Origin of the sequence: Streptomyces liliiviolaceus (assembly GCF_018070025.1) — a bacterium.
GTDB lineage: Bacteria > Actinomycetota > Actinomycetes > Streptomycetales > Streptomycetaceae > Streptomyces > Streptomyces liliiviolaceus.
Window position 1 is genome coordinate 5,205,935 of the sequence record NZ_JAGPYQ010000001.1, and the last position, 115,343, is coordinate 5,321,277.

65 protein-coding genes and 1 pseudogene (1 of these 66 cut by a window edge) are annotated in these 115,343 nt (G+C 72.3%); 32 read left to right on the top strand and 34 right to left on the bottom strand.

The features are described 5' to 3' along the window. The first annotated feature begins 36 nt into the window (after positions 1-36). Positions 37-2,355, top strand: coding sequence for an FdhF/YdeP family oxidoreductase (locus J8N05_RS22840; protein ID WP_210885407.1), 2,319 nt, complete (start codon positions 37-39; stop codon positions 2,353-2,355). Here the strand turns inward: J8N05_RS22840 and J8N05_RS22845 are convergent. From J8N05_RS22845 to J8N05_RS22875, 7 genes are all read right to left on the bottom strand, one after another. Continuing rightward, positions 2,344-2,868, bottom strand: coding sequence for a GNAT family N-acetyltransferase (locus J8N05_RS22845; protein WP_210885409.1), 525 nt, complete (start codon positions 2,866-2,868; stop codon positions 2,344-2,346). The two genes, J8N05_RS22840 and J8N05_RS22845, sit on opposite strands and share 12 nt — an antisense overlap. Before the next feature lie 80 nt (positions 2,869-2,948). Further along, on the bottom strand, positions 2,949-3,161 hold the full coding sequence (locus tag J8N05_RS22850; protein WP_210885411.1) for an MbtH family protein: 213 nt from the start codon (positions 3,159-3,161) through the stop codon (positions 2,949-2,951). 76 nt (positions 3,162-3,237) lie between these two features. Next, on the bottom strand, positions 3,238-23,772 hold the full coding sequence (locus tag J8N05_RS22855; RefSeq protein ID WP_210885413.1) for a non-ribosomal peptide synthase/polyketide synthase: 20,535 nt from the start codon (positions 23,770-23,772) through the stop codon (positions 3,238-3,240). A gap of 13 nt (positions 23,773-23,785) precedes the next feature. Next, positions 23,786-42,757 (bottom strand): non-ribosomal peptide synthetase, encoded by an 18,972-nt coding sequence (locus J8N05_RS22860; protein ID WP_210885416.1) that lies wholly within the window; start codon positions 42,755-42,757, stop codon positions 23,786-23,788. 130 nt (positions 42,758-42,887) lie between these two features. Continuing rightward, a complete protein-coding gene (locus J8N05_RS22865; protein ID WP_210885418.1) occupies positions 42,888-44,234 on the bottom strand; it encodes a serine hydrolase domain-containing protein in 1,347 nt (448 codons plus the stop codon). 103 nt (positions 44,235-44,337) lie between these two features. Continuing rightward, the gene (locus J8N05_RS22870) at positions 44,338-45,462 is read right to left on the bottom strand and encodes a cytochrome P450 (protein WP_247706411.1); all 1,125 of its coding nucleotides are present in this window, start codon (positions 45,460-45,462) and stop codon (positions 44,338-44,340) included. 1,046 nt (positions 45,463-46,508) lie between these two features. Next, positions 46,509-47,573: an aldo/keto reductase gene (locus J8N05_RS22875; protein ID WP_210885422.1), complete on the bottom strand. Its 1,065-nt coding sequence runs from the start codon at positions 47,571-47,573 to the stop codon at positions 46,509-46,511. Between the two features lie 206 nt (positions 47,574-47,779). On the opposite strand from J8N05_RS22875, the gene J8N05_RS22880 reads away from it, so the two are divergent. Together J8N05_RS22880 and J8N05_RS22885 are read left to right on the top strand one after the other, a co-directional pair. Continuing rightward, entirely contained in the window at positions 47,780-48,184 is a 405-nt protein-coding gene (locus J8N05_RS22880) for a TIR domain-containing protein (RefSeq protein ID WP_210885425.1), read from the top strand. 173 nt (positions 48,185-48,357) lie between these two features. Then, positions 48,358-48,867: a beta-class carbonic anhydrase gene (locus J8N05_RS22885; RefSeq protein ID WP_210885426.1), complete on the top strand. Its 510-nt coding sequence runs from the start codon at positions 48,358-48,360 to the stop codon at positions 48,865-48,867. A gap of 26 nt (positions 48,868-48,893) precedes the next feature. Here J8N05_RS22885 and J8N05_RS22890 read toward each other — a convergent pair whose 3' ends face one another. Then, positions 48,894-51,374, bottom strand: coding sequence for an NACHT domain-containing protein (locus J8N05_RS22890; RefSeq protein WP_210885427.1), 2,481 nt, complete (start codon positions 51,372-51,374; stop codon positions 48,894-48,896). Between the two features lie 107 nt (positions 51,375-51,481). Here J8N05_RS22890 and J8N05_RS22895 point away from each other — a divergent pair, with 107 nt between their 5' ends. Beyond that, on the top strand, positions 51,482-52,228 hold the full coding sequence (locus J8N05_RS22895) for a VOC family protein (RefSeq protein ID WP_210885428.1): 747 nt from the start codon (positions 51,482-51,484) through the stop codon (positions 52,226-52,228). A gap of 4 nt (positions 52,229-52,232) precedes the next feature. On the opposite strand, the gene J8N05_RS22900 is transcribed toward J8N05_RS22895, so the two are convergent. Next, entirely contained in the window at positions 52,233-52,841 is a 609-nt protein-coding gene (locus J8N05_RS22900; RefSeq protein ID WP_210885430.1) for a TetR/AcrR family transcriptional regulator, read from the bottom strand. 112 nt (positions 52,842-52,953) lie between these two features. Here J8N05_RS22900 and J8N05_RS22905 point away from each other — a divergent pair, with 112 nt between their 5' ends. After that, the gene (locus tag J8N05_RS22905; RefSeq protein WP_210885431.1) at positions 52,954-53,511 is read left to right on the top strand and encodes a TetR/AcrR family transcriptional regulator; all 558 of its coding nucleotides are present in this window, start codon (positions 52,954-52,956) and stop codon (positions 53,509-53,511) included. 15 nt (positions 53,512-53,526) lie between these two features. Here the strand turns inward: J8N05_RS22905 and J8N05_RS22910 are convergent, their stop codons facing one another. Then, entirely contained in the window at positions 53,527-53,997 is a 471-nt protein-coding gene (locus J8N05_RS22910) for an MSMEG_6728 family protein (RefSeq protein WP_210885432.1), read from the bottom strand. Between the two features lie 288 nt (positions 53,998-54,285). Here J8N05_RS22910 and J8N05_RS22915 point away from each other — a divergent pair, with 288 nt between their 5' ends. Further along, on the top strand, positions 54,286-55,560 hold the full coding sequence (locus J8N05_RS22915) for an NAD(P)/FAD-dependent oxidoreductase (RefSeq protein WP_210885433.1): 1,275 nt from the start codon (positions 54,286-54,288) through the stop codon (positions 55,558-55,560). 43 nt (positions 55,561-55,603) lie between these two features. Here J8N05_RS22915 and J8N05_RS22920 read toward each other — a convergent pair whose 3' ends face one another. Both J8N05_RS22920 and J8N05_RS22925 read right to left on the bottom strand, forming a co-directional pair. Next, positions 55,604-57,631: an ATP-binding protein gene (locus J8N05_RS22920; RefSeq protein ID WP_247706412.1), complete on the bottom strand. Its 2,028-nt coding sequence runs from the start codon at positions 57,629-57,631 to the stop codon at positions 55,604-55,606. Between the two features lie 222 nt (positions 57,632-57,853). Beyond that, complete coding sequence (locus J8N05_RS22925) at positions 57,854-58,762, bottom strand: oxygenase MpaB family protein (RefSeq protein ID WP_210885434.1); 909 nt, start codon at positions 58,760-58,762, stop codon at positions 57,854-57,856. A 278-nt stretch (positions 58,763-59,040) separates the two neighbouring features. Here J8N05_RS22925 and J8N05_RS22930 point away from each other — a divergent pair, with 278 nt between their 5' ends. Continuing rightward, the gene (locus tag J8N05_RS22930) at positions 59,041-60,231 is read left to right on the top strand and encodes a P1 family peptidase (protein ID WP_210885437.1); all 1,191 of its coding nucleotides are present in this window, start codon (positions 59,041-59,043) and stop codon (positions 60,229-60,231) included. Here J8N05_RS22930 and J8N05_RS22935 read toward each other — a convergent pair. The 3 genes and pseudogenes from J8N05_RS22935 to J8N05_RS22945 form a co-directional block, all read right to left on the bottom strand. Next, entirely contained in the window at positions 60,153-62,126 is a 1,974-nt protein-coding gene (locus J8N05_RS22935; protein ID WP_210885438.1) for an FHA domain-containing protein, read from the bottom strand. The genes J8N05_RS22930 and J8N05_RS22935 overlap by 79 nt on opposite strands. Positions 62,127-62,297: 171 nt before the next feature. Continuing rightward, positions 62,298-64,286, bottom strand: coding sequence for a serine/threonine-protein kinase (locus J8N05_RS22940; RefSeq protein ID WP_210885439.1), 1,989 nt, complete (start codon positions 64,284-64,286; stop codon positions 62,298-62,300). A gap of 385 nt (positions 64,287-64,671) precedes the next feature. Next, positions 64,672-65,489 (bottom strand): annotated as a pseudogene (locus J8N05_RS22945) (IS5 family transposase). Positions 65,490-65,682: 193 nt separating this feature from the next. On the opposite strand from J8N05_RS22945, the gene J8N05_RS22950 reads away from it, so the two are divergent. Next, complete coding sequence (locus J8N05_RS22950; RefSeq protein WP_210885440.1) at positions 65,683-66,909, top strand: MFS transporter; 1,227 nt, start codon at positions 65,683-65,685, stop codon at positions 66,907-66,909. A gap of 81 nt (positions 66,910-66,990) precedes the next feature. Further along, positions 66,991-67,668, top strand: coding sequence for a 2-phosphosulfolactate phosphatase (locus tag J8N05_RS22955; RefSeq protein WP_210885441.1), 678 nt, complete (start codon positions 66,991-66,993; stop codon positions 67,666-67,668). Here the strand turns inward: J8N05_RS22955 and pdxR are convergent. Next, positions 67,637-69,088, bottom strand: a complete 1,452-nt coding sequence (gene pdxR / locus J8N05_RS22960; protein ID WP_210885442.1) for a MocR-like pyridoxine biosynthesis transcription factor PdxR — start codon at positions 69,086-69,088, stop codon at positions 67,637-67,639. The two genes, J8N05_RS22955 and pdxR, sit on opposite strands and share 32 nt — an antisense overlap. A gap of 46 nt (positions 69,089-69,134) precedes the next feature. Between pdxR and J8N05_RS22965 the strand changes: the two genes are divergently transcribed. Next, positions 69,135-70,076, top strand: a complete 942-nt coding sequence (locus J8N05_RS22965) for an aldo/keto reductase (RefSeq protein WP_210885443.1) — start codon at positions 69,135-69,137, stop codon at positions 70,074-70,076. 100 nt (positions 70,077-70,176) lie between these two features. Beyond that, complete coding sequence (locus J8N05_RS22970) at positions 70,177-71,151, top strand: aldo/keto reductase (protein ID WP_210885444.1); 975 nt, start codon at positions 70,177-70,179, stop codon at positions 71,149-71,151. A gap of 96 nt (positions 71,152-71,247) precedes the next feature. On the opposite strand, the gene J8N05_RS22975 is transcribed toward J8N05_RS22970, so the two are convergent. Both J8N05_RS22975 and J8N05_RS22980 read right to left on the bottom strand, forming a co-directional pair. Further along, entirely contained in the window at positions 71,248-71,451 is a 204-nt protein-coding gene (locus tag J8N05_RS22975) for a cold-shock protein (protein ID WP_107014587.1), read from the bottom strand. A 208-nt stretch (positions 71,452-71,659) separates the two neighbouring features. After that, entirely contained in the window at positions 71,660-72,655 is a 996-nt protein-coding gene (locus tag J8N05_RS22980) for an aldo/keto reductase (protein WP_210890315.1), read from the bottom strand. A gap of 180 nt (positions 72,656-72,835) precedes the next feature. On the opposite strand from J8N05_RS22980, the gene J8N05_RS22985 reads away from it, so the two are divergent. The 9 genes from J8N05_RS22985 to J8N05_RS47975 all read left to right on the top strand — a co-directional run bounded on the left by J8N05_RS22985 (position 72,836) and on the right by J8N05_RS47975 (position 79,596). After that, on the top strand, positions 72,836-73,696 hold the full coding sequence (locus J8N05_RS22985; protein WP_210885445.1) for a helix-turn-helix transcriptional regulator: 861 nt from the start codon (positions 72,836-72,838) through the stop codon (positions 73,694-73,696). 84 nt (positions 73,697-73,780) lie between these two features. Continuing rightward, the gene (locus J8N05_RS22990; protein WP_407699925.1) at positions 73,781-74,122 is read left to right on the top strand and encodes a PadR family transcriptional regulator; all 342 of its coding nucleotides are present in this window, start codon (positions 73,781-73,783) and stop codon (positions 74,120-74,122) included. Beyond that, a complete protein-coding gene (locus J8N05_RS22995) occupies positions 74,119-75,021 on the top strand; it encodes a hypothetical protein (RefSeq protein ID WP_210885446.1) in 903 nt (300 codons plus the stop codon). Before J8N05_RS22990 ends, J8N05_RS22995 begins: the two co-directional genes overlap by 4 nt. Positions 75,022-75,148: 127 nt before the next feature. Beyond that, positions 75,149-76,000 (top strand): DUF4184 family protein, encoded by an 852-nt coding sequence (locus J8N05_RS23000; protein WP_210885447.1) that lies wholly within the window; start codon positions 75,149-75,151, stop codon positions 75,998-76,000. A gap of 108 nt (positions 76,001-76,108) precedes the next feature. Continuing rightward, positions 76,109-76,603 (top strand): lamin tail domain-containing protein, encoded by a 495-nt coding sequence (locus J8N05_RS23005; RefSeq protein WP_210885448.1) that lies wholly within the window; start codon positions 76,109-76,111, stop codon positions 76,601-76,603. 125 nt (positions 76,604-76,728) lie between these two features. Further along, positions 76,729-77,691, top strand: a complete 963-nt coding sequence (locus J8N05_RS23010; RefSeq protein WP_247706413.1) for a bile acid:sodium symporter family protein — start codon at positions 76,729-76,731, stop codon at positions 77,689-77,691. A gap of 71 nt (positions 77,692-77,762) precedes the next feature. Then, entirely contained in the window at positions 77,763-78,542 is a 780-nt protein-coding gene (locus J8N05_RS23015) for a DUF1963 domain-containing protein (protein WP_247706414.1), read from the top strand. A 122-nt stretch (positions 78,543-78,664) separates the two neighbouring features. Further along, entirely contained in the window at positions 78,665-78,973 is a 309-nt protein-coding gene (locus J8N05_RS23020) for a hypothetical protein (protein ID WP_210885451.1), read from the top strand. A gap of 494 nt (positions 78,974-79,467) precedes the next feature. After that, a complete protein-coding gene (locus J8N05_RS47975; RefSeq protein WP_282108165.1) occupies positions 79,468-79,596 on the top strand; it encodes an LPFR motif small protein in 129 nt (42 codons plus the stop codon). Positions 79,597-79,711: 115 nt separating this feature from the next. Here J8N05_RS47975 and J8N05_RS23025 read toward each other — a convergent pair whose 3' ends face one another. Continuing rightward, complete coding sequence (locus J8N05_RS23025) at positions 79,712-80,932, bottom strand: sensor histidine kinase (protein ID WP_210885453.1); 1,221 nt, start codon at positions 80,930-80,932, stop codon at positions 79,712-79,714. Positions 80,933-81,062: 130 nt separating this feature from the next. Here J8N05_RS23025 and J8N05_RS23030 point away from each other — a divergent pair, with 130 nt between their 5' ends. Next, a complete protein-coding gene (locus tag J8N05_RS23030) occupies positions 81,063-82,085 on the top strand; it encodes a CPBP family intramembrane glutamic endopeptidase (protein WP_247706415.1) in 1,023 nt (340 codons plus the stop codon). A 248-nt stretch (positions 82,086-82,333) separates the two neighbouring features. On the opposite strand, the gene J8N05_RS23035 is transcribed toward J8N05_RS23030, so the two are convergent. Beyond that, positions 82,334-82,609, bottom strand: a complete 276-nt coding sequence (locus tag J8N05_RS23035) for a hypothetical protein (RefSeq protein ID WP_210885455.1) — start codon at positions 82,607-82,609, stop codon at positions 82,334-82,336. A gap of 78 nt (positions 82,610-82,687) precedes the next feature. Further along, positions 82,688-83,296 (bottom strand): TetR/AcrR family transcriptional regulator, encoded by a 609-nt coding sequence (locus J8N05_RS23040; protein WP_210890319.1) that lies wholly within the window; start codon positions 83,294-83,296, stop codon positions 82,688-82,690. A gap of 279 nt (positions 83,297-83,575) precedes the next feature. Between J8N05_RS23040 and J8N05_RS23045 the strand changes: the two genes are divergently transcribed. From J8N05_RS23045 to J8N05_RS23065, 5 genes are all read left to right on the top strand, one after another. Next, entirely contained in the window at positions 83,576-83,968 is a 393-nt protein-coding gene (locus J8N05_RS23045) for an ester cyclase (RefSeq protein WP_210885456.1), read from the top strand. Between the two features lie 94 nt (positions 83,969-84,062). Beyond that, entirely contained in the window at positions 84,063-84,749 is a 687-nt protein-coding gene (locus J8N05_RS23050; RefSeq protein WP_210885459.1) for an SDR family NAD(P)-dependent oxidoreductase, read from the top strand. 168 nt (positions 84,750-84,917) lie between these two features. Continuing rightward, complete coding sequence (locus J8N05_RS23055) at positions 84,918-85,088, top strand: hydrophobic protein (protein ID WP_210885461.1); 171 nt, start codon at positions 84,918-84,920, stop codon at positions 85,086-85,088. Between the two features lie 237 nt (positions 85,089-85,325). Further along, positions 85,326-85,775, top strand: a complete 450-nt coding sequence (locus tag J8N05_RS23060; protein ID WP_210885462.1) for a spore-associated protein — start codon at positions 85,326-85,328, stop codon at positions 85,773-85,775. 257 nt (positions 85,776-86,032) lie between these two features. After that, a complete protein-coding gene (locus J8N05_RS23065; RefSeq protein ID WP_210885463.1) occupies positions 86,033-86,830 on the top strand; it encodes a bestrophin-like domain in 798 nt (265 codons plus the stop codon). 30 nt (positions 86,831-86,860) lie between these two features. On the opposite strand, the gene J8N05_RS23070 is transcribed toward J8N05_RS23065, so the two are convergent. Further along, on the bottom strand, positions 86,861-87,031 hold the full coding sequence (locus J8N05_RS23070; RefSeq protein WP_210885464.1) for a hypothetical protein: 171 nt from the start codon (positions 87,029-87,031) through the stop codon (positions 86,861-86,863). A gap of 41 nt (positions 87,032-87,072) precedes the next feature. Further along, positions 87,073-87,429 carry a PRC-barrel domain-containing protein gene (locus J8N05_RS23075; RefSeq protein ID WP_210890320.1) on the bottom strand — a complete coding sequence of 119 codons (357 nt, stop codon included), beginning with the start codon at positions 87,427-87,429 and terminating at the stop codon, positions 87,073-87,075. Between the two features lie 230 nt (positions 87,430-87,659). Between J8N05_RS23075 and J8N05_RS23080 the strand changes: the two genes are divergently transcribed. From J8N05_RS23080 to J8N05_RS23105, 6 genes are all read left to right on the top strand, one after another. Next, entirely contained in the window at positions 87,660-88,184 is a 525-nt protein-coding gene (locus J8N05_RS23080) for an NUDIX domain-containing protein (protein ID WP_247706416.1), read from the top strand. A gap of 231 nt (positions 88,185-88,415) precedes the next feature. Then, the gene (locus J8N05_RS23085) at positions 88,416-89,387 is read left to right on the top strand and encodes a pectate lyase family protein (RefSeq protein ID WP_210885465.1); all 972 of its coding nucleotides are present in this window, start codon (positions 88,416-88,418) and stop codon (positions 89,385-89,387) included. Positions 89,388-89,555: 168 nt separating this feature from the next. Beyond that, a complete protein-coding gene (locus J8N05_RS23090) occupies positions 89,556-93,128 on the top strand; it encodes a substrate-binding domain-containing protein (RefSeq protein ID WP_210885466.1) in 3,573 nt (1,190 codons plus the stop codon). A 732-nt stretch (positions 93,129-93,860) separates the two neighbouring features. Then, positions 93,861-94,295 (top strand): hypothetical protein, encoded by a 435-nt coding sequence (locus tag J8N05_RS23095; protein WP_210885467.1) that lies wholly within the window; start codon positions 93,861-93,863, stop codon positions 94,293-94,295. Further along, a complete protein-coding gene (locus tag J8N05_RS23100; RefSeq protein ID WP_210885468.1) occupies positions 94,295-103,717 on the top strand; it encodes a non-ribosomal peptide synthetase in 9,423 nt (3,140 codons plus the stop codon). Before J8N05_RS23095 ends, J8N05_RS23100 begins: the two co-directional genes overlap by 1 nt. 88 nt (positions 103,718-103,805) lie before the next feature. Beyond that, complete coding sequence (locus tag J8N05_RS23105) at positions 103,806-104,684, top strand: TauD/TfdA dioxygenase family protein (RefSeq protein WP_210885470.1); 879 nt, start codon at positions 103,806-103,808, stop codon at positions 104,682-104,684. Positions 104,685-104,809: 125 nt separating this feature from the next. Here J8N05_RS23105 and J8N05_RS23110 read toward each other — a convergent pair whose 3' ends face one another. The 11 genes from J8N05_RS23110 to J8N05_RS23160 form a co-directional block, all read right to left on the bottom strand. Further along, positions 104,810-106,402 carry a discoidin domain-containing protein gene (locus tag J8N05_RS23110; RefSeq protein WP_210885471.1) on the bottom strand — a complete coding sequence of 531 codons (1,593 nt, stop codon included), beginning with the start codon at positions 106,400-106,402 and terminating at the stop codon, positions 104,810-104,812. Between the two features lie 160 nt (positions 106,403-106,562). After that, positions 106,563-108,074, bottom strand: a complete 1,512-nt coding sequence (locus tag J8N05_RS23115; RefSeq protein WP_210885472.1) for a gamma-glutamyltransferase — start codon at positions 108,072-108,074, stop codon at positions 106,563-106,565. A gap of 2 nt (positions 108,075-108,076) precedes the next feature. Then, entirely contained in the window at positions 108,077-108,709 is a 633-nt protein-coding gene (locus tag J8N05_RS23120) for a cyclase family protein (RefSeq protein ID WP_247706417.1), read from the bottom strand. After that, positions 108,706-109,590, bottom strand: coding sequence for a creatininase family protein (locus tag J8N05_RS23125; RefSeq protein WP_210885473.1), 885 nt, complete (start codon positions 109,588-109,590; stop codon positions 108,706-108,708). The genes J8N05_RS23120 and J8N05_RS23125 overlap by 4 nt, the downstream gene beginning before the upstream one ends. A 74-nt stretch (positions 109,591-109,664) precedes the next feature. Continuing rightward, positions 109,665-110,144, bottom strand: a complete 480-nt coding sequence (locus J8N05_RS23130; RefSeq protein ID WP_247706418.1) for a cytidine/deoxycytidylate deaminase family protein — start codon at positions 110,142-110,144, stop codon at positions 109,665-109,667. Continuing rightward, a complete protein-coding gene (locus tag J8N05_RS23135; protein WP_210885474.1) occupies positions 110,141-110,905 on the bottom strand; it encodes an amidohydrolase family protein in 765 nt (254 codons plus the stop codon). Before J8N05_RS23135 ends, J8N05_RS23130 begins: the two co-directional genes overlap by 4 nt. A 6-nt stretch (positions 110,906-110,911) precedes the next feature. Beyond that, positions 110,912-111,997, bottom strand: coding sequence for an ABC transporter ATP-binding protein (locus J8N05_RS23140; protein WP_210885475.1), 1,086 nt, complete (start codon positions 111,995-111,997; stop codon positions 110,912-110,914). Next, positions 111,994-113,178, bottom strand: a complete 1,185-nt coding sequence (locus J8N05_RS23145) for an ABC transporter ATP-binding protein (protein ID WP_210885476.1) — start codon at positions 113,176-113,178, stop codon at positions 111,994-111,996. The genes J8N05_RS23140 and J8N05_RS23145 overlap by 4 nt, the downstream gene beginning before the upstream one ends. Before the next feature lie 26 nt (positions 113,179-113,204). Continuing rightward, positions 113,205-113,894, bottom strand: coding sequence for an alpha/beta hydrolase (locus J8N05_RS23150; protein WP_210885479.1), 690 nt, complete (start codon positions 113,892-113,894; stop codon positions 113,205-113,207). A 5-nt stretch (positions 113,895-113,899) separates the two neighbouring features. Continuing rightward, positions 113,900-114,985 (bottom strand): ABC transporter permease, encoded by a 1,086-nt coding sequence (locus J8N05_RS23155; protein WP_247706419.1) that lies wholly within the window; start codon positions 114,983-114,985, stop codon positions 113,900-113,902. Further along, positions 114,982-115,343, bottom strand: the end of a protein-coding gene (locus J8N05_RS23160; RefSeq protein ID WP_247706420.1) for an ABC transporter permease. It continues 568 nt past the right edge of the window; the window shows 362 of its 930 coding nt (coding positions 569-930); its start codon lies off the right edge, out of view — the gene reads right to left on this strand; its stop codon occupies positions 114,982-114,984. Before J8N05_RS23160 ends, J8N05_RS23155 begins: the two co-directional genes overlap by 4 nt.

A 115,343-nucleotide genomic window follows, 5' to 3' on the forward strand; every position in this document is an offset into this window, starting at 1 on the left:
CGGGAGCGACAACAGCGTGACTGAAAGGCGATACCGATGAAGAAGGCCCCCGGCGAGGAGTCGAACGAGGCTCTGACCGTGACCCCGCCGAAGAAGTGGGCGGCGGGCGTACCCGCGGTGGCGCACGCGTTGGAGTACTCCCTGGAGGAGACCTCCGTACGGCGCACCGGGGAGACGCTGCTGACCATGAACCAGGTGGGCGGTATCGACTGTCCCGGCTGCGCGTGGGCTGACCCCTCACCCGGCAACCGGCATCGCAACGAGTACTGCGAGAACGGCGCCAAGCACATCAACGACGAGGCGACGTCACGGCGCATCGGCGCCGACTTCTTCCGCGAGCACACGGTCTCCGAATTGGGCCGGCGCTCCGACACATGGCTGAACCAGCAGGGCCGGCTCACGGAGCCGATGGTGAAGCGGCCGGGGTCCGACTCGTACGAGCCGATCAGCTGGCACGACGCCTTCGACCTGCTCGCCTCCGAGCTGACGTCGCTCGACTCCCCCGACGAGGCGGTGTTCTACACCTCCGGCCGGGCCAGCAACGAGGCCGCGTTCGTGCTGCAGTTGTTCGCCAGGGCGCTGGGCACCAACAATCTGCCCGACTGCAGCAACATGTGCCACGAGTCCAGCGGCTTCGCGCTGCACGAGACGCTGGGTACGGGCAAGGGGACGGTCAGCCTCGACGACCTGCACCACGCCGACCTGATCTTCGTGGTGGGGCAGAACCCCGGGACCAATCATCCGCGCCAACTGTCCGCGCTGGAAGAGGCCAAGCGCAACGGCGCCCGCATCGTCGCGGTCAACCCCCTGCCCGAAGCTGGGCTGTTGCGGTTCAAGAACCCGCAGAAGCCCAGCGGGGTCATCGGCAAGGGCACCCAGATCGCCGACCGCTTCCTCCACATCCGCAACGGCGGCGACCTGGCCCTGTTCCAGGGAATCAACCGGCTGCTGCTGGAGGCCGAGGACGCCCGACCGGGCGAGGTCCTCGCCCGCGACTTCATCGAGAGCGACACCAAGGGCTTCGAGGAGTTCGCCGAGCACGCCCGTACCGTCGGGTGGAACGACATCCTCGCCGCGACCGGTCTGGGCCGCGAGGAGATCGAGCAGGTACGGGACGAGGTGCTGGCAAGCCGGCGCGTCATCGTCTGCTGGGCGATGGGCATCACCCAGCACAAGCACGCCGTCCCCACCATCAGGGAGATCGTGAACTTCCTGCTGCTGCGCGGGAACGTGGGCCGGGCCGGCACCGGCGCCTGTCCGGTACGCGGGCACAGCAACGTGCAGGGCGACCGCACGATGGGCATCTGGGAGCAGATGCCGGACGATTTCCTCGACTCGCTCCAGGAGGAGTTCGGCTTCGACCCGCCGCGCGCCCACGGGCTGGACTCCGTGAACTCGATCCGGGCGATGCGCGAGGGCCGTATCAAGTTCTTCCTCGCCCTGGCCGGCAATTTCGTCCGGGCCGCACCGGACAGCGAGGTCACCGAAGAGGCCATGCGCACCTGCCGTCTGACGGCCCACATCTCCACCAAACTCAACCGGTCCCACACCGTGTGCGGCGAGACCGCGCTCATCCTGCCGCCCCTCGGCCGCACGGAGGTGGACATCCAGGCCGACGGGGAGCAGTTCGTCACCGTCGAGAACTCGATGAGCGAGGTGCACACCTCTCAGGGGCGGCTGCAACCGGCCTCGCCCCTGCTGCTGAGCGAGATCTCCATTCTGTGCCGGCTCGCCCGCCGCACCCTCGACGGCCGGGCCGCCGACATCCCGTGGGAGCGGTTCGAGGCCGACTACGGCGCGATCCGCGACCACATCTCGCGCATCGTCCCAGGACTGCACGACTTCAACCGTCGTGTGACACGGCCCGGCGGCATCCAACTGCCCAACGCGGTCAACGAGGGCGTCTACCACAACGACGTCGGCAAGGCACTGTTCACCGCCAACGACTTCGCGATGCTCCAGGCCCCCGAGGGGCACCTGCTGCTGCAGACCCTGCGCTCCCACGACCAGTGGAACACCGTCCCGTACACGCCCAACGACCGCTACCGGGGCATTCACGGAAGCCGTCGGGTGGTACTCGTCAACCCGGAGGACGTGACCGCACTGGGCCTCTCCGCGGGACAGCACGTCGACCTGGTCAGCGTGTGGGGCGACGACCCCGATCGACGTGCCGGGGACTTCCGCGTGGTCCCCTACCCCACCACCCGGGGCTGCGCCGCCGCCTACTACCCCGAGACGAACGTCCTGGTGCCGCTGGACAGCGTGTCCGACAAGAGCAACCAGCCGACGTCGAAGGCGATCGTCGTCCGTCTGGAGCCCGTCGCGTCGCCGACGGCGACCGCGTCAGCGAGGTGAACGTGAGGCGTCGGGTACGGAGATGACGACCATCCGGTTCACCGTGCCGTCCTCGCCGACCACATCGCGTACGTGCCGGAAGCCCAGGCGCCGGCACAGGGCGAGACTCGCGGTGTTCCCGGCGCCCACCATGCCGTAGGCCTCCGTCAGCCCGAGGTTGTCGGCGGCGTGGCGGAGCAGGCCGTGCACGGCTTCGGTGCCGATACCCTGCCCCCAGTAGTCGGGGGCGAGGGCGACGATGAGTTCATGACCGTCGACGTTGCCGGTCCTCTTCACCTCCGCGTGCCCGATGTACGTCCCCTGCCACCACACCCCCCACACGTCGAAGCGCCGCGTGGGATAGACGTCGGTGAGGATGGCACGGAACGCCGCGCGCAGGTCGGCCTCGGACACCATGTCCTGGCCCATCCAGTGGCACACCACCTCGTTGCGCAGCAGGGCGACGAAGTGGGTCTCGTCCTCTGGGCGGTAGGGCGTGAACTCCAGCCGTTCGGTCTTCAGGACGGGTGTCATCGATGGACTCCTGGGTGGGGTGAGGCCGGAGGGACGGGGGCGGGGTTCTCCGTCCCCGTCCCTCCGCGGCCACGGACGGGTCAGACCTCCGTGTCCTCCATGTTCTCCATCCGCTCACGCAGGCTGCGCGGACGCATGTCGGTCCACACCTCGTCGACGTACGCGGAGCACTCCTCCTCGGTGCCCTCCTTCCCGACGGGCTGCCAGCCAGCGGGCACCTCGATGTCGACCGGCCAGAGGGAGTACTGGTCCTCGTCGTTGCGCAGCACCTGGTAGCGGGTGTTCTCGTCCATGTCGTTCTCTCCTGTCGTGGGTGGAGTCGGTCGTGGGTGGAGTCGGCGGGTCAGCGGGTCAGGGTTGGGGTTGGGGTCACAGGCTCTCCCTCGCGTGCCGGGCGATGTGGCTCAGTGCCTCGGCGAAGTCGCCGGCGACGCGGCGCACGGTCTGCGGGTCGTACGTCCCGCAGTGGTGCTGCCAGGTGAAGGCGAAGCGTCCGTCCCGCACGGCGCCGACCACCTCCAGCGGATGCGATCCACTGTCCCGGGGGTCGTGGTCCTGGCCGAAGGAGCCGTGCTCGGTCCGTACGAGGCCGCCGTCCGGGGCCGCGGGGCGGGCGTCCCACTGGCCGAGGTAGTTGAAGACGACCTGCCCGTGTGCGGCCGCGCCGAGCCGTTCGCGTACCTCCGGGGGCCCGAAGGTACGCAGGGCGCCGAAGCCCAGTCCGTTGCCGGGCACGGAACGCAGTTGGCGGCGTACCGACTTCACGAGGGAACGCCAGTTCCGGGCGGGCCCGGGGCGGTCCGGTTCGGAGACCTGGAGGACGACCGGGTGGATGGTCGTGAACCAGCCGACCGTGCGGGAGAGATCGACGTCGTCGAGCAGGTCCTCGCGACCGTGCCCTTCGAGGTCGAGGCGGACGCGTTCGCTTCCGGTCCAGCGGGCCAGCGCGAGGGCCAGCGCGGCCAGCAGGACGTCGTTGACGCGGGTGCGGTAGGCGGCCGGTGCGGCGCGCAGCAGGGACTCCGTGTCCTCCTCCCCCAGTTCGACGGTGAACGAGCCGGCCTCCTGGGCGGCCGGGGCGCCGGACGATGCCGCGTCCGAGAACTGTCCGACGGTCACGGCGTCCTCCCAGTAGGCCAGTTCATGGTCCAGGCCGCCGTCGGCGACGTGTCCGGCGAGTCGGTGGGCCCAGTCGCGGAACGAGGTGGTGCGCTCCCCCAGACGGACGGGCTCACCGCGTACGGCCTGCCGGTAGGCGGCTTCCAGGTCGTCGGCGAGAATGCGCCAGGACACGGCGTCCACGACGAGGTGGTGGGCGACCAAGAGGAGGAAGACCGCCCCTTGTGTTCCGCCCGCCGACACGTCGTCCGCAGGCCTGTCCCCCGGCCCGTCCGCGTACGCGTCCGCGGCGGTGAAGCCGGTGAACAGGGCTGCCCGCAGCAGCGGGCCCCGGCTCAGGTCGAAGCCGGTGTGCAGAGCGTCGGCGGCCTTCTTCATGGCCGTGTCCGCCTCTTCCGCCGGCAGGCCCGACAGGTCGTACCGGACGAGGAGTTCGTCGCTCTCTACCGACTCTCCCGGCCCTCCCGGCGGCGGATTGAACTGGTGCCAGCCGTCGGCGTCCTCGGTGAAGCGCATGCGCAGCGCGTCGTGGTGCTCCATCAGCGCGTCCAGGGCGACACCGAGGGCGGTGGGGTCGGGCGCGGGGTCGAGTTCCAGCAGCGCCGACTGGTTGAAGTGGGTGTGATCGGCGCGTGGTGTGCTCAGGAACCACTCCTGGATCGGGGTGAGCGGCACCGCGCCGGTCACCGGACCCTCGCCGGTGTGCTGGGGGACCGTGCCGACGACGGTGGCCAGTTCGGCGACGGTCTGATGGGTGAACAGATCCCGGGTGGCCAGATGCAGGCCCTCGCGCCGCAGCCGGGAGACCACCTGCATGCTCAGGATCGAGTCGCCGCCGAGGACGAAGAAGTTGTCGTCCACGCCGATGTCCGCCACGCCGAGGACGTCGGTCCAGACGTGCGCGATACGGCGTTCGGTGTCGTTACGGGGCGCGGTGCGCGGGCCGGCCGCGACAGCGGTGTGCGCGGGATCGGGTGCGGGCAGGGCCCGTCGGTCCGTCTTGCCGTTGGGAGTCAGCGGCAGCCGCTCCAGCGGCACGAACACGGACGGCACCAAGTGCGGAGGCAGCAGCGCTGCGAGGCCGTCGCGCAGCGCGACGACCGGCAGGCCGACGCCATCGCCATTGCCGTTGCCGTTGCCGTTGCCGTTGCCACCGTCGTCGGCTGCGGCGGCGGGGACGACGTACGCCACCAACCGCCCGTGCCCATTCGCCGATTGACCGTCCCGGCCGTCCGAGCCGTCGGTGCCGTCGGTGCCGTCGGTGCGGACCACGACCACCGCGTCGCGCACGTACGGACTGCGGCGAAGCGCGCTCTCCGTCTCCCCCGGCTCGATTCGGAAGCCGCGCAGCTTGATCTGGTCGTCCGCGCGGCCGACGAAGCGCAGTTCACCGTCGGCGCCCCGGCGCACCAGGTCGCCGGTGCGGTACATGCGCTCCCCCGCCGCGCCGAACGGGTCGGCCACGAACCGCCGGGCGGTCAGGCCCGGCCGGTGGAGGTAGCCGCGGGCCAGTCCCGGCCCCGCCACGTACAGTTCCCCGGTCACGCAGGGCGGGACGGGCCGCAGGGCGGCGTCGAGGACGTACACGCGGGTGGTGCCGGCCGGGCGGCCGATCGGCGGGGCGCCGGCCGCCGGGCTCAGCGGGCCGGTCCAGGTGGCGACGACGGTGGCCTCGGTGGGCCCGTAGGAGTTGATCATCCGGCGGCCGGGCGCCCATCGCTCCACGAGGTCGGCGGGGCAGGCCTCGGCGCCGACGATCAGGGTGCGCAGGTGCGGCAGATGCCCTGCGGTCTCCGGGGCCACGGTGGCGAGCGCGGCCGGCGGGACGAGGGTGTGGCTGATGCGGCGCTCGGCGAGCACCTCGGCCAGCCGTTCGCCGATCAGTGGCCCTTCCTCCCCTGTGACGAGGGTGGCGCCGCTGAGGAGGGAGACGCACAGTTCGAGGACGGAGGCGTCGAAGCTGGGTGAGGCGAACTGGAGCACCCGGTCGCCGGGGCCCGCCGCGTACCGTTCGGCGGCGGCCGCGGCGAAGCCCGCCAGGCCCCGGTGCGTCACCGTGACGCCCTTCGGGGTGCCGGTGGAGCCGGAGGTGTAGATGACGTACGCGGGATGGTCGGGGGTGAGGGCGGTGACACGGACCGCGTCGGCGGGAGCCGTGTCCGGGCCGCCCGCCCCCCACATGTCCGCGATCTCCGCCAGCGCGGCCCGATCGTCGAGGACCACCCGGGCGCCCGCGTCGCGGACCATGAACTCCCGCCGCTGTGCGGGGTAGTTCGGGTCGACGGGCAGGAATGCGGCGCCCGCCTTGGCGACGGCGAGCTGTGCCACCACCGTCTCGGCGGTGCGGGGCAGGGCGAGGGCCACGACGTCCTCGGGGCCGACCCCGCGGGCGATCAGCCGGTGGGCGAGCCGGTCGGCGGCGCGGTCGAGTTCGGCGTACGACAGCCGCCGTCCGGTGTCCTCCAGCGCCACGGCGTCGGGGGTGGCGGCCACCTGCCGCGCGAACAGGTCCGGCAGTGTCGCCACCGGTACCGGCCGGGCCGTACCGCGCCCCTGCTCCAGCAGGGCCTTCAGCTCGTCGTCGGAGGCGAGCGGCAGGGCGCCGAGCGAGCGGTGCGGGTCGTCCGCCACGGCGGTCAGCAGCGTGGCGAGCTGACCGGCGAGGTGCTCGGCCGTGGCCGCGTCGAACAGGTCGGTGTTGTAGGTGAGCAGGCCGTCCAGCCCGCCGGAGTCCGCCTCGGCGAACTCCAGGGTGAGATCGAACGCGGCGTGCTGGAGCTCCGTCTCGACGGCGGACACCTCAAGGTCCGGTACGTCGAGGCCGGCGGCCGGGGTGTTCTGCAGGACGACCATCACCTGGAACAGCGGGGTGCGGCTGGTGTCGCGTACCGGACGCACCTCGTCGACCACCTGCTCGAAGGGCACCTCCTGGTGGGCGAAGGCGTCCAGCACGGTCCGCCGGACGTCGTCGAGGAACTCGGCGAAGGGACGTTCGGCGTCGACCCGCGAGCGCAGCACGAGGGTGTTGACGAAGAAGCCGATCAGGTGCTGGATCTCGGCCTGGTCCCGGCCCGAGGTGACGGTGCCGACGGTGACGTCCTGGCTGCCGCACAGCCGGGCCAGGAAGGTCTGGGCGGCGGCGACCAGCGTGGTGAAGAGGGTCGTTCCGCGGTCCCGGCCCACCTGTCCGAGACGGCGTGCGACGCCGGGCGGCAGGGACAGCCGGGCACTCGCGCCGGACCGGGTGCGCATCGGCGGGCGGGGCCGGTCGACAGGAAGGTCCAGCGGCTCGATGTCCGCCAACTGTTCTTTCCAGTAGTCCAGTTGTTCCTCGCTTCCGCTCGTGGTGCGCTGCCAGCTGGCGTAGTCGGCGTACTGCACGGGCAGTGGCGGCAACGGCTCGGTGGCCGCGTCAAGTTCGGCCCGGTAGAGGTGGGCGAGATCGCCGGTGAGGACGGCCGTCGACCAGCCGTCGGTGACGATGTGGTGCAGCGTGAGCGTCAGCACGTGCTCGTCGTCGGCCAGCCGGATCAGGCCGGTGCGCAGCAGCGGTCCCTCGCGCAGGTCGAAGGGCAGGGCGCGGTCGGCCGCGAGCCGCTTCTCCAGCCGGGCCGTGCGCTCCCCCTCCGGCAGCTCGGACAGATCGTGGAGCGGCAGCGGTACCTCCTGCGGCGGCTGCACGATCTGTACGCCCCTGCCGTCCACCGTGTCGAAGGTGGTACGCAGCGACTCGTGCCGTGTCACCAGCTTCCGCAGGGCCGCCGCGAGAGCGCGGATGTCGAGCCGGCCGCGCAGGCGCAGCGCCAGTGCGGTGACGTACTCGGTGCCGCCGGGTGCGAACTCCTCCAGGAACCAGAGGCGTTGCTGCGCGTACGACATCGGTGCCGTCGCGTCCCGGGCCACCGGCGCGATGACGGGGCCCTTCTCGTCCGCGGTCCGGTCCCCGGTGAGCAGTTCGGCGAGCGCGGCGGGCGTCGGTTGGGTGAACACGGCCCGCGGCGAGAGGGTGGTGCCGAACTCCTCGGCCAGACGGGAGGCCAGGCGGATGCTGAGGATGGAGTCGCCGCCCAGCGCGAAGAAGTCGTCCTCCACGCCCGGCGGCAGGCCGCCCAGCACATCGGCGAAGACGTCGGCGGTCCGGCGTTCGGCCTCCGTGCGCGGTGCGGTCCGCGTGCCCCGTCCCGGGCCGGTGTCCCCTTCCGGAGCCGGGAGGGCGGCGTGGTCCACCTTGCCGTTGCCGCTCAGCGGGAGGGCCGTCAGCGCGACGAACGCGGAGGGCACCAGGTAGTCGGGCAGCGTGCGGCGGGCGTACGCGCTCAGCTCGTCCGGGTCGTGTCCGGCCGGGCCGACGACATAGGCGACCAGGCGGCGGGCGCCGGGGCGGTCCTCGCGGGCCACCACCGCCACGTCCGCGACGTCGGGGTGGGACGTCAGCGCGGCGGCCACCTCGCCGGGCTCCACCCGGAACCCGCGGATCTTGACCTGTTCGTCGGCGCGGCCCAGGAACTCGACCGTGCCGTCCGGGCGGCGCCGGGCCAGGTCCCCGGTGCGGTACATCCGCGCGCCGGGCGGTCCGAGGGGGTCGGCGGGGAAGCGGCGTGCGCTCTCGCCCGGGCGGCCGAGGTAGCCGCGTGCCACGCCCTCGCCGGCGATGTACAGCTCACCCGCGCAGCCCGGCGGGACGGGGCGCATCCGCGTGTCCAGGACGTGGACCCGTTTGTCGTCGAGCGGCCTGCCGACGGGGACGGTGTCGGGTACGGCCGCCGCGTCGTCGAGGGCGTGGGAGGTGGCGAAGGTGGTGGTCTCGGTCGGTCCGTAGCCGTCCACCACGGTCAGCCCGGGGCAGGCGGCCAGCACGCGCCGTACGGCCGCCGCGGGGACCACGTCGCCGCCGGTCCACACCTGGCGCAGCCCGGCGAAGGAGCCGGGCGCGTCCTGCGCCAGCAGCCGGAAGAGACCGGCGGTCAGCCATATGGACGTCAGACCGGGGTCGCTGGAACGCCCGGCGGTCTCAGCGCGCCCGCCGTCACCGACGGGTCCGACCGGTCCGTCGGCCGCGGCGCGCGCACCCGTACCGATCAGCCGTCGCAGCAGCGCCGCGTCCACCGTCTGTCCGGGGGCCACGACCACGCAGCCGCCGGTCAGCAGGGGTGCCCACACCTCGAAGGTGGCGGCGTCGAACGCGACCGGGGAGTGCAGCAGCACGCGGGCGCACACGCCGTCGGCGAAACGGCTGTCCGTGGCCAGTGACGCCACGTCGCGGTGGCGTACCGCCACGGCCTTGGGCAGACCGGTGGACCCGGAGGTGAACATGACGTAGGCGAGCCGGTCGGGATGTGCCGGCACCGCGGCGGGGCCCGTCAGGGGTGCGTGGCGGGCCGCGGCGACGTCCTCGGCGGTGAGCCGGGCCTGGACGTTCGCCTGCGCGAGCATGGTCCGGCGCCGCTCCTCGGGGGCGCGGCCGTCGACGGGCACGTAGGCGCCGCCCGCCTTGAGGACCGCGAGCTGGGCGACGACGAGTTCGGCGCCGCGGTCCATGAGCAGGGCCACCCCGTCCTCGGGGGCGAGGCCGTCGGCGAGCAGCCGGGAGGCCACCAGGTCGGACCAGTCGGCGAGGTCGCGGTAGGTCAGCCGCCGGTCGACGTCTTCCAGGGCGGGCGCGTCCGGAGTGCGGCGGGCCTGCTCGGCGAACAGGTCCACCGGGCTGCGCGGCTCCACCCGGCGGGCGGTGGTGTTCCATTCGTCCAGCAGGCGCCGGTCCTCGGCGGTGAGCGGGTCGATTGCGCCGACCCCGCCGTCGATGCCGTCGATGCCGTCGGCGAACCGGGTGAGCAGCGTGGCCAGGCGAGCCGTCGCCTGTTCCACCGTCACGCGGTCGAAGAAGGCGGGATCGTACGCCAGGTCGAAGCCGAGCCGGTCGCTCAGATGCGCGCGCAGGCAGAGCGGGAAGGTCGTCGCGTCGTCGGCGCGCACCTCGGCCACGCCCACACCCGTGCGGGTGGCGGCGGACTCGTCGACCGGGTAGTTCTCGAACACCACCATGCTGTCGAACAGGGCCTGGCCGGAGGGGACTTCGGTCAGTGCCTGGATACGGGCGAGGGAGAGGAAGTCGAAGCGCCGGTCCTCGCTCTGCGCCTCCTGAAGGCCCCGCAGCCAGTCCAGGACGCCGTCGCCCCGGACCCGTACCCGGGTGGGTACGGTGTTGATGAACATGCCGATCATCGTGTCGACGCCGGGCAGTTCGGCGGGCCGGCCGGAGACGGTCGTACCGAACACGACGTCGTCGCGCCCGCTGTAGCGGGCCAGCAGCAGCGCCCACGCGGCCTGCACGACGGTGTTGACGGTCAGTCCGGCGCGCGCGGCCGTCTCGCGCAGCCGCCGTGACACGTCCTCGGCCAGCTCGTGGTGGACGGACTCGCCGGACCGCGCCCGGTGCGCCTCGGCGGGGGTGCGGTCGTACGGCAGCGGGGTGCGCTCGGTGACACCGGTGAGGGTGTCGGCCCAGTGGCGTTCGGCCGCGCCCTCGTCCTGTTCCCGCAGCCAGCGCACGAAGTCCGCGAACGGCCGCCGTACGGGCGGTGCGCCGTCCCGGCCGCCGGTGAGCGCGGCGTACCGCTCGCACACCTCGGTGAGCAGCTGCCCGGTGCTCCAGCCGTCGAGGATCAGGTGGTGGGAGGACCACAACAGCAGGACCTCGTCGCCCGGCAGCGCGGCCAGGGTGATCCGGGTGAGCGGCGCGGCCGTCAGGTCCATGCCCGCCGCGCGGTCCTCGGCGAGCAGCCGCTCCGTCGCGGCGGCGCGCTCCTCGCGGGTCAGGGCCCGCCAGTCCAGGTGGGTGACGGGCAGGTCCACCCGGTGGTGGACGACCTGGACGGGGTGCGGCAGGCCCTGCCAGTGCACGTCGGTGCGCAGGACCGAGGTGCGGTCGACGACCTGCTGCCAGGCCGCCGCGAACGCCCTCGGATCGCCGACTCCCGTCAGCCGTACGGCCGTACGGTCGAAGTAGGCCCCGGCGGTGTCGACCAGTTGGTGGAAGAGCATGCCTGACTGCAGGGGTGTCAGCGGCAGGACGTCGGCCACGTGCCGTCCGTCGCCCACCAGCCGGTCGAGCTGCTGCTGGGAGAGATCGGCGAGGGGGAAGTCGGAGGGGGTACGGCCGCCCGCGTCCGGCTCCGCGCAGTGGGCCACGATGGCACGGAGCGCCGCGCACATCTGCTCGGCCAGGTGCCGCACGGTGGACTCGTCGTAGACGGCCGCCGGGTAGGTCCAGCCGAGTTCGAGCCGTCCCTCCTGGACGACGCCCGTGATGTCCAGCAGGTAGGGGCGGGTCTCGTCGGGGTCGGTGTCGCGGCCGGCCGACGGGAGCGCCGCCGCCCGGTACAAACCGTCCTCGATGCCGCTGCCCGCGTCCCAGCGCCCGTGGTAGTTAAAGCCGACCCGCGGATGGGGGGCGTCGGCGAGCGGGCTGTCCGGCAGGAGGTGGCGCAGGGCGCCGTGACTGAGACCGTGCAGCGGCACCGCGCGCAATTGCTCCTTGACCGAGCGCAGGGTGGTGCGCCAGTCGGCATCGGGCTCGACGGTCAGGGCGAGGGGGAACTCGGCGGTGAACCAGCCGACGGTCCGGGACAGGTCGACATCGTCGAACAGGTCCTCCCGGCCATGCCCCTCCACCCCGACGAGGACCGTGTCACGCCCGCACCAGCGGGACAGCGTGCGACCGAGCGCACTGAGCAGTACGTCGTTGACCTGGGTGCGATAGACCTCGGGCACCCGGCGCAGCAGCGCCTCGGTCTCCTCGGCCGCGAGCGTCACTGTGACGGTGGCGGCGGTGCCATGGGTGTTGGGGCCCGGTCGCCCGGCGGGCAGGTCGGCGGGGACGGCGACGGTACGGGTCCAGTGCGCCAGGTCGGCGTCCAGGCCACCGAAGCGCGTGTGCTCTTCCAATCGCTGGGCCCAGCGGCCGTACGAGGTGCCTGCCGGGGCGAGTTCGAGCGGACGCCCGGCCTCGGCGGCGCTGTGAGCGGCCTCCAGGTCACCGAGCAGGATGCGCCAGGAGACGCCGTCGACGGCCAAGTGGTGGACGGTGAAGAGCAGTTGAGCGGGTCGCTCCGGGCCCCGGTCGAAGAGCAGGACGCGTACGACCCGGCCCTCGGTGGGTTCGAGCGTCCTCTGTGCGGCGTCCGCCGCGCGCTGCACCTGTGCCTCCAGTTCCGGGGCGTCCAGGTGGGATGTGTCGTAGCGGGTGAACACGGTGTGCGGTGCTTGGGGCTGCACCTGCTGGCGCCAGCCGTCCTCGGTGTGCCGGAAGCGGGTCCGCAGGGCCGGATGACGGCTCACGAGGGCGTCGACCGCCTGCTCCAGCGCGGACAGGTCGGTGCCGACGGCCAGTTCCAGGCGCTGGGTCATGGTGAACCGCAGCGGGTCACCGGGCCGCCGGTGGTCGAGGTACCAGTGCTGGATCGGTGTCAGCGGGGCCTCGGTGGGTGAGGTGCCGTCCGTACCGGGCGGGGTGTCGTCCGTGCCGGACGTCGGTCGGGGCGTCGACTCGGCGACGCACAGGGCGAGTTCGGCGACGGTCTGGTGGCGGAAGACGTCCTTGGTGGTCAGGGACAGGCCCGTCCGGCGGGCGCGGGAGACGATCTGGATGCTGAGGATGGAGTCGCCGCCGAGCGCGAAGAAGTTGTCCCGCGCGCCGACCCGCTCCACGCCGAGCACCTCGGCCCAGATGGCGGCCAGCCGCTCTTCGATGCCAGGGCGGGGTGCCACGTACGGTGTGCCGCTGTCGGGCCGGGCTGGCGGTGCGGGCAGTGCGCGGCGGTCGGTCTTGCCGCCGCTGGTGCGCGGTATGCGGGCCAGCGGCACGAACGCGGTGGGCACCATGTGGTCCGGCAGGGTCCGCCGCAGCCGGACCCTCAGCTCGTCGGCGGAGGGGGTGGAGAGGGTCTGCTCCCCGGCGGGCACGACGTAAGCCACGAGCAGGGTGCGCCCGGCGTGCTCGCGGGCGGTCACGGCGGCGTCGGTGACGTCCGGCAGCGCGAGCAGCGCCGCCTCCACCTCGCCGGGCTCGATACGGAACCCGCGGATCTTGACCTGCTCGTCGACCCGGCCCAGGAACTCCAGCGCCCCTGACACGGTCCACCGGGCCCGGTCGCCGGTGCGGTACATCCGTTCCCCCGGCGCCGTGACGACGGCGGATGCCCCCGCCGGACCGGACGCCTCGGACCGATCAGACGCCCCGTACCGATCAGACGTGCTGAACGGATCGGCGATGAAGCGGGTGGCGGTGAGGCCCGGCCGGTTCAGGTAGCCGCGCGCGACCTGCGCCCCGGCGAGATACAGCTCGCCCGGTACGCCGGGCGGCACGGGGCGCAGAGCGCCATCCAGGACGTAGGCGCGCAGGTTGCGGCCCGGTCGGCCGATGACGGGACGTTCGCTGTGGTCGGCGCAGCGACCGTAGACGGCGTCGACGGTCGTCTCCGTGGGTCCGTACATGTTGTACGCGGTGACGCCGAAGTCGTCCTGCGCCGCGCGCAGTTCGGCCCAGGTGTCGGAGCCGACCGCCTCGCCGCCCACCAGCAGCAGCCGCGGATGGTGGCGGCCGGGGGCGAGGAGTCCGGCGGCGGTGAGTTCACGGAGGAAGGACGGGGTGACGTTCACCAGGTCCAGTTCCCGCCGGTCGATCTGGGCGCAGAACGCCTCCGGGTCCAGGCGTACGTCCTCGTCGACGAGGTGGACCTCCTGGCCGAGGGCGAGCAGCAGCGGTCCCTCCCAGGAGGTGTCGAAGGAGAAGGAGGCGCTGAGCGCGGCCTTGATGCGTCGTCCGTCGGCGGTGTGCGGGGCGACGAGTCCTTCCCGGTGGTCGTGGCAGAGGTTGACCAGGTGGCGGTGTTCCACCGTGACGCCCTTGGGGCGGCCGGTCGAGCCGGACGTGTAGATGATGTACGCGGCGTTCTCCGGGTGCAGCGGAGCGAGCCGGTCGGCGTCGGTGGGGTCGTGGGCGGGCAGTTCGTCCCAGGGCGTCCCGCGCAGGGTGTCGGACGTCAGGACCGTGTGCGGCTCGGCGTCCTCGACGAGGAAGGCGACGCGTTCCTCGGGCAGGTCCGGGTCGACGCAGAGCAGGGTGCCGCCCGCCTTGAGCACGGCGAACACGGCCACCAGCAGCTCCGAGGTACGCGGCAGCCGCACGGCGACCACGCGCTCCGGGCCGACACCCAGCGCGATCAGGTGATGGGCCAGCCGGTCGGCCCGCTCGTTCAGAGCCGCGAAGGTGAGCGTGCCGTCCCGGGCGACCAGGGCGGTGGCGTACGGGGTTCGGGCCGCCTGGGCCTCGAACAGGGCGGGGAAGTCGCTGCCCGGCACGGGAAGCTGCCCGCCCTGCCACTCGTCGAGGACCTGGCGCTGTTCGGCGGCTGTCAGCAGCGGTAGCGCGCGGGCGTCCCGCTGCGGTTCCTCCACCGCCGCCTCCAGCAGCAACCGCAGCCGTACGGCGAGTCGTTCGGCGGTGTCGGCGTCGAACAGCCCGGTGTCGTACTCCAGATAGCCGGTCAAGCCACCGTCGCTCGTGTCGTTCTCGACGAAATCGAAGGCGAGGTCGTAGGCGGCGTACCGGATCGGGGGTGTGAGCGGTTCGACGTCCAGGTCCGGCAGGTCGAGGTTCCCGGCGCCCAGGTTGTGCAGCGCCACCATCACCTGGAAGAGCGGGGTGCGGCTGGTGTCCCGCTCGGGCTGGAGGGCATCCACCAGTTTCTCGAAGGGCACGTCCTGGTGGGCGAACGCGTCCAGGACGCCGGCACGGACCCGTTCCAGCAGTGCACGGAACGACAGTCCGGGCTTGACCCGGTTGCGGAGCACGAGGGTGTTGACGAACATGCCGACCACGTCGTGGAGTTCGGACCGTTCGCGGCCCGCCGTGACCGTGCCGACGGTGATGTCCTCCTGATCGGCCCAGCGCGAGAGCAGGACCGTGCAGGCCGTCAGCAGAGTCATGTAGAGGGTGGCGTCGGCGTCGCGGCCCGTCTCCCGCAGCCGCTCGGTGAGCGCTGCGGGGAGGGTGAAGGTCACCAGGGCGCCTTCCCGGCCACGTACGGCGGGACGCGGCCGGTCGGTGGGCGGCTCCAGCGGGGTGATCCCGTCCAACGCGGCCCGCCAGTAGGCGAGTTGTCGGTCGGTCTCGTCGGTGCGGGCGCGTTGCCAGGCCGCGAAGTCCGCGTATCGCACGGGCAGATGCGGCAGTCGGGGCGCGCGGCTCTCGCGGGCGGCCGTGTACAGCTCGCCCAGGTCCCGGCCCAGCACACCGGCCGACCAGCCGTCGGTGACGATGTGGTGGACGGCCAGGACCAGGACGTGCTCGTCCTCGGCCAGCCGCACGAGGCGGGCCCGCAGAAGAGGTCCGGCGCCCAGGTCGAAGGGGACGGACGCCTCGCTCTCGATGAGGGCGTCCAGGCGGTCGCGGGCGCCGGTGAGGTCGTCCAGCGGCAGGTCCACCGGGTACGGCCGGTGGACGATCTGCCGGGCTTGGCCGTCCTGACGGCTTTCCACGAAGGTGGTGCGCAGCGCCTCGTGCCGGGCGACCAGTCCGTCGAGGGCTACGCGCAGCGCGTCGGGATCGAGCGGGCCGCGCAGGCGTAGTACCGACAGGGTCGTGTACTCGGTGCTGCCCGGTTCGAAGCGGTCGAGGAACCACAGCCGCTGCTGCGCGTACGCCAGCGGCACCGGCGTGTCCGGGTCCACGGCCGGGATGACGTCCGCCGGGATGACGTCCACCGGTGCGGTGCCGTGCTGCGGCGCCGGATCGCCGAGTTCGGCGGCCAGGGCGGACAGCGTCGAGTGGGTGAACAGCAGCCGGGGCGAGACCTCCGTACCGAAGGCGGCGCGCAGCCGGGAGACGACCCGGACGGCGAGGATCGAGTCGCCGCCGAGGGCGAAGAAGTCGTCGTCGGCTCCCACCTCGTCGGTGTCGAGGACGTCCGCCCAGGCGGCGGCCACCGCACGCTCGGCGGGCGTGCGCGGCGCGACGCGCTCGGTGCCGGTGGCGAAGCCGTCCGGTCCGGGAGCGGGCAGCGCGCGCCGGTCGAGTTTGCCGTTGACGGTCAGCGGCAGGGCCGCCATCGGCACGTAGGCGGCGGGCACCATGTGCGCGGGCAGCAGCCGTTCCAGGTGGGCGCGGAGTTCGGTGGCCGTGGGCGGTTCGATGGCGTCCGGCGGCTCGGTGGCATCCGAGAGTTCGGTGGCATCCGGCAGCTCGTTGACGTCCGGCTGTTCCGTGCCGCCCCGGCCGACGACGTGGGCCACCAGTCGGCGCGTCCCCGAGCCGTCCTCGTACACGCCCACGGCCGCGGCACCGACGCCCGCGTGGGTGTGCAGGGCGGCCTCGATCTCGCCGGGTTCGATGCGGTAGCCGCGGATCTTCACCTGCTGGTCGGCGCGGCCCAGGTACTCCAGAGTTCCGTCGGCCCGTCGGCGGGCCCGGTCGCCGGTGCGGTACATCCGCCGCCCCTGCGCCGCGAAGGAGTCGGACGCCACTGACGGGTCGGACGCTGCGAACGGATCGGCGAGGAAGCGCGTGGCGGTCAGCCCCGGCCTCCCGAGATAGCCGCGGGCCAGGCCCTCCCCCGCCACGTACATCTCGCCCACGGCTCCGGGCGGTACGGGCGCCAGGTCGTCGTCGAGGACGTAGATCCGCAGGTCGGGTATGCCGGTGCCGATGGGGCTCACGGCGCCCGTACGGGCCGTGGTGCGGTCCAGCGGCTCGTAGGTGACGTGCACGGTGGTCTCGGTGATGCCGTACATGTTGACGAGGCGTGGCGCGGTGTCGGAGTGGTGTGCGTACCACTCGGCGAGGCGGTCGACGTCCAGGGCCTCACCGCCGAACACCACCGTGCGCAGGGCGAGTCGGGCGCCGAGTTCGGGGTGTTCGGCATCCGCGCGAACCAGTGGATAGAAAGCCGACGGGGTCTGGTTGAGGACGGTGACCCGTTCGTCGGCGAGCAGCCGCAGGAAGTCCTCCGGGGAGCGGGCGGTGTCGTCGGGGACGACGACGAGCCGGCCGCCGTGCAGCAGGGCGCCCCACAGTTCCCAGACGGAGAAGTCGAAGGCGTAGGAGTGGAACAGGGTCCACACGTCCGACTCGTCGAAGCCGAACCAGTGGTGGGTGCGGCTGAACAGGCGCACGACGTTGGCGTGCGGCACGACCACGCCCTTGGGGCGGCCGGTGGAGCCGGAGGTGTAGATGGCGTAGGCGGGGCTCTCCGGCAGGGGACGGCGGGCCGGCACGGGTCCGGTGGCGGGGCGGCGGGCGAGGTCGGCCCGTACGTCGGGGGCGTCCAGTACGAGGACCGGAACACCGGTGCCCTGCACGCCTTCCGCAGTCTCCGTGGTCGTCACCAGGGTCACCGGGGCCGCGTCGTCCAGCAGTCGGGCGACGCGTTCGGCGGGGAGATTCGGGTCGATGGGCAGATAGGCGGCGCCCGTCTTGAGGACGGCGAGGACCGCCACGACGAGGTCGGTGGAGCGGGGCAGGCCGAGGGCCACGAACCGCTCGGGTCCGGCGCCGGACGCGGCCAGCCGGTGGGCGAGGCGACCGGCCGCCGCGTCGAGCGAGGCGTAGTCGAGGTGATCGGTGCCGCAGGTGACGGCGGGGGCGTCGGGGGTGCGGACGGCCCGGGCCTCGAACAAATCGACCAGGGTGTCCGTCGGCCGGCCGTGCTCGGTGCCGTTGAAGTCGACCAGCATGCGCCGCCGTTCCTCGGCGGTCGTCCAGGCCAGGGCGCGCAGCGGCAGGTCGGGATGCTCCGCGAACTCCGTGAGAAGCAGGCGGAGGCGGTCGGCGAGCGCCCGAACCGTCGCGGCGTCGAAGAGCTCCGGATCGTAGGCCAGGTCGAAGCCGAGCCGTTCACCCTGGTAGGCGCGCAGCACCAGCGGGTAGTTGGTGGCGTCCCGGGAGGCGACGTCCACCAGCCGCACTCCGGAGCCGGAGGTGCGGGCCGCGTCGAAGGGATAGTTCTCGAAGGCGACCATGCTGTGGAAGAGCGGGGTGCCGGACGGCACATCGCTCAACGCGGTCAGCTCGGCCAGCGAAGCGGCGGCGAACCGCCGCGACTCGGCCTGTACGTCCTGGAGTTCGCGCAGCCAGTCGGCGGCCGGGCGGTGGCCGTCGACGTGGACGCGGGTGGGCACGGTGTTGATGAACATGCCCACCATCGACTCCACGCCCGGCAGTTCGTCGGGGCGGCCGGAGACGGTCGTGCCGAACACCACGTCCGGCTCGGCGCTGTGGCGGGCCAGCAGCAGCGCCCAGGCGCCCTGCACCACGGTGTTCACGGTCAGTCCGGCGTCGCGCGCGGTGCGGGCCAGTGTCGCGGACACCGCGTCGGACAGCTCGGCCGTGCGGACGTCCGCCGACCGGCTCTCGTGCGTGCCGGTCAGGGGCCGGTCGACGGGCAGCGGCGTGGGAGAGGCGAAGCCGCCGAGCGTCTCGCGCCAGTGCGCACGCGCGGCCCCGGCGTCCTGGTCGGCCAGCCAGCGCACGTAGTCGGCGAAGGACCGGCGCACGGGCGGGCTCGGCTCGTAGCCGGCGGTGAGCGCCGCGTACTCCTCGCACACCTCCGTGAGCACCTGGGCCAGGCTCCAGCCGTCGAGAATGAGGTGGTGGGAGGTCCACAGCAGGTGCAGCCGGGCGTCGGGCAGCCGGACCAGGGTGAGCCGCATCAGGGGCGCCGACGCGAGGTCGATGCCGTGTGCGAGGTCGTCGGCGCGGAGCCGGTCGAAGCGGTCTGTGCGCTCCCCCGCGTCGATGTCCCGCCAGTCGAGCTGTGTGAGGGGCACCCGTACGTGCCGGTGCACGACCTGGAGGGGTACGGGCACGTCCTGCCACACCACGGAGGTCCGCAGCGCGGGTGTGCGGTCGGTGACCCGCTGCCAGGCCAGGCCGAACGTGTGCGGATCGGCCACGCCGTCGAGGAGCAGGGCGGCCTGGTCCACGTACACGTCGTCGGCGCCGCCGACCAGACGGTGGAAGAGCATGCCCTCCTGGAGCGGGGTGAGCGGGAGCAGGTCCTCAACCGCTCGCCCGTCGCCGACGAGGCGGTCCACGGCGGCCTGGTCCAGACGGGCGAGAGGGAAGTCGGAGGGGGTGCGGCCGCCCGCGCCGGGCCGGGCGCAGTGCTCGGCGATCGCGGTCAGCGCCGCGACCATGCCCTGCCCCAACTCCCTTACGGTGTCCGGGGTGTGGACCTGGTCACTGTAGTGCCAGGTGATCTCCAGCTCGCCGTCGGCGACCACGGCGGAGATGTCGAGCAGGTGGTCGAGGGGTTCGTCGGCGGCCATGTCCCGGCCGGGTACGTCGGCGGCCGGCGCGAAGTCCGTTCCGGCGGTGGTGTCCCACTGGCCGTGGTAGTTGAAGCACACCTGGGGCAGCGGCAGTTTGCGCAGGGCACGGGCGGCCGGGTCGGGCGAGCCCAGGCGGGCGAGCGCCTCGTAGCCCAGTCCGCGCCGGGGCACGGCCCGCAGCCGTTCCTTGACGGCCTTCAGGGTGCCGCCCCAGTCGGGTTCGGCGGGCGTTCCGGCCGGGGTGAGGGTGACGGGGTACTGGGAGGTGAACCAGCCCACCGTGCGGGACAGGTCCACGTCCCCGGCCATCGCATCCTCGCGCCCGTGGCCCTCCAGGGCGACGGTCACCCGCTCGGCGCCCGTCCAGTCGGCGAGGACTCTGCTCAACGCGCCGAGCAGGACGTCGTTGACCTGCGTGCGGTAGGCGGCGGGCACCCGGCGCAGCAATGCCTCGGTGGTGGCGCGGTCCACTTGGGTGCGGACGGTGCGGACGGTTCCGGCGAGCGGGGTTCCCTGACGGTCCACCGGCAGCGGCGTACGGGGCTGGGCGGCCTCCGTGGTCCAGTGCGGCAGGTCGTCGTCCAGGGCGCCTGTTCGTGTGAGGCGGGAGAGGTGAGCGGCCCAGTCGGTGAACTCCGTTGCAACGGGCTCCAGTTGGATCGTCTCACCCGCTGCCGCCTGCCGGTAGGCCTGCCGCAGGTCGCCGAGCAGGATGCGCCAGGACACGCTGTCCACGGCCAAATGGTGTGCGGTGACGAACAGTTGGGGGCGTCCACCGGGGGGAGGCAGGAGCAGTGCGGCGCGGAGCAGGGCGCCGGTCGCCGGGTCGAGGGCGGCGCGGGCGGTGTCGGCGGCGGCGAGGCGGGCCGCCGCGCAGTCCGCGGCGGTGGAGAGGTCGTGTCGGGTCAGCAGACCGGTGGCAGGTCCCTCGCCGAGGTGCTGCCGCCAGGTGTCGCCGGTCTCTCCCGTCCGACCGGTCCCGCCGGTCCCGCCGGTCCCGCCGGTCCCGCCGGTCCCGTCGCCGGGCTTCCCGTCGCGGGCGAAGCGCGTACGCAGCGCCGCGTGGTGGGTGACCAGCGCTTCCACGGCGCGTTCCAGGGCGGGTTCATCGACGTCGTACGGCAGGTCGAGCAGCATCGACATGCTGAAGGGCCGCAGACGGCCGTCCCGGTCGCCGTGTGTGGCGGCGTACCACTCCTGGACCGGGGTCAGCGGGGCGGGCCCGTCCTCGCGCGGCCGTCGGGGCGCGGGCGTGTCGGCGGTACGGCGGGACGCGGCGGCGGCCAGGTCGGCGACGGTCTGGTGGCGGAAGACGTCCCGCGAGGTCAGGCGCAGACCGGCGGCGCGGGCGCGGGAGACGGCCTGGATGCTGAGGATGGAGTCGCCGCCGAGTTCGAAGAAGTTGTCGGTGACACCGACGCGCGTGACGCCCAGCACTTCTGCCCAGACTGCGGCCAGCGTCTCCTCGTCCGGAGTGCGCGGTGCGACGAACTCCCGTTCGCGCGGGGCCGTTTCGAGGTCGGGGGCGGGCAGGGCACGGCGGTCCAGTTTGCCGCTGGTGGTCAGCGGCAGCGCGTCGAGCACGGTGAACGACGACGGCACCATGTGGTCGGGCAGGACCCGTCGGCAGGCGGCCCGCAACTGCGTGGCGGTGGGCGGTTCGGCGCCCGCGGCCGGTACGACGTAGGCGGCGAGCCGCAGATGGCCGTGCGTGTCGGGGAGCGCGACGACCGCGGCGCCGGTGAGGCCCGGCAGGTTGAGCAGGGCTGCCTCGATCTCGCCCGGCTCGATGCGGTGGCCCCGTACCTTCACCTGGTCGTCGGCGCGCCCGAGGTAGTCGAGACGTCCGTCGGCGGTCCAGCGGGCCAGGTCGCCCGTGCGGTACATCCGGGTCCCGGACGGGCCGAACGGATCGGCGAGGAAGCGCGCGGCGGTCAGTCCGGGCCGGCCGCTGTATCCGCGGGCGACCTGCTCGCCCGCGAGGTACAGCTCCCCGCCGACGCCGGGCGGCACGGGCCGGAGGCGGTCGTCGAGGACGTACGCGCGGACGTTGGGCAGGGGCCTGCCCACCAGGGGGCGCCCTTCGCCCTCGATACGGCAGGCCAGGGCGTCGACCGTGCACTCGGTGGGCCCGTAGAAGTTGTACGCGGCCACGTCCCGGTGTCCGGCCAACTCGCGCCACAGGGCGGGGCCGATCGGCTCACCGCCGAGCATCAGGACGCGCGGGTGGTGCCGCGGATCGGTGAGCAGTCCGGCGGGCAGCAGTTGACCCAGGTACGACGGGGTCAGGTCGAGGAAGTCGACGCGGTGCTCGACGACGTACTCGACCAGCGCGGCGGCGTCGAGCCGGGTCGTCTCGTCGACCAGGTGCAGCGGGTGGCCGTCGGCCATCAGCAGCACACCCTCCAGCGAGGTGTCGAAGGAGAACGACGCGGTCAGCGCCACCCGCAACGGCCCCCCGCCCGCATCCGCGACGAAGCCCTCGCGATGCGCGGCCAGCAGATGCGCGAGCGACCGGTGCGTCACGGCGACGCCTTTCGGCCGCCCGGTGGAACCGGAGGTGTAGATGACGTACGCGGTGGAGTCCGGGTCGGGGGGCGCGGTGGCCCGGTCGGCGCCCGGGTCCGAGAGCGCGCCGGGCCCCATCTCCCGCACCGCCCGCAACGCCGCCTCGTCCAGCACCAGCGCGGGCCGTGCGTCGTCGAGCAGGTAGCGGACGCGCTCCTCCGGCAGGGCGAGGTCCAGGGGCAGATAGCCCGCGCCGGACTTCCAGACGGCGAGGATCGCCACGATCATGTCGGCGGTGCGCGGCAGGCGGAGCGCGACCAGGCGTTCGGGGCCGGCGCCCCGGGCGATGAGGTGGCGGGAGAGCCGGTCGGCCCGGGCGTTGAGCGTCGCGTAGTCGAGGTGGTCCTCCCCCGCGACCAGGGCCGTGGCCTGCGGGGTGCGCTCCGCCTGCCGGGCGAAGCGTTCGGGGCAGGTGATGGCGGGGACGGCCAACGCGGTGCCGTTCCACTCCTCCGTGATCCGCCGGGCCTCGTCCGGACCGAGCAGGGACAGCGAACCCAGCGGTCGGTCCGGCGCGGTCGCCGCGCCCTCCAGAGTGCGTGACAGCTGGTCGGTCATCCGTTCCGCGGTGGCCGGGTCGAAGAGGTCGGTGCGGTACTCCAGCAGACCGGTCAGCCCGTCCCCGTCGGGGACGAACTCGACGCTCAGGTCGAAGGTCGCCGCCCGCCGGGGCACCACGACCGGTGAGGCAGTCAGGTCGCGCAGGGCGGGAGCCGTGGGCGGTGCCGGGTGGAGGAGGACCATCACGTCGAACAGAGGGTTGCGGCCCGCCTCGCGGGTCACCCCCACCGCCTCCACCAGCCGCTCGAACGGCGTGTCGCCGTGCGCGAAGGCGTCGTTGACCGTGGTCGCGGCAGCCCCGAGCAGGTCGCGGAAGGAGCCGTCCGAGTCCACGGGGGTGCGCAGGACGACGGTGTCGGCGAAGAAGCCGACGGTACGTTCCAGGTCGGTGCGGGACCGGCCCGGGGTGAGGGAGCCGATGGTGATGTCGTCCTGACCGGACCAGCGGGCCAGCAGGGCCTGGCAGGCGGCGACCAGGGAGGTGAACAGCGTGCTGTGCTGCTCGGCCGCCAGTTCCCGCAGCCGTGCGGTGGTCTCCGCGGGCACGGTGAAGGTGCGTACGGCGCCCGCGCCGGACTCCTCGCCGTCACGGGTGTGGTCCAGCGGCAGCCGGGAGGCGACGGCTCCCGACAACTGCTGCGACCAGTAGCCGAGTTGGCGCTCCAGCCGTGGGCCGGAGAGCCGTTCTCGCTGCCAGACCGCGAAGTCCGGGTACTGCGTCGCCACCGGCGCCAACTCAGGTGTCACGCCTCCGGCGAAGGCGTCGTACGCGGCGCACAGTTCCTCCAGGACGATCCCCATCGACCAGCCGTCGGTGCTGATGTGATGGGCCGTCAGCAGAAGGGTGTGCGCGGTGTCCGACTCGCGCAGGAGCAGCGCGCGCAGCGGCGGACCGGCGCCCAGGTCGAAGGGGCGCTCGTACTCCGCGAGCAGCGCCGCCTCCAGCGCGTACGGCGGTGTGTCGGTCACCGGGAGCGGGACCGGGGCCGCCGGTCGTACCGTCTGCGCGGGCCGTCCGTCGCTCTCCTCGAACGTGGTGCGCAGCGCCTCGTGCCGCTCGACGACGGTGTCCAGGGCGCGGGAGAGGGCCGTGTGGTCCAGCGGGCCGCTCAGGCGCAGGGCGACGGCGCTGTTGTAGCGGGCGTCGCCGGGGCGCAGCCGGTCCAGGAACCACAGCCGCTGCTGGGCGAAGGACAGAGGCAGCGGCCGGGAGCGGCCGGCGTGCGGGATGCCCTGTCGGGTAGCGGCGGCCCGGCCGGCGAGGCGGCGCATCGCCTCCTGGAGGTCCTGGGGCAGTGCGTTGGTGCGGTCTCGCTTCGAAGACGTCATGGTCTGCCGGTCCTCACCGTTCGTCGTGGTCGCTGTCGCCGCGTGCGGCGTCTTCGAGTTCGCCGAGCACCTGTTCCTCCACCAGGTCGGCCAGTGCGGCGACCGTGCGGTGGACCAGGACGTCACGGGGTGTGAGGTGCACGCCAAAGGCGTCGTTGGCCCGTGAGGAGATGTGGAGGGCGCGCAGGGAGTCGCCGCCCAGATCGAAGTAGTCGTCCTCGGCGCCGACGCGCGTGTCCAGCGCCTCCTCCCACAATCCGGCGAGGATCTCCTCGGTGGGGGTGCGGGGAGCGACGTGCTCCGCGGTCCGCGGCACGTCCGGGGCGGGCGCGGGCAGCGCGGCCCGGTCGGTCTTGCCGTTCTCGGTGAGCGGGAAGCACTCAAGGACGACGTACGCGGAAGGCACCATCGGGCCCGGCAGGGTCGCGGCGGCCAGCGCCCGCAGCTCGGCGGCGGACGGCGTTTCGGCGTCGGGCGCCCGCAGCAGGTGGGCGACCAGTCGCGGCAGGCCCGGTTCGTCCTCCCGTACGCTCACCACGGCGTCCAGCACGGCCGGATGGCGTACGAGCGTGGCCTCGACCTCGCCCGCCTCGATGCGGTGGCCGCGCAGCTTGAACTGGTGGTCGGTGCGGCCCAGGTAGTGCAACTCGCCGCGGGCGTCGCGTCGTACGAGGTCGCCGGTGCGGTACATACGGGTGCCGGGCGGCCCGAACGGATCGGCGGTGAAGCGGGTCGCGGTCAGACCGGGCCGGCCCAGATAGCCGCGGGCCAACGCCGGTCCGCTCAGCCACAGTTCGCCCGCCACACCGACCGGGACCGGCCGACGCCCGGCGTCCAGGACGTACGCCCCGGTGGCGGGCAGCGGGCGGCCGATGGGCGGTGCGCTGCCGTTCGCCTCCAGCGTGTCCGACCAGGTGGCGACGACGGTGGCCTCGGTCGGCCCGTAGGAGTTGACCAGGCGGTGGTGCGGGGCCCAGCGGGCGACCAGGTCGGCGCCGCACGCGTCGGCACCCACGGTCAGCGTCCTGAGGTCAGGCAGGGTGCCGGGGGTGTCCGGCGGCAGGGTGCCGAGCGCGGCCGGGGGCAGCAGGGTGTGGGTGATGCGCTGGGTGCGCAGCACGTCGGCCAGCTCGGCGCCGAGCAGCGGGCCGGGCCGTGGGACGACCAGGCGGGCGCCCTGCGGCAGGGACATGCACAGCTCCAGCACCGAGGCGTCGAAGCTGGGTGTGGCGAACGCCAGCACCCGGTCGCCCGGCGCCACCTGGTAGTGCGCGGCCTCGGCGGCGGCGAAGGCGGCCAGGCCCCGATGGGTGACGATCACGCCCTTGGGGGTGCCGGTGGAGCCGGAGGTGTAGATGACGTAGGCCGGATCGTCCAGGTCCAGCGGGCGGTGACGGTCGGCGTCGGTGGGTCGGCGGCCGGGTGCGCCACCGTCCCCTCCACGCTCCCGGTCCTCGCACTGCCCGTCCGCGAGCAGCGCGGCCACCTCGGCGGCGTCGAGCGTGACGGCGGGCGCCGCGTCCCGCAGCACGAACGCCACCCGCTCGGGCGGATAGTCGGGATCAACCGGCAGGAAGGCGGCGCCCGCCTTGGTGACCGCGAGCTGGGCGAGGACCATGTCCGCCGAGCGCGGCAGGACCAGGGCGACGAGCATGCCGGGGCCGGCGCCGCGCGCGATGAGCCGGTGCGCCAGGCGGTTGGCCCGCTCCTCGATCTCGGCGAAGGTCAGGGACAGGCCGGGCGCGCTCAGCGCCGTGGCCGTGGGACCGCGGTCCACCCCCGCCTCGATCAGGTCGGGCAGGGTCGCCGGGGCCACGGGTGGCAGTTGCGGGCGGGCGGGCCCGTGCAGCAGCCGGGCCCGTTCCCCGGGCGGCAGAATGTCGATCGCGTCCAGACGGTCCGCGTCCGAGCGGTCGGTGTCCAGACGGTCGGCATCCAGGTGATCGGTGTCCAGATGGTCGGCATCCTGGGCGGCGGCCAGTTCGCCCAGTGTGTGCAGGAGTTGGGCGGCGAGGGAGTCGGCCGTGGCCGCGTCGAAGTGACGCGGGTCGTAGCCGAGTTCGACGCCGAGCCGCTCGCCGGGCGAGATCACCACGGTGAGCGGGTAGTTGGTCGCCTCCCGGGCGTCGAGGTCGTGGACGTGGACGCCGTGGGCGCCGGCCGTGGCGTCGCCGACCGGGTAGTTCTCGAAGACCAGCAGGCTGTCGAACATCGGCGTCCCGGCGGGCAGCCCGCTCCACGCCTGGAGGTCGGTCAGGGGGACGTGGTCGAAGCGGCGGTCCTCGGCCCGTACGGCCTGGATGTCCCGCAGCCAGGTGTCGCGGGCCGCGCTCCCGTCCACGGTGACCCGGGCGGGCAGGGTGGTGATGAACAGGCCGGTGATGGTGTCGGCGCCGGGCAGGTCGGCGGGCCGCCCGGAGACTGTGGTGCCGAAGCACACCTCCCGTTCGCCGCTCCACCGCGACAGCAGCAGCGCCCAGGCGCCCTGCGCGACCGTGTTCAGGGTCAGGCGGTTGCGGCGGGCGAAGTCGTCCAGCCGCTTGGTCTGCTCCGTGTCCAGCCACTGGGACAGCCAGGTGTCGGAGCGGGCCGCGGAGCTCTGGGCGGGCCTGCGGTCGTAGGGCAGCGGCGTGGGAGCGGTGAGGTCCGCGAGCGCGCTCCTCCAGTGTTCCTCGGCGGGTGTGGTCTCCCGGGCCGCGAGCCAGGCCGCGTAGTCGCCGAACGGGCGGCGGTCCGGCAGCCGGGGTTCCTCGCCCCGGACGAGTGCCGCGTGGGCGGCCATGACGTCGGCCAGGACGTGGAAGACGCTCCAGCCGTCCAGCAGGACGTGGTGGAAGGTCCACACGACCCGCACCTGGTCCGGGCCGAGCCGGATCAGGGCCAGCCGCAGCAGCGGGGCGCGGTCCAGGACCAGGCCGCGGGTCTTGTCCTCGGCGAGCAGCCGTTCCAGTGCCGTGGCGCGCGCGTCCGGGGTGAGGGCGGACCAGTCGTGCCCGGTGACCGGTAGCGCGGCGGTGCGGTGCACGGCCTGGAGCGGGGCGGGGACCCCGTTCAGCACCACGGTGGTGCGCAGGACGGGCGTGCGGTCGACCACGTGCTGCCAGGCGGCGGCGAGCAGGCGCGGGTCGCGCACGCCGTCCGCGACGAACGTGATCTGCTCGACGTACATGCCCCGGCCGGGCTCGTCCAGGCCGTGCACGACCATGCCGGTCTGGGTGGGGGTGAGCGGATAGAGGTCCACGAGGTCGCGGCCGGTGCCCACCAGCCGGTCCACCGTCGGCTGGTCGAGCGGCGCCAGCGGGAAGTCCGAGGGGCTGCGGCCTCCGGCGCCGGGTTCGGCGCAGTGCCGCATGATGTGCCGCAGTTCGTCGGCGAGTTCGGCCGCCAGCCGGGCGACCGTGTCCCGCTCGTGCACCTCACGCGAGTAGGACCAGGTGAACTCCAGCCGCTTGTCGGTGACTTGACCGAGTACGTCGAGGAGGTGCGGTCGGTCCGCCGCACGGTCGAGGCCGCCTGCGAGTCCGGCGTACGGGGTGTGCAGCAGGCCGTCCGCGGCGGTGTTCCGGTCCTGCTGCCCCAGGTAGTTGAAGCCGATCTGCGGCAGCCCCGGCAGACCGAGCCGGTCGCCGTCGGGGTGCAGATGGCGCAGGGCGCCGTAGCCCAGTCCGCCCCTCGGCACGGCCCGCAGGCTCTCCTTGACGGACTTCAGCGCCGCTCCGGTACCCGCGTCCCCGGGCACGTCCAGTGCGACGGGGAACATGGTGGTGAACCAGCCGACGGTACGGGCCAGGTCGACGTCGTCGAACAGTTCCTCGCGGCCGTGGCCCTCCAGTGCCACCAGGACCCGGTCTCGTCCGGTCCAGCGGCCCAGGACCCGGCCCAGGGCGCACAGCAGGACGTCGTTGACGCGGGTGCGGTAGACGTCCGGTACGTCCTGGAGCAGCCGCCGGGTGTCGTCGGCGTCCAGGCTGACCGTCACCGTCTCCTCGCAGGCGGCCGTGTTGGCGCCGGTGAGGTCGGTCGGCAGCGGGGTCGCGTCGGCGGACAGGCCCTGCCAGTGGGCGAGTTCGTCGTCGAAGCCGCCGGAGGCGGTGTGGGCGGCCAGGCGCCGGGCCCACGTCCGGAAGGAGGTGCTCTTCGCGCCGAGATCGGGCCGCTCGCCGACGCGCAGCGCTCGGTAGGCGGTCTCCAGGTCCTCCAGGATCAGCCGCCAGGACACCGCGTCCACGACCAGGTGGTGGGCGGCCAGCAGCAACACCGGCCGCCGGCCGCCGCCGCGCCGGCACAGGGCGGCCCGGAGCAGGGGCCCTTCGGCGAGGTCGAACCCGGCGGACAGGCGGTCGGCGAGGGCACGTACGGCCATCTCGGACGCCTCACCAGAGGTCGACTCGTCAAGGCCGCCGGACACGTCGTGCGCCTCCAGGCGCGGCCCCTCCCCCGGCGCCGTGCCGTACTGCCTCCACTGTCCGTCGCCGGACGGCTCGAAGCGCAGGCGCAGGGCGTCGTGGTGTTCCAGGACGACGGCCAGGGCGGACCGCAGCAGCGTCTCGTCGGTGTCGGCGGCCACCTCGAAGGAGACCGCCTGGGTCAGCTGGGCGGGGTCGCCGGTGAGATCGTCGAACAGCCAGTGCTGGACGGGGGTCAGGGGTACGTCCCCGACGACCGGACCCTGTTCCGCCGCGGTCCGCGGGACCGCCGGAGCCTTGGCCGCGGCGGCCAGTTCGGCGACGGTCTGGTGGCGGAACAGGTGCCGGGGTGTCAATGCGAGACCGGCCCTGCGGGCGGCGGAGACGATCTGGATGCCGAGGACGGAGTCTCCGCCGAGCGCGAAGTAGTTGTCGTGCGCGCCCACTTCGGGCACGCCCAGCACCTTGGACCAGATCGCGGCGAGCACCCGCTCGGCGTCGGTGCGCGGCGGGCGGTCGCCGCTGCCGCCCGGCGCCGACCACACGGGGTCGGGCAGCGCGCGCCGGTCCAGCTTGCCGGTGGCTCCGAGGGGCAGCCGTTCCAGCGGCACGACGAGGGCGGGGACCAGGTGGTCGGGGAGCGTACGCGCGAGGAAGGCCCGCAGATCGGCCGAGCCGGGAAGCACGGGGCCGGCGGGGACCACGTACGCCACCAGACGTTTGTGTCCGTCGTGCTCGACGACTCGGGCGGCCGCCGCGGACACCTCGGGGTGCCGGGTCAACGCGGCCTCGACCTCGCCGAGTTCGATGCGGAAGCCGCGTACCTTCACCTGGTCGTCGGAGCGGCCGAGGTACACCAGCTCGCCGTCGGCCGTCCACCGTACGAGGTCGCCGGTGCGGTACATACGGCCGCCGGGCGGGCCGAACGGGTCGGCCGGGAAACGCGACGCGGTCAGGCCCGGCCGGTTGAGGTAACCGCGGGCCACCCCGGTCCCGGCCAGATACAGCTCACCCGGCACTCCGGCGGGCACCGGGCGCAGCCGGGCGTCCAGGGCGTAGGCGCGGGCTCCGCCGACGGGCCGACCGATGAGCGGTACACGGTCGGGTTCGGCCGGATCGCACGTGAAGGCGGTGGCGTAGACGGTGGCCTCGGTGGGGCCGTAGATGTTCATCACCCGGCAGCCGGGGACCGCCGAGCGGACCTGGCGCACGGTCTGCACGGGCAGCGCCTCGCCGGCGAGGACGACGGTGTCGGCGCCGACGCGGACGGTGTCCTCCGCCAGCAGCCGCCCCAGCGCGGAGGGCACCGCGCTGAGCAGTCCCGCCTGCCAGGGTTCCTCGCGTTCGGCGAGGGCCAGCAGGTCGTGGACGATCTCGACACGGCCGCCCGCCAGCAGGGGCGAGAAGATCTCGAACACGGACACGTCGAAGTTGAGCGAGGTGGAGGCCACCACATGCTCCAGGCCGTGTCCGCCGCCGAACTCCGTGGCGGCCCAGTCGGTCAGGGCCAGCACCGACGTCTGGGCGACGACGACGCCCTTGGGCCGGCCGGTCGAGCCGGAGGTGTGGATGACGTAGGCGGGATGGTCCGGCAGCAGCCGTCCGTGCCGGTCGTCGTCGGTGACGCCGTCGCCGGGCAGGGCGGCCAGGCGCGCGGCGCAGCCGGGGTCGTCGAGGGTGATCCGGGTGAACGGCCCGTCCGGCAGCCGCCCGCTCGTCTCCGCGCGGGTGACGACCGCTTCGGGACGTACGTCGTCGAAGAGGAAGGCGATGCGCTCGGCCGGATAGCCCGGGTCGACGGGCAGATAGGCGGCGCCGCTCTTGAGGACGGCGAGGAGCGCCACGATCAGGTCCGGGGTGCGCGGCAGGGCGAGCGCGACGAACCGTTCGGGCCCGGCCCCGGCCTCGATGAGCAGGCGGGCCAACCGGTTGGCCCGCTCGTCGAGCTGCCGGTAGGTGAGCTGTTCCCGTCCGCCGCCGAGCACGGCCACGGCGTCGGGGGTACGCGCGACCTGGGCGCGGAAGGCCTCGGGCAGGGTGCGGTACGCGGCCTCGGCCGGAGTCCGGTGGAGGGGCTCGGTCCGCGGGCCGCCGAAGCGGTCCAGCAGGCGGCGGCCCTCCTCGGCGGACACCAGCGGCAGGTCGGCCAGGGCACGGTCCGGGCCGGTGGCCATCTCCGTCAGCAGCGTGCGCAGGCTCGCGCCGATGCCCTCCACGGTGGCCGCGTCGAAGGCGGCGGGGTCGTGGTCCAGGGTGACGGTGAGGGTGTCGCCGGGCGCGACCACCACGCTGAGCGGGTAGTTGGTCGGCTCCACATCGCGTTCCTGCTCCATCGCGAGGCCGTGCCGGGCCAGGGCGTCCGCGTCGAACGGATAGTTCTCGAAGACCACGATGCTGTCGAACAGAGGCGTGCCGCCCGGTACTTCGCTCCAGGTCTGGAGCTGGGCGAGGGAGACGAAGTCATGGCGCCGGGACTCCGACTGGGCGGCCTGCAGTTCGCCCAGCCAGTCCAGCAGCGGGCGCTCTCCGTCGATGCGCGCCCGGGTGGGCAGGGTGTTGATGAACAGGCCGACCATGGAGGTCACCCCCGGCAGGTCGGCGGGCCGCCCGGAGACGGTGGTGCCGAACACCACGTCGTCCCCGCCGCCGTAGCGGGACAGCAGCAGCGCCCAGGCGCCCTGGAGGACGGTGTTGACGGTCAGGCCGGCCGCCTGCGCCGTCTCCCGCAGCCGCGCCGACGCGTCGGCGTCGAGTGTCACCCGCACCGACCCGGAGGACGCGGTGCGGTGCGCCTCGGCGGGCCGCCTGTCGCGGGGCAGTCCGGTGGCGACGGGGAACCCGGCCAACGCCTCGCGCCAGTACGCCTCCGCCCGCCCGGTGTCCTGCCGGGCCAGCCAGCCGAGGTAGTCGCCGAAGGGCGCGCGGTCGGGCACGTCCGGGCGGCGCCCGGCCGTCAGCGCCGCATACCGTTCGCACACCTCGTCGAAGACCTGGGCCGCGCTCCAGCCGTCGAGCAGCAGGTGATGGAAGGTCCACAGCATCCGCACCCGTTCGGGCGAGAGCCGGATCAGGGCCAGGCGCATCAGCGGGGCCGTCTCCAGGTCGAGGCCCGTCTGCCGGTCCTCGTCGACCAGGCGCGCGAGCTCCGTCCCGCACCGCTCGGCGGACCAAGCGGACCAGTCGTGGTGCGTGACGGGCACGGTCGCCCGCCGCCGTACGGCCTGCATCGGCTCGGCGGTCTCCTGCCACACCGGGTGGGTGCGCAGCATCGGGTTGGCGTCCACCGTGCGCTGCCACGCCTCGGCCAGGGCGTACGGATCGGTGACGCCCGACAGCACCAACTGCACCTGGTTGACGTAGGTGCGGCTGTCGGGGTCCAGCAGGCTGTGGAACAGCATGCCGGACTGCATCGGCGTCAGCGGGTACAGGGCGTCGACCGTACGGCCGTCGCCCACGACCCGGTCCACGGCGGCCTGGTCGATCCGGACCAGCGGAAAGTCCGAGGGCGTACGGCCGCCCGCGCCCGGCTCGGCGCAGTGGGCGACGACGTCCTCCAGCGCCCGCAGCATGCCCGCCGCGAGACCGCCGACGGTCTCCTGGCGGTGCAGCTGCCGGCTGTAGTGCCAGGTGATCTCCAGCTCGCCGTCCTCGACGCGGGCGACCACGTCGAGCAGATGCGGGCGTACGGACTCCGGTGCCTCGGCGCCGCCCAGGCCGCCCGGCACGGAGCGCACCAGCGCGCCGCCACGGGCCGACCAGTCGAAGCGGCCCAGGTAGTTGAAGCTGACGCCGGGCATCGGCGCCTCGGTCAGTCGCTCGTCGCGCGCCAAGTAGCGCAAGGCGCCATGGCCGAGGCCCCGCGCGGGGACCGCCCGCAACTGCTCCTTGACGGCCTTCAGAGCGGCGCCCCAATCCTCGTACGGGGCGTCCGGGAGTGCGAGGGCGACGGGGTACAGGCTGGTGAACCAGCCGACCGTACGGGACAGGTCCACGTCGTCGAAGAGCTGGTCCTCGCGGCCGTGTCCCTCCAGGCCGACGGCGACGGTCCGCCGCCCGGTCCAGTCGGCGAGCACCCGGCCGAGAGCGGTCAGGAGGACGTCGTCGACACGGGTGCGGTAGACACTCGGCACCTCTCGCAGCAGGGCGTCCGTGCGCCGCCGGTCGAGGCGTACGGTCACGGCGTCCACGTCGGCCATGGTGTTGCCGCCGTCCATGTCCGACCTGGTGGGATCGCCGTCGCCGTCCACCGGCAGGGGTGCGGCGCAGTGCCCGGCCACCATCTCCCAGTGCGCGCGCTGCGCGGCGAAACCGCCCGACGCGGTGTGGTCGTGCAGCCGCCGCGTCCACTCCTGGACGGAGGTCGTCCGCTCCGGCAGGCGTACGGGCTCACCGGCTCGGGCCTGCCCGTAAGCGGTCTCCAGGTCCTCCAGCAGGACGCGCCAGGAGACGCCGTCGACGACCAGGTGGTGCACGACGAGGAGCAGACGGGTGCCGGTGGCGCCGGTAGCACCGGTGACGCCGGCAGCTCCGGTGAACAGGCGGGCCGTCAGCAGCGGTCCGTCCGCGAGGCGGAAGGAGGCGTGTGCCTCGGCCGTCACCCGGGCTTCGGTCTCCCCGGCGGGCGCCTCCCCGAGCCCGCGCAGGTCATGGACCGTCAGCAGTTCGGGGGTCTCCTCGTCGGCCCGCGGGCACTCCTGGCGCCAGGAGCCGTCGGCGGACCGGACGAACCGGCTGCGCAGGGCGTCGTGGTGCGCGTAGACGGCCGCAAGGGCGCGGCGCAGGGCCGCCTGGTCGACGTCGTCGGGCGTCTCCACGACGACGGACTGGTCGAAGAACTCCGGCCGCCGCGGCCCGGGTTCGAGGAACCAGTGCTGGATCGGGGTGAGCGGAACCTCGCCGCTCACCGGACCGGTCCCCGCGACGGGCACGGCCTCACCCGTGGTCGCCGCGGCGGCCAGAGCGGCAACCGTCGGATGCCGGAACAGATCCCTCGGTGTGAGCGCGAGTCCGGCCGCGCGGGCACGGGAGACGACCTGGATGCTGAGGATCGAGTCGCCGCCCAGCGTGAAGAAGTTGGTGTCGGCGCCGACCCGTTCCACGCCGAGCAGCTCCGCCCAGATCCCGGCGAGGGTCCGCTCGGCCTCGGTGCGCGGCGCGCGGTACTCGGCGTCACCGGCCGTCGTCCAGTCGGGCGCGGGCAGCCGGCGCCGGTCCACCTTCCCGTTCGCCGTCAGGGGCAGCTCGGCCAGCGTGACGAAGGCGGCGGGTGCCATGTAGTCGGGCAGTTCGGCGACGACGTGCGTGCGCAGTTCGTCCGCGGACGGCACGACGGCCGAGGGCTCGGGCACGAGGTGTGCGGCCAGCCGCTTGCGTCCGGCGTGCTCGTACATCGAGACGACCGCCTCGGCCACGGCCGGATGGGCGGTGAGCCGGGCCTCGATCTCGGTGGGTTCGACACGGAAGCCCCGAATCTTGACCTGGTCGTCCGCCCGTCCCACGAAGTGCAGTTCGCCGTCGGCGCTCCACCTCACGATGTCTCCGGTGCGGTACATCCGCCCGCCGGACGGGCCGGACGGGCCGAACGGATCGGCGAGGTAGCGTGCGGCGGTCGCGCCGGGCCGCCCGGCATAGCCGCGGGCCAGTCCGGCACCCGCGATGTACAACTCCCCCGGTACACCGGGTGGTTGCGGCTGGAGGGCGTCGTCCAGCACGTACACGCGCGTGTTGTCGAGCGGCCGTCCGATGGGCAGCACCGGCGGCAGCGGGTCACCCGCACGGAAGACGCGCCGCGTCGCGAAGGTGGTCGTCTCGGTCGGTCCGTAACCGTCGACGACGGTGAGGCCGGGGCAGGCATCGAGCACACGGCCCACCACGGCACCCGGTACGGCCTCGCCGCCGGTCCACACCTCATGGGCGCCGCGCAGGCAGGTCGGGTCCTCCTGGGCGAGCAGCCGGAAGAGGCCCGCTGTCAGCCACAGGCAGCGCACTCCCCGCTCGGTGATCGCACGGCGGACGACGGCGGCGTCCACGTCGGCCGGCGGGGCCAGCACGGCCGTTCCGCCGCGCAGCAACGGCACCCACAGCTCGTAGGTGGCGGCGTCGAAGGCGTGCGGGGAGTGCACGAGGACCCGGTCGTGTCCGGTGAAGGCGCTGTCGAGGGCGAGCGCGGCGACGTCCCGCTGTCGTACCGCGACGCCCTTGGGGATGCCGGTGGAGCCGGAAGTGAACATCAGGTACTGGACGTTGTCCGGGTGGATCTTCCCGAAGCGCGCCACCTCGCCGTCCGCACCCTGTACGTCTACGGCGAGCAGGTCGGCCACACGCAGTACGGTCCCGTCGGGCAGCAGCTCCCGCGCCACGGCCTGCCGATCGACACCCGCACCCGCGTCGGCGTCGACCTCAGCTTCAGCATCAGCGTCGGCGTCGATGAGCAGCAGCCGCGCGCCCGCCTCGGCGAGCATCCGGCGCAGCCGCTCGCCCGGTGCCCGGCTGTCCAGCGGTACGAACACGCCGCCGATGCGGACCAGGGCGAGCTGGACGACCACGAGGTCGGCCGAGCGGTCCATCAGCACGCCGACCGGGACCTCGGCGGCCACACCGAGCGCGGCGAGCCGACCGGCCAGCAAGGCGGCCCGGGCGTCGAGCTCCCGATAGGTGAGCCGCTCCGCGCCCGTCTCCAGAGCCACGGCGTCCGGCGTGCGCCGGACCTGCGCGGCGAACAGCTCCGCCACGGTGACCTCGGCCCCGGACACGCCGGTGGCCGTGTCGTTCCACTGCTCGACCACCTGAGCGCGGCGCGCGGCCGTGAGCAACGACAGTCGTGTGGGCGGCAGTTGAGGCGTGGCCGCCATGTTCGTCAGCAGGACGGTGAGGTACTCGACCATGCGCTCGACGGTGTCCGCGTCGAACAACCGCGGATCGTAGCCGAGCCGCAGACCGAGTCCGGCGCCCGGATAGGCCACCAGGCTCAGCGGGTAGTTGGTGGTCTCGATGCCGTCCAGGGCGCTCAGCCGCAGTCCGTGCGCGGCGGCCAGTTCGTCGTCGACCGGGTAGTTCTCGAAGACGACGATGCTGTCGAACAGGGCGGCGCGTTCCGGGAGTTCGGTGAGCCCCTTCATCCGGGTGAGCGGCACCTGGTCGTGGCGGCGGTCCTCGCTCTGCTCCTGCTGGAGGTCGCGGAGCCAGTCGAGCAGTGACCTGTCGTGCGGCACGGTCACCCGCGTGGGCAGGGTGGTGATGAACAGGCCGGTCATGGTGTCGGCGCCCGGCAGCTCGGGGGGCCGTCCGGACACGGTCGTGCCGAACACGACGTCGTCCCTGCGGGCCTGACGGCTCAGCAGCAGCGCCCAGGCGCCCTGTACGAGCGTGTTGACGGTGAGCCCGGCCGTTCTGGCCAGTTCCTCCAGTGCCCGGGTGGTGGCGGTGTCCACGGTGGTGCGGACCGCCGCGGTGGACTCGGCCCGGTGGCTCTCGCGCGGTTCCCGGTCGTACGGCAGCGCGGTGGCGTCGGTTAGATCGGCCAGGCGGCGCCGCCAGTGCCGTTCGGCCTCCGCCCCGTCGCGCTCGCGCAGCCAGGCCACGTAGTCGCGGAAGGGGCGCCGCTCGGGCAGCGGCTCCCGCCCGCCCGTGGCGTGTCCGGTGAACACGTCGGACAGCACCTGGAACAGGCTCCAGCCGTCCAGGACCAGGTGGTGGAACGACCACACCACCCGTACGCCGCCGTCGGAGATCCGGGCGAGCACCAGTCGCTGGAGCGGCGCCCGGCCGAGGTCGATGCCCTGCGCGCGGTCGCGGTCGAGGAGGTCCCGCAGCCGGTGCCCGCGCTCCTCCTCGTCCAGGTCGCGCCAGTCCAGATGGGTCACGGGCACGGTCGCGTACCGCTGCACCACCAGAAGCGGTTCGGGTACGTCCTGCCAGACGACCCGGCCACGCAGCACGGGTGTGTGGTCGGTGACGCGCTGCCAGGCCGCCGCGAGCGCGGCCGGGTCGGGTACGCCGTCCAGGTCGAAGGTCAACTGCTGGAAGTAGACGCCCAGATCGTCCTGGGAGAGCCGGTGGAAGAGCATGCCGGTCTGGGTCGGGGTGAGCGGATGGATGTCCTCCACCGCGTCCGGGTCGTCGCCGACGATCCGGTCCACGGCCGCCTGGTCGAGCCGGGCGAGGGGGAAGTCCGAGGGGGTACGTCCGCCGCTGCCGGGCCGGCCGGCGTGCCGCGCGATGTCGGCCAGCGCGTCGGCGAAGTGTGCGGCCAGCTCGGCGACGGTCGTCCGGGCGTGCAGTGCGTCGGAGTAGAACCAGATGAACTCCAGTGCGTCGCCGTCGAGTCGGCCCACGACCTCCAGCGGGTGCGGGCGCAGGGCGGCGGGGTCGGCGTCCAGTTCCAGAGTGCGGAACGGGCCCTCGTACAGGCCTCCGGTGGTGTCCGGGAGCCCGAACCTGCCCAGGTAGTTGAAGCTGACCTGTGCCTCCGGTGCCTCGGGCAGTGCCACCCGGCGGGCGAGGTGTCGCAGGGCGTCGTGCCCGACCCCGTGCCGGGGCACCGCCCGCAGCTGCTCCTTGACCTGCTTCAGTACGGCGTCCCAGCCGGCGTCGGACGGGACGGCCAGGGCGACGGGGTGGCGGGTGGTGAACCAGCCAACGGTACGGCTGGTGTCCACGTCGGCGAACAGTTCCTCGCGGCCGTGCCCCTCGACGTCCACGAGCACCTGCTCGTGCCCGGTCCACGCGCACAGCACGCGGCCGAGCGCGCTCAGCAGCACGTCGTTGACCCTGGTGCGGTAGGTCTCCGGCAGGGTGCGCAGCAGGGCGGCGGTGTCCTCGGGCGTGAGCCGGACGGTCACCGAGCGCGCGGAGGCGTAGGTGTTGGCACCGTCGCCGTCCGTGGGCAGGGCCGCGGCGGCGCCGGCGACAGCGGCGGTCCAGTACGCGGCCTCGCCGTCGAAGCCGCCGTCGGCCGCGTGGGCGGACAGCCGCCGGGCCCAGTGCCGCAGCGGCGACGACTTCGGGGGCAGCGCCGCCTGTCCGTCCCGGCCCTCCCGGCGGGCGCGGTAGGCACGGTCCAGGTCCTCCATGAGCACCCGCCACGACACGCCGTCGACGACCAGGTGATGGACGGACAGGTGCAGTACGCGGGACCGGCCGGGGCCGCGGTCGTGCAGGACCGCGCGCAGCAGCGGGCCCCGGCGCAGGTCGAAGGCACCGTGGTGCGGGGAGTCGGTGTCCGGGCCCGTGTGGCGGGCCAGGTGGACGCGGGGCGCCTTGTCCTCGATGCGCCAGACGACGGGCGGTCCGGCATCCGCGCCTCCGGCCCCCACGTCCTCTGTCTCCTGAGTCGTCTCGTCGGTGAGGAAACGCGAGCGCAGCGCGTCATGGTGGGCGACGAGGTCGTTGAGTGCCTCCTCCAGCGCCGCCGGGTCCAGGTCGTCGGGGACCTGGAACGACAGGGTCTGGGCGAAGCGGCCCGCGTGACGGGCGGCTTGGCGGGCTGCTTGGCGGGCGGCGCTCTCGAACAGCCAGCGCTGGATGGGCGTCAGGGGCGCGGCGCCGGTGGCATCGACGACGGCCGGGGTCGCGGGCCTGCGGCCGCCGGCCGCGTCGGCGCAGCGGGCGAGGGCGGCGATCGTCTGGTGGCGGTAGACGTCCCGGGAGGTCAGGGTGAGGCCAGCCTGCCGGGCCTGGGCCACCACCTGGATGCTGAGGATGGAGTCGCCGCCCAGCATGAAGAAGTTGTCGTCCACCCCGATGCGGTCCACGCGCAGGATGTCCGCCCAGACGGCGGCGAGGATGCGCTCGGTGGGCGTGCGCGGGGCCACGCGGTGCGCCCGGCTTCGGGCGGGTCCCGGGTCCGGGAGACGGCCCCGGTCCAGCTTGCCGTTGGGGTTGAGGGGCAGGTCCGCCAGGACCATGACGGCCGTCGGCACCATGTAGTCGGGCAAGGTGTGGCCGAGGGTCCGGCGCACCTCCTCCGGCTCGACTCGCGCGTCCGGAGCGGGAACGACGTAGCCGACCAGCCTGCGGTGGCCCTCGCTCTCCCAGACGGTGGCCGCCGCCTCCGCCACACCGTCGAGTCCGCGCAGCGCCTCCTCCACCTCGCCGAGTTCGATACGGAAGCCGCGTACCTTGACCTGCTGGTCGGTGCGGCCGACGTACTCCAGTTCGCCGTCGGCGCTCCACCGGACGAGGTCCCCGGTGCGGTACATGCGGTCCCCCGGCGCACCGAAGGGGTCGGCGACGAACCGGGTCGCGGTCAGCCCCGGGCGCCCCAGGTAGCCGCGTGCCAGTCCCCCGCCGCCCAGGTACAGCTCTCCCGTCACGCCCGGCGGCTGGAGGCACAGCAGGGAGTCCAGGACGTAGGCCCGGGTACGGGCCACGGGCCTGCCGATCGGCGGCGCCTGGTCCGGTGTCCCGTCACCGGCGAACCACGCGGTGGCGTAGACGGTGGCCTCGGTGGGGCCGTAGATGTTGGCGATGTCGCAGCCGGGCATGGCCCGCCGCAGGTCGTGCACGGTCTGCGCGGGAAGCGCCTCGCCGGCCAGGACGACGGTGTCCGCCGTCACGGGCGCGCCGTCCTCGGCGAGCATCCGGGAGATGACGGACGGCACCCCGCTGACGAGCCCGGCCCGCCGGGTCTGTGTGGTGTCGGCCAGCTCGGTGAGGTCGGCGACCACCTCGATGCCGCCGCCCACGAGCAGGGGGCAGAGCATCTCGAAGACCGACACGTCGAAGTTGAGGGAGGTGGAGGCCACGACGTGGGCCAGTCGCCGGGGCCCGAACCGCTCCTCGGCCCACGCCGCGAGCGCCGCGACACTGCGGTGGGTGATCACAACGCCTTTGGGACGTCCGGTCGAACCGGAGGTGTAGATGACGTACGCGGGATGCTCCGGGTCGAGCGCGCGCATCCGGTCGGCGTCGGTGAGGTCCCCGCGGCCGAGCTCCCCGTCGGCAGTGGCAGCGGAAGTAGCGGCGGCAGTAGCGGTGGCCTCTTGCGGAAGCCAGTCCTCCAGAAGCAGCGGGACGCAGTCCTCTGGCAGTGCTCCGGCCGTCTCGCGGGTGGCCAGGACCAGGGCGGGGGCCGCGTCGGCGAGCATGAGGCGGATGCGCTCGACCGGATAGCCGGGGTCCACCGGTAGGTAGCCCGCGCCCGCCTTCAGTACGGCCCACAGCACCGGCAACAGGTCCGCGGTCCGCGGCAGGCACAGGGCCACCAGCGTCTCGGGTCCGATGCCGCGGGCGGCCAGCAGCCGGGCGAGCCGGTTGGCACGCCGGTTGACCTCGGCGTAGTCCAGGCTTTCGGCTCCGCAGGTCACGGCGGTCCGGTCGGGCGTGCGTGCCACCTGTGCCTCGAACAGCGCGGGCAGCGTACGGGCCGGTGCGCGGCCGGTGTCCCCGGCCGGCGGGTTCCACTCCTCCAGCACCGTGTGCCGTTCGTCCTCCGACAGCAGGGCCAGTTCGCCCACCGTGCGGTGCGGCCCGTCGGCCATGCCCTCCAGCAGCCGGCCCAGCTGGCGGGCCATCCGCGCCACCGTCCGCGCTTCGAACAGGCCGGTGTTGTACTCGACCGTCAGCTCGCAGCCGCCGTCGGTACGCGGCACGAACTCCAGCACCAGGTCGAACCGCGCGGCCGGACGGGGCAGCGGCTGCGGTTCGATCCGTACCCCGTCGGCCCCCGGCGGGTCGCTCAGGGCCGTCTGCTGCACCACGAGCACCTGGACCAGCGGGGTCCGGCTCGGGTCCCGGGTCGGGGCCAGTTCCTCCACCACCCGGTCGAACGGCACCGCTTCATGGGCGAAGGCGTCCAGGACCGTCGCCCGCACGCTCTCCACGTACCGGTCGACGGTCATGGTGTCGTCCACCTCGCCGCGCAGTACGACGGTGTTGGCGAAGAACCCGGTGACGTCCTCCAGTTCGCGGCGTCCCCGCCCGGTGGTGACGGTGCCGAAGGCGATGTCCCGCTGCCCGGAGTAGCGGGAGAACAGCACCGCCGCGGCCCCGGCGAACAGGGTGAACACCGTCGTGCCGCGGCCTCCGGCCAAATGCCGCAGCCGTGCGACGAGTTCGGCCGGGAGGTGCTGCCGGTGGGCCTCCCCGTCGGTGGTGCGTACCACCGGCCGGGACCGGTCGGTCGGCAGTTCCAGTTGCGGCATACCGGCCAGCTGCCGTTTCCAGTACGCGAGGTCCGACGCGTCGCCGTCCCCCGAGCGCCGCCGCCGCTCCCAGACGGCGAAGTCCGGGTACTGCACGCGGGGTTCGGGCAGTCCTGTCGGCAGGCCGGACACCTCGGACCGGTACAGCGCCGCCAGGTCACGGGTCAGGATGCCCACGGACCAGCCGTCGGTGACGATGTGGTGCTGGGCCAGCAGCAGCACATGGTCGTCGCTTCCCCGGCGGACGAGCAGGGCCCGGGTGAGCGGACCGGTGGCCAGGTCGAAGGGGCGGCCGAGTTCCTCGGTGAGCAGCTGTTCGACGGCGTCGTCGAGCCCGGTCCGGGACAGCTGGGTCACGTCGGCTGTGCGCAACGGCAACTCCGCGTGCGGGTGTACGTGTTGGACGCCCTGGCCGTCCTCCGTGGCGAAGGTCGTGCGCAGCGAGTCGTGGCGGGCGGACAGCCGGTCCAGGGCCCGGCGCAGCGCACCGGCGTCCAGCTCGCCGCGCAGCCGCAGCGCCAGGCCGGTGTTGTACTCGGTGCCGCCCGGCGTGAGGTCGTCCAGGAACCACAGGCGTCGCTGGGCGCTGGAGAGCGGAAGCGGCCGGTCGCGCGGGACGGCCGGGATCGGGTCCGGGGGCGCCACCAGGGTCGACGGGCCCATCAGCCGGGCCAGCGCGGCGACGGTCCGCGCGGTGAACACGTCCCGGACCGACAGCCGGGCGCCGAGTTCCTCACGGATGCGGGCCAGGGCGCGGGCGGCGAGGATCGAGTCACCGCCCAGGTCGAAGAAGTCGTCCTCGATGCCGACGGCTTCGGCCCCGAGGACGTCCGCCCAGACCTCGGCGAGGGCCCGCTCCTGCGAGGTGCGCGGCGCCACATGACCCGGTGCGACCGCGCGGACGGGTGCGGGCAGCGCACGCCGGTCGATCTTGTTCTGCGGGGTGAGCGGCAGGGCGTCCAGGACGACCACGGCGGAGGGCACCATGTGTGGCGGCAGGACGGCGGCGGCGACCGCCCTCACGTCGGCCGCGTCCAGGGCGTGTTCCGGGTCGGCGGCGGTGACGTACCCGACGAGTTGCTTCCGCCCGGGTTCGTCCTCGCGCACCACGACCACGGCGTCGCGCACCCCGCCGTGGCGGCGCAGTGCCGTCTCTGTCTCGCCGGGCTCGATACGGAAGCCGCGCACCTTCACCTGGCGGTCGACCCGGCCCAGGTACTCCAGTTCGCCGTCCGCGTTCCAGCGCGCCCGGTCGCCCGTGCGGTAGAGCCGGGCTCCCGGCGGGCCGAAGGGACTGGCGACGAAGCGCCCTGCGGTGAGGCCGGGCCGGTTGAGATAGCCGCGGGCCACTCCGACGCCGCCGACGTACAGTTCCCCGTCGGTTCCTTGCGGTACGGGCCGCAGGGCCGCGTCCAGGACGTGCGTCCCGGTGCCGGCGAGGGGCCGGCCGATGCTCGGTGTGCCGCCTCCAGGCGACAGCGGTCCGGTCCAGGAGGCCACGATGGTCGTCTCGGTGGGACCGTAGGAGTTGACCATCCGGCGGCCGGGCGCCCATTGGTCGACGAGTGCCGCGGGGCACGCCTCGGCTCCCACGATCAGCGTGCTCAGCCGTCCCGGGCCGATCCGGGCGGGGTCGGACACGGTGGCGAGCGCGGCCGGCGGGATCAGCGCGTGGGTGATGCGGTGCTCGTTCACCACCGCGGCGAGTTCGTCGCCCAGCCAGGGGCCGTCGGGCGGTACGACGAGGGTGGCGCCGGACAGGACGGAGATGAACAGCTCCAGCACGGAGGCGTCGAAGCTGGGTGAGGAGAACTGCAGGACCCGGCCGCCCGGACTGACGGCGTACTGTGCGGCGGCGCCCGCGGTGAAGGCGGCGATGCCGCGGTGGGTGACGGTCACTCCCTTGGGTGTTCCGGTCGAGCCCGAGGTGTAGATGACGTACGCGGCCTGGTCGGCGTCCACCCGCGGGTCCGCGATGTCCGGGGCGGGCCCGGCGGCCTCCATGACGGCGCGCAGGTCGGCCGGGTCGTCGAGGACGACGGCCGGCGCCGCGTCGTCCAGCATCAACGCCCGCCTCTCACGCGGGTATTGGGGGTCCACCGGCAGGAAGGCGGCACCGGCACGGGCCGTGGCCAGTTCGGCGGCGATCAGCTCCAGCGAGCGCGGCAGGACCAGCGCCACCGTCCGCTCCGGCCCGGCCCCGCGCCGTACTAGATCGGCGGCCAGGCGCCCGGTCCGCTCCGCGAGGTCCCGGTAGGACCAGGTGTGCCGGCCGTCGGTCACCGCCGGCGCGTCCGGCGTGCGGCGCACCCACGACTCGAACAGTTCACCGAGCGGCAGCGGCTCCACCGTGCCGTCGATACCGCCTCCGGCGGTGACGTCTTCCGCCCGGGCGGAAGGGGACATCGGCCTGGGCTCGTTGTGCAGGTCCGTCATGGGGGGTCCTTCGAAAGCGGTGGTGATGCGGGTGCGCGCGGGCGTGGGGAGGCGCCCGGGCGCGCCGGGCCGCACGCGGGCGGCTCTTCGGCGCGGGGAGGGGTACGGCGGGGCGGCTGGCGGCGGGGCGTCAGGCGGTGCCGACGCGGCGGGCCGTACGACCGGAGATCTGTACGCGGTCGACGCTTCCGTCGGCGGGATCCCGGTGGAAGCGTCCGCCGGGTTCTCGGATACCGGTGGCGGGGTCGACCAGGTCGCAGCTCAGATCCGGGTAGCAGACCAGGGGCAGCGACAGGTCGCCGTCGATGGACAGTGCGGGCAGGCCGTCGGGCCCGAGGCTGATCCGGTACTCGCTCGTCCCGTTGCGGTAGGTCCCCGCGCACTGGGGGAAGGCGATGGGGCCGCCGCGGTCCGGGCGCGCGGGAGCGGCCGGCACACGCAGACCGGTGAGCCGGGTGAGCTCGTCGGCCAGGTCCCGCCACAGGGCGGTGGCGCCGCCGGCGTTGCCGGTGAAGGCGACGACGACGCCGCTGCGGGGTTCCGCGCGCAGATGGCAGGAGGTGCCCTGGGCATTGCCGTCGTGACCGCACCACCAGCGGTCGTCCTGCTGGTAGAGGGCCGCGCCCAGTCCCCAGGCGTCTGCCAGGGGAGCGGCCTCGGTGCCGTCCTCGGGGCGCCGCATGAGCGCGGCGGTGGTGGAAGGGAGGACGGCGGACCGGCCGATCAGGGTCCTGCCCAGTGCCAGCAGATCGGGGGCGCTCGCCAGCAGTGCGCCGGCTGGGGCCTCGACGGGCGCCAGGCTCTGGTGGGCCGGCCGTACGGCTCCCGTCGCCGTGTTCAGGCCGTGTCCGCTCGCGACGGGCCGGCCGGGGAGGCTGTCGCCGAGGAAGGCGGGGGTGATGCCCAGCGGCTCCAGCAGCAGCACGCGTACGGCTTCGTGCCAGGTCATGCCCGTCGCGGCTTCGATCAGCCGCCCGGCCGCCACGTAACCGGCGTTGGAGTAGGAGAAGTCCGTTCCGGGGTCGAACAGCGTGTCCTCGGCGGTGCAGACCGCCGCGAGATAGCGGGAGGCCGTCATGCCTGCCGCGGAGTCCGAGTCGAGGCCGGTGGGCAGACCGGCCGTGTGGGAGAGCAGGTGACGCACGGTCACCTTGGGTAAGTCCTGGAACTCCGGCAGGACATCGGCGACGGACTCGTCCAGGTCGAGGTCCTCATCGTCGATCAGGAGCATGACAGTGGCGGCCGTGTACGTCTTGGTGACGCTGCCCAGCGGCACGGCCGTGTCGGCGGTGAACGCGGCGCCCCGGACGGCGTCGGCCGTGCCGGTGTGCACACTGACGAACTCCGTGCCGGTGTCGACGGCCAGCTGGGCGCCGGGCACACGGTGGGTCCGGGCGAGACCGTCGAGACGGTCCTGCAGGGTTCGGCGTAAAGGGGACGACTGGGGGGCGACTGGAGCGGTGGTGGGGAAAGGCATGTGAAGGGGACTCCCACTGATGCTTGGTGTGAACGTGACGCCGGAGGCCGATGGGGATGAGCGGAACGGCCCCGCGTCGGTGCGGGTGACGCGCTCTTGCCTGCTAACTCCTTGCGACCTCGACTGGCAGCTGACGTACGCCGACGATGACGCCCGGGTTCTGGAAGGTGACTTCTCCGTAGGCGGGGACACGCAGATCGGAGAATCGTTCAAGCAGCATCCGGAGGGCGATACGCGCCTCCAGCCGGGCCAGCGGTGCGCCGAAACAGAAGTGGATGCCGTGGCCGAACGTCAGATGGGGGTTCGGACTGCGGGTCGGCTCGAAGACGTCCGGTGCCGCGAAGCGGGAGGGATCGCGGTTGGCGGCGCCCAGATGGGCCACCACCATCGCGCCCGCGGGAAGTTCGTGCTCGCCGATCACCACGGGCCGGGTGGCGCGTCGGCCGAGTTCGGCGAAGGGAGGCAGCCAGCGCAGTACCTCCTCGATGGCGTCCGGCAGCCGGCCGGGGTCGGCACGCAACGCCGGGAGTGTGCCGGGGTGCCGGTCGAACGTGACCACCGCGTTGCCGAGCAGCGCGGTGGTGGTGACGTGCCCGGCGACGAGCAGGAGGGCGACGAACCCGACGATCTCCTGGTCCTCCAGCCGGACCCCGTCCACCTCGGCGGCCAGCAGTTTGCTGGTGAGATCGTTTCCCGGAGTCTCTCGGCAGCGCCGGATATGGTCCAGGACGTAGCCGTTCATCTCCCGCACGGTGGGGGCGATGGCTTTGAGAGCGCGGGCCAGGTCGTCCATGTTGGGCGCTTCGCCGAGTTCGTCGCCGCCGAAGAGGGTGGCCGCCCATTCCTGGAAAAGCCTGTGGTCGGCTGCCGGTATGCCGAGCAGTTCGGCGATGACGATGATGGGCAGCGGGTAGGCGAGCGTGTCGACCAGATCGAACCGGTCGCGGTCCGCGACGTCGTCCAGCAACCGGCCGCACACATTCTCGATGCGTGGCTGCAATCCGCTCACCACGCGGGGCGTGAATGCCTGGCTCACGAGAGTACGCAGTTTTCGGTGCTCCGGCGGATCCATACCGACGAAATTGCCCTGCCGGAAGACCTCGAAGTCCTCCTGCGTGGGCGCGACGGACGAGAAGTCGGAGGAAAACGTCGCCGGGTCCGCGAGAACCGCGGCCACCGACTCGTGGTCCACCACCTGCCAGGCACTCTGCTGTTCGTCGTAATGCACCGGTCTCAGTGCGCGTAAGGACTGCCATCGATCGCTCAGCGTGTCGAAGGGTAAGTGCTCCTGTTGCGATGCGTTGCCGGTCACCTGTTCTCCTTCGTGCGGTTCGCGGGGACGGCGAATCCGCAAGCGGGATGGTGGAGGTCGAGCCCGGGCTCGGAAGCGGGTCCCGGTCGCGACCTGGTGCGATCCCGACCGACGGCTGCCCTGAGCGGGTGGCCGAGCAGCTCGGTCGACGTTCTGGACCACCGAATTCGGTCACCGGCTCGGGTATGGCCGGCCCGTACGGCCGTGTGCCTCGCATCAACGGCTTCAGTGGTACGCGTGCATACGCGTCAACAGATGTGACGCGGACCGTAACGGCTCCATGCCCACCGCTGAACAATCGGCGGGACTCGTCGTGCGCGAATCACTGACATCACACATCTCCGGTGAGTGAACGTACCGCGCAGCGTTCGCGCGGTGACCTCCCCTTGCCTTTACCTCGTGTATGCCGGGCCTTTGGGTGGGGCCTGACGTTCTGTCGACACACGCGGGTCCGTTCATTGCCGCCGGGCCGAGCGGCCATAACCGGGGCGAATATCCTCGACCCCGTCGAACCCGGCGACAGTCTTCATGGCGGGTCAACCGAGAGCAACCCCCCGAGTTCCGGTGGAGGGCATATCGGCAAGCCATTGCGCATTGTCCGCGAGCAGCCCGAACCAAACGCCTCGGCGATGGTCCGGTCTGCTTCGCCGCCCCCACGCGTGCCCCGGGAGCAGATGGCTAAACAGCCGATTGCGTAGAATCTGGAACTCCCCTTGAGCGCCCATCGGCCGCAACTCCTCTCACCTGCGCAGAGATTGCCCGCGGCGGCCTCACAAGCATGGCCGTAAAAAAGCGGAACATTTCATTCGAAGACGGCGCGAACGGTCGGGGCGTTCGGCGCCGTGCCGGGTGACCGACCTCCCCGTACCGTCGGTCACCCGGCCGGGCCGGCACCGACTTCGGCCGAATCCCGCCCGGAGCGCACGGGGCGCACTTCCCTGGCGCGTATACGGGTCACTCCCTCACGCGAGCTTCTCGTTGTCGTTGACGGGGCGGCGCGAGGCGCGGCGGCGGTCGACGACCTGCCGCCACCTGTCTCCGTAGACGAGGCCGATCATGTCCTCGCCCGCCATCACGTCGTGGGGGAAGCCGAGTTCCGGCATGCTGATCTCGTCGAGCCGGCTCAGCGCGTCGTCGTCGAGGACGACGTCGACGGCGGCGAGGTTGGTCGTCAGCTGTTCCTCGCTGGTCGCCCCGAGCAGCGGGACGACAGTGCCGGGTCGTGAGCGCAGCCATGCGAACGCGACCTGCGCGGGGGTCCAGCCGCCGGCGTCGGCGACGGCGACGACCTCGCGGACGATGTGGTCGCCCCGCTCGCCGCTGAAGTCCCATCCCCCGCGGGTGAGCCGCCCTTCGGAGCCGCCCAGGTACTTGCCGGTCAACCGTCCCTCGGCCAACGGGCCCCACGCCACGACGGCCAGATCGTGCGCCTGGGCCATCGGCGTCAACTCGGACTCGACCGAACGGGCCAGCAGGTTGTAGCGCAACTGCACGCCGACGAAGGGCGACCAGCCGCGCAACTCCGCGAGGGTGTTCGCCTGGGCGATCTCCCACGCGGACCAGTCCGAGACGCCGACGTGCAGCACCTTGCCGGCGCGGACCTGGTCGTCCAGCGCGCGCATCAGCTCGGGCAGCGGGGTGAGGGTGTCGCGGGCGTGCACCCAGAGCACGTCGACGTGATCGGTGTTCAGCCGCCGCAGGCTCGCCTCAAGGGACGTGACCAGGTTCTTGCGGTGATTGCCCGCCGTGTTCAGATCGCCGGGGACGGTCTGCGCCGTGTACTTGGTACTCAGTACGAACCGGTCGCGCCGCCCCTTGAGCGCACGGCCGACGATCGACTCGGAGGAGCCGCCGGTGTACACGTTCGCGGTGTCGATGAAGTTCCCGCCCGCGTCCGCGTAGATGTCCAGCAGCCTCGCGCTGGTCTCGGGCGCCGCGCCCCAGCCCCAGTCCTCACCGAAGGTCATGGTGCCGAGCGCGAACTCGGAGACGCGAATACCGGAACGGCCCAGAAGTGTGTAGCGCATGAAAGATCCTTGTCTCGACAACCGCATGTCCGTCACCACGGAACGCCCCGCCCGCCCCGCACGACCAAGCTGCCGCACCCCACCCACACCAACCAGGCAGCACTCATCCTGGGTGCGCGGCACCCATGCGCACGGACCTGGAGATGCACCCGGGGCCTGTCCGTCCGCCAGGGCCCGGATGCGGACCACACCACCAGGAGGAACCAGTGTCGTCCCCGCACCTGCTCACCCCCGAGGAGAGGCTCGCCGAGGCGAAGAAGCTGTTGGGCCTCCCGCGTATCGTCGCGATCTGCGGCTCCACCCGCTTCATGACCGGGATGAACGAGGCCGATCTTCGCGAGACCAAAGCCGGAAAGATCGTCGTCAAACCGGGCTGTGATATGAAGTCGCCGCACGAGTTCTGGTCCGATCCTGTCGAGGCCGAGGCGCTGAAGGTGCGCCTCGGCGATCTGCACCGGGCGAAGATCCGGCTCGCCGACGAAGTGCTCGTGGTCGGCGACTACATCGGAGACAGCACCCGGGCCGAGATCGCCTACGCCCGGTCGCTGGGCAAGCCCGTGCGGTTCACGCACCCCGATGTCGATCCCGGTGCCTCACCGCCCGGCGCCTGACCTTCTCGCGGTGGCTTCGGGCGTCGTCGAGCCCAGCAGGCCGGTTCCGTCTGCGCGGCAGGCGTCCGCCTGTCGCATTGCAGTCGTATGGCATGTCGCCCGTCGGCCTTCAATGTTCGAATTTGCTGCCGTTATCTTTCCGGGGTCGGTTCCCATCGAAAGCGAGCACCATCATGTCCGTGACGGATGAGTACCTGAGCAACAACGCCTCCCAGGCGGTTTCCTTCGAGGGGCCGCTTCCCCTGCCGCCGTCCCGTCACCTGGCGGTGGTGGCCTGCATGGACGCGCGCCTGAACATCTACGAGATTCTCGGGCTCGCCAACGGTGAGGCCCATGTGATCCGTAACGCCGGGGGCGCCGTGACCGACGACGCCATCCGGTCTCTGACGATCAGCCAGCGCCTGCTGGGGACACGCGAGATCATCCTCATCCACCACACCGACTGCGGCATGCTGACGTTCACCGACGACGAATTCAAGCGGCAGATCGAAAAGGAAACGGACATCCGACCGGCCTGGTCGGCGGAGGCCTTCTCCGATCTGGAGGACGATGTGCGGCAGTCCATCCGCCGCATCACGGCGAACCCCTTCGTGCCCTACACCGACGCCGTGCGGGGATTCGTCTTCGACGTCGCCACCGGCCGGCTCCACGAGGTCGCCGCCCACCCGGGCGAGGCCGCCTGAGGAGTCCTCCGCGCGGGCCGGGGCCACTACTCCCCCGTACGCCCTACGGGGGTGTCCGCCTCGGCCAGCCGGTGCTGCAGCTCGATGTGCCGGAACTGGTAGACCGCGCCGACCCGGCGCAGCACACCGCGCCGCTCGTGCGCGTCGGCGAGGAAGGCCAGCAGGTCCAGGGGCAGGCGGACCTGGACCGCCAGGTACAGACGGGCGACCGCGTACCGGCTCCAGGCCGCCTGCCGCATGCCGATCGCCAGTCCCGCCAGCAGGGCCGGGACCAGCCCGACCGCGTACACCCACAGTCGCCCGTCGCTGGGGTTCGCGCCCCATACGCCTGTCGAGCCCCACAGCGCGGCGCACCAGCCCTGGGTGCCGATCACCACGACGCCGACGACCACCGCCGTCACCACGCAGGTGCTCAGCATGCGGCGGTCGCTGGCCAGCAGGGTCCGTCCGTCGACCGCTGCACCGAGTTCGACGGGCACGGTGCGCAGGGCGTGCATGAGCAGGCAGGCCACCGCGAAGACCGCGCTCACCTGCCCGGCGCCCCAGGCCGCCGCGACCGGATCGGCGGGTGCGATGTACACGCGGTCCGCGCCGCCCGAAAGCACGTCCGCGAACAGGCCCTCCAGCAGGACTCCGGCGCCCAGCAGCATTCCGCCGAGCAGTCCCCGGCACACACCCCCGGCGCTCCAGTGCCAGCGCACCCGGACCGCCGGGCGAGCGGCCTCCGTACGCGGTCCGTCCCCGACCACGGCTGCCGCCAGGAGCCCGTACAGGAGGGCGCTGACGGTGCCGCAACCGTTGCCGAACCCCAGCGCGTAACAGCTCGCGGCCACGATGCCGGTCGCCAGGGCGCGCCGGTTCCACGAGGAGGGGCGGCGGACCGCGAGCCTGCGGCCGAAGGCGAACCCGGAGATGATCACGCCGACGAGCGCCAGCGCGCCGCCGTCGCCCAGCCGGTGCAGTACGAGTGCGACGGTCGTGTCCGGAGCGGCGGCCGCCGCGCACAGCAGGGTGACCGTGACGCCCGCGACGAGGCCGCCCGCCAGTCCGCCGCACATTCCCGCCGCCACGACGCCGAGCCCGCCGCGTTCCTCCCAGTGCGGTGTGGCGGGCAGTTGTGGGGCGAAGTGGTGGATCAGTTCCATCATCGAGCCCTCGACCAGCCAGCCGAGCGTGCCCAGCAGTACGCCGGCCAGGACCCGCGGAAGCACGGTCGGGACCGCGTGGTGCAGGCGCCACCAGGCCAGCTCGGCCGCGCCGTCGCGCCCCTGTTCCATGCGCCGGGCCAGGAAGCCGAGCGTGTCGCGTGCCTGGGCCGCGGTCCATCGGCTCGGGCGGCGCGGATGCGGCCGGTAGGCGGCGGGGACGAACGCGTCGAGGAGGTGGTGCTCGACGGCGGTCCTCGTCGGGCGCCGCAACAGCTCGGCCGGGTCAGGCAGTTGTCCGTCCTCCTCGCCGGGGCGAGGGTTGTACACGGACCGGGCCAGGGACACCATCAGCGGGCTGGTGAGTGCCTGTGCCACCGGCGCGTCGGTGCCGAGCGCGGCCACCACGGGCGCCCAGCGCTCCGCCGCGGGAGTACCGGCCCCGCCCGCGTCGTGCAGGAGGTAGTCCGCGACGCTCCGCCCGTCGAGCGGGTCGAGCCGGATGCCGGCCAGCCCGGCCGGCCGTGCCGGAACGCCGGTACGCGGCCGTAGCGCGGCCAGGTACTCCCGCGGGCGGCTGGACAGCACCAGACCGCAGCCGTACGACAGTGCCGCGGCGATGCGGTGCAGCGCCAACGCGCCCGCTTCGGAGGGGAGTTCGTCGAAGCCGTCCAGCACCGGCAGGACGAGCCGCCGCTCCAGGAGCATCCCGGCCAGGGTGCTGTCCCCGTACGCGCCGGGCGCCGCCTCGGCCAGGTCCGCGTGATCCTGGATCAGTCTGCGCTCCATCCACGCCCGCAGTTCCTCGGTGGCAGGGTCCCAGGAGGCGAGCGGAAAGAGCACGGGGACCGGATCCCCCTGCGCGCGACGCTCCGTCAGGTCGAGGAGGAGCCGGACGAGCAGGATGGTCTTGCCCGACCCGGGGTTACCGAGCACGAGCAGACGCCGGTGGGGAAGGTGTTCGGCGAAGAGCGCGCCGAGTTCCCCGTCGCGTCCGGCCAGCCGTCCCGACTCCTCGGTGGTCGCGAAGTCCGGGTCCGCGCCGCGCCAGGAGACGGGCAGCGGATACGGCTCCGCCAGCCGCCGCGTGCGGGCCTCGTTCTCCCACTGCCGCATCACGGCGACGGCCAGCCGGTCCGCGACGGCGCCGGGGTCGTCCACCGCGGCTTCGGCGCGCTCCGCCCGGTAGGCGCACCAGGCGAGGTAGGCACCGGCACCGGTCGGCAGCAGGGCCGCGACCACGGTGGCGGGGTCGTCCAGGCGCGGGGCGACGACGAGCGCCCCGAGGACGCCGCCGAAGAACAGGACCAGGTACACGATCCCGGCCCGCCGTACGCGCGACCTGGGGACGACTTCGCTCACCCGACGAAGACTTGCGCAGCACGACCCCGTACAGGTGCGGTTCCGCGTTTGTTCCATCCGAGCGGGTGAAACGGGTCGCCGCGGGGCGGGTGCATAGGATCGCCCGCATGACTCTGCGACCTGTTCTGGTGAACATCAAGGCCGTCGACGACTCGGCGGTCGGCCGGTTCTGGGGCGAGGCCCTCGGCTGGCGTGTCACGAGCGGGCGATCGGGCGCGACCGCCGCCCAACCCGCCGGCTTCGACTGGCTGGACCCGAACAGTGGCGCCGTCTGCATCTCCGTCATCGCCGTACCCGAGCCCAAGTCGTCGACGAAGAACCGTGTGCACCTCGATCTCGCCACCACCTCCGAGGCCCACCGGGCGGAACTGGTCGCGCGCCTCAGGGCTCTCGGCGCGACGCCCGCCGACGTGGGCCAGGGCGAGGTGCCGTGGACGGTCCTCGCCGACCCGGAGGGCAACGAGTTCTGTGTGCTGGAGCCCCGGGAGATCTACCGGGACACCGGGCCGATCGCCGCGGTGGTCGTCGACTGCGCGGATCCGCCGGCCATGGCCCGGTTCTGGGGCGAGGCGATGAACTGGACCCTCCGGAGCGTGACCGACGACCAGGCGGTGTGGCGCTCCCCCGAGAGTGTCGGTCCGTATCTTGAGTTCCTCCGCTCGCCCGATGTGAAGACGGTGCCGGACCGCGTCCATCTCGACCTGGTGCCGGGCCCCGGTGACGACAAGGCGGCGGAGGTGGCCCGGCTGCGGGCCCTCGGCGCCACGGACCTCGACGTCGGCCAGGGGGACGTCCCGTGGACGTGCCTGGTCGACCCGGAGGGCCATGAATTCTGCGTCCTGTCCCGCACATGAAGCGTCAAACGGTCGGCTGCTCCAGCGCTGTACGCCACAGCCCCGTGACCTGAGTCCGCAGACGTTCCGTGTCGACGCGTTCGGGATCGATCAGCCGTTGCATGCCGATCCCCCGGAGCTGCGCGACGATCGCGATCGCCGTCTCGTCCGGTGCCACGGCGGGGCGGATCGTGCCGTCGGCGATCCCGGCGGCGATGTCCTCGTACAGGTCCGCATGGAACGCCTCGTTCCGCTCGCGGAAGAGCTGAGTCAGTTCCGTCGCCGTCGCGGACTCGGTCCAGAGCTTGAGGAACACCCTGTTCAGCACGCCCATGCGGCCGAGTCCGCCGATGTATCCGTCGATCAGCCGCAGGAGACGGTCAAGACCGGGCGGCAGGCCGTCCAGTCCGGGTACGAATCCGGACTGGGCCGAGCGGGCCAGGCGTTCGACGAGTGCCTGCTTCGACCCGAAGTAGTGGGTCACGAGTCCGCGGCTGTAACCGGCGCGCTCCCCCACGCCCGCCAGCGTCAGCGCGCGTACGCCCTGTTCGTCGACCAGTTCGGCGGCAGCCGTGAGCAGTGCGGCTTCGGCCTCTTCACGGCGCTGTTTCTGCGTGCGGCGGGCGGTGGTCATGAGACGGACCCTACAAGAAACTTGTCAGACGACCAACAAGTACATAAGAATGCGCTGTCGGCGGCGCTTGCCCCGAAGGCATGCCGGAGACCGGAACGGGAGGCGTCGGACGATGCGAACCCCTCGTCGTGCGCCGCGAGCGGACGCCCAGGAGAATCGCGCCCGCATCATCGAGGCCGCGCACGCCGCCTTCGCCGGCGACCCCTCGGCGAGCCTCCAGGCGATCGCGAGGGCGGCCTGCGTCGGCCAGGGAACGATGTACCGCCACTTCCCCGACCGCGAGGCCCTGCTGCTGGCCGTCTACCGCGACGAGCTCGACGCGCTCGTCGCCGCCGCTCCGCTCCTGCTGCGCGAGCACGGGCCGCTCGAAGCCCTGCGCCGCTGGTTCGAACGCCTGGCCGCCGACGGTCGCGCCGGCGGCGGGGCGTCTTCGGCCGTGGAGGCCGCCACCCGTGCCGGCCGGCAGCACCCTCCGGTCGTCGCCGCCGTGGACCTGCTGCTCCGTGCGGGCAAGGAGGCGGGGCAGGTACGACCGGACGCCGAGGCGGAGGAGGTCCTCGCGCTGGGGTCCTGCCTCTGGAGGCCGGAGGGCGGCACCCCGTGCCCGGAGCGCGGTACGAGGATGCTCACCGTCATCATCGACGGCCTGCGCGCCGACGCGCGGCGATGACGTACGCGGCTCTCCCTACGAGGTGACGCGGTCGGAGGCGGGCCACAGGTAGGGCAGGTCGTCGGGAACGTCCGGGAACAACGGGGTGTAGACCTCGGGCGCCTTGCGCAGCAGCGCCGACTGGTGGCTGCGGTGGAAATCGGGGTCTCCCAGCCAGGGCGGCAGTTCCCCGTCGTCGGCGAGGTCCTCCTGGGCACGGACGGCGGTCCCCGGACGGGCCAGGCCGAAGTCGGTGACGAGCGTGGTGGCACAGGTGTCGGCACGTCCCTCCGCCACCCACACGGCACACACGTCCAGGCCGTACCGGACCAGTGCCTCCTCGTAACCGATCCACATCCGTACCGCGGGATGGTGCCGCCAGCCGTAGCCGGGCACGGTCAGGCCGCGCAGCACCTGGAGGGCCTCGACCCGCTGTTTGCCCAGGCGCGCCTGGTCCAGGACCGCGGCGGACCGCGTGAAGCCGGGGTACGGAAGAAAGGTCTGCACACGGCATGCCTACCGCGGCAGGCCGTTCCCGTACCGGCCCGCTCCCCCGCCGGCCCGTCCCCCTCCCGGCCCGTCCCCTCAGCGCGTCCCGCATCCGTCCGTGTGCTGCCGCTGGAAGATCGGTTGTGGAACGTGCGTGCGCGGGTACGCGGAGTCGGGGTGCCGACGGCGGCCACGTCGGCGGATTCCACGCGACACGCCGGACGTCACGAGCCGGACGTCACACGCCGGACGCCGGACGTCGCACGCCGCCGGTCACACGCCGCATGCCGAACAAGGAGAGTGCCCATGGCCGCTACTCGCGGAGAACCGGATGTCCTGGTGGTCGGCGGAGGGCTCGCCGGGCTGGCCTGCGCCCGCGACCTGGTGGACGTCGGTCTCGACGTTCGGGTCCTGGAGGCGTCCGACGAGGTCGGCGGGCGGATGCGCTCGGACCGTCACGAAGGCTTCGTCGTCGATCGCGGCTTCCAGGTCTTCAACACCGCCTACCCGCAGGTCCGCCGACGGCTGCCGCTGCGCGAACTGCGGCTGAGGCCCTTCACCCCGGGCGTCCTCGTGCACACCGAGGACGGACCGCTGCGCTTCAGCGACCCGACCCGCAGGCCGCGCACCCCCCACATGCCCTCCCCGACACACGCTCTGCGCGACCTGCGTCCCGGACGTCTGGCGGGCACCCGCGATCTCATCGCGCTGGGCACCCTGTCGGCCCGGGACATGCTCGCGCCCGTACGGCTGCTGAAACGTGAACGCGGCGAGGACCGCACCACGCGGACCGCGCTCGCGGCGGCGGGGTTCTCCGAGGAGTTCGTCGAGCGTTTCTTCCGGCCCTTCCTCTCCGGCGTCTTCCTGGAGGACGAGCTGGAGACCTCGGAACGCGTCTTCCACCTGGTCTGGCGCAGCATGCTGCGCGGCACGCTGTGTCTGCCGGGCGAGGGCATCGGAGCGGTCCCGCGCGCGCTCGCCGCCGCGCTCCCCCGGGCGACCGTACGTCTGGACACCCCGGTCGCCCGGCTCACGGACGACGGAGTCGAACTGGCCACGGGCACCGAACTCCCGGCCCGCGCCGTGGTGGTGGCCACCGGCCCCGGTCCGGCCGCAGGTCTGCTGCCGGACCTCGACGTTCCGGCGTACCGCGTGGTGACGACGTACTACCACGCCACGGCACGTTCCCCGCTCCCCGAGCCCACCCTTGTCACCGACACCCGCAGACGATTCCTGAACTCCTGTGTCCTCAGCGAGGTCGTCCCCTCCTACGCGCCCGCGGGCAGGTCCCTGGTCGCGACCTCGGTGCTCGGCGAGGACACACAGGGCCGTGAGCGGGAGGTCCGGACGGCACTGGCCGACGCGTACGGTGCCGACACCGGTGGCTGGGACCTGCTGACCGTGCGTACCGTGCCCGACGCGCTGCCGGTCATGGCGCCCCCGCAGCCCCTCAGCCGGACCTCCCGCGTCGCACCCGGCCGCTATGTGTGCGGAGACCACCGGGCCACCGGATCGGTACAGGGCGCGCTGGCCTCGGGCGCCCGGGCGGCCCGTGAGGTGGCCCGGGACCTCGGCCGGTAGCCGCCGTCCCGGGCTCCTCTCGCCCAGCCGTCGCCGCCGTCCCTCAGCCGGTGCTGTCCAGGAGTTCCTGGAGCACCGACTCGGGGTCGCGGAGCACCGAGACGAGCAGGGCCTTGTCGTACGCGGAGTCGCCCAGCAGGGAGCGGGCCGTCGACTCGTACTGGTCCCGGACCGGTCCGAGCTCCGGAGTGCCCCGCTGCGGATGGCCGACGGCGGCCCAGTAGTTCTCGCCGGCCCCGTACGCGGCGACCGCGGGCCCGCCGGCACCCTGCGCGGCGAGCGCCGAGGCGAGCAGGTCCAGGCCGAGGGCGATGCCGAAGCTGTCACCGATGCGACGCTTGCCGTCGAGCATGGCGGCCGCGTGTTCCACGGCCGCCTCCGCACGATCCTCGAACAGCGCGAGCAGCGCCAACTGGTACTCGGCGTACGACCGGGTCCACCACTCGCCGCGTACGACACAGTCCCGGCGCAGCTCACCGGCCTCACGGCGGGCCTCGTCGCGCAGGCCCTCGCCCGTCATGGCGAAGACGCGGATCAGACGGCACAGCACACGGCCCACGGAGGCGAAGGGCCCGCCATCAGCACTTCTCAGGGCCGCGTCGACGACGAACCGCGCGGCCATCGGACGGCCCCGCAGCAGATGGACCAGCCCCTGCAGATAGGCGGCGTGCAACGCCCCTTCGACATCCTCCTGGGCGGCGGCCTGCCGCTGGCAGGCCAGGGCGAGCCGCTGCGCCGCGTCGTGCTCGCCGCACAGCACCCGGACGACACCCAGGGACCACAGGGCGCGGGTCCGCACAGCTCCCGGCTCCTCCGTCAGTGCCAGGGACTCCTCCAGATAGCCCGTGGCCTCCCGCAGGTGACCGCAGCAGCTCCAGAAGAAGCCCAGCAGCCCGGCCAGTTCGAGGGCCTGCTGCGGCCGGCTGGTGAGGAAGTGGTCGAGCGCGGCGCACAGGTCGGAGTGGGCCGCGGAGATCCAGCGGTACGCGTCGATCTGCGTCGGGCCCAGCCAGTCGGCGTGGGCCCGCCGGGCACGGCGCAGGAAGAAGGCGGCGTGGCGCCGGGCCAGTACTTCGGTCTCGTCGAGTTCTCCGAGCCACATACGGCCGTACTCGCGCAGCGTGTCGAGCATCCGGAAGCGGCCGTCCACGCGGGCCACGACGGATTTGCGCTCCAGGCCGGCGAGCGCCCGCTCGACGTCCGCGGCGCGCAGGGTCTCGTCGGCGCACACCGCGCGCACCGCGTCGGCGTCCACGGCGTCCCGGAACACCGAGAACCGGGCCCACAGCAGACGCTCCGGGGGCTCGCACAGCTCGTGGCTCCAGCCGATCGCGGTGCGCAGCGTCCGCTGCCGGAAGTGCACGCGTCCCGCGCGGACCGAGTGCTGCGCGGAGAGGTCCAGGCGGGCCCGCAGGAGTTCCTCGACCTCGTCGAGCGTGTGGTGGGCCAGCTGGCCCGCCGCCAGTTCCAGCGCGAGCGGGATGCCTTCCAGCCGCCGGCACAGCCGGGCGGCGATCAGGACGTCCTCCGGGCCCAGCGGGCCGGTTCCCGTCACCGCCGCACGCCGGCAGAAGAGTTCCACGGCGTCGGAGGCCGGTGGCAGCGGCTCCACGACGATCCGGTGCTCGCCGTCCATCCCCAGCGGTTCCCGGCTGGTGACCAGCACGGTCACTCCCGGGCAGTCGTCGAGGAGGCGGGTGAGGAGGTCGCGGCAGGCCGCCGAGAGGTGCTCGCACGAGTCCAGCACCAGCAGGACGTCCTTGCCCGCCAGCCATGCGCACAGCGCGTCCAGGGGCTCGGCCGTCGCGTGGTCGGCGAAGTCGAGGGCGTCGGCGACCGTGGCGAGCAGGAGGCGGGGGTTCGTGAGCGGCCACAGGTCGGCCCAGGCGACTCCTCTGGTGCCGGTACGCATCACCTGCTGCGCCGCGTGCAGCGCGAGCCGGCTCTTGCCCACGCCGCCCACACCCGTGAGGACGACCAGGCGGTGCCGGTCCAGTGCGTCGGCGACGCGGGCCAGTTCCCGGTGTCGTCCGACGAGTTCGTCAGGGGGCTCAGGCAGGTTCCTCAGCACGGTGACCGTCTTTCATGTGCGTAGCGCGTGCGCGTGGCTTGTGTGGTTGGGGGTGGGGTGGGGTGCGTGTAGGGGTCCGTTTGCGGGTGCGGGCCGGTGGGGGCTTGTCGCGCAGTTCCCCGCGCCCCTAGGGGGTCATGCCTCCGCCACTCGGGATGCGACGCGTCTCTTGCGCGGCATGCGCCAGGTCCGGCATCGGCGCCACATCTCGGATCGGTCCCCTCAGTCCGCCGCGGTCACGGTCGCGGCCGGAGCCGTGGCGGCGGCAGGCGGCGGTGTCATGGCCCACCGCACGGCCGACGTCATGGCCGAGCCGAGCGGCCGTACGCACAGGTTCTCGGCCACCGCCAGCCGGGGCAGGCCGAGTTCCGTGGTGGCCCAGGCGGGCAGCAGGGACACCGCGTTCGCGGCCAGCACCCCGTACGGGAGCCGGGCGAGCAGCGGCAGCGGCGGGTTCAGCAGCAGGAAGCGTGCGGCGTCGCGCGTCTGTGCGGTCGCCCTCAGTTCCGGGCGGTACGCGTCGAGCCGTTCCGCCAGCTCCGCCCGGTCGCGCGGGGGATCGACGACGCCCAGCGCGGCGGCGACGCGCGCCATGTCCGCGACGTACCCGTCGCACTCCGCGGGCGTCAGCGGGTGGCGCCCGTAGCGCTGGTGGGCGCGCAGGAAGCTGTCGGCCTCCGCGACGTGGACCCAGGCCAGAAGGTGCGGGTCGCTCGCACGGTAGGCGAGTCCTTCGGCCGTCACCCCGGACACCCGTTCGTGGACCGAGCGCACCTGCGCACAGGCCAGCTGTGCGCTCTCGGCGGTGCCGTACGTCGTGGTCGCCAGGAACGTACTGGTGCGCTGGAGCCTGCCCCACGGGTCGCCGCGGAAGCCGGAGTGGGCGGCCACCGCGGCCATGGCGAGGGGATGGAGCGACTGGAGGAGCAGGGCCGAGAGACCCCCGATGAACATCGACGCGTCCCCGTGCACCCGGCGGACGGGGCGCTCCGGGCCGAACCAGCGCGGCCCCGGCGTGTCGTGGATGCGGGCGCGGTTGCGCGGGCCCTCGGGTCCCGCCACCCGGGCGAAGAGCCCGCTGCCCAGGCGTTCCCGCAGTCCGTCGACCCGGGATGGTCTGTTCGGTTTCATCGGTGACGTGTTCTCCTGTCGGGCGGTTGCTCGCGGGCGCGCGTAGCACGCGGTACCCGCGCCCGGTGGGGCCGGCACCCGCCCCCACCGGTTCCGTCCGGCGGCTGTCGGGTCCACTCCCCACTCCTGATTCCGGACTGCGGCCCCGTTCGGACGCACCCGTACGCAAAATCCGCGCGGGCGGCGCGCCGGGGCGTGTCCCGGGCGTGTCGCGGACAGCGGAGCGGTCCGGCAGGCCTAGTGGTCCGGGACGTACGCCGTCCCGATAGCGTGCCGACATGCGCGAGTCACCGTCCGAACCGTCCCCGTCCGTCAGCGCCAGCAGCCCCCGCAGGGCCCGTGAGCTGGGGCTCTCCGTCGGTGATCTGCCCACGGGAACGCACAACGCCCTCACCGATGTGCCCGGGGTCCGCGTCGGGCACACCACGCTCGTCCGGCCGCCGCGCGTGCACAGCGGTGTCACCGCGATCGTGCCGGACGGGGTGGGCCCCGGCAGCCCGCTGCCCGGCGGGGTGTTCGCGGGCAACGGCTACGGCAAGCTGCTCGGCACCACGCAGCTCGCCGAACTCGGCGCGCTGGAGACCCCGGTGCTCCTCACCTCGACCCTGTCCGCCTTCAGGGTCGCGGACGCCCTGGTCGGCTGGGTCCTGGAGCGGCCCGAGGGGGCTGCCGCGCGGAGCCTGAACCCGGTCGTGGGCGAATGCAACGACGGTCTCCTGTCGGACATCCGCTCACGTCCGGTCCGCGAGGAACACGTCCGGGCCGCGCTCGACACCGCGTGCGGCGGGCCGGTCGCCGAGGGCGGCGTCGGCGCGGGCACCGGGATGACCGCGCTGGGGTTCAAGGCCGGCATCGGCACCTCGTCACGACGCGTACCGCTGGCCGGCCGGGACGTGACACTCGGGGTGCTCGTCCAGGCCAACTTCGGCGGCACACTGCGGGTGTCGGGCCGTGCGGTCACGCCCGCCGACGTCGGCGTACCGACCGCGGACCCGGACTCCACCACGAGCACCGCGCCCGAGGCCGGTTCCTGCATGGTCGTGGTCGCCACCGACGCGCCGCTGGACGCCCGCCAGTTGACCCGCCTCGCCCGGCGCGCCGTCTACGGACTCGCCAGGGTCGGCGCCGCGTACGGACACGGCAGCGGCGACTACGGCCTCGCCTTCGGCACGCGTCCCCTGGGCACGCCCGCGGGGCCCGCCGTGGTGCCCGACGACCGGCTGGACCCCCTCTTCGTCGCCGTCCTCGACGCCGTCGAGGAGGCCGTCCTCAACTCGCTGCTCACCGCCACCACGACCACGGGGCCGTACGGCCACACCCGCCACCCCCTGCCCGCGGCACCCCTCCTCGCCCTGCTGGGCCGAGGAGACCCGGGCGCCGCGGGAGGCTCTCAAGCCCGGTCGAGGGCCACCGGACCCGGTCCCGAGTCGGGTCCCGTCACACGCGGGTCCGCGGGCCGGGGTGCGTAGATGGGGGCGTCCTCCTGGTAGAAGAGGTCGATGTCGGCCTCCTCGCCGCCGACGATCAGTGTGTCCCACGCACCGCTCTCCTGGAGCGTCCGCAGGGTCGACGGGGCGAGCGTGGCGAGGTGTTCGCGCAGTTCCTCGTCGGAGGGCATGCCGGGAAGGCGGGTTTCCAGCCGGTCGCGTATCGCGCGCATGCGCTCAAGCAGCGCGTCCAGGTCGGGCTGCTCGGCCTCGGCCTCGGCCTCGGAACCGCCGGCCTGTGCCATGGCGGCGACCGGAGACTCGCCCTGCTCCATGCTGCGGGCGATGATGTCCTTGATCGCGCGGGTGGCGCCCTGTTCGTCGGTGGTGACCATGGCGTTCCACGCGCGGCTCTTGTGCCGGTACTGCAGCATGGACATCGCGGCCTCGTGCCGGATGAAGTCGGCGTCCCGCAACGGCCGGCCCTGCCAGGTGCGGCTGAGCGAGCGGGCCAGCGAAACGGCGGAGGCGAGACCGCTGTTGAGACCGCGCCCCGGCCAGAAGTGGATGGCGTTGGCGGCGTCGCCCAGCAGGAAGCCGTACGTTCCCGGGGTCGTCGCGGTGGAGCGGGTGAGCTGCGCCGTGAACCTGGGGCGCTGCACCATGTCCAGCCGGAACGAGGTGATGGCGCTGAGGTCGTCCTCGGCCACACCGAACAGCTTGAGGCCCTCACGGATCCGCTTCCACAGGTGCGAGCCGCGCAGCAGGGCGGGCAGGAAGAGGGTGCCGTGGGTGGGACAGACGAACTCGTTGTCCTCGTGGCGGCTCATCACGCAGGGACGGGCGGCGATGCACTCCTCGAAGACCTGCCGGACGGGATCGATGCCGATCACGGCCTTGGTCTCCTCGCGGGTGAGCCTCATGTTCAAGAAGCCCTCGCCGCGCAGCGAGTTGAGCAGGAACCTGTTCTGCGACACGGTGAGCAGGACGCTCATCCGGTCCGTGAGCGGCGACTTGACGCGCAGCCCCAGCACCACGTCCTGGAGGTGTTCGCCGTCGAGGGAGTAGATGGACGCGTCGGCCGCGCCGAAGCGGTCGGCGTAGTGCTCGCGGGTGCGGGACCGTCCGCCGTCGCAGATCGCCAGGACATGGTCGTTGGCGACCCGGTGCTCGTGCTCCGAGGGGTCGAAGCGCTTGGGCACGAGCCGGATCGCGGACTTGCTGTTGGCCAGTTCCAGCAGCTTGTCCTCGACGTAGGCGATCCGGATGTTGCGGGGAGGCCGGCCGTCGACGGAGTCGGGCCCGACGGGCCACATCTCGGAGAAGTGCTGCCCCTCGGCGAACAGCGCGGACTGCATCTCCTCGGTCAGCGCGAGGTACTGGCGGCTCTGGATGGTGACGACCTGCTGGCGGCGGACGTTGCCCAGCGTCTCGTCCTTCCAGGCCACCGTCGTACCGTTCTTCACCCACCGCCCCTCGTAGACGGTGATGAACACCCGTCCCTGCAGGGCGTTTTCGAGCAGCAGGGCGAAGGCGAGGCCGACCGGGCCCCCGCCGGCGATGGTGACGCGGAGCGCGCTGGGGTTCGCCAGGGCCGTGGGACGCGGCACGTCGAGCTGGGAGAGGTCCATGACCGTCTCCAGCGCCTCCTGCGTCTCGAACAGGAAGGTCTCGTCGCCGATCCGGATGACGTCACCCGGGGCCAGCGGGTGCCGGGTGATGCGCCGCTCGTTGACGTAGGTGCCGTTCCTGCTGTTGCGGTCGTGGAGGACGAACGCGTCGTCCTCCACGACGATCTCGGCGTGCAGCCGTGAAGCGCTGGTGCTGACAATGATCACATCGTTGTCGCTCTTGCGACCGAACCGCAGGGCAGCGGTGCCCAGCACCACGCTCTGACCGCTGAAGGGACCCGTGCGTCCCACGATGACCGACGACACTCAAACTCCTAGCAGACATGCCCCGGTGCCGGGCCCGGCCGCACCGGGCGGCCGATCCGGCACGAGGGCCAACTGGACCATCACAAGCAGGGAACCCGGGTACGGTCGGGCCGCACCGGGCCGGTCAGCGGGCGGCGGTGCGCCGAGGGTGCACGGCCGCCGCTCGGACCGTCACTCGCATGTCAGCGTGAACGGCACCGTGTCGGAGATGGTCTGCTGCGACGACTTGATCTCCACGCCCATCGCACTCGCCAGCGTCCCCTCCTGCGCGTACGTCGTCACACGGATCGTCTCCTGGTGGGTGCGGGGCCCGCCTTCCGAGAAGGTCAGCGCCCGCCACGTCTTGTCGACCACCGACCCTTCCGCCGAGACCCATCGGTAGGTGAACCGCACGGGCAGCTCCGTCACTTCGAAGGTGGCCGTGAACGCGGGTGCCTCCCCCTGGGGCGGCGGGCAGCTCCCCGCGTACGTCGTGTTCGTCCCCGTGACCTTCACCGTGACCGGCGGCTGTCCCTCGGCGCCCGAGCCGTTGCCGTCGGCGTCCGCGGTGGGCGAACCGTTCTGTGCCTGCTGCGCGGAGGAACTCGTCTCCGCGCCGGGGTTCTTGCCGTCCGCCCGGTCCTCGTCGTCACGCGTCAGGGCGTAGCCCAGTCCGCCCAGCAGCAGGGCGGACACGGTCGCCAGCGCCACCAGCAGGTAGCCCTTGCGCTTGCCCCCCGACCGGGCGGGGGCGGGCGTCTCCGTGGTGACCGGGCCGCTCGCCGTCGGGAGCGAGTACGCCGGCTGGGGCTGCGGCGGTGTGAGCGCCGCTGCCGGCTGAGCGGGCCCGAAGGTGCCGACGGGGGCGGTGGGGGCGACGGGGCCGGTCGTGCTCGTAGCCGTCACGTCGAAGGGTGAGACCTGCGGTGAGCTCTGCGCCTGCCCGGCGGGCGCGTCGACGACGGTCTCCGACGTACCGCCCGCGGCGGCGGGCTGCGCCTTCGCGTGTACGTCCCCGGTCCGCGCGTCGGCGGTCGCCGCCGACGTGGCTTCGGTCGCCGCGCTCCGCGCCCCTGCGGCGTGCGTCACCGCGGACTGTGCCGCCGCGGCTTCCGTGGCTGCGGTCCGCGCTGCCGCGGCCTCGGTCTCGGCGGTTCGCGTCGCGGCGGTTCGCGTCGCCGCGGCGTCCGAGGACGAGACCCGCGTCGCGAGGCGCGGATCCTCGGTGGGCGCGTCGAGGGTGACGTCCGAGGTGAGGTCCGACGAGGAGGGCTGCGCGCCGGCGACGGTCACCGCAGGTGTGGAGTCCGTCGCCGTGACGTCGGCGTCGGGCGTGCCGCCGGCGGCTATGAGGCGCAGGTCCCGCGCCGTCTGCTCGGCGGAGGCCCGCTCGGCGGGGTCCTTGCGCAGGAGCCCCTCGATGACCGAGGTCAGAGGACCGGCCCGGTGCGGGGACGGCGGCTCGTCGTCGACGACGGCACGCAGGGTGCCCAGGGCGCTGTCCTGCCGGAAGGGCGAACGGCCCTGCACGGCGGTGTGGAGCAGGACACCGAGGGACCACAGGTCCGTGGCGGGACCCAGGGCGCGGCCCAGGGCCTGTTCCGGTGCGAGGTACTCGGGGGAACCGACCACCTCGCCGGTCATGGTGAGCGCGGTGTCGCCGACGACCATGGCGATACCGAAGTCGGTGAGGACCACCCTGTCGTCCTCGGCCAGCAGGACGTTGGCCGGTTTCACGTCACGGTGCAGCACATCGGCGGCGTGCGCGGCACGCAGCGCGCTCAGCACCTCGGCGCCGATCCGCGCGGTCTCCTGCGGGGTCAACGCGCCCTGGGTTCTGATCAGTTCCGCGAGCGAGCGGCCACGGACCAGCTCCATCACGATCCACGGGCGGTCACCGTCGGTGACCACGTCGTGGACGGTGATCACATTGGGGGCGGTGATACGCGCCGCGGCCCACGCCTCCCGCTCCAGCCGGGTGTACATGCGCTGGATCTTCTCGGCCGACTGTCCGGAGGGGGCGCGCACCTCCTTGATGGCGACCTCACGGCGCAGCACCTCGTCGCGAGCGCGCCACACGGTTCCCATGCCGCCCTCACCGAGGGCGGACAGCAGGCGGTAGCGGTCGGCGATCAGCCGCTCCGGGCTCTCGTCCGGAGACACTGCGTCCTCGTGGTGCATCGGGGCCAATCTCCCTTGTCTTTGGGCATGAATGAGCGCCCGGACATGTTCTGTCCGATCGGCACCTCTCACCACCCAGGTGCTTTCAGCTATCAACTACACGCAGGACAGGGGCCGTTCGGTTGCTGCAGTCTAGCCCTGACGCCAGTCGCGTTCGGACAACGCCAGTCGTATCTTGTCCGTATCTGTTCAGTGCGCACCAGTTGACGCTTCGGACCACGCTTCGAGCCGGCGGGCGTGGATCACAGTCGGTGATGTCCGGTCACGATCAACCACCTCGCACCACAGTGCGTCACGGCGGGCAACAGCGCGTCACGGCGGGCTCGCGGCCACGCCCCGGGCACTGAACGCCTAGATCAGATGCCCTATGGCCTTCTTAGAGGTCCTAACAAAGGCGTTGTGCGTGCCGGTGGGTGATGAGGCAGGTGGCGAGGCCGAGGAAAGCCTCGTGGATGTCGTCGCGTCGCTCCCAGCGGATCCGCAGGCGGCGGAAGCCGTGCAGCCAGGCAATCGTGCGCTCTACCACCCAGCGCAAAGAGCCCAGGCCGGATCCGTGTTCGACGCCTCGCTCGGCGATGACGGGGCGGATGCCGCGGGCCCAGAGCAGGCGCCGGTACTTTTCGTGGTCGTAGGCCCGGTCTGCGAGCAGGGCATCAGGTCTGCGTCGGGATCGGCCGACGACGCCGGATACCGCTGGGATCTTGTCCAGCAGTGGCAGCAACTGCGTGACGTCGTTGCGGTTTCCGCCGGTCAGCGACACCGCGAGCGGGATGCCCTGGGCGTCGGTGACGACGTGGTGCTTGCTGCCCGGCCGTGCGCGGTCGACCGGGCTGGGCCCGCTTTTGGGCCCCGCCGGGCCGCCCGCACGTGGGAGGAGTCGATCACCGCCCGCGACCAGTCCAGCTTCTTCGCCGCCCGCAGCTTCTTCAGCAGCACCAGATGCAGTGCGTCCCAGACCCCGGCCGCGTTCCAGGCGGCAAGGCGCCGCCAGCACGTCATGCCCGAGCCGAAGCCCAGCTCCTGGGGCAGGTACTCCCACTGGATGCCGGTATGCAGCACGAACAGGATCCCGCACAGCGCCTGCCGGTCCGGCACCCGCGGTCTGCCCTCGACCAGCTTCTGTGCCGGCTCGGGCAGCAACGGCTCAATCAGCGACCACAGTTCATCCGACACGATCCACGGCCGCGACTCACGCTTCGCCACGACAAGACCAACGAACGATCAAGCCGATAGTCACACGATCATCAGCTTCTGTTAGGGCCTCTTATAGGCTTGCCCCGTTCTGGGGCTGCCGGGCAATGGTGCTCAGCGCGACGGGCCACGGGAACCGGGAACGTTCCCGGGCCCTACCTCGCCTCCCACCACCGGACCCTGTCTGTGAAAGGTCTCCCGCACCATGCCCCTGGCCCTGCTGGCCCTTGCCGTCGTCGCGTTCGGCATCGGCACCACCGAGTTCGCCACCATGGGACTGCTGCCCCAGATCGCCGACGGCGTCGGCGTGTCCGTGCCGCAGGCCGGCAATCTCGTCTCCGCCTACGCGCTCGGGGTCGTCGTCGGCGCCCCCGTGCTCACGGGCATCGGTGCGCGCGTCCCCCACAAACGACTCCTGCTGCTCCTGAGCGGCCTGTTCGTGATCGGCAACGCCGCGTCCGCGCTCGCCCCCAACTTCGGCCTGCTCTTCGCCGCGCGTTTCCTGTCGGGTCTGCCGCACGGAGCGCTGTTCGGCGTGGTAGCGGTCGTCGCCTCCCGGCTCGTCGCTCCCGACCGGGCGGCACGCGCCGTCTCGAAGATGTTCCTCGGGCTGACCGTCGCGAACATCGTCGGCGTACCGGCCAGCACGGCGCTCGGGCAGCAACTGGGCTGGCGCTCCGCCTACTGGACGGTCGCCGTCATCGGCCTCATCGCCCTGGTCGCGCTGGCCCTCTTCGTCCCCCACCAGCCACGCGGGCAGCTGTCCGGCATCCGGCACGAGCTGCGGGCGATGGGCAACCGGCAGGTCGCGATCGGCCTGGCCACGGCGGTCGTCGGATTCGGCGGGTTCTTCGCCGTCTACAGCTACCTGGTGCCGATGCTCACGCATCTGACGGGCATCTCGGACACATCGACCACGCTGGTCCTCGCGCTCTACGGCGTCGGCATGACCGGCGGCACCCTGCTCGCGGGCCCGCTCACGGACCGGGCACTACGACCGACGCTGTACGGGGGACTCGCTCTCCTCGCCGCGGCGCTGGTGACGTTCTACTTCACCGTCCACAGCACCGTGCCCGCCCTGATCACGATCACCGTCATCGGGGCGATGGGCTCCCTCATCACCACGCCCGTCCAGATGCTCCTCATGGCCAAGGCGAAGAACGCGCCGACCATGGCGGCGGCCTCCAACCACTCCGCTTTCAACCTGGCCAACGCGGGCGGCGCCTGGCTCGGCGGTCTGGTCATCTCGGCGGGCTGGGGCTGGGCCTCGCCCAACCTGGTCGGCGCGGCCCTCGCCGTGGCGGGCCTGGGCCTCGCCTTCACCGGGGGCCTCATGGACCGGGGCGGCCCCCGCTCCGAGACGATCACGAAGTCCGTGGGACCGGCCGAGGCCTCGCCGACGGGAGAGGGTGCGGAGCACCAGCGCACCTAGCCCGAGCGACCGGGGGTTCGGGGGGCGAGGGTTCGGGGGGGTCCGGGGGTTCCGCGTCCGACATGCACGATCATGCTCGGCATGGACACTCGTTTCTCCGGCATCGCGGATCTGGTCGGGACCCCGTCCGTGGTGGTCGTGGTCGACGTCATGCGTGCCTTCACCGTGGCCGCCTGGGCCTTTGCACAGGGGGCGGAAAAGATCGTTCTCGCCGCGTCCCTGGACGAGGCCCTGGCGCTCAAGGCCCGTCACCCGGACTGGGTGGCGCTCAAGGACGGCCCGCCCGCGCCCGGCTTCGACGCCGTCAACTCGCCGGGGCTGCTGCGGTCCGTCGACCTCGCCGGCCGGACCGTCGTACAGAAGACCACGGCGGGGACGGTCGGCGCCCTCGCGGTCAAGGGGGCGCGGCTGGTGCTGTGCGCCGGCTTCGTGGTGGCGGAGGCGACGGCTCGGCTCCTGCGCAGGCACGACCCCGCCGGTGTCACGTTCGTGGTCACCGGCGAGGACGGGCGGGCCGAGGAGGACCTGGCGTGCGCCCAGTACATCGCCCGGCGGGCCACCGGAGCCGGGACCGATCCCGCGGACTTCCTCCGCCGCGCCGCCGCCTCGCGCGCCGCCGTCGAACTGGCGGAGGGCATACGTCAGGGAGCCCATCCCGACGACGTCGCGCTCTGCCTTGAGCTCGACCGGTTCCCCTTCGCCATGGTCGCGACCTCGGAGGGTCCGCTCATGGTCCTGCGCCCCCACGCGATGCCGTAGGCGCGCGCAGCGCCTCGCGCAGGAGCGTGACGGCCGGCGGGATCTCCGTGTCGCCGATGTTGCCGTACCCGAGGACGAGCGCCCGTTCCGCGGGCGGGTTCGTGCGGTAGTCGTCGAGGTCCGCCAGCCGCAGTCCCACGGCGGCGGCCGCCCGGACCGCCCCGCGCGTGTCGGTGTCGTCCGGCAGGTGCAGCAGGATGTGCAGCCCGGCGGCGGTGCCGGCGACCCGCCCCTGCGGCACCTGCTCGCCGAGTGTCCGCACCAGCAGGTCGCGGCGGGTCCGGAACCGCCGCCGCGCCGCGCGCAGATGGGCGTCGTACCATCCGCGGTCGATGAAGGTGGCGAGCGCAAGCTGGTCGAGGACGGGTGGCGCGGCGGCGACGAGGTTCGCCGCCCGGAGCACCGGGGTCATCGCGGCGGGCGCGACCATCCAGCCCAGGCCGAGGGCCGGCGACAGCGTCTTGCTGACCGAGCCGAGGAGGAAGACCCGGCCAGGATCCATTCCCTGCATGACGGCGACCGGACGGCGGTCGTAGCGGAACTCGGCGTCGTAGTCGTCCTCCACGACGAACCCGTCCACCTCGCGGGCCCAGCGCACCAGCCGTGCCCGGCGCGCCGGGGACAGCACCGTCCCCGTGGGGAACTGGTGCGCCGCGCCGACGACGACCGCCCGGGCGGGCGTCCGCGCGAGGTCGTCGACGCGGAGGCCGTCGTGGTCCACGGGCACCGGGTGCACGCGCAGACCGGCGCTCGTGGCGGCGTCCCGCAGCCGTGCCCAGCCCGGGTCCTCCACGGCCAGGTCGGCGATCCCCTCGGCGCGCAGGGCCCGGCAGGTGCGTACCAGACCGTCGGTGACGCTCGCGCACACCGACACGGTCCCGTCGTGTGCGTCCGCGCCGCGCGAGCGCCGCAGGTACTGCGCGAGGGTGCCACGCAGCTCCGCGTGTCCGGCGGGGTCGGGCAGGCCCAGGTCGTAGTGGACGGCCGAGCCGGTAACCGCCCGGACGGCGTCCGCCCAGCGGCGGCGGGGAAAGGCCCGCAGGTCGGGCAGGCCGGGCGCGAGGTCGTACCGGATCGGTGGCCGTGCCGGTGCGCGCGGCGCACGGGAGCGCGGCGGCGCGGTGTCGGGCGACCAGGAGACGCGCGTGGCGGAGCCCACCCGGGCGCGGAGGTATCCCTCCGCGACGAGCTGCCCGTACGCCTCCGTCACGACCCAGCGCGAACAGCCGAGTTCCTCAGCCAGGGCGCGGCTCGGGGGCACGGCGGCGCCCTCCGTCAGTCGGCCGTCCCGGATCGCGGTGCGCAGCGCGCGGGCCAGGCGATCGTGCAGTCGGCGCCGCCCGCCGCCCGCAGGACCGACGCCCGCCGGTCCGACGTCCAGCAGGGTCGCCCACGCGAGATTGGTCTGGGAATCGGTCACAGAATTGGAGCGTAGTGCCGATCCGAATCCGCCTAGCGTCGGGGGCATGATGGAGAACCTGGTCCTCGGGGCCATGCTGTTCGGCACCACCACGGACGAGCGACGGTCGTTCGCGCTCCTCGACCGTTTCGTGGACGCCGGTGGTGTCTGGATCGACACCGCCAACTGCTACTCGTTCTGGGCGGATCCGAGTGGATTCGGCGGCCAGAGCGAGTCGCTGCTCGGCCGCTGGCTGGCGAGCCGCCCGGGCGTCCGTGACCGCGTCCGGATCAGCACCAAGGTGGGCTGCGAGCCGACCCTGGCCGGACGGTTCCCGGAGACGGCCGAAGGCCTCTCCGGCGGGGCCGTGAAGAGCGGGATCGAGGGCAGTCTCCGCAGGCTGGGTACCGATCACGTCGAGCTGTACTGGGCCCACAAGCCCGACCCGGCCACACCGCTGGAAGAGACGGTGGCCGCCTTCGACGAGCTCGCGTCCGCGGGCGCGGTCGGCCAGCTCGGCTGCTCCAACTACCCTGTCTGGCAGGTCGAACGGGCCCGGCAGCTCGCGCGGGCGAACGGCGGTACCGGCTTCACCGCGGTGCAGCAGCACTACACGTATCTGCAACCGCGCCCCGCGACCCAGCCCTCCGTGGTGCACCGGTTCGGCGCGGTCACCGACGAGGTGCTCCACTACCTGGAGCAGCACCCGGACATGGCCCTGTGGGCGTACACGCCGCTGCTGGCAGGCGGTTACACCCGCACGGACAAGCCCCTGCCCGCGGAGTACGGCCATCCGGGCACCGCCGCACGCCTCACGGTGCTGGACGAGATAGCCGCCGAGACCGGCACGAACCGCAACCGGGTGGTGCTGGCATGGCTGACCGGGGGCAGCCCGGCTGTCACGCCGATCGTCGGGGTCAGCACGGTCGGGCAACTGGACGAGGCGTTCGCGGGGGTGTCACTGGACCTGACCGCCGATCAGCGCGAACGGCTGGACTCCGCGATGTGACTCGCGGCGTCCGGCCGACGCCGGCCTCGGGGGCGCGTCGTGGCCGCCTGCCGGAGAATGGACGTCGGCGCGTCGGCGGACCACGAGAAGAGGAACAGCGATGAAGCACATCGAACTGCGTGACCTGGACGTTTCCCGTATCGGTCTGGGTGCGATGGGCATGTCCCACGGCTACACGGGCGCCGGGGTCGACGACGCGGAGTCCGTCCGTACCATCCACCGCGCAGTGGAACTGGGCGTCACCTTCATCGACACCGCCGAGGTCTACGGGCCGTACGTCAACGAGGAACTGGTCGGCCGCGCCCTGAAGGGCCGCCGGGACCAGGTCGTACTGGCGACCAAGTTCGGTCTGATCTCCCACACCGGCCGCTCAGGGCCCACGGACAGCAGCCCGGAGAACGTCCGCGCCGCCGCCGAAGGCTCACTCAAGCGCCTGGGCACCGATCACATCGACCTGTACTACCAGCATCGCGTCGACGCCGGCACCCCGATCGAGGACACCGTCGGCTGCCTGGCCGAACTCGTCGCCGAGGGCAAGATCAGGCACATCGGCCTGTCCGAGGCGGGGCCCGACACCATTCGCCGCGCCCACGCGGTGCATCCGGTCACCGCGGTCCAGTCCGAGTACTCACTGTTCACGCGCGACCCCGAGGCCCGTGTGCTGCCCGTGCTGCGCGAGCTGAACATCGGCTTCGTCCCCTTCTCCCCTCTCGGGCGCGGCTTCCTGACCGGTGCGATCCGCTCCACCGACCAGTTCGACTCGACCGACTTCCGTGCGGACAACCCCCGGTTCACCGAAGGGAACTTCCAGCACAATCTGCGTCTGGCCGACCAGGTCGCCGATGTCGCCGTGCAGATCGGGGTCACCCCGGCCCAGGTCGCCCTCGCGTGGCTGCTGGCGCAGGGCGACGACATCGCGCCCATCCCCGGCACCCGGCGTGTGGCCCGCGTGGAGGAGAACACCGCCGCCGACGCCGTGCGCCTCACGGACGAGCAACTCGCCCGGCTCAGCAGCCTTCCGCCCGCCGCGGGTGACACCCACACCGAGGCCCAGATGCGGGTCATGGAGCGCTGACGCCGCCGCCGCGGCGGCGCATGTCATGAGGTGTCAGACAAACACGGTGGCCCCCGGAACATGCGTTCCGGGGGCCACCGACGACTGCCTGTGAGACTAGGCGGGGGTGATGTTCTCCGCCTGCGGGCCCTTCTGGCCCTGCGTGACGTCGAAGTTCACGACCTGGCCCTCCTGCAGCTCACGGAAGCCGGAGGCGTTGATGTTCGAGTAGTGGGCGAAGACGTCGGGGCCGCCACCCTCCTGCTCGATGAAGCCGAAGCCCTTCTCGGCGTTGAACCACTTCACAGTTCCCTTGGCCATGCGCGTGCCTTCCAGTCGATATCGGACCCACACCGCGTGGGCCCGGAGGTGATCGCCCTGGTCCTGCACTGCACAGCAAAATGCCCGCACCGGAGCGCGGGCAGGTACTGCGAACCACGACATCTGGGGATGACGCTACACGGCGAAACCGCCTACCACCAGGGAACAAGGGCCATGATCCGAACCGCGTCGCGCGGGCTGCCCGGAGTCAGTTCCCCACGCCGAGGCCGGACATGAACGCGGCAGGGTATCGGTCGCCCCGTGCCGACCCCGGCGGCACCGCCTTCTCGATCTCGGCCAGGTCGTCCGCGGTGAGGTCCACCGACAGCGCGGGCAGCGCCTCGGCCAGCCGTTCCCGGGTGCGGGCGCCGACCAGCGGCACGATGTCCTCGCCCTGTGCGGCCACCCAGGCGATGGCGAGCTGGGCGACGGTGCACCCCTTCGCCTCGGCGATCCCGCGCATCGCCTCCACGAGGGTGAGGTTGTGCTCCACGTTGCCGTCGGAGAACCGCGGACTGAAGCCGCGGCCGTCACCGGGGCCCGCGGCACGGTCCGCGGACCAGTGCCCGGAGATGAGACCGCGGCCGAGCACGCCGTACGCGGTCAGTCCGATGCCGAGTTCCCGCAGCGCGGGGAGGACGTCGGCCTCCACCGCGCGGGAGATCAGCGAGTACTCGATCTGGAGGTCCGCGACCGGATGCACGGCGTGCGCCCGGCGGACGGTCGCGGCGTCGACCTCGGAGAGGCCGAGGTGCCGTACGTATCCGGCGTCGATCATCTCCTTGATCGCGCCCACCGTCTCCTCGATCGGCACGTCCGGGTCGAGCCGGGCCGGACGGTAGATGTCGATGTGGTCGGTGCCCAGCCGGGTCAGTGAGTAGGCCAGGAAGTTCTTCACCGCTTCCGGGCGGCCGTCGTGCCCGCCGAAATCGGGGCCGGGTCCCCGCAGCATGCCGAACTTCACGCTCAGCCGGTAGCTGTCCCGGTCCCGCCCGCGCAGTGCCTCGGCGAGCAGCAGCTCGTTGTGACCCATCGCGTAGAAATCGGCGGTGTCGAACAGCGTGACCCCGGCCTCCAGCGCGGCGTGCACGGTGGCGATGCTCTCGGCGCGGTCGGCCGCGCCGTAGGCGCCCGACATCCCCATCGCGCCCAGGCCCAGCGCGGAGACGGCCGGGCCGGTGCTCCCCAGGGTCCGTGTCGGCATGGCGTTCTCCGCCGTCGTCGCCTTCTCCGTGGTCATGGCCTTGTCCGTCGTCATCACGTTCTCCTCGGTCGTCGGTACGCCACCCACTGTGGGTCGGCGCGGCCATGTACGGGAGCGGAGCGTTCATCCTGGGAGCGCCGCTCCCTGGCTCGGCCCGCCCGCGCGAGGGACCATGGCCGTATGGAACGTGATCAGCTCGCCGACTTCCTGCGGCGCCGCCGGGAGTCGATCCGCCCGGCCGAGGTCGGCATCACCGACGGTCCGCGCCGCCGCACCGCCGGTCTGCGCCGGGAGGAGGTGGCGATGCTCGCCGGGATGTCGGTGGACTACGTCGTACGCCTCGAACAGGGACGCAGCAGTCAGCCGTCGACGCAGCTCCTGGGAGCGCTGGCCCGGGCGCTGCGTCTCTCCGACGACGAGCGCGACCACCTCTTCCACCTGGCCGGCCACCGGCCCCCGCCCGCCGAGGGGGTGGCCCGGCTGGCCCGTGCGGGCCTGATCCGCATGCTCGACCTGCTCGGGGACACCCCGGCCCTGGTGCTGTCCGACCTGGGCGAGATCCTCGCCCAGAACCGGACCGCCCATCTGCTCATGGGCGACCTCACCGACATCTCCGGCGACCGGCGCTATGTCGTGTACCGCTGGTTCACCGATCCCGCCGCCCGCGCCGTCTGCCCGCCCGAGGAGCAGGAGAACCACGGCCGCCGGCTCGTGGCGGACCTGCGCGCGGCGGTCGGCCGCCGGTCGGGCGACACCGCGGTCGCCGCTCTCGTCGAACGGCTGCAGACCGCGAGTGCGGACTTCCGGCGGCTGTGGACCGAGCACGAGGTGGCGGTCCGGCGCACCGACCGCAAGACGTTCCTGCACCCGAGGGTGGGCCGCCTGACGATGGACTGCGAGACCCTGGTCACCCCCGATCAGGGCCAGCAGCTGCTGGTGCTCACCCCGGCGGACGCCGGGACCCGCGAGCGGCTGGACCTGCTGAGGGTCCTCGGCGTCCAGGAGTTCCCCACGGGCCCCACCGGCCCGCCCGTGCGGTGAGGCACCCGAGCAGCCCGGCCCGATGCCTGCCCGGCGGCCGCGCACCTCGTTGAGACGGTCCGGCGGAGTGACTATCGTCGAGGGGTGAGTGAGCGTGCGATGCAAGAGCCGACCCTGATGGTGCTGACCGCCCTCGCGGACGCACCGCGCCATGGATACGCCGTCGCGCAGGAGGTCAGGGCGATGACCGACGGTCGTGTCGTGCTGCGTACGGGCGCCCTGTACGGGGCCCTGGACCGCCTGCTGGCCGACGGCCTGATCGCCGTCGAACGCGAGGAGGTCGCCGACGGCCGGGCGCGGCGGATCTTCACCTTGTCCGCGTCGGGGCGGGAGCGCCTGGCGGCGGAGGCCGAGCGCTTGGCCGCGACGGCGGAGGAAGCCACGCGCCGTCTGTCCGTCACCCGGCCGTCGGCCGCCACCCGTTGATCGAGTACGTGCTGCGGCTGTATCCCGCGGCCTACCGACGGGCTCATGGCGGGGAGATCGCCGCGACCTACCGCGAGCTGACCTTGGGCGAACCGCTGGGCTCGCGGCTGCGCGAGGGCGCGGGCCTGGCGGCGCACGCGACGAGGATGCGGCTGGGCCTGGGGCCGGCCGCTCCTGCCGCGCGGGTGCTCGCTCTGGCGTACCCCTTCGCCCTGGCCGCCACCGCCGCCGCCTGCGGCCTGCATCTCGTGCGCTGGTACGCCGCTCTGGTCTCCTCCCCCACCCCGCTCCCGGTGCAGCTTCGAGTCGACCTGGACGGGGTGTGGGGTGTGCTGCTCGTCTCGTCGCTGATCGGCTGTGTGGGGGCGGTGGTGGCGCTGACCGGCCGGTGGCGCGCGGGGGTGCCCCTCGCGGTGGCCGGGCTGATCTCCTTCGCGGCGGCCGCGGTGGTCAGCGGACCGGCGTTCGGTGACCCGGTCGTCACGCCCGTCGCGTTCGTCCTGACGGCGGCCGTGCTGCTGGCATGCCCGCCGGACCGACGCCTGGAGGCGACGGAGGCGGGCCGGGCGGGTACGGCCGGCGCCGTGATCGCGCTCGTCGTCGTGCCGCGCGCGGCCGTCGACGCGCACGCGGTGCCATGGGTCAGCACCGACCACGGGTGCTGGCCGGTGCTCGTGCTGGCCGCGACCGGTGTCGCGCTGACCTGGCGCAGCGGCTCACGAGGCGGCCTTGAGCTGGGAGTGATGGCCCTGGTGTCGCCACCCCTGCTCTCCGGCGCCTGCGTCACGGCGTGGGGTGGGACGACCGCCGTCCTGTGGCTCGCGGGCACGCTCGCGACCGCGGCGGTGATCGCCCCGCTGGCCGGCCGCTTGGGACGAACCGGCCGCGGCGCCGTCTGAACGAAGGCTCCGTACGGCCGCCTTACCCGTCTGAACGCCCTGCCGCGGCCGAGTGCGACCCCATAGTCCGTTTGACGTAGCATTCCGCTCGACGGACTATCTGCCGGGTCCGCGCGAGAGGACACCCATGCCGTTCACCCTGGCCCACCCCGCGGCCGTACTGCCGCTGCTGCGACGGCCCTTCGGCCGGGCCGCGCTGGTCGCCGGCGCCCTCGCACCGGACATGCCCTACTTCGTGGTCACCACGGGCCTGCCCGTCAGCGCGCAGTCCTGGTACGAACCCTTCACCAACGCCACGACCTCGCACACCGCTTCCGGCGCCGTCACCGTCTCCCTGCCGTACGCCCTCGCACTCTGGGCCCTGCTGCGCGTGGGCCATCGCCCGCTGGCATCCCTGCTGCCGATACCCGACCACGCGCCGCCACCCCGGACGGCCGGCACGCAGGCACGCCGAGCCGGGTGGATCGCCCTGTCCGCGCTGATCGGCATCGCCACCCACCTGGCCTGGGACGCCTTCACCCATCACGACGGCTTCTTCGTCACCCACGCGCCCTGGCTCACCTCCCCTCTCGTGGGGAGCCTCACCTGGGCGCGAGCCCTGCAACACGCGAGCACGGTCGGGGGCTTGACCGCCACCGGGGTGTACGTGTGGCGCAGGCGGGCACACCTGGTCACCGACACCGTCCGCACCGGCCCCAGCGATGCGACGCGGAATCTCGCCGTCCTCGCCATCGCCCTGATCACGATCGTCGGAGCGGTCGCCCGCGCCTGGTGGCTCGCCGCCGCCCGGGCGACTACGAGCGGACCGCCGCTCGGCGTCACGGTCGAAGCGGTGCTGTCCGACGCGGCGAAGGGCGCCGGCGTCGCCCTCATCGGCCTCGCGGCCCTCCACACGACCGGATGGTGGATCTGGCACACCGTCACATCGCCCCGAAGGGCGGTGGCCGCGACCCGCCCGACAGGGAACGCCCCGAAGTGAAGGGCAAGTCGAGGCCCCCGTCTACACATTTCGCACACAATGAACGCTTTAACTTCACATTAGGTATGCTCCAACAGCTTCATCCGCACCACTTAGGGGGGTCTTCTCATGCGCATACGCTCTGCGCTGACCGCAGTTGTCACCATCGGCACCTTTGCCGCGCTCTCCACCGGCACCGCCCAGGCGGCCGAGTACTCGTCCGCGCTGAAGGTCAAGGGCGTCCAGTACGACGCGCCCGGGGCCGACTCCAACCGCTGTTCCGGGGGGAACACGAAGAACGAGTACCTGACCATCAAGAACTACTCCCGCACCGCGACGGTCAACCTCAAGGGTTACGTCGTCAAGGACGCCACCGGGAACAAGTTCACCTTCACGGCCAGTCACAAGCTGGAGCCCGGTGACTACGTGAAGCTGCGCGGCGGACGTGGCACCGACTCCGACGCCGGCAATGTCGTGTACCGCCAGAACTGCAATTTCATCTGGAACAACGACAAGGACACCATCTACCTGTACAAGCCCAGCGGCGCCAGGGCGGACGTCCACTCCTACACCAAGCGCGCGGACGACCGCGACGGCAACGGCTACATCACCTACCACGGCTGACACACCGCCCGGGTGCCCTCCCGCGGGACTTCCCACCGGATCTCCCGCGGGAGGGCGCCCGGGCCCCGTGATCACATCGCGAGACAGGCTTGCATCAAGGCCCTGACCAGGCGTTGTCTCTCACGGTGAGTACCGAACGACCCGAACAGCACGCGACCCTCGACACCGCAGGCGACCGCTCCGCGCGCCGCGCCGTCACCCTCTTCCCCGTCCTCGTTCTCGCCGCGGGAGCCACCGGGCTGCTGCTCCCCGGCAGCTTCGCCGGCTGGGGCGAGTCGGTGCCGTACCTGCTGGGCGTGGTGATGTTCTGCATGGGCGTCACGATGACCCCGCAGGACTTCCGCGGTGTCGCCAGACGGCCCTGGGCGGTGGCCCTCGGGCTGGTCGCGCACTACGTCATCATGCCGGGACTCGGCTGGCTCATCGCCCATCTGCTGCAGCTCCCTCCGCAGCTCGCGGCGGGCGTCATCCTCGTCGGCTGCGCTCCTAGCGGCACCGCCTCCAACGTGGTGACGTATCTGGCGCGCGGTGACGTGGCGCTGTCCGTCTCCGTGGCCACCGTCTCCACCCTCGTGGCCCCGCTGGTCACTCCCCCGCTGACGCTGCTGCTGGCAGGCGAGTACCTGCCCGTCGACGCCGGCTCGATGGTCGTCGACATCCTCAAGACCGTGCTCCTGCCGGTCCTCGCGGGACTCGCCGTCCGGCTGCTGGCGAGCCGCTATGTGGAGCGAGCCCTGCCCGTGCTGCCCTGGCTGTCCGCCGTGACCATCGGTGTGATCGTGACCGTGGTCGTGGCGGGCAGCGCCGACGCCATCAAGTCGGCGGCGCTCCTGGTGTTCGTCGCCGTCGTGCTCCACAACGGTCTCGGGCTGGCGCTCGGCTACGGCGCGGGACGGCTCACCAGGATGGGCGAGCCGGCGAGCCGCGCCATGGCCTTCGAGGTCGGCATGCAGAACTCCGGCCTTGCGGCTTCACTGGCCACCGCCCATTTCAGTCCGCTGGCCGCGCTGCCCGCCGCCGTCTTCTCCGTGTGGCACAACATCTCCGGCGCCCTGGCCGCCGCCTGGCTGTCACGCCGACGGCCCTGACCGTCCCCCGGAGCCGACGTCACGGTGGAGCCCGGCACGGCTTGTCAGTGGCTGGTGGCACGATCCCGGGCATGACATCGATCGACGAGCAGTTCGTTCGCGAGACAGCCGCCGAGTACGGCGTTCCCGCCCCCGTCGCACAGGAGTTGACGGCCCGCTCCCGGCCGTGCCTCTACCTGGTGCCGTACGAAGAACTTCCCAAGTCCCGGCAGGAGGACGCCCGTCCGGCGGCGCGGACAGGCGGACTGCCCTCGTTGCCGGACGGGGTGAGCTGGCCCGAGGGGAAAGGGCCGCTGGTGCTCAGCGTCGACTGCGCCGCCCTGCCACCCGGGAACCTGGACATCGAACTGCCCGCCGACGGCCATCTGTTGCTCTTCACCGAGATCGAGTACCCGCCGGAGTCCTCCGTGGTGCTGCACGTTCCCGCCGGGACACCCACCACCGAGCGCGCCCCGACGTACGAGTTCGACGGTGAGCCCATGCAGGTGACGGTCTATGAACCACAAACCCTGTACCCCCTGGCCGGACTCACCCTCGACGAGGACTGGCGGGACTCGCCGGCCACCCGCGCCTTCCTCGACGACGGCGGAAAGGGTGACGCGCTGGACCGTTTCGAGGAGGCCGTCCTCGACGCGGCCTCCGGCGGGAACCGCCCGGGCGTCACCGTGCAGATCGGCGGATTCTCCAACTCGTGGGACGTGGCACCGGACGAGGGCGACCTCGTGCTCTTCGCACAGATGGCCGGGCAGGCGATCGACTACAACGTCTACACCATGAACCTCATCGTGGGCACCCGCGAGGACATCGCCGCACGTCGGTACGCCAACCTCCAGTACGAGCAGCAGTGCTGACCTCGAACGGACGGCGCACGCTCGACGCCATGAGGATTTGATGGCGTACGGGGAGGCATGATCTCCGCCCTCGGGGGCACCCGAGCCCGGTGCCATATGTACCCACCGAGCTCGTCGCGCAAGTGAGGTTCGCTCTGGTTCAGGCCGGCTTCCAGGTGCTGAGCGACGCGGAGCGCGGTGTCCCTGGACTGCGGGTGACCGAGGTGTCGTCCGGCGCCCTGGTCAGCTGGACGGCCTCGGACGAATTCGCCTCGCTGGCGCGTGAGCGGGGCGGCTGCGCTGCGAGCGACGACAGCATAAGGGTGATCGTGAAGGTCGCCGTGTCAGGCCTGCTGCTGCGGCTCGGGCACAGCGTCGCCGAGACCGCGGCCGACGGCGACCTACTCGTGCTCGCCGACGCGATCTCCGCGCCGGACAGCGGTGATCGCTAGGCCGGTGTCCACGGGCAGATTTTTCGCGGGAAAGCCGTGGTGAGCGCCCGGCGGGCGAATGTGCCGGTTCGGTGTGCGGACATGTCGCGCCCGTGGTGGGACGCTGGTCGTGGCCGGCCGCCGACGCGCGGGTGCGCGTCATCGGCCGGAAGGCGCGAGGGATCGCAGATTCCCCCGGCTCGGACCTCGCGCGAGGCGCCCTCCCCGGCGGTGCGAGATGGCGGGAGTTGCCTCTCTGGGCGCGCCTGGAGGACGAAGGCCGGAGCCGCGTAGTCGGCGATGCGGCTCCGGCCGGCCTCGACGGTCGGCCGCTGCCCGGGCCCGGGAGCCCGTGGCGTGGACCACGGCCCACGACTCGTCCGGTACCGACGCACGGCTGTGTGCCCGCGGACGGAGCCGGTTTCCCCGGGCACTCGCCGGGCACCCGCCCGATGATCGGCCGTACAGCGGCAGACCAACCCGGCGCACTGCGCCCCCACGTACGGAGGACCACCGTGTTGAAGGCCATCGCAGATGTAGTTCGCTCCATCGGCGGAGCCGTCGCGACCGTCGTCACCCTGCCTTTCCGGGCCGTGGCACGGCTGTTCGGCGGCGCGTCGAGCTCAGCCCGCGGACACCACTGACAGGCGGGCCCGACAGGAGCGGCCGCGAGTACGCGTGTTCCTGCGGCAGACGGCGATCTCCGCGAGCTCCGCGGTCTGCGGTCTGCGGTCTGCGGTCTGCGGGATCACCCGGTGATCACGACGCGACCCTTGCCGGCTGCGGTAGCGGCAGTCTGGCCACCACCCGGAAACCGCCGTCCGGGCGCGCACCCGCGGTGAACTCCCCCTGAAGCAGGGCGACTCGCTCGCGCATACCGACAAGGCCGTAGCCGGTGCGGCGGTATCCGTCGCCGCCCGGTCCACGGCCGGTGTCGGTGATCTCCAGGGTCAGTTCCGTGTCCCGGTGGTCGACCCGCACCAGGCACGAGCGGGCGCCCGCGTGTCTGACCACGTTGGTGACCGACTCCTGCACGATGCGGTACGCCGACAGGTCGATGTCCGGCGGCAGAGGCCGCCGCCGACCGTGCCACCGCACGACGACCCGCACCCCCGCCGCCGTGGTGGCCGCGGCCAGCCCGTCGACGTCCGCCAAGCCCGGTGCGCCGTACGGCGGAGCATCGGCTGCGTCGGCCTGACGCAGCGCGCCGAGCATCCTGCGCAGTCCGGACAGCGTCTCCCGGCTCGCGTTCTCCACCTCGCCGAGTGCCTCCCGGGCCCGGGCCGGTTGCGTATCGATGACTCGCCGTGCGGCACCCGCCTGGAGGGCGACGATGCCGATGGTGTGCGCGACGATGTCGTGCAACTCGCGCGCTATGCGCAGACGTTCGGCGGTGGTGGCCTGAACGGCGGCCTGGGCCCTGGACTGTTCGGCATGGAGCCGGGACTGTCGGGTGGAGTTGCCGAGGAGCCAGGCCACGAGCACCGTGAGGGCCACGGCCAGCTGCGCCGCGGTGTTGATGCTGCCACCCCCGGAGAGCCGTACCGTCAGCGGGATCATCAGTACCGTGAGTGCCATGCTCGCCGCGCAGGCCGAGGTGCGTCGCGTCGCGGTGGCCGCGACGAAGTACAGGGCGACGTCCGGCGCCAGGAACTGCACCAGCGGGAACTCGGCGGCCTGACCGAGCAGCGACGCTCCGAGTACCGAGCCGAGCAGCAGGAGGGCGTAGGCCACGAGCGGGCGGCCACGCAGGAGCCGACAGGCGGTCAGCACGAGGGCGGCGGCACCCAGCAGGATCGGACCGCTCACGTATGTCAGGTCGAAGCCGGGGACGAGCTGGTTGTCGCGGACGTAGTCGCCCGGCAGGACGAAGAACTCGTCGACGCACGCGAAACCCATGGCCCCGCCCCAGACGACCGCCGTCCAGTGACCGGGCGACAGGCGCTTGAGCAGCGGCAGTTCACCTGGATGCGCTGACATGGCGCGAGCATAGGCGCGCCCGTGGTGCGGGGGCATCGGCCTGCGGGCGTACCTCCACGGGTGACAGTCACGGGTGTCGTTCACGGGACCCGTACCTACGCCGTGCGCGGGCCGACGGGAGACTTGTGCCATGAGCTTCTCGACAACCCCTCCCGTACCCACCGGAGTTCTCAGCGCCGGAGAGCCCCTGCCCTATCACCGCATGGCTCATGTGACCGGGCGACACCGCTGGTGGCGACCGCTGACCGGGACCGTGGCGGTGATCGGCATGTGGCTCCTGCTGTTCATGGTGGTGTACTTCGTGGCCTACGGGGTGGGCAGCGCCCAGGGATACCCCGAGGACTCCGATGAAGCCATCGACTTCGGCCCCACACTGAACACCGCTCTGGACCTCACGTATCTGGCTCTGGCCATTCCCGTGGTGCTGCTCGCGGTACGATGGGTGGGGCGGCGCCCGGCGGGGACGGTCTCCTCCGTCCAGGGGAGGCTGCGCAAGCGCCGACTGGGACAGTACGCACTGATCGCGCTGCCCTTGGTGGCGGCGGGGATGGGCGGCATGCTGCTCGTACCGGGCGATGGCGAGGTGTCGGGCACGGGCACGAGCGGTGATGTCTGGGTCGGCCTGGACCGGTATCTGCCCGCGCTCGCCATGCTCGTCGTACTGGTGCCGCTCCAGGCGGCCGCGGAGGAGTACGTCTTCCGGGGCTGGCTGCTGCAGGCGGTGGGCGGCCTGTTCCGTTCACCGTGGATAGCGGTGCTGCCGCAGGCGGTGCTCTTCGCGGCAGCCCACGGGTGGGGCACTCCGGAAGGGTTCACCGACCTTGTCGTCTTCGGCGTCCTGGCCGGCTGGCTGACGGTGCGTACCGGCGGCCTCGAAGCGGCCGTCGCGCTGCACGCGGTGAACAACCTGCTGTCGTTCGCGCTGTCCGCGGCCTTCGTCGGCGGACTCGAATCCGACGAGACCGCCGCCGATCTGCCCTGGCAACTCGCGGCCATCGACATCACGGTGATCGTCGCTTTCACCGCGGTGGTGTTGTGGCTCGACCGTCGCCGTGCCCGTTCCCTCGGCGCCCCGGGCCCGTACTCCGTCCCTGGTTACGACGCCGATGCATCGCTACGCGCTCAGCGTGTCGTGGGTTCGACGACTTCCTGAGTGCCGATGACCGCGAGCAGGTCGAGCAGATCGAGCAGATCGGCGCTTTCGGTACCGACCACGGTGGTTGAGGCGCTTGCGGTCGTCCCGCCGGAACGCCACATCTTGACAGCCGTGCGGGTGCGGTGGGGCTGGTGGCGCAGTTCCCCGCGCCCCTAGGTCGGTTCAGCCTGTCCGGTGTCCGGTGTTCGAAGGCGAGCCGTCAGCGCGATACGGGGCGGCAGCCCCCGGAGGTCTCCTCGTGGGAGTCACGGGCTGTCGCCCGACCAGTCGAAGTGGTTCCGGTCGGTCGGGCGGGGGTCGTACAGGGCTCGGCCACCGGGGCCGAAGGCGCCGAGTTCGGTGGAGAGTGCGGCGCCCTCGGCGATCTGCTCCGGCGTCCAGTCGGTGACGTCCAGGAGCAGTCCGTCCAAGGGACCGCCGACCAGGGCGGCGTAGGAACGGCCCGGGCGCGGGCCCGGATCGGGGTCGTCGTGGTCGTGGCCGTATATCCGGCCGCGCAGCAGTTGCTCGTCGCCATTCACGACATTCAGCTTTCCACCCGCCACTGACAATGGGGCCCAGCGCTTCCCGGCCCGGGACACCTTGGACGCGGGCGGGGCTCAGACGGGTGGCCAGTTACGCAGGGCCACGTCGGCCATCTCCTGCAGTTCGTCTCGGTCGACACCACTCGCGGCCTGTACGGCGATGCCGTAGCCGAAGGTGGTGATGTAGCGGGCCAGTAGCCCCGGATCGGCGTCCGCGGGCAGGTCGCCCTCGTCCACGGCCCGCTGGAACCGCTCCCGCAGACAGGAGTGGCCGTCGCTGCGCCAGGCGACGAGGAGTTCGCGCACCTCCTCACCTGAGTCGCTGACGGTCAGGGCGCTCTGGACGCCCAGGCAGCCGTGCGGGTTGGCCGGGCGGGTGGTGGTGCGCACGGTGCCGGCCAGGATCGCGGTGGCAGTGCCGAGGGCTGTCGGCTCCTCCAGGGCTCGGGCCATGTACGCGCTCGGGCCCTCGGTATAGCGCTCCAGCACCTTGCGGAACAGCTTCTCCTTGTTGCCGAAGGCCGCGTACATGCTGGTGGTGGAGATGCCCATCGCGTTCGTCAGGTTGGCGGTGCTGGCTCCCTCGTAACCGTGTCTCCAGAAGACCAGCATGGCGCGTTCAAGTGCCTCGTCGGCGTCGAACCCTCGCGGTCGGCCGATCGAGCCGCTCTGTTTTCTCTCCACATCCACCCCCGCACTCTACTCCTTCTGTAGCGATCGCTGCGGAAGTGCTACCGTCTGACTTCCGCAGCGATCGCTACAGAAGTCGGAGGGGCTACCCATGTCCGTGTGGGGCTTCTTGAGGGGACCTCTCTCGTCGGCGGGGGTCGCGTGGGCCCGAGAGCGGGGGCGGGGGCAGGTCGGAAATTCTGTGCGACTACGTGAAGGCTGGGCGCACAGTTCCCCGCGCCCCTCAAAGGGCGCCGACGATCAATATCCGCTTCCTACAGAAAAGGTCAGCTGATGGCCGACAGTGATCTGCTTGCTTTCTACCTGCGCTATATCGAGGCACTCAACGCCCACGAGTTCGACGGTATGGACGAATTCATCAACGACCGCACCACTCTGAACGGGGAGCCGGCCAGCCGGGACGACCTTCTTGCCGTTCAGAAGCATGACGTGGACGCCGTTCCTGACCTTCACTGGGAACTCAAGGAACTGCTCTTCGACGGTGACCGGCTGGCCGCCCGTCTGGTCAACACCGGCACTCCGGTGAAGGAATGGCTGGGCGTCGCTCCCACCGGCGCTTCTTTCGAGATCGTCGAATACGCCATTTACCAGGTGCGCGACGGGCGGTTCGTGCATATGACCGCCCTCCACGACGCCGGCGAACTTCTCCGGCAGCTGACCGAATGACCAGCTGACCCACCGGATCAGATCCGGCTGAACGCAGAACATTTCCCACTTCACCAACGCCCCACCAGGGCCGTCTGAATCACGAGGACACGCAATGACCGTCACACTGATCACCGGGGCCAACAAGGGCATCGGTTTCGAAACTGCCAGACAGCTTCTGGCGTTGGGCCACGTCGTCTACATCGGTGCGCGTGACGTCGAGCGGGGCCAGAAGGCCGCCGCTGAAATCGGTGCACGGTTCGTACAGCTCGACGTGACCGACGACGCGTCGGTGAGCCGCGCGCTGGCGACGATCGACTCGGCCGAGGGCCGCCTCGACGTCCTGGTGAACAACGCCGGCGTTCTCGGGGACGGGGCCGTCGACGGGCCCACGGCCCTGCGGGCCTTCGACACCAACGCGGTCGGGATCGTACGTGTCACGGAGGCCGCGCTCCCCCTCCTGCGCAATTCCTCGAACGCGACCGTGGTCAACGTTTCGAGCAGCGCGGGATCGTTCTGGGCGGTGACCAATCCGGACCGGCCGGAATTCGGCCTGCCCCTGGCGCTCTATTCCGCCTCGAAGGCCGCGGCCACGATGCTCACGGTCCAGTACGCCAAGTCCCAGCCGGGCATCAAGTTCAACGCGGTCGAACCGGGCACCACCGCGACCGACATGACGGCGGCGTTCGGAATCGGACGGACTCCGCAGGAGAGTGCCGGCGTCGTCGTACGTCTGGCGACTCTCGACGCAGACGGCCCGACAGGAACTTTCCAGGACGAGAACGGGGAACTGCCTTGGTAGCAGCGCGGGTTGTGTAGGCACGTGGACGCGCGGGCGCGGCCGGATCGTACGCCCCGGGTCGGCGAGTCGGGTTCTGCCGATTCCCCGGAACCTCGGAAACATGCATCCCTTATTTGAAGGCGTAAGGGAGTTTTCGTGGGGCACTCGAATGTCCGGAGGTTGATAATCATGGTTCCTGTACTTCTCGTCCTGCTTCTCGCGCTGATCCTTTTCGGCGCCGGTTTCGCTCTCAAGGCACTGTGGTGGATCGCCGTCATCGTCCTGGTGGTGTGGCTGCTGGGCTTCGTGATTCGGCCCGCAGGTCACGGTGGCCGCAAGGGCCGTTGGTACCGCTGGTAGAAAACATCCCTACCGAAGGGCCCCGCCGACCTTGGTCGGCGGGGCCCTTCGGTATTTCCGTGTGATGCGCGTGCGCAGAGAATTCCACGGTGGACAAGTAAGGGTTTTTCCGCTGGGAAGCCGGCCACCGGCGCCACCCGTGCCGCACTTCTCTTGCAAGTGACGCACAACCCTTCCCATACCTCGCGTGTCACACCAGGCAGGAGCAACAGACCGCAAAGATCACAAGGGGGAAATATGGGATTCCACCGTTCCGTCCTGTCTGTCGTGGCCTTCGCCACCCTGTCCGTGGGGACCACGGCCGCACTGGCCGCGCCCGCCTCCGCCGCACCCAACACCACGCCGCAGAAGGTCTGCGGGAGCGCCTACAAGACCGTGAACTCGGCTGCCGTCGGCTCGCTGGGCACCGTGTATCTGACGTACAACGCCTCGAACGGTGAGAACTGCGTCGCGACCATCCGCAAGAACCCGGGGACAGCCGTGGACATGTCCACCTGGATCTACGTCCCCGACACCGACGAGGGCGCCGAGGACTACGGGCGGTACACGTCGTACGCGGGACCGGCGTACGTGTACGGCAAGGGTCACTGTGTGGACTGGGGCGGCCACATCAACAACGTGTACGTGCAGGTGACCGGCTCCAACTGTGCCGCGCTCAAGGAGCACCGGGTCACCTCGACCCGCTGACCCACCGCTCCTCCCGGCCACCGCGTGCGTGATCCCGCGGGAACCCGCACCGGCCCGGACCGCCCTGGCGGACTCACCGAGTTCTGCCAGGGCGGGAGTGTGTACGGGCGAGCGGACGAGCCGGGGGCTTTGTGGCGCAAATGGTTCGCTCGTTCGAGGAGGACGAACGTTTCCGCGCTTTTGGGCACTGCCCGGTCAGGTCATGATCACCGCGGTTCTCGCGACGGTGAGAGTCATCGGCCTGCCCAGGAGTTGCCATGATCCTCGTCATCGTCGTCGCCGCAGTGGCCCTGCTGGCAGGGCTCGCGGCGAACCGGTACCTACGCCCCCGCCTGATGAGCGACGACGACGCCGGCATGGCCGTCAAAGACCTCGTCGGACCGCTGCTGACGCTGACCGTCCTGCTGCTGGCCTTCGTACTGGTCACCGCCTCCGGATCCCACGGCAAGGCCGAAGTCGCCGCGCGGGGCGAGGCACGCGCGCTGGACCAGCTCGCCGAGATCGCCGACTACACGCCTGCGGCGGAGCGGCAACGGGTCCAGGCGGACACCATCTGCTACGCACGGGCCGTACGCGCCTATGAATGGCCCGCCATGGCCGACGGCAAGGGGGCCGCGGAGCCCAGCGTGTGGTCGACCGACCTGCGCCGGTCCTTCCGTGATCTGGAGGGCAAGCCGGTCTTCGGCATGCTGATCGGCGCCGACAACAAGCGCTCCGACGAACGTGCGGAACGCCTCACCCAGGCCACCCCCAGCATCCCCAGCGCCATTTTCTGGTTCCTGCTCGCCACCCTCACGCTCACCATCGTCACCCTCGCCGTCTGCCTACCCCGCAGGAACAACCGCGGTCAGCTCGTCGTCCTCACCGTCATCACCGCGCTCCTGACGACGACGCTGTGCATCATCCGCGACGTCGACCGGCCCTTCGGCGGCATCATCGACGTCGAACCCACCGCCATCGCGGAGATCGAACGACAGGCCACCCGCGACTTCCTCGCCAACCACGAGGCCGCCGATCTGCCCTGCGGGGACAAGGGCGATCGGCGCGCGGCCTGACGCACCGCCAAGGGGCGCGACGGACGGCCGTCAGCGGATGGGACGGTGGCTGGAGCGCCGGGACCAGCGCACAGCCGTGAGGGCCAGGGCCGCCACGAGGACCACGATGCCGATCGCCAGCAGGTAGCCCAGTCCCTCCGCGGCCACCCCGATGATTCCGAGCACGACCGCGACGAGGACGAGGAACAGGAAGAGAGCCATGGCAGAACCTTCAGACTGAGTGCTTCGTACTGAGCAGGGAATCAACGACGCGCGAGTTGCCTCTCTCCGTTCGCGCCCGTCTGGTAGGCCATGTCGTAGTGCTGGAAGATCGCTTCCTCTTCCTCGGCGGGGAGGATGTCGTCCATGCCCACCGAGGGTGCTTTCTTCACCAAGGCCTTGGCGTAGGCGACCCTCACGTAGTCGGGTCCGAGGACCGCGTCGTCGAGCGGGACGAACGCCAGCCGCTGCCGAGTGGGCAACCCGACACGGACCGTCGCCATGGCCGACTCGTCGGTGGCGGTGTTCACATAGATCGATTCGAGTACGCCGATCTTGTGCCCCTTGAGGTCGACGACATCGCGATTGCGCCACTCCCGCACATCAGCCGCATGGATCATGCTCATACTGCGCCTCCTGAGCCACTCATCTGCGACGAGTTCCCCCACTACCGCCCCTGACACCACAGCGACCCGACCGGGATACGAGCGCTTGAGCGGCGCTTGGACGGTCACGGAGTGCGCAGCACACCTGCACGGACAGCGACGCGGCCTGTACGGCTGCCGGGACGGCTGCCGGTGCTGGTGCTGGTCCACCACGACTGTCAGTGGCCCGCCGTACCCTCCCGTGGGTGACAGGACGACCTATCGAGGCGCGTGTTCTCGCGGCTGCCGTGCGCGATGCGCGGATGGCTTCGGACGGGGACGACGGTGTGTCGGAGTGGCTGGTCCGGCCCGGGGCGGCCTTCGGTGCTCCGCTCGCGGCCGAGGTGTGGGTGTTCGACCGCGCTCTGACCCGTGTGCTGCTGGTGCGGCACCGTTGGCGCGGATGGGTGCCGCCGGGCGGCAAGGTGGATCCCGGGGAGACGCCGCGGGAAGCCGCTCGTCGGGAGCTGTTCGAGGAGACCGGAGTACGGGCGGAACTGCAGGCCGTGCCCGCGGCAGCCACGGTGCGGTCGTATCACCCCGACTGGTCGGCCACCGCGGGCATCTCCTATGTGGCAGTAGTCGATCGGCTGACGCCGTTGACGCCCGAGGGAGGTCAGCCGGCCGTCTGGCACCGGCTCGACGAGCCATGGCAGGGATGGTTCGCCGATGATCGTCTGCGTATGCGGCAGTGTGCCGTCCGGCTGAGCGCCCGCCGACCGGGTCTCTGACGAAGCGGCGGCTCGGAAGCGCGTACCCGCGGCTCGCCCCGCGGCCCCACCGCGCCCGACCGCCCCGCCACCCCATGACGCCGCACGCGTGAGCAGCACGCAATAGTCCACACACGGCACGTCATTGTCCACATCCGTCGCTCTAGTCTCACAGCGAGCCGACCGCGCGGCCCCGGCACAGCACCCGCACTGGCACGTCACTTCTCCAAAACCCCACGGACGGAGATCCACATGCGCAGGACGAGCGCACGGTTCACCCTGACCGGAGCCGCGGCCGCGAGTGCCGTCGCACTGGCTGTCATCGGAGCCAATACGGCGAGCAGTTCCACCGCGACCCAGCTGGAGCCGGCGGTCGCCGCTGCCGCCGCGCCCATCGGCTTCGGAGCCGGCACCACCGGTGGCGCCGGCGGCAGCACGGTGACCGTCACCACCGCCTCCGCCTTCAAGACCGCTGTGCAGAGCAGCGCGACCCAGATCGTCCGCGTCAACGGCACCATCGCGCTGACGGAGATGACGAAGGTCGCGTCGAACAAGACCGTCGTCGGCGTCGGCACGGCGGGGAAGATCACCGGCAGCGGGCTGAACATCGCGAGCGTGAGCAACGTGATCATCCAGAACCTCACGTTCACCGGGTCCAACGACGACGCCATCAACGTCCAGTACTCGACGAAGGTCCACATCGACCACAACGACATCTCCGGCGCGTACGACGGGGCCGTCGACATCAAGCGGTCCTCGACGAACATCTCGGTGTCCTGGAACCGCACGCACAACCAGGACAAGAACATGCTGCTCGGTCACTCGGACGACAACTCCAGTGAGGACACGGGCAAGCTGAAGGTGACGTACGACCACAACTGGTTCGACGGCACCAACCAGCGCAACCCGCGCGTCCGGTTCGGCAACCCGGTCCACGTGCTGAACAACTACTTCAGCAACGTCGGCTCCTACGGTGTGGCGTCCACCGAGAACGCGGGCGTCCTCGTCGAGGGCAACTACTTCGAGAACACCGACGACCCCTACCACCTCGGTGAGGGTTCCTCCGACGCGGGCTCGCTCGTGGCCAAGAACAACTACTTCGTGAACTCGGGCTCCGGCCAGACCGGTGGCTCCGTGGCGTCGATCCCGTACAGCTACACCGCGCAGTCCGCCTCCACCGTCAAGGCGACCGTGACCGCCGGCGCGGGTGTCGGCAAGATCTGATCCGGCTTCCCGCACCGCACCAGAACCTCCGCACAGCACCACACGGCACGGGGCAGGACCGGTGACCGACGCGTCACCGGTCTTGCCCCGCGCTGCCGCCTCCCCTACGTTGCCCAGGACCCAGCGGGCCTACAGGGCTTCCGGCGGAGGCCTAGCAAGGGGGCGCCGATGGACCCCGGTCCGCACACCGGGCCACACACCGGGCCGTACAGCGGGCAGTACGCCGTGGGTGGCCCTCCGCCCGGGGCGAACCGGCCCCTGACCGTCGGGCTGCTCACCGCCAACATCCATCTGGGGGTGGGGGCGACGCTCTGGTCCGGGGCCCGCGCCGCCGCCGAACGCAACGACGTCAATCTGATCTGCTTCCCCGGCGGGAACCTGCGGCACGGTGACGTGGCCCGCAGCGAGTTGTACGAACTCGTCGGCCCGGCCCGGCTCGACGGTGTCGTCTGCTGGAGTTCGACCCTGGGGCTGCCCTCGGCCGGACCCCGAGCCCGCCGTCTGCTGCGCCGCATCGCCCATCTGCCGCTGATCAGTCTCAATCAGCCGCTCAGCGACCAGACCGACGTGCTGTCGATCGATTCCCACGCGGGCATGCGCAAACTGGTCGGACATCTCGTCCAGCACGGCCGCAGACGGCCCGCCTGCATCCATGGCCCGCTCGCCAACCCGGTCTCCGAGGAGCGCTACCGCGCGTGCGTCGACGCGTTGCGCCACCACGGCATCCGCAACGAACACGTGGGCGCGGCCGTCGACTTCGCCGCGGCGGCCGGCGCCTCGGCGATGCAGGTGCTGCTGGAGGCCCGCGGCCTGACGCCAGGCGTCGACTTCGACGTGGTGCTCGCCTGCAGCGACGTCCTCGCCGCCGGGGCGCTGCGCCATCTCACCGAACGCGGCATCCGGGTACCGGAGGACGTGGCCGTGGTCGGCTTCAACGACTCCCCCGAAGCCCGCCTCGGCGACCCGCCGCTGACCTCCGTGGCTTTACCCTTCGAGGAGTTGGGCGCACTCGCCGTGGACACCCTCGTCGCCCGGCTGCGCGGCACGCGCCCGCCCGATCGCACCACCATCCCGGCCACGCTGGTGCCGCGCCGCTCCTGCGGCTGCCCCTACCCGACGTCGTACCAGCCCCCGCTCGTCGCCCCGGCGCCGGCCGCCACGCGGCGGCCCGCGGGCTGGGACGCGGTGGACGGCGTCCTGCCGTCCGGCGGCGCCCGGCTGGCCGCGGCCTTCCGCGCCGAACTCGCCCGCGCCGACAGCGATCCGTACCCGCCGGTGGGCACCGGCGGCGGCAGCCGGGACACGGTGAACGGCGGTGCCCGGCCCGGGAGTTTCCTCTCTCTCGTCGAGCGGCTGCTGCACAGCAACGCGGGTACGCAGGCCGAGGTCGACCGCTGGCACCAGGCGCTGGAGAGCGCCCGCCGCGGTGTCGTCGACACACTGCCCGACCCGCTGCGCCGGGCCGGTGAGGTCCTGTTCGGGCAGGCCCGGCTCGTCGTCGCGGAACGGTCGCGCGCCCTCCTTGAGTACGAGCGCTGGTCGGGGACCCAACGCGCGCGCAGGCTGCGGGAGTTCGGGACCGCGCTGACCACGGTCGTGGACCTGGAGGGGCTTTCGGACGTACTGGAGCGCCATCTGGGCCAGTCGGGCGTCCCGCACTGCCGAATCGTGCTGTACGAGCGCGACGCCGACGCCTCCGGTCCGGCGGCGCTGGGCATGGCGCGGCCCCTGCTCGCCCGTGCGGAGGCGGCCCGGGGCGCGGGCCGGGAATCCGGTCCCGCCGGGCCGCTCGGCAGTCCCGCGTTCTCCCCCGCCCTGCTGCTTCCCGACTCGCTGCTGCCCGGCGAGGACCGCTTCACGCTGGTCCTCGAACCGCTGCACATCGGCGAGGAGCATCTGGGTGTGGCGGTGTTCGAGGCCACCTCGGCCCGGGCGGCGTACCACGACGGGGCCGACGGAGCCCTGTACCGGGAACTGGGCGATCAGATCAGTGCCGCGCTGAAGGGCATCGGGCTCTTCGACGAGGTGCGGCGGGCACGGGACGCCGCGGAGCAGGCGAGCAGGTTCCAGACGCGGCTGCTGACCCATGTCGGCGACGAACTGCGCACTCCGGTGGAGGCCATGCTGCACCGGTCCGGTGACCCCGCGGCGGCCCTCCTGGAGGTCCGGCGGGACGCCGCGCGCGTGCTGCACCTCATGGAGAACCTCCTGGACCTGGCCCGGTCGGAGGCCGGTGACCTCCTCCTGGACAGGCGGCTCATGGACCCGCTGCCCGTCCTCGCGCGGGCGTGCGCTGCGGCGGCCTCGGCGCTGCCCGCGGGCCCCGCGTGGCGGCTCGACCTGCCCGAGCGGCTGCCCTCGGTGTGGGTGGACGAGACGCGGTTCCAGCAGATCCTGCACAACGTGCTGATCTCGGCGGCTGCCCGCGCGAAGAACGCGCCGCCCCGGGTGGCGGCCGCCCTCGGCCCGGCGGGCGTACGGATCACGGTCGACGTGCCGGACGCCCGTACGCCGATCGCGCGGCCCGGCCAGCTCCTGGACGTGGGGGTGACCACGGCCCGGCGGCTGGCCATGATGCACGGCGGGGCGCTGACCGTCTCCGACACGACGGACCGGGCCCAGTACGTACTGGAGCTGGCCCTGCCCTCTCCCGACGGACAGGCGCATCTGGCCGCCGCCGGGGACGCCCCGCTGCTCGTCGTCACTCCCGGCGAACTCGGCGCGGACATCAGCGCGCACGCCGCCCGGCACGGTCTGGAGGTGTGCAGGCCCGACACCGCGCACGATCCCATGCCGTCGGTGGCGCGGCGTACGCCCGGAGCCGTCGTGTGGGACGCGCTGCCCGACCGGCCGCAGGAGTGGCGGGCGGTGCAGCGGCTGCACGACCATCCGGCGCTGCGGCACACGCCGTTCGTGCTGTTCGGGGCCGACGGCACCGATCTGCCGCAGTCCCTGCGCGCTCTGCGGCCCAACGGTTTCGCCGAGCCGGTGATCGTAGCGGGCGGCTCGCAGGAGTCCCGGGAGGCGTTGCGGCGGCTGGCCGAGTCGGCGCTGCCCGACCATCCGGCGCGGGTCTCCACCGACGCGACGACGCTGCTGGCGCTGGTCGCGGAGGAGACACCACGGCTGGTGGTGCTGGAGCGCGCGCTGCCCGACCTCCAGGCGCTGGACGTGGTGGACCGGCTGCACGACGGCTCGGGCCGGGCCCTGTGCCCTGTCGTCATCGCCGACCACGAGGGCATGACGGCGGCGGACGCCCGGCGCGGTCGTCAGCACCCGGCGCTGCTCATGCTGGACATGGACGTGTTCGCACCTCAGGAGGCCGCCGCGCTCGTACGCGAACTGGCCGCCCACGGCTCCCGGTTGCCGCCGCGCACCAAGGACGTCCTCGACGAGGCACTGGTCTTCCTCTACGAGCACTGGCGGCGTCCGATCTCCCGCTGGCAGGTCGCGCAGGCCGCCGGTGTCAGCCCCGACCACCTCGGCAAGCTGTTCCAGCAGCGGTACGGCCTGACGGTGTGGGAGTACCTGACCCGGCTGCGGATCCGGCGGGCGGCGGAGCGTCTGCGGTCGAGCGACGACAGTGTGCAGAGCGTCGCCCGGGCCGTGGGTTTCCGTGACCGCGCGTACTTCAGCCGGGTGTTCCGCCGGGTCACGGGCGCGGCCCCGCACCACTACCGCGAAAAGACCGCCTCCGGAGAGGGAGTACGGGACGTGTCCGCCGGCCCGGCCCGCCGCTGAACCGGCGCGCAGGCCGCGCTCGGCTTGTGCTCGACCGGCGTTGAAACACCGTCGAATCCTCGGCGGATATTGCGGAAGCAAGCGCTCACGGTCCGTCAAGTCTCATTAAAGAACGACCCTTGCTTGTTTATTCGGCGGCGGACGTTTCTTGCCCGTCGGGCCGGTCGTCGACTTCTCGTCGGGCTTGTGGTGCGTGTCTTGAACACCCACCGAAACAGGGCGATCTTTGCATGTCAGAACGCCCCCACTTCCCGAAAAACCGGTCGCATAGGTATGTTTCCGGGCGTTCGGTTCCACCCGCCCGGAGACCGTTGACAGGCTCTGGTCCGCTGATCAATTATCACCGTGCGTCCAGGTGTTCCCAATCGGTACATCAGTCGGACGACGTCTCCGCACCCGTGGGGCGCCGTGAGCAAGAAAGCTGGTGGGCAGAATGCCGCTCGACGAAGGCATGAACCTGTCGTCGTTATCGGCTGGCAACGTTGTCGCTATGAATTGCCGAATCACCGGACCTCGCGGACTCCCCTCATTGTTCTCGCTCTCCGCATGCACCCCTCCGTCGTATCGCCCCCCACCTCCATGAGACACCGATCCGCCGCCCGCCCCGACTCCGCAGCTCCGCCCGGCAACCGGACGTAGAGCAGCCTCGGCGGCCCGCCGCACGGGCGGCCGAACTCCCAGCGTGACTCTCGGAACCAGTAACCCTGACGACGGGAAGACCAAGCCTTGTCCGTGCATGACACCCCCCAGGCTCCGTACACCCCCCAGGTCCCGTCTCCCCGCCAGCACCCCGCCGACTCCCCACGGCGCGAGCCCTCGGCGCCCGCCACCCTCGCCCCGGCCTCCTTCACCCAGCAGCGCCTGCGGTTCCTCGCCCAGCTCCCGGCCGGGAACGAGGCGTACAACGAGCCCCTCACCTCCGGCCTGCGGGCGTTGGCACGACAGCACGGACGCACGCTGTTCGGCTCCGTCCTGACCGGCCGGTCGCTGCTGATGTCCCGGCTCAGCGGCCGTACCGCCGTGGTCGTGGGCACTCCCATGGCAGGTCGGCGGCACAACGAGGTGGCGGCCGTGCTCGGCGCCGAACTGGCCGCGCTCTCCGTCGCGCCCGGCGCCACGCCGTCGACCGCACCCGCCACCGTGTCCGTCGTCGCCGAGGAGGCGTGATGTCCGGCTCCGCCGCCTCCGATTCCGCCGCGCCCGATTCCGCCGTGTCCGGTCCGCTGCTGGTCGAGGCCGTACTCGGCCAGGCGCGGCTGACCCCCGGCGCCCTCGCCGTGCTCGACGGGGATCACCGTCTCGACTACGCGGGCCTCGACCGGGCCTCCCTGCGTGTGGTGCGCGCCCTGCGAGCCCGCGGAGTCCGCCCGGGGCAGGCCGTCGCGGTCCGCCTGCCGCGGTCCTGGCAGTTGGTGTGCGTGATGCTCGGTATCCGCCGTGCCGGGGCCACCGTGGTTCCGCTCGACGCGCAGAGCCCCGCCGAGCGCCGCCGCCACATCCTCGACGACTCGGCCGCCGTGGCCCTGGTCCAGGACGGCACGGACGAGGCGACGAGCGGGGCGCCCGGGGACGGCCCCGGCCCACTGCCGGACGGCTTCCTGCTGGACGTCGGTGACCTCCTCGGCGATCTCCCCCGAGAGAACGCGGGGTCGCCCTTCGACGAGGTCACCCCCGCCACGGACGCGGCCACCTCGTTCCTCTTCTATACCTCGGGCACCACGGGCCGCCCCAAGGGAGTCGAGGTCAAGGACGCCGGAATCATGCGTCTGGCCGACCCCGGTTTCCTCTCCCCCACCGCGGGCGCACGGTACGCCAGCATCTCCAACCCGGCCTTCGACGCCCTGAGTTACGAGGTCTGGGTACCGCTGCTGACCGGCGGGACCTGTGTCGTCCTGAGCGACGAGCAGGTCCAGAACCCGCAGCTGCTCGCCGAGACCCTGCGGCACGAGCGGATCGACGCGCTCTTCGTGACCGCGGCCCTGTTCAACGCCGTCACCGACAGCGTGCCGCACTGCTTCGACACCGTCGCCCACGTCCTGATCGGCGGCGAACAGCTCAACGCCACCCGCGTCACACGCTGGTACCGGGACAACCCCGGCACCACGACGTGCCTCGTCAACGCCTACGGACCCACCGAGTCCTCGACCTTCGCGCTGCACCACCCCGTGCCCCGCGACTTCGACGGGGACACCGTTCCCGTGGGCCGGCCCGTGCCCGGGACGGACGCGCTGCTGGTCGCCGACGGCTCACGGGTCGCGGAGACCGATGAGATCGGTGAACTGCTGCTGTCCGGGGCCGGGTTGGCGACGGGCTACCGCAACCTGCCCGAGGAGACGGCCCAGCGCTTCGCCCCGCTGCCGTGGCACGACGCGGGCCGCGCCGTCTGGTACCGCACCGGCGACCTCGCACGCCGCGACGCCACGGGGCTGGTCACCTTCGTCGGGCGGGCGGACCGCCAGGTGAAGGTACGCGGCTTCCGCATCGAGCCCGGGGAGGTCGAGCAGCGGCTCGGCGCACACCCCGCCGTCCGGCAGGCCCGGGTCTGCACCCGGCACGACGTGGACGGCGCCCATGAACTGCTGGCCTACCTGGTACTGGGCGCCGAGCTGACGTACGAGGAGTACGAACGCCATCTGACGGCCGCCCTGCCCCCGTACATGCGCCCGCACCGCACCCATCTCGTGGACGCCCTGCCGCGCAACGCCAACGGCAAGGTCGACGATGCCGCGCTGCTGGGCTCCACGACGCCGGCGTGGCGCCGTACCGTCGGCGCGGTCGTCGAGGTGACGGACGCACAGCGCGAGGTGCTGGAGATGGCCGGGAACGTGCTGGGGGTGACGGGGCTTCGGCCGGACGACCGGTGGATCCCCAACGGAGGTGACTCGCTCAAGGCGTTGCGTCTGCGGTTCGGGATCCGGCGCCGCTGGAACGTCGAGGTGCCGCAGTCGGTCGTCCTGCGGGAGGACTTCGCCGCGCTGACCGAGGCCGTCACCTCCCGAACCGAGGTCTCCGGCTCCCCCGGCGCGGACCAGTCGCCGCCGCACCCGTCGGTGCCCGACCCGAGCGGACACCGTTCCGCACAGGCCACCTCCGAGCAGCAGCGCCTGTGGCTCCTCGACCGGAGCGACCCGCACGGTCGCGCCTACGACGTCCCGCTCGCCTTCCATCTGCAGGGCACCGTCGACGAGGACGCCCTGCGCGCCGCGCTCACCCGTCTCGTCGCCGAACACCCCGCCCTGCGTACGGCTTTCCGGTCCACCGCGGAGGGGCTGCTCCAGGAGGTCGGCGACCCCTTCGACCCCTGGGAGCCGGCCGACGTCCTCGACGGTGAGGGCTGGGAGCCGACGGCTCGGCGGTTCTTCGCCACACCCTTCGATCTCGCCGAGGCGCGGATGCTCCGGGCGGGCCTGCTGCGCACCCTCGACGGTGCGGTCCTCCTGCTCCACCTGCATCACATCGCCGTCGACGGCTGGTCCCTCAACGTCCTCTTCCGCGACCTCACCGCCTTCACCGCCCAAGCGGCCGGGCTCGAAGAAGCCGGTCACGGCGAGGAGGAAAGGTCCCGTCACACCCCGCTCGATTTCGCCCTGTGGCAGCGGCGTTGGCACCTGGAGCCCTCCTACGACGAGCAACGGTCGGCGCTGCGCCGCCACTACGCGACTGCGGAGCCGTCCCCGCTCCCACCCGCCGCCGCGAACACCGCCGACACCGGGGCCCGGCTGCTGACCGCGTCCCTCGACCTCGTCCAGCGCTCCCGGCTCGACCGGCTCGGGGCGGAACTCGGACTCACCCGTTTCCAACTCCTGCTGGCCGCCTTCTCCTGGAGCCTGTACGGCGTGACGGGCCAGACACGGCCACTGGTGGCGAGCCCCGTCTCGGGCCGACCGGTCGGTGAATTCGCCTCCACCGTCGGCATGTTCGCCAACACCGTGCTGCTGCCGTTGCGGCTCCAGCCAGGTGAGGACCTGCGCCGACAGCTCGGTCGGCAGGCCGTCGAGGTCCAGCAGATCCTGGACCGGCAGGACGTGACGCTCGCCGATGTGCTGACCGACCACGACTTCGGCGGCGGCGGCCCGCTCTTCGACTTCATGTTCGTCCTGGAGAACACCGACTTCGGCGCGCTGTCCTTGCCGGACTGCCGGGTGCGTCCCGTCTGGCCGCAGCCCATCGACACCAAGTGCGCGCTGACGCTGTCCGTCGTCGAGCAGGACTTCGGCTTGGACTGCCTGTGGGAGTACGCGGCCGGGCGCTTCGACGCCGACGTGGTGGCGTCCGCCCATCGACTCTTCGTACGGGCGATCGACCTGCTCACCGCCGCGGACGAGGACGAGGACTGGAGCCAGGGTCAGGACGAGCCGACGTTGGCAGCCGTCGTCGCTCCCTACCGGCGTACGCTCCCCGATCCTGGACGAGGGGCGCGAAGCACTCCCGCGTTCACGACCGTGGCAGAGGGCTTCGCCGCGCAGGTACGGCGGACTCCGCACGCGCCGGCCCTGACCACGGGCGACCGCACGCTCACGTACACGCAACTGGACGCGCACGCACGGGCGTTGGCAGCCGAGTTGGCGAACCGGCTTCCGCTGCCGTCCGATCCCGGGGCGCCCGCCCGGGTCGCGCTGCATCTCACACCGTCGGCCGAGCACATCGTGGCACTCCTCGCCGCCGCCCAGCTCAACCTGACCGTCGTACCGCTCGATCCCGCCTACCCGCCCGCGCTGCTGCGCCGGGTCCTGCACGACGCCGACCCCTTGTGCATTCTGACCGCGGTCGGTGCGGAGGAGGGCGTGGCCGAGATCGCGCCGCCGGAGCTGCCACGGCATCCGATCGATCTGGCCGCCACCGATCCGGCCGCGCCGCGACCGGCCCCCCACGCGGGCCTGAGACCGCTCTACACGCTGTTCACCTCCGGCTCGACCGGTGTGCCCAAGGGTGTCGACGTACCGGACCTGACCCTGTGCAACCTGCTGCACTGGCAGACCGAATCGGGTGGCCTCGGCGGGGCCGCGGTCACCCAGCAGTTCTCGATGCTGTCCTTCGACGTCTCCTTCCAGGAGATCTTCACGACGCTGTGCTCGGGCGGACGCCTGCACCTCGTGCGCCCCGAGTGGCGGCAGGACCTGCCCGCCCTGCTCGACCAGTTGGAACAGGCCGGTGTCGAGCGGTTGTTCCTGCCCTTCGTGGCACTGCAACTGCTGGCCGAGCACGCCGTGCACCTGGGGCGTTTCCCGTCTCGGCTGCGAGAGGTGGTCACCGCGGGCGAGCAGCTGATGTGCACCGACGCCGTCCGCGACTGGTTCGCCGGTCTGACGGACGCCCGGCTGTTCAACCACTACGGGCCCACGGAGACCCATGTCGTCAGCGGTCTGTGCCTCGAAGGCGACCCGATGCTGTGGCCCACCCGCCCGGCCATCGGGCACCCGGTGGCCAACGCGGTGCTGCGCGTGACCGACGACAGCGGCGAACCGCTCCCGCCCGGGGCTGTCGGCAGGCTGCTCATCGGGGGCCCGATGGCCTCGCCCTGCTACCTCGGCGACGCGGAGCTCAACCGCTCCAGGTTCACCGAACTGCCAGGCCACGGCACGTTCTACCGCAGCGGCGACCTGGCGCACTTCGACGCCGACGGGCTGCTGCACTTCGACGGCAGGGACGACGACCAGGTCAAGATCAGCGGTCACCGGCTGGAGCTGGGGCAGCTGGAGGCCGCGCTGCTTCGGCACCCGTCGGTCGTCGGTGCCCTGGTGTCCCTCGACGGGGATTCCCTCGTGGCGCTGCTGCAGTGCCGCGGCGACGACCCGGAGCTGGACCAACTCGACGCCCATCTCGCCGGGCAGTTGCCGCCCTTCGCCCGTATCCGCACGTTCCGCAGGGTCGAGACGCTGCCGCGCACGCCGAGCGGCAAGCTCGACCGCCGCGCGGTCGCCACGCAGGGGCGTGAGCTGAGGAGTGGGGCGGCGACGGGGCCGGGGGCCACGGAATCCGTCGTGTCCACGCTGGAGACCCGGCTGTGCGAGCTGTTCGCCACGGTGACGGGCAAGAGGGTGCTGCCGGACCAGCGGTTCTTCGACGCGGGCGCGGGCAGCCTGGACCTGATGCGTTTCCAGTTGCGGTGCGGTGTCGAGCTGGGCCTGACCTTCACGGTCGCGGACCTCTTCGAGCACGTCACCGTACGCGGCCTGAGCCGGTTCCTCGACACGTCGGCCCCGGCTCCGGCCGGCGCCACCACCAGGACCACGGCTACGGCTACAGCTACTGTCCCGGTCGAACGGAACGGCGGCGCGGACGAGCCGATCGCCGTCATCGGGATGGCCGTACGGCTGCCCGGCGCCCCCGACCTGGCGTCGTTCTGGCGGATGGTCGAGTCCGCAGAGCGCGGCATCGAACACTTCCCGGCCGCCGAGGGACGTGTCGGCGCCCGCAGCCAGATGGACGGTCTGCTGGCCTTCGACCCCCAGCACTTCGGCATCAGCCCGCAGGAAGCACGGCTGATGGACCCGCAGCAGCGGCACCTGCTGATGAGCTGCGTCGAAGCGCTCGCCCACGCGGGCATCGCCGACCCCGCCGCCGGCCGCGTCGGCCTGATAGCGGGATGCGGCGAGAACACGTACTTCCAGTCCATGCACCGGGAGGCCGACCCCGCCGCCCTCCCGGACGGCTTCCGCCTGGCCCTCCACCACGACAAGGACTTCCTCGCCACGAAGGCCGCGTACCACCTGAACCTGACCGGCCCCGCCTTCACGGTCCAGGCGGCCTGTGCCAGCTCCCTCGTGGGGGTGCACCTCGCGGCCGGGCTGCTGCGGCAGGGCGAGGCCGACGTCATGCTGGCCGGCGGAGTGCTGGTCGACACGCTGCTGACGGACGGGTACACCTACCGGCCGCAGCACATCTTCTCGCCCGACGGCCACTGCCGGCCCTTCAGCGACGACGCCGCGGGCACCGTCGGCGCGAGTGGCGTCGGTGTCGTGGTCCTCAAACCGCTGAGCCTCGCCGAGCGCGACGGCGACACCGTGTACGCGGTCGTCACCGGGTCCGCCCTCAACAACGACGGCGCCTCGAAGCTCGGTTACAGCGCGCCGTCCGTCTCCGGGCAGCGGGAGGTCATCCGGACCGCGCTGCGCCGCAGTGGCCGCCCGGCCACCGACATCGGATACGTCGAGGCGCACGGCACCGGGACCCGGCTGGGCGACCCCGTGGAGGTCGGCGCGCTGCGGCAGGCCCTCGACCTGCCCGACTCCGCCTCGGTCGCCCTGTCGTCCGTGAAGAGCCAGATCGGTCACCTCGGCGCCGCCGCGGGCGTCGTCGGCCTGGTGCGCGCGGCACTCGCCGTCCACCACGGGGTGATCCCGCCGAACGTCGACTTCCGGCGCCTCAACCCGGAGATCGGCGCCGACCCGGGCCCCTTCCACATCCCGACGAGCGCGCGGCCCTGGCCGGCGGGGCGTCCGCGTGTGGCCGCCGTCAGCAGTTTCGGCATCGGCGGCACCAACGCCCATCTGATCCTTGAGCAGCACGCGCCCCCCGTATCGGCGCGGACGCCGAAGGGCACCGGCCGGAGCGCCCACACCGGCCGCCTGGTGCTGTCCGGCAGCAGCGAGCAGTCACTGCGTACGGACGCCCGGCGCATCGCCGACCATCTGGCCGCCGCTCCGCAGACGTACGACCAGGTCCTGCGCCATCTGTCGGGCGGTCGCCCGACGCGGACGCACCTGGTCACGGCCGACTGCCCGGACGCGGAGACGGCCGTGGCGTGGCTGCGGAGGGTCGCGGACGGCTCGGAGCCCGCGACGGGGGCTGCGGGTGCGGCGGGCGAGGTCATGGAACTGGAGCAGGGGCCGGCCGCGTCGGACGACGCGAGCGGGAACCTGCGGCAGGGCGCTCACTCCGCTCCCCCGCCCTGGGACTTCCCGCCCCCCGCCTTCGCCCTCACCGACCACGACTTCCCGCGCGCCGCCCGGCAACCCGCGCAGCCCGTCACGGCAGCCGACCCCGCCGCCACCACGCCACCGGTACGGATGCCGGAGGGCGAGTGGCTGCACCAGACCGAGTGGGCGCGGCTGCGACGGGCCGTCCCGTACACCGGCTCGCTGTCGGGGCGCCCGGTCGTGGTCGTCACCGACGGCACCTCGACGCCGGTCGACTGGAAGGCACTGCACTCCGCGCACAGCCGCGTCGTCCACGTCACGACCGGTACCGCGTACGTGCGGTCCGGCGGCGACCGGTACGAGGTCGATCCCGCCGATCCCGCCTCGCTGGCCCGGCTGCTCAAGGACGTCGGACACGACGCGCCCGAGGGATTCGAGTGGCTGCACACGCTGCCTCTCCGTGTCGAAGGGCCGGTCGGCGAAGGTACGTTGGAGGACGCTCGGCGCGTCTGCCTCGACCAGACGGCCGCCCTCTGCCAGGCGGTGGCGAGCCTGCCGCCCGGCGCACGTCCGCGCCTGTGGTGGCTGTCCCACAGTGCGCAACCGGTGACGGGCGAGGTGTCACGCCCCGAACTGGGCCTGCTGGCCGCTGCGGTGGAGGTGCCTCGCCAGGAACTCGGCCTGGACACCCGCTGGATCGACCTGCCGGGCGCCGACCCGGCCGACTGGGCCCATCTGCTGCCGGTCGTCCTCGCGGACACAACCACGGACACGACCGCGGGGGCCGTCCCGGGAGCCTCCCTGGGAGCCGCCCCGGAGCGTCGTATCGCCCTGCGCCAGGGCTACTGGTGGCGGCCGGTCGCCCGGTCCGTACCGCGCCCGCTCGCCCACTCCGCCGGGCTCATGGGCGGCGCAGGGCTCATGGAGGGCGACGGCGAACACCTCGTCCTCGGCGGCACCGGTGGCATCGGTACCGGCATCGCCACCTGGCTGCTCGAACACACCGGCGGGCGGGTCGTACTGCTCGCGCGCCGCCCCCACCTGCCGTCCGCCCTCGCCCGCTGGTCCGACCGTGTCACCCTCGTGGCGGCCGATCTCGCCGAGGAGCCGCTCGACGACGTCCTGGAACGGCTCGCACCCCACACCGGCCGCCTCCACGGCATCGTGCATGCCGCGGGCAGCGCGTCCGGCGCCCTCCTGATCCGCCGCGACAGCGAGACCATGCGCGACGCCGACCGGGCGAAACTGAACGCCGTCCTGCTCACCGAGCGGCTGATCGCCCGCCACGGACCGCGTTACGCCGTCTACTGCTCGTCGCTGTCGGCGCTGTTCGGCGGAGTCGGCCAGTTCGACTACGCGGCCGCCAACGGGGTGCTCGACGCCTTCGCCCACCACGGCGGCGCGGACTCGTCGGCGACCGTACGCCTCAGCATCGGCTGGGACGTGTGGCGGGACGCCGGCATGGCCCTCGACTCGCTCGGCACCGACGCACGCCACCAGGCACATCTGCGGACGGGACTGTCGACCGCCGAGGGACTGCGCGTCTTCGCCGACGCCCTGGAACTCCAGCTGCCGCACCTGCTCGTGTCCAGTACGCCACTGGAGGCCTCCCGGTACTTCTACGAGCCCGAGGCACGGACCGCCGACGAGGTCGCCCGAGAACCGGCCGGGGCGCAGACAACGTCACCCGACGCCGCCGAACTCATCGAGGCAGCACGGGAGTTGCTCGGCACGGACACGCTTGACCCGGCAGCGTCCCTGTACGACCTGGGCGCTGACTCCCTCACCCTGCTCGACCTGCTCTCCGAGGTGAAGCGGCTGTACGGGGTCGACATCGAGCTCTCGCATCTCAGCCATCAGGTGAGCGTCGACGATCTCCTCGCCCGCCTCGGCCGACCCGCGCGGGCGGAGGAGCCCACCGACGACCCGGTGACCGTCGAGACCTGGCAGACCGGCGACGACCAGGACGTCCTGTGCGTGATCCACCCGGTCGGCGGCGACATCCAGGCCTATCGGCCGCTGGTCTCCGCCCTGGACGCGCGCACCACGGTCTGCCTCGTCCCCGATCCCGCTCTGCACGATCCCGGCCTGCCGCACTGGACGGTCGCCGAGCGGGCGGACCGCTACCTCGCCGCGCTGCGCGCCCGTTTCCCCGATGCGCGGACCCGACTGCGGCTCGCGGGCTGGTCGTTCGGCGCGCTGGTCGCCCACTCCATGGCCGCGAGCGCCGAAGCGGCGGGCCGGCCTGTCGAGCGGCTGTACCTGCTGGATCCGCCCGCGCCGCAACCAGGAACTCAGGACAGCCAGAACAGCCCGGACAGCCCGGACAGCTTCGATGAAGATGCTCTGCGTGCCGTCTTCGAGCAGGAACTGCAAGGCAACAAGGCCCAGTCGGCGTCCCTGACGGCGGGGACGGCAGGGACGGCTGAAGCGAGAGGGTCGACAGGGGCGTCGTACGCCGAACGGCTCGCCCACTGCTGCCGGGCCAACATCTCCGCGATGACCGCCCACACCGCGCCCCGTCTGACCCGCACGCCCAGCGCCCTGTGGCTGGCCACCGAGATCACGCCCGATCTGCTCCTCGCCCCGCCCGCGCCGACGGCCGCCGAGGAATGGGCGGCGCTGCTCCCCCGTCCCACCCAGGTGCACCACGTACAGGCCACGCACTACGAGATCGTCACCGGACGCCACGTACAGGACATAGCCCGCGTGATCGACGCCGACCGGTGAGCCACGGCCGACGGCCGCCGCCGACCGTCCCCCGCCCCTCCTTCGTCCCTCTGCCTGCCGCCCCTCACATCGGAACATCGGAGACACCATGGATCAGTTCACCCTGGACGCCATCGCCCGCATCACGACGGCACCCCGTGAGACCTACGAAAGCTTCACCGTCGACCCGCTGACGCCGCTTCTCGGTGCGGAGATCTCCGGCCTCGACCTCTCCGAGGAACTGACTCCGGTCCAGCAGAAGGACATCCGGACGGCCTTCCTGACCCACCACGTCCTCGTCTTCCGCGACCAGCACCTCACCCCTGAGGATCACAAGCGGTTCGCCGCCCTGTTCGGGCCGCTGCACCTGGACTCCCTTCCCGAGGAAGGGGGCGACCCGTACATCCTGAAGGTCAGTGCCAACAAGGATTCCAAGGTCGTCGTCGGCAACGGCTGGCACGCCGACGGGACAGCCGACGACGAGCCCTCACTCGGCTCGATGCTCTATGTGACCGAGGTGCCGGAGATCGGCAGCGGCGGCGACACCCTCTTCGCCAACATGCACCTCGCCTACGACATGCTGTCCCCGGCGATGAAGACGTTCCTGGACGGACTGACCGCCGTGCACGACGGTGCCCGCCCTTGGCTCACGCTGGGGCAGCTTCCCCCGGCGGAGTACGACGTGCCGCGCAACGAGCACCCGGTCGTGGTGCGCCACCCCGACACCGGCCGCAAGATCCTGTTCGTGAACGGGCCGTACACCTCAAACATCACACAGCTGGCCGCGGGCGAGAGCAAGGCCGTCCTGGAGATGCTGTACGACCACGTCGCCCGTACGAACCTGCTGCACTGCCGGGTGCGCTGGGAGGCCAACACCCTGGTGTTCTGGGACAACCGCTGTGTCCAGCACCACGCCACCTGGGACTACTTCCCGTACTCCCGCTACGGGCAGCGCGTCGCGATCGACGGGACCCGACCCCAGGCATGATCCGGCCGCGGCCCTGATCGGACCAGAGGCCCGCTCACCGACATGGCCCCAGGCGATACGGCCGGGCCCGCCCCCGCACTGCCGGGGCGGGCCCGCCTGTCTGTGTCCCTGTCCTCGTCGAGGGGTCAGGGGCGCAGGTACCGGGTCAGCTGTTCCAGCAGGCGCGCGGCGTCCTGGAGGTTCCGGGCGGTGTCCGAGAAGTCCGCGGCGAGCAGTTCCCCGGGCTCGTCGCCTCCTTGCCCCTCGGCCCCGGTGGCGGGAGCGGGGATCCTCGTCCCGCGGTAGCCCACGGGCTCCGCGTCCGCGCTCTGGCGGTACCCGACGAAGTCGCTGACGCCGGGAGCCGCGGCCTCGGCACCCCCGTCGAAGAAGCGCACATCGAGCAACTGGGTCTCGTCCGCGCCGTGGTTGTCGATGATCCGCAGGCGGTAGTACCGACAGGCCTCGGAGCGGGCGAGCGTGAACTCCTTGCACTGGTAGCGCCCGCGAAAGACCTCGCCCTCGCGGGAGTCCAGCGGCGTCCAGGACCGGCCGTCGGAGGAACCCTCCAGCACCCATTCCGCCGGGTCCCGTTCGGGGACGTCGTTGGCGGAGGTCAGGCTGTAGGCGCTCACGGCGACGGGCAGGTCGAAGGTGAAGCTCAGCTCGGGGTCCTGCTCGTGGGCGAGCCACTTGCCGCCCGACTTCAGCAGGTTCTCCGCGACCTCGCCGAAGTCCGTGAACTCGTCGCTGGCCCACACCTGCGTGACCAGCTCGGTGACGTCGCGCCGCTCGCCGGGGGCCGTGGGCCGTCCCGCTACGACCGGGAGGAGCAGAGAGAGCGAGGTGGCCGCGCCGGCGCGGTCGCTCCACGTCACGCGGTCCACCGGGACGCCGCCGTCGTCGAGCAGCAGCCGCAGTCGGCCGGCCGGGCTCCACACGCCGTCGTGCTCCTCCTCGGTGGTGAAATGCTGCGGGGCGGCACCGGCGCCGCGCCCGCCCTGGGGCAGCGGGCCGGTGAGGGTGCCGCGCAGTTCACCGAGGGAGCCGTCGGCGTCCCTGAAGTGGCCGTGGAACCCTGACAGATCCGTGCGGAACGCCACGGAGGACTCCGCTCCCGTGGTCCCGCGCCACGCGAGCCGGGTGACGGGTTCCCGCTCGCCCGCCTCGTCGCGGGTCTCGCTCCGGTCGAGCTGGAGACGCAGATCCGCTCCCGGCTGCCAGGCGGAGGCTCCCAGGCGGCGCCGCTCGGTGGCGAAGACCCACCCGGAGCGTTCGCCTGCCCCGTGCCCGGACTTACGCAGTGCCCGGCCGTCGTGTGCGGCGGAGTCCACCGTGAGGGTCCGCAGCCGTATCACGCCGTCGCCCTCGCCCCCGTCCTCGTCGGCGGCCGCGTTGCGTATCGCCAGGACGTTGGCACCCGGCCGCAGCGCCGTGCCGGGCACGGTCAGCACGAACTCCCGTACGGTGTCGGGCCCTTCGGCTCCAGGAAGCAGGAAGCCCTTGGCCACCGGCTCCCCGTTCACCTGCGCGTCGAGGGGCGCGGCGACGCCGATCACCGACATCCGCAGCTCGGCCTCGGCGATCTCCTCCCCGTCCGGCACCATGAAGTCCACGGCGAGGTGACCGCCGGACGCCACCACCACATAGGTCGGGGCGACCGCACAGCGGTCTTGGCGAACGACGGCGTTCGCCAGCTTGGCGGGCCGGGTGGCGAAATCGGCGAAGACAAGGTCCATTGCGTTTCCTCACGAGCGTCCACTGCACCGCACACGGCCGGGCGACCGGTCCAGTGCTCCATGTCGTCCCGGAGACTAACGGCCACCACTGACAACGGGCCTTTACCGCAAGGCAGTTGCGTGCTCGCTGTGTACAGACGACGTGCAGACGACCGTCGTCTCATCCAGCCCCAAGGCCGACGATCACGGCCGTCGTGCCGTCCGCTCTGGGGTCCGTTGCCGCGTCGGGTTCGCCGTCTCGCAGGCGGGCCGTCTGGACGTGGCCCGCCTCGTCGTGCGGGCCCTGTGTCACGGACACCTCCAGGCCCAGGCGGTGTGCGGTGGCGGTCAGCCGGTCGGTGTCCGGGGTGCCGGGTTCCAGGACGAGGGTGGGGTGCGGGCGGTTCAGGTCGCGGGAGCCGATGACCCATCGAGGGCGGGCCAGCACGGCGTCCGGGGACGGGGCGTCGAGCAGGTCCTCGGCCACCTGGGACAGGATCCAGGCCTGGGCCCTGCCGCCCTGGCAGCCCAGGGACACCACACGGCCCGGGGCGGTGGCGAGCGCCGGGCACAGGGTGTGCGGGGGCCGTGCCCCGGGCCGCAGCGCCCCGGGGTGCGCCGGGTCCAGGCTGAACGCCGAGCCGCGGTTGTGGAGCACGATGCCGGTGGCCGGGTCGGCGATGCCGGATCCGAAACTCTGGAACACGCTCTGGATCAGGGACACGGCGTTGCCCTCGTCGTCGACGGCGGTGACGGCGACCGTGTCCCCGGCCGGTCGGGGTCCGGCGGGCAGCGCCGTGACGTCACGCTCCGCGCGCAGCAGCAGCCCTTCGAGGTCCACCGTTCCCGAGCGGGGGTCGCCGAGCAGCGCGTCCCGGCTCAGTTCCGCCTGCCGGGCCGCCGTCAACGGGTCCGTCCCGTGTCCCAGTACGGCGAGGAGGGAAGCTCCCTGGCTGGGAGGCGGGGCCACCCACCAGGTGACGCCGATCGCGTTGTCGGCCGCGCTCAGCGGGGCGGTGTTCTCGGCCCGGTGGTCGGCGAAGTCCGTCGCGTCCAGGAGGCTGCCGCGTTCGCGCAGGCCCGCCACCAGGCGCCGGGCGGTCGGCCCGGTGTAGAAGTGCCGCCAGTCGTCGGAGAGTTCCCGCAGGGTCGCGGCGAGGGCCGGCTGGAGCAGGGTGGCTCCGACGGGCAGCGGGTCACCCGTCTTGTCCAGCAGCAGCGCCGAAAGGCCCGCGTCGGCCCGTACGACGTCGAGGCGGTTGCGGATCGCCCGGGCCAGGCCCTCGCTCACCGGGACACCGCCGTCGGCCAGGGCGACGGCCGGCGCGAGACTCCGGGCGAGCGGCAGGCGCGCCCCGAGACGGGCGAGTTCCGCCCAGCCGGCGACCACTCCGGGGACCGTCACCGTGAGCGGGCCGCCGGGCGGCATCCGGTCCCCCGCCGCCCGCAGCCGTGCCGGGTCGGTGGCCGCCGCCGCGGCTCCCGCCGAGAGCACCGAACGGACCGTGCCGCGTACGCCGTCGCGCACCAGGGCGACGAGGTCGCCGCCGATGGAGCACTGGTGCGGGTACGCCACCGTGAGTGCCGCCGCGGCGGCGAGCGCGGCATCGATCAACCCGCCGCCCTCGGCGGTCACTTGGCGGGCCGCCTCGACGGCGGCGGGATGGGGCGCGGCGATCGCGATCGTGGCCACGGTCAGTCCCGGGTGGTGAGGATGGCGCGGGCGAAGGAACCGTCGGCGCCGACCAGTTTCGTGGGCAGGCACGTCAGGTCGTAGGTACCGCCGGGCACCTGGTCGAGGTCCGCGTTCTCCAGGATGAGGACACCCGCCCCCAACAGGGAGTGGTGGACGTCCCAGGTGTCGGTGCGGTGATGGCTCTCGATGGTCAGGTAGTCGATGCCGATGAGTTCGACGTCGTGCTCGATCAGCCAGTCGGCCGCCTTCGGGGAGAGGCCCACCCACTGCGGCGCCCGCTCGGTCTCCTTGAGGGGGCCCGCGGAGTTGGAGGTCTTGAGCAGGATCCGGGTGTGCCCGGCCGCCCCGCCCTCCTCCAGGTGGTGCGGTTCCACGTCACCCTCGACATGAGTCAGGTCGATGACGAGGGCCGGTCCGACCAGCGAGTACAGGGACACCTCGTCGATCGGGGTGGCGCCGTCGCGGAAGTGGGCGGGGGCGTCGACGTGGGTGCCGGTGTGGGCGCCGAGCCGCCACCTCGTGACGTTGGAGGCGTCGCCGTGGGAAAGGGACTCGACGATCTCGACCTCGGGCTTGCGCCCCCAGTGCAGCATCTCGGGGTGGATGGGCAGGGTGATGTCGTAGATCTTCACGCGGTGGCTCCAGGGTGCGGGACGCGGGCAGGGCCGTGGGTCGGGCCGGGACGGTGGGTCGGGTCGGGCCACGGTTCGCCCACGGCGGCCGACACGGCCCGGGCGGTGGTGAGCACGCAGCGGTCGAACTCCTCGCCGCCGTGCTTCGCGTCGGCGTCTCCCACGTCACGGCCCCAGACCCCGGTCTCGCTGACCTGGTCCATCCGGTAGTCCCAGAAGGAGTCCACGTCGATGTGCGAGGTGGCCTTCTCCATGTGCACGAGTTCGGGGTGGAGGTGGAGCATGACCGAGGTCTCGAAGAAGTTGGCGTGCATCAGCGCCCGCCCGTACTGGACGTGCCCGTTCACCTCGGGTCCGGGGTACATCGTCACGTAACCCAGGGCCCGTACCCGGGCGTCGCGGTGGCGCACCCTCAGCTTCTCCGCGGACACGTCGAGCGCGCCGTTGTTCCAGATGTGGCCGTTGAGCAGGATGAACTGCCGTACTCCGGAGGCGTACAGGGAGTCGATGACGTCCTCGACGACGGCGATCATCGTCTCGGGGCGGAGCGCGACCGTGCCGCCGAAGTCGCCGTGGGAGGCGGAGACGCCGAAGCTGAGCGGGGGCACGACCGGTACGCCGGTGAGTGCCGAGACGCCGTCGGCGACGGCACGGCAGATGAGGGTGTCGACGGCCAACGGCAGGTGCGGGCCGTGCTGTTCGGTGGCGCCGACGGGGATGATCACGGCGTTCCGTGCGGCGGCGGTGGACTCTGCCTGCTGCCAGGTCAGTTCCTCCCATCGCACCGGGAGTCCGGAGCCGCCGAGTTCGTCGGCGAGGGCCGGAACGTCGAGGCCGGTGGGGACGGGCCGGCTGTCGGCCCCGGGGACGGCTGCTGTCATGGTGCTTCCCTCTTCTTCGCGCTTCTTCGCGGCCTCGCGGCCAGATGTGTGCGGGTGTGCCGCACGGCCGGTGGTCACCAGGCGCGCCGGCTCTTGTCCGGCAGCAGGTCCAGGGCCCGTACCGGGACGACCTCGTTCTCCTCGACCGTGGTGATCCAGACCGTCGCGTCCGGGCTGTAGTCGCTGATCAGTTCCCGGCACACACCGCACGGCGCGATCACCCGGAACCGTCCGGCGGGTTTGATCTGGACGGAGACGACCGAGGCGACCTCCAGCGGGCGTTCGCCCGGGTACGCCCCGCGGGCCGCTCCCAGGGCGACGCCCTCGGCGCAGATGGAGCTGCGCCGGCAGGAGCCTTCGAGGTGGACCCCGGTGTGCACGGCTCCGTCGGCCGTACGCACCGCGGACGCCACCTCGTGCCGGCCGTCGCGCCAGACACGGGCCAGCAACTCCTGCGCCAGAGTGAGCAGTTCGGCGTCGGCCTCGCTCATGGACGCGGGCACGGTGACGCGCGCGACGCCGGTGGACGCCGTACCGGGGAGCGCGGCACTCACGCGGTGATCCCGAGGAGCCGGGCCATGTTGCCGCCCTCGACGAGCGCGCGGTCCTTGTCGTCCGGTATCGCCTTCGCGATCTTCATACGTTCCAGGTCGAAGTCGGAGCCGGGCCACTCGCTGCCCAGGAGGATCTTCTCAGGACCCAGTCGGGCGTAGGCGCGCTTCACGTCGCTCATCAGCGTCGCCGAGGTCTCCAGGTACACGTGGGGCTGCCGCTCGGCGACGATGATCGCCTCGGGGACGTTCCACACGGCACCCATGTGGGCGATGATCGTGGGCACCCCCGGGTGGTCGCGGGCGATCTCCTCGATGGCCAGCGGGGCGCAGAAGGAGTCGTCCAGGGCGTTGATCAGGACCATCAGCCCGCGCCGCGCGCAGGCCTCGAACAGCGGGTCCAGCAGACCGTGGTCGGCGACGTGGTAGCCGTGCAGGCTGGGGTGGAGCTTGAGGCCCACCAGCCCGGCGTCGGCCATGCGGTCGATCTCCTCGATGGCGTCGTCTGCCTGCGGGAGGACCTGACCGAAGCCGAAGAAGCGGTCGGGGTGGGTGGCGACCAGCGAACTGATGAAGTCGTTCTCGATGCGCTGGGCGAGCGAGCAGACCATCGCCATGTCGACGCCGGCTGCGTCCATCCGGTCCAGGATGCGCCGCGGCTCGAACGGGGTGTACGGCGGCGGCGCCTCCCCCTTGCGGACGCCGGTGAGGTAGTCCGAGCGTCCCCGGACGTCCTGGGTGGTGTTGTACGCGTCGATGATCACGCGGGATCAGCCTTTCTGAACTGAGCTGTGCTGGTGCAGGTGCTGTTGCTGTTGTTCTTGGCCGTCGCTCGGCACCAGAGGCAGGTGGCAGCGCACGGTGCGGCCGGGTGCGACGGTCCGCAGTTCCGGCATGCGGGTACGGCAGCGGTCCTCGGCGAAGGGGCAGCGGGTCTGGAAGAGGCAGCCCTCGGGCGGGTTCGCGGGATCGGGCAGTTCGCCCTCCAGCACACGCCGTTCGCGCCGCCCGCCGGGGCGCAGGGACGGCACCGAGGACAGCAGCGCCTCGGAGTAGGGGTGGGCGGGACCGGCGAAGAAGTCGTCCCGGGACGCGACCTCGATGATCTGGCCCAGGTACATGACGGCCACGCGGTCGGCGATGTGCCGTACGACGCCCAGGTCGTGGGAGATGAACAGCATGGTCAGGCCGCGCTCGCGGACCATGTCCGACAGCAGGTTCAGCACCTGTGCCTGGATGGAGACGTCCAGCGCGGACACGGCCTCGTCCGCCACGACGAACTTGGGCGAGGAGGCCAGGGCCCGGGCGATGCCGATGCGCTGGCGCTGGCCGCCGGAGAACTCGTGCGGCTTGCGCCGGCCGGCCTCGGCGCCGAGACCCACCCGGTCCAGCAACTCCCCCACGACAGGCCCGGCTTCGGCCCGGCTCGCGCCGCGCGCCCGCCGCAGCGGCTCGGCGACGATGTCGGCGATCCGGCGCCGGGGGTTGAGCGAGCCGAACGGATCCTGGAACACCATCTGCAGGTCGGCCCGGGTGCGCCGCAGTCGCGTACCCCTGAGCCGGGTGATGTTCAGGCCGAGGAAATCGATGGTGCCTGACGCCGGCTCGATCACCCGCAGCAGGGCGCGGCCCAGGGTGGACTTGCCGCAGCCCGACTCACCGACCAGGCCCAGCGTCTCACCCTCCAGGATCTCCAGATCGACGTCGCGCAGGGCCCGTACCTTGCCGCCGGACCGGCCGCGGTACTCGACGCGCAGCTTCTCGGCCCGGATGAGCGGGGTACCGGGCGGTGCCGGGGGTACCGGAGCGGAGACCGCCTCGGCCGAGGTCGGCGGTGTGGCGGGTGGCGAGGTCATGAGCGCCCCTTCTCGTCGCGTACCAGGTCCGCCGGGTGAGCCGGGCCCGAAGGACTCACCCGGTTCATCGGGTTCACCAGGCCCACCGGGCGGGTCACGTCCTCTGTCGTCCCCGTCGGCTGCGGGTCCGGTCCGGCGTCTCGTGCCGTACGGCGTACGGGTCCGGTCAGGACGCAGGCGTCGAGGTGGCCGGGTTCGCCGTGCCGGTGGCGCAGTTCGGGCTGCTCCGCGCACGCGTCGTGGGCGTGGGCACAACGCGCGGCGAACGCGCATCCGCCAGGGCGGTCCACCCCGGTCAGCGGGCTGCCGGGAATGGCGGGCAGCCGATCGGCGACCGGTCCGTCGATCGGCGGCACCGAGCCCAACAGGCCGACGGTGTAGGGGTGTTGCGGGTTGAACAGCACCTCGTCGCGTGAGCCCTGCTCGACGATGCGGCCGGCGTACATCACGGCCACGCGGTCGGCCACCTCGGCGACGACCCCCAGGTCGTGGGTGATCAGGAGGACGGCGGTGCCGTGGTCGGCGCTGGCCTTCTGGAGCACGGAGAGGACCTGGGCCTGGATGGTGACGTCCAGTGCCGTGGTGGGTTCGTCGGCGATCAGGACGGCGGGGTCGTTGGCCAGACCCATGGCGATCATCACGCGCTGGCGCATACCGCCCGACAACTGGTGCGGCAGCGCACGGGAGTTGGCGCGCGGATTGGCGATGCCGACCTCGCCGAGCAGGTCCACGGCCCGGTCCATGGCCGTCGCGTACGGCATCCGGCGGTGGGCGCGCATCATCTCGGTGACCTGGGCGCCGACCCGGTGCAGCGGGTTGAGTGCGGCCAGCGCGTCCTGGAAGACGACGGCGATGTCCTTGCCCCGGATCGAGCGCAGTTCGCGTTCGGACGCCTCGGCGAGGTTGCGGCCGTCGAAGGCGACGTCGCCGCTGATGTGGGTGCGCGGGCCCCGGTTGAGACCGACCAGGCTCATGGACAGCGCGGACTTGCCCGAGCCGGACTCGCCGACCAGTGCGAGGATCTCGCCCTGGTGGAGGGTCAGATCCACTCCGGCGACGGCCGGGAGCCGGCCCGAGGGGACGTCGAACCCGACCCGCAGTCCACGCGCCTCCAGGACGACGGGCTGTTCCGCGGCCGGGCTGTCCTGCCCGCGGACTCCGGCGGGCGCGGGCCCATTCACGGCGGGCCCGTTCACAGCAGGCCCGTTCACGGCGTGCCGCTCACGGCCGTGGCCGCGGTGTGGATCAGGTCGGCCACCCGGCGCGGGTGCACGAGCGTCGTGTAGTGGCTGCCCGGTACGTGTTCGGTGACGGCCTCCATCCGGGCGGCCATGTCGTTCTGCGCGTCCGGGCGCAGGGTGCGGTCGTCGTCGGCGACCAGGTACCAGCTGGGCAGGGTGCGCCAGGCCGGCTTGCCGGTCGGCTGGGTGAAGATGAGGTTCTCCGCCTTGCGTCCCTCGGCCTCGACGACGGCCCGTTGCGCGGGAGACAGGTCGGGGCCGATCTCGGCCCAGAACTCCTCGCTCGCCTCCGACTTCCACTCCCCGTTCGGGCCGCGCCGCATGTACTTCGAGATCTCCGCGGGCTCGTAGCGTTCGACGATGCCGTTGACGGTCTCGCCCTCGTCGGGTCCGAAGGCCGCGATGTAGACGAGGCCCCGGGCGGCGGGGCGGTGGCCGACGTTGGTGATGACCGCGCCGCCGTAGGAGTGGCCGACCAGGAGGACCGGTCCCGGCAGCTCCGCCACGGCGGCGGCGGTGTGCGCCACGTCCGCGTCGAGGGAGGTCAGCGGGTTGGTGACGGTGATCGTCCGGTGTCCCAGGGCGGTGAGCAGGGGCTCGACCTCCGACCAGGTGGTGGGGCGTCCGCCCGCTCCGTGGACCAGCACGATGTCCATGCGGCTCAGCCTTTCCGTATACGTGGGTCGAGGATCATGTAAAGCACGTCCACCGCGTAGTTGACGAGGACGAACAGCAGGGCGATGGCGAGCGCGGCTCCCTGGACGACGGGGTAGTCGCGCTGGAGCACGCCCTGCACCAGCAATCGGCCCACCCCGCCGTAGGAGAAGACGGTCTCGGTGATGACGGACCCGCCGAGCAGGGACCCGAACTGCAGGCCGAGGACCGTGACGATGGGCAGCCAGGAGTTGCGCAGGACATGGCGGCGGATCACCGCTGACTCGGCGAGCCCCTTCATGCGGGCGGTCCGGACGAAATCGTCGCCGAGGACGTCCAGGACGGAGGCGCGCACGATACGGGTGATGTAACCGGCCATGGACAGGGCGAGGGTGGTGGCGGGCAGGATCAGGTGCTGGATCCAGGGGCCGATCAGTTCGAGGCGGTTCTGCAGGATGGCGTCGAGGAGGACAAAGTTGGTCGTGGGCCGGTAGTCCAGCGAGCTGGGGAGCCGTCCCAGCACGGGCAGCCAGCGCAGCCAGACGCCGAAGACGACGATGGCGATCACGCCGAGCGCGAACCACGGCAGGGAGAAGCTGACGGTCGCCACGGTCCTGGTCGTGGTGTCGATCCAGGTGCCCTTGCGCAGTGCGGCGACCACGCCGGTGACCACGCCCAGGAGCACGGCCACGGTCATCGCGGCGAGGGTCAGTTCGATGGTGCCGGGCAGGGCGTCGCCCAGCAGACCCAGGACGCTGTTGGAGCCGAAGAACGACTCGCCGAAGCGCAGGTGGACCAGGTTGTCGAGGTAGGTGCCGTACTGGGTGAGCAGCGGCTGGTCGAGGCCGAGCGCCTCGCTGGCCCTGGCCTCGTTCTGCGCGATCTCCGCCGCCGTGAGGTTGGTTCCGCCGCCCGCGAGGGAGGCGGTGGGCGAGCCGGGCAGCAGGCGCATCGCGATGAACACCAGGGTCGCCAGGGCGAACAGGACGACCGGGATGCCGAGGAGTCTGCGGGCCATGGCCCGCAGGGTGTCGGCGCGCTCGGACCGGGGCCGGGCGGGGCGCCGCAGGCGCGGCAGCGGGACGGTGCTCATGCGGAGCCCTTCGGGTCGAGCGCGTCCCGCAGGTCGTCGCCCACGAAGTTGCAGGCCACGACGAACAGCAGGGTCAGGGCCGCCGGCAGCACCACCAGGCGGGGCGCGGAGTACAGGAACTCCTGTCCGGCCTGGACCATGTAGCCCCAGTCGGGGGTGGGCGGCTGGATGCCGAGGCCGAGGTAGGACAGGCCGGCGGCGAAGCCCGCCGCGACCGACAGGGTCATGACGACCTGGGCCACCAGCGGCCCGGCGATGTTGGGCAGGATCTCCTGCGCCAGGATGCGCGGGGTGCGGGTGCCGCCCAGGCGGGCGGCGACGATGTAGTCCTGGGCCGTCTCCCTGGCCGCGAGGGCGC

Bases quoted from the DNA above. Each gene is read 5' to 3' on its own strand.
- J8N05_RS22840 (WP_210885407.1), top strand. From the start codon at position 37: ATGAAGAAGGCCCCCGGCGAGGAGTCGAACGAGGCTCTGACCGTGACC.
- J8N05_RS22845 (WP_210885409.1), bottom strand. From the start codon at position 2,868: ATGACACCCGTCCTGAAGACCGAACGGCTGGAGTTCACGCCCTACCGC.
- J8N05_RS22850 (WP_210885411.1), bottom strand. From the start codon at position 3,161: ATGGACGAGAACACCCGCTACCAGGTGCTGCGCAACGACGAGGACCAG.
- J8N05_RS22855 (WP_210885413.1), bottom strand. From the start codon at position 23,772: ATGACGTCTTCGAAGCGAGACCGCACCAACGCACTGCCCCAGGACCTC.
- J8N05_RS22860 (WP_210885416.1), bottom strand. From the start codon at position 42,757: ATGACGGACCTGCACAACGAGCCCAGGCCGATGTCCCCTTCCGCCCGG.
- J8N05_RS22865 (WP_210885418.1), bottom strand. From the start codon at position 44,234: ATGCCTTTCCCCACCACCGCTCCAGTCGCCCCCCAGTCGTCCCCTTTA.
- J8N05_RS22875 (WP_210885422.1), bottom strand. From the start codon at position 47,573: ATGCGCTACACACTTCTGGGCCGTTCCGGTATTCGCGTCTCCGAGTTC.
- J8N05_RS22885 (WP_210885426.1), top strand. From the start codon at position 48,358: ATGTCCGTGACGGATGAGTACCTGAGCAACAACGCCTCCCAGGCGGTT.
- J8N05_RS22895 (WP_210885428.1), top strand. From the start codon at position 51,482: ATGACTCTGCGACCTGTTCTGGTGAACATCAAGGCCGTCGACGACTCG.
- J8N05_RS22900 (WP_210885430.1), bottom strand. From the start codon at position 52,841: ATGACCACCGCCCGCCGCACGCAGAAACAGCGCCGTGAAGAGGCCGAA.
- J8N05_RS22905 (WP_210885431.1), top strand. From the start codon at position 52,954: ATGCGAACCCCTCGTCGTGCGCCGCGAGCGGACGCCCAGGAGAATCGC.
- J8N05_RS22915 (WP_210885433.1), top strand. From the start codon at position 54,286: ATGGCCGCTACTCGCGGAGAACCGGATGTCCTGGTGGTCGGCGGAGGG.
- J8N05_RS22925 (WP_210885434.1), bottom strand. From the start codon at position 58,762: ATGAAACCGAACAGACCATCCCGGGTCGACGGACTGCGGGAACGCCTG.
- J8N05_RS22930 (WP_210885437.1), top strand. From the start codon at position 59,041: ATGCGCGAGTCACCGTCCGAACCGTCCCCGTCCGTCAGCGCCAGCAGC.
- J8N05_RS22940 (WP_210885439.1), bottom strand. From the start codon at position 64,286: ATGCACCACGAGGACGCAGTGTCTCCGGACGAGAGCCCGGAGCGGCTG.
- J8N05_RS22950 (WP_210885440.1), top strand. From the start codon at position 65,683: ATGCCCCTGGCCCTGCTGGCCCTTGCCGTCGTCGCGTTCGGCATCGGC.
- J8N05_RS22955 (WP_210885441.1), top strand. From the start codon at position 66,991: ATGGACACTCGTTTCTCCGGCATCGCGGATCTGGTCGGGACCCCGTCC.
- J8N05_RS22965 (WP_210885443.1), top strand. From the start codon at position 69,135: ATGATGGAGAACCTGGTCCTCGGGGCCATGCTGTTCGGCACCACCACG.
- J8N05_RS22970 (WP_210885444.1), top strand. From the start codon at position 70,177: ATGAAGCACATCGAACTGCGTGACCTGGACGTTTCCCGTATCGGTCTG.
- J8N05_RS22975 (WP_107014587.1), bottom strand. From the start codon at position 71,451: ATGGCCAAGGGAACTGTGAAGTGGTTCAACGCCGAGAAGGGCTTCGGC.
- J8N05_RS22980 (WP_210890315.1), bottom strand. From the start codon at position 72,655: ATGCCGACACGGACCCTGGGGAGCACCGGCCCGGCCGTCTCCGCGCTG.
- J8N05_RS22985 (WP_210885445.1), top strand. From the start codon at position 72,836: ATGGAACGTGATCAGCTCGCCGACTTCCTGCGGCGCCGCCGGGAGTCG.
- J8N05_RS23000 (WP_210885447.1), top strand. From the start codon at position 75,149: ATGCCGTTCACCCTGGCCCACCCCGCGGCCGTACTGCCGCTGCTGCGA.
- J8N05_RS23005 (WP_210885448.1), top strand. From the start codon at position 76,109: ATGCGCATACGCTCTGCGCTGACCGCAGTTGTCACCATCGGCACCTTT.
- J8N05_RS23015 (WP_247706414.1), top strand. From the start codon at position 77,763: ATGACATCGATCGACGAGCAGTTCGTTCGCGAGACAGCCGCCGAGTAC.
- J8N05_RS23025 (WP_210885453.1), bottom strand. From the start codon at position 80,932: ATGTCAGCGCATCCAGGTGAACTGCCGCTGCTCAAGCGCCTGTCGCCC.
- J8N05_RS23030 (WP_247706415.1), top strand. From the start codon at position 81,063: ATGAGCTTCTCGACAACCCCTCCCGTACCCACCGGAGTTCTCAGCGCC.
- J8N05_RS23045 (WP_210885456.1), top strand. From the start codon at position 83,576: ATGGCCGACAGTGATCTGCTTGCTTTCTACCTGCGCTATATCGAGGCA.
- J8N05_RS23050 (WP_210885459.1), top strand. From the start codon at position 84,063: ATGACCGTCACACTGATCACCGGGGCCAACAAGGGCATCGGTTTCGAA.
- J8N05_RS23055 (WP_210885461.1), top strand. From the start codon at position 84,918: ATGGTTCCTGTACTTCTCGTCCTGCTTCTCGCGCTGATCCTTTTCGGC.
- J8N05_RS23060 (WP_210885462.1), top strand. From the start codon at position 85,326: ATGGGATTCCACCGTTCCGTCCTGTCTGTCGTGGCCTTCGCCACCCTG.
- J8N05_RS23065 (WP_210885463.1), top strand. From the start codon at position 86,033: ATGATCCTCGTCATCGTCGTCGCCGCAGTGGCCCTGCTGGCAGGGCTC.
- J8N05_RS23070 (WP_210885464.1), bottom strand. From the start codon at position 87,031: ATGGCTCTCTTCCTGTTCCTCGTCCTCGTCGCGGTCGTGCTCGGAATC.
- J8N05_RS23075 (WP_210890320.1), bottom strand. From the start codon at position 87,429: ATGATCCATGCGGCTGATGTGCGGGAGTGGCGCAATCGCGATGTCGTC.
- J8N05_RS23085 (WP_210885465.1), top strand. From the start codon at position 88,416: ATGCGCAGGACGAGCGCACGGTTCACCCTGACCGGAGCCGCGGCCGCG.
- J8N05_RS23090 (WP_210885466.1), top strand. From the start codon at position 89,556: ATGGACCCCGGTCCGCACACCGGGCCACACACCGGGCCGTACAGCGGG.
- J8N05_RS23100 (WP_210885468.1), top strand. From the start codon at position 94,295: ATGTCCGGCTCCGCCGCCTCCGATTCCGCCGCGCCCGATTCCGCCGTG.
- J8N05_RS23105 (WP_210885470.1), top strand. From the start codon at position 103,806: ATGGATCAGTTCACCCTGGACGCCATCGCCCGCATCACGACGGCACCC.
- J8N05_RS23110 (WP_210885471.1), bottom strand. From the start codon at position 106,402: ATGGACCTTGTCTTCGCCGATTTCGCCACCCGGCCCGCCAAGCTGGCG.
- J8N05_RS23125 (WP_210885473.1), bottom strand. From the start codon at position 109,590: ATGACAGCAGCCGTCCCCGGGGCCGACAGCCGGCCCGTCCCCACCGGC.
- J8N05_RS23140 (WP_210885475.1), bottom strand. From the start codon at position 111,997: ATGACCTCGCCACCCGCCACACCGCCGACCTCGGCCGAGGCGGTCTCC.
- J8N05_RS23150 (WP_210885479.1), bottom strand. From the start codon at position 113,894: ATGGACATCGTGCTGGTCCACGGAGCGGGCGGACGCCCCACCACCTGG.
- J8N05_RS23155 (WP_247706419.1), bottom strand. From the start codon at position 114,985: ATGAGCACCGTCCCGCTGCCGCGCCTGCGGCGCCCCGCCCGGCCCCGG.